Source organism: Shimia marina (genome assembly GCF_001458175.1).
GTDB lineage: Bacteria > Pseudomonadota > Alphaproteobacteria > Rhodobacterales > Rhodobacteraceae > Shimia > Shimia marina.
On sequence record NZ_CYPW01000024.1, the window covers coordinates 85,212 to 171,919 of the forward strand.

Annotated in this window: 88 protein-coding genes; 52 read left to right on the forward strand and 36 right to left on the reverse strand. The window is 58.1% G+C overall.

What is annotated here, in order from left to right; genetic code table 11:
• The first annotated feature begins 65 nt into the window (after positions 1 to 65).
• Complete coding sequence (locus SHM7688_RS11185; protein WP_058240028.1) at positions 66 to 1,352, forward strand: lipoprotein-releasing ABC transporter permease subunit; 1,287 nt, start codon at positions 66 to 68, stop codon at positions 1,350 to 1,352.
• Positions 1,345 to 2,028, forward strand: coding sequence for an ABC transporter ATP-binding protein (locus SHM7688_RS11190; protein ID WP_058240029.1), 684 nt, complete (start codon positions 1,345 to 1,347; stop codon positions 2,026 to 2,028). The genes SHM7688_RS11185 and SHM7688_RS11190 overlap by 8 nt, the downstream gene beginning before the upstream one ends.
• A gap of 23 nt (positions 2,029 to 2,051) precedes the next feature.
• Here SHM7688_RS11190 and SHM7688_RS11195 read toward each other — a convergent pair whose 3' ends face one another.
• A complete protein-coding gene (locus SHM7688_RS11195) occupies positions 2,052 to 2,411 on the reverse strand; it encodes a GNAT family N-acetyltransferase (protein WP_233486610.1) in 360 nt (119 codons plus the stop codon).
• Positions 2,412 to 2,629: 218 nt separating this feature from the next.
• Complete coding sequence (locus SHM7688_RS11200) at positions 2,630 to 3,292, reverse strand: DNA-3-methyladenine glycosylase I (RefSeq protein ID WP_058240236.1); 663 nt, start codon at positions 3,290 to 3,292, stop codon at positions 2,630 to 2,632.
• Positions 3,293 to 3,505: 213 nt separating this feature from the next.
• Between SHM7688_RS11200 and SHM7688_RS11205 the strand changes: the two genes are divergently transcribed.
• The 3 genes from SHM7688_RS11205 (at position 3,506) to clpX (ending at position 6,956) form a co-directional block, all read left to right on the forward strand.
• Positions 3,506 to 4,267, forward strand: coding sequence for a hypothetical protein (locus tag SHM7688_RS11205; RefSeq protein WP_058240030.1), 762 nt, complete (start codon positions 3,506 to 3,508; stop codon positions 4,265 to 4,267).
• Positions 4,268 to 4,921: 654 nt separating this feature from the next.
• Positions 4,922 to 5,554 (forward strand): ATP-dependent Clp protease proteolytic subunit, encoded by a 633-nt coding sequence (locus SHM7688_RS11215; protein ID WP_058240032.1) that lies wholly within the window; start codon positions 4,922 to 4,924, stop codon positions 5,552 to 5,554.
• 136 nt (positions 5,555 to 5,690) lie between these two features.
• On the forward strand, positions 5,691 to 6,956 hold the full coding sequence (gene clpX / locus SHM7688_RS11220) for an ATP-dependent Clp protease ATP-binding subunit ClpX (protein WP_058240033.1): 1,266 nt from the start codon (positions 5,691 to 5,693) through the stop codon (positions 6,954 to 6,956).
• A 237-nt stretch (positions 6,957 to 7,193) separates the two neighbouring features.
• On the opposite strand, the gene SHM7688_RS11225 is transcribed toward clpX, so the two are convergent.
• A complete protein-coding gene (locus tag SHM7688_RS11225; protein WP_058240034.1) occupies positions 7,194 to 8,081 on the reverse strand; it encodes a hypothetical protein in 888 nt (295 codons plus the stop codon).
• A gap of 500 nt (positions 8,082 to 8,581) precedes the next feature.
• Between SHM7688_RS11225 and SHM7688_RS11230 the strand changes: the two genes are divergently transcribed.
• From SHM7688_RS11230 to SHM7688_RS11255, 6 genes are all read left to right on the forward strand, one after another.
• Positions 8,582 to 8,851, forward strand: a complete 270-nt coding sequence (locus SHM7688_RS11230; protein WP_058240035.1) for a glutaredoxin family protein — start codon at positions 8,582 to 8,584, stop codon at positions 8,849 to 8,851.
• A gap of 93 nt (positions 8,852 to 8,944) precedes the next feature.
• Positions 8,945 to 9,328, forward strand: coding sequence for a RidA family protein (locus SHM7688_RS11235; RefSeq protein WP_058240036.1), 384 nt, complete (start codon positions 8,945 to 8,947; stop codon positions 9,326 to 9,328).
• A gap of 7 nt (positions 9,329 to 9,335) precedes the next feature.
• Positions 9,336 to 10,229 carry a DMT family transporter gene (locus SHM7688_RS11240; protein ID WP_058240237.1) on the forward strand — a complete coding sequence of 298 codons (894 nt, stop codon included), beginning with the start codon at positions 9,336 to 9,338 and terminating at the stop codon, positions 10,227 to 10,229.
• 106 nt (positions 10,230 to 10,335) lie between these two features.
• Entirely contained in the window at positions 10,336 to 10,722 is a 387-nt protein-coding gene (locus SHM7688_RS11245; protein ID WP_058240037.1) for an NADH:ubiquinone oxidoreductase subunit NDUFA12, read from the forward strand.
• Positions 10,723 to 10,727: 5 nt separating this feature from the next.
• Positions 10,728 to 11,177: an outer membrane lipid asymmetry maintenance protein MlaD gene (gene mlaD, locus SHM7688_RS11250; protein WP_058240038.1), complete on the forward strand. Its 450-nt coding sequence runs from the start codon at positions 10,728 to 10,730 to the stop codon at positions 11,175 to 11,177.
• Between the two features lie 4 nt (positions 11,178 to 11,181).
• Entirely contained in the window at positions 11,182 to 11,685 is a 504-nt protein-coding gene (locus SHM7688_RS11255; RefSeq protein WP_223229204.1) for a DUF2155 domain-containing protein, read from the forward strand.
• Here the strand turns inward: SHM7688_RS11255 and aat are convergent.
• The 14 genes from aat to tldD form a co-directional block, all read right to left on the reverse strand.
• Positions 11,640 to 12,266: a leucyl/phenylalanyl-tRNA--protein transferase gene (aat, locus tag SHM7688_RS11260; RefSeq protein ID WP_058240039.1), complete on the reverse strand. Its 627-nt coding sequence runs from the start codon at positions 12,264 to 12,266 to the stop codon at positions 11,640 to 11,642. The two genes, SHM7688_RS11255 and aat, sit on opposite strands and share 46 nt — an antisense overlap.
• Before the next feature lie 19 nt (positions 12,267 to 12,285).
• The gene (gene accC, locus SHM7688_RS11265) at positions 12,286 to 13,638 is read right to left on the reverse strand and encodes an acetyl-CoA carboxylase biotin carboxylase subunit (RefSeq protein ID WP_058240040.1); all 1,353 of its coding nucleotides are present in this window, start codon (positions 13,636 to 13,638) and stop codon (positions 12,286 to 12,288) included.
• A 10-nt stretch (positions 13,639 to 13,648) separates the two neighbouring features.
• The gene (accB, locus tag SHM7688_RS11270) at positions 13,649 to 14,155 is read right to left on the reverse strand and encodes an acetyl-CoA carboxylase biotin carboxyl carrier protein (protein WP_058240041.1); all 507 of its coding nucleotides are present in this window, start codon (positions 14,153 to 14,155) and stop codon (positions 13,649 to 13,651) included.
• 146 nt (positions 14,156 to 14,301) lie between these two features.
• Complete coding sequence (locus tag SHM7688_RS11275) at positions 14,302 to 14,838, reverse strand: LuxR family transcriptional regulator (RefSeq protein WP_144432580.1); 537 nt, start codon at positions 14,836 to 14,838, stop codon at positions 14,302 to 14,304.
• Between the two features lie 134 nt (positions 14,839 to 14,972).
• On the reverse strand, positions 14,973 to 15,683 hold the full coding sequence (locus SHM7688_RS11280; RefSeq protein WP_058240042.1) for a substrate-binding periplasmic protein: 711 nt from the start codon (positions 15,681 to 15,683) through the stop codon (positions 14,973 to 14,975).
• 255 nt (positions 15,684 to 15,938) lie between these two features.
• On the reverse strand, positions 15,939 to 16,796 hold the full coding sequence (locus tag SHM7688_RS11285; protein WP_058240043.1) for a DUF302 domain-containing protein: 858 nt from the start codon (positions 16,794 to 16,796) through the stop codon (positions 15,939 to 15,941).
• Positions 16,793 to 17,170 (reverse strand): DUF4345 domain-containing protein, encoded by a 378-nt coding sequence (locus SHM7688_RS11290; RefSeq protein ID WP_058240044.1) that lies wholly within the window; start codon positions 17,168 to 17,170, stop codon positions 16,793 to 16,795. Before SHM7688_RS11290 ends, SHM7688_RS11285 begins: the two co-directional genes overlap by 4 nt.
• Before the next feature lie 168 nt (positions 17,171 to 17,338).
• Complete coding sequence (locus tag SHM7688_RS11295) at positions 17,339 to 17,968, reverse strand: 3-oxoacid CoA-transferase subunit B (protein WP_058240045.1); 630 nt, start codon at positions 17,966 to 17,968, stop codon at positions 17,339 to 17,341.
• A 2-nt stretch (positions 17,969 to 17,970) separates the two neighbouring features.
• Positions 17,971 to 18,195, reverse strand: coding sequence for a hypothetical protein (locus SHM7688_RS11300; RefSeq protein WP_058240046.1), 225 nt, complete (start codon positions 18,193 to 18,195; stop codon positions 17,971 to 17,973).
• A 2-nt stretch (positions 18,196 to 18,197) separates the two neighbouring features.
• Complete coding sequence (locus tag SHM7688_RS11305) at positions 18,198 to 18,911, reverse strand: CoA transferase subunit A (protein WP_058240047.1); 714 nt, start codon at positions 18,909 to 18,911, stop codon at positions 18,198 to 18,200.
• Positions 18,912 to 19,123: 212 nt separating this feature from the next.
• A complete protein-coding gene (locus SHM7688_RS11310) occupies positions 19,124 to 19,723 on the reverse strand; it encodes a L,D-transpeptidase (RefSeq protein WP_058240048.1) in 600 nt (199 codons plus the stop codon).
• A gap of 149 nt (positions 19,724 to 19,872) precedes the next feature.
• Positions 19,873 to 22,488: a type I DNA topoisomerase gene (topA, locus tag SHM7688_RS11315; protein WP_058240049.1), complete on the reverse strand. Its 2,616-nt coding sequence runs from the start codon at positions 22,486 to 22,488 to the stop codon at positions 19,873 to 19,875.
• 179 nt (positions 22,489 to 22,667) lie between these two features.
• A complete protein-coding gene (gene dprA, locus SHM7688_RS11320; protein WP_083499026.1) occupies positions 22,668 to 23,831 on the reverse strand; it encodes a DNA-processing protein DprA in 1,164 nt (387 codons plus the stop codon).
• Between the two features lie 178 nt (positions 23,832 to 24,009).
• A complete protein-coding gene (gene tldD / locus SHM7688_RS11325; protein WP_058240051.1) occupies positions 24,010 to 25,431 on the reverse strand; it encodes a metalloprotease TldD in 1,422 nt (473 codons plus the stop codon).
• A gap of 182 nt (positions 25,432 to 25,613) precedes the next feature.
• On the opposite strand from tldD, the gene coxB reads away from it, so the two are divergent.
• The 10 genes from coxB (at position 25,614) to SHM7688_RS11375 (ending at position 34,573) form a co-directional block, all read left to right on the forward strand.
• On the forward strand, positions 25,614 to 26,462 hold the full coding sequence (gene coxB, locus SHM7688_RS11330) for a cytochrome c oxidase subunit II (protein WP_058240052.1): 849 nt from the start codon (positions 25,614 to 25,616) through the stop codon (positions 26,460 to 26,462).
• Between the two features lie 94 nt (positions 26,463 to 26,556).
• Positions 26,557 to 27,501 (forward strand): heme o synthase, encoded by a 945-nt coding sequence (gene cyoE, locus SHM7688_RS11335; RefSeq protein ID WP_058240053.1) that lies wholly within the window; start codon positions 26,557 to 26,559, stop codon positions 27,499 to 27,501.
• Between the two features lie 2 nt (positions 27,502 to 27,503).
• A complete protein-coding gene (locus SHM7688_RS19875; RefSeq protein ID WP_058240054.1) occupies positions 27,504 to 27,671 on the forward strand; it encodes a cytochrome c oxidase system small membrane protein in 168 nt (55 codons plus the stop codon).
• Positions 27,672 to 27,673: 2 nt separating this feature from the next.
• On the forward strand, positions 27,674 to 28,243 hold the full coding sequence (locus tag SHM7688_RS11345; protein WP_058240055.1) for a cytochrome c oxidase assembly protein: 570 nt from the start codon (positions 27,674 to 27,676) through the stop codon (positions 28,241 to 28,243).
• A 30-nt stretch (positions 28,244 to 28,273) separates the two neighbouring features.
• Positions 28,274 to 29,107 (forward strand): cytochrome c oxidase subunit 3, encoded by an 834-nt coding sequence (locus tag SHM7688_RS11350; protein WP_058240240.1) that lies wholly within the window; start codon positions 28,274 to 28,276, stop codon positions 29,105 to 29,107.
• A gap of 98 nt (positions 29,108 to 29,205) precedes the next feature.
• Positions 29,206 to 29,886 (forward strand): SURF1 family protein, encoded by a 681-nt coding sequence (locus SHM7688_RS11355; protein ID WP_058240056.1) that lies wholly within the window; start codon positions 29,206 to 29,208, stop codon positions 29,884 to 29,886.
• 5 nt (positions 29,887 to 29,891) lie between these two features.
• Positions 29,892 to 31,280 carry a threonine synthase gene (gene thrC / locus SHM7688_RS11360; RefSeq protein ID WP_058240057.1) on the forward strand — a complete coding sequence of 463 codons (1,389 nt, stop codon included), beginning with the start codon at positions 29,892 to 29,894 and terminating at the stop codon, positions 31,278 to 31,280.
• Positions 31,277 to 32,539, forward strand: coding sequence for a M16 family metallopeptidase (locus SHM7688_RS11365; protein WP_058240058.1), 1,263 nt, complete (start codon positions 31,277 to 31,279; stop codon positions 32,537 to 32,539). The genes thrC and SHM7688_RS11365 overlap by 4 nt, the downstream gene beginning before the upstream one ends.
• Positions 32,539 to 33,129, forward strand: a complete 591-nt coding sequence (locus SHM7688_RS11370) for a GNAT family N-acetyltransferase (protein WP_058240059.1) — start codon at positions 32,539 to 32,541, stop codon at positions 33,127 to 33,129. Before SHM7688_RS11365 ends, SHM7688_RS11370 begins: the two co-directional genes overlap by 1 nt.
• Before the next feature lie 40 nt (positions 33,130 to 33,169).
• Entirely contained in the window at positions 33,170 to 34,573 is a 1,404-nt protein-coding gene (locus tag SHM7688_RS11375) for an FAD-binding oxidoreductase (RefSeq protein WP_188128107.1), read from the forward strand.
• A gap of 73 nt (positions 34,574 to 34,646) precedes the next feature.
• On the opposite strand, the gene SHM7688_RS11380 is transcribed toward SHM7688_RS11375, so the two are convergent.
• On the reverse strand, positions 34,647 to 35,201 hold the full coding sequence (locus SHM7688_RS11380; protein ID WP_058240061.1) for an adenine phosphoribosyltransferase: 555 nt from the start codon (positions 35,199 to 35,201) through the stop codon (positions 34,647 to 34,649).
• 76 nt (positions 35,202 to 35,277) lie between these two features.
• Positions 35,278 to 35,403 carry a hypothetical protein gene (locus tag SHM7688_RS20150; protein ID WP_262975166.1) on the reverse strand — a complete coding sequence of 42 codons (126 nt, stop codon included), beginning with the start codon at positions 35,401 to 35,403 and terminating at the stop codon, positions 35,278 to 35,280.
• A gap of 106 nt (positions 35,404 to 35,509) precedes the next feature.
• Between SHM7688_RS20150 and SHM7688_RS11385 the strand changes: the two genes are divergently transcribed.
• Positions 35,510 to 35,725 carry a hypothetical protein gene (locus SHM7688_RS11385; protein ID WP_058240062.1) on the forward strand — a complete coding sequence of 72 codons (216 nt, stop codon included), beginning with the start codon at positions 35,510 to 35,512 and terminating at the stop codon, positions 35,723 to 35,725.
• A gap of 48 nt (positions 35,726 to 35,773) precedes the next feature.
• Here the strand turns inward: SHM7688_RS11385 and SHM7688_RS11390 are convergent, their stop codons facing one another.
• The gene (locus SHM7688_RS11390) at positions 35,774 to 36,403 is read right to left on the reverse strand and encodes a LysE family translocator (protein WP_058240063.1); all 630 of its coding nucleotides are present in this window, start codon (positions 36,401 to 36,403) and stop codon (positions 35,774 to 35,776) included.
• Between the two features lie 313 nt (positions 36,404 to 36,716).
• Between SHM7688_RS11390 and SHM7688_RS11395 the strand changes: the two genes are divergently transcribed.
• Entirely contained in the window at positions 36,717 to 37,370 is a 654-nt protein-coding gene (locus SHM7688_RS11395; protein WP_058240064.1) for a hypothetical protein, read from the forward strand.
• Between the two features lie 54 nt (positions 37,371 to 37,424).
• Here SHM7688_RS11395 and SHM7688_RS11400 read toward each other — a convergent pair whose 3' ends face one another.
• Positions 37,425 to 38,297, reverse strand: a complete 873-nt coding sequence (locus tag SHM7688_RS11400; RefSeq protein WP_058240241.1) for an S-methyl-5'-thioadenosine phosphorylase — start codon at positions 38,295 to 38,297, stop codon at positions 37,425 to 37,427.
• Between the two features lie 146 nt (positions 38,298 to 38,443).
• Complete coding sequence (locus SHM7688_RS11405; protein WP_058240065.1) at positions 38,444 to 39,001, reverse strand: invasion associated locus B family protein; 558 nt, start codon at positions 38,999 to 39,001, stop codon at positions 38,444 to 38,446.
• Positions 39,002 to 39,288: 287 nt separating this feature from the next.
• On the opposite strand from SHM7688_RS11405, the gene SHM7688_RS11410 reads away from it, so the two are divergent.
• Complete coding sequence (locus tag SHM7688_RS11410) at positions 39,289 to 40,935, forward strand: SulP family inorganic anion transporter (protein ID WP_058240066.1); 1,647 nt, start codon at positions 39,289 to 39,291, stop codon at positions 40,933 to 40,935.
• Between the two features lie 51 nt (positions 40,936 to 40,986).
• Here SHM7688_RS11410 and SHM7688_RS11415 read toward each other — a convergent pair whose 3' ends face one another.
• On the reverse strand, positions 40,987 to 41,367 hold the full coding sequence (locus SHM7688_RS11415) for a DUF805 domain-containing protein (RefSeq protein ID WP_058240067.1): 381 nt from the start codon (positions 41,365 to 41,367) through the stop codon (positions 40,987 to 40,989).
• A 120-nt stretch (positions 41,368 to 41,487) separates the two neighbouring features.
• On the opposite strand from SHM7688_RS11415, the gene SHM7688_RS11420 reads away from it, so the two are divergent.
• Entirely contained in the window at positions 41,488 to 42,399 is a 912-nt protein-coding gene (locus SHM7688_RS11420) for an AEC family transporter (protein ID WP_058240068.1), read from the forward strand.
• On the opposite strand, the gene SHM7688_RS11425 is transcribed toward SHM7688_RS11420, so the two are convergent.
• Both SHM7688_RS11425 and SHM7688_RS11430 read right to left on the reverse strand, forming a co-directional pair.
• The gene (locus tag SHM7688_RS11425; RefSeq protein WP_058240069.1) at positions 42,396 to 43,037 is read right to left on the reverse strand and encodes a CatB-related O-acetyltransferase; all 642 of its coding nucleotides are present in this window, start codon (positions 43,035 to 43,037) and stop codon (positions 42,396 to 42,398) included. The genes SHM7688_RS11420 and SHM7688_RS11425 overlap by 4 nt on opposite strands.
• 15 nt (positions 43,038 to 43,052) lie before the next feature.
• Positions 43,053 to 43,658, reverse strand: coding sequence for a flavin reductase family protein (locus SHM7688_RS11430; RefSeq protein ID WP_058240070.1), 606 nt, complete (start codon positions 43,656 to 43,658; stop codon positions 43,053 to 43,055).
• Positions 43,659 to 43,753: 95 nt separating this feature from the next.
• On the opposite strand from SHM7688_RS11430, the gene SHM7688_RS11435 reads away from it, so the two are divergent.
• The 3 genes from SHM7688_RS11435 to SHM7688_RS11445 all read left to right on the forward strand — a co-directional run bounded on the left by SHM7688_RS11435 (position 43,754) and on the right by SHM7688_RS11445 (position 46,795).
• Entirely contained in the window at positions 43,754 to 44,245 is a 492-nt protein-coding gene (locus SHM7688_RS11435; protein WP_058240071.1) for a GNAT family N-acetyltransferase, read from the forward strand.
• A 30-nt stretch (positions 44,246 to 44,275) separates the two neighbouring features.
• A complete protein-coding gene (locus SHM7688_RS11440) occupies positions 44,276 to 45,046 on the forward strand; it encodes an EcsC family protein (protein ID WP_058240072.1) in 771 nt (256 codons plus the stop codon).
• A 216-nt stretch (positions 45,047 to 45,262) separates the two neighbouring features.
• Positions 45,263 to 46,795: a hypothetical protein gene (locus SHM7688_RS11445; protein ID WP_058240073.1), complete on the forward strand. Its 1,533-nt coding sequence runs from the start codon at positions 45,263 to 45,265 to the stop codon at positions 46,793 to 46,795.
• 7 nt (positions 46,796 to 46,802) lie between these two features.
• On the opposite strand, the gene ptsP is transcribed toward SHM7688_RS11445, so the two are convergent.
• The 4 genes from ptsP to SHM7688_RS11465 form a co-directional block, all read right to left on the reverse strand.
• Positions 46,803 to 49,043, reverse strand: a complete 2,241-nt coding sequence (ptsP, locus tag SHM7688_RS11450) for a phosphoenolpyruvate--protein phosphotransferase (RefSeq protein WP_058240074.1) — start codon at positions 49,041 to 49,043, stop codon at positions 46,803 to 46,805.
• Positions 49,044 to 49,357: 314 nt separating this feature from the next.
• Positions 49,358 to 50,593 (reverse strand): aspartate kinase, encoded by a 1,236-nt coding sequence (locus tag SHM7688_RS11455; protein ID WP_058240075.1) that lies wholly within the window; start codon positions 50,591 to 50,593, stop codon positions 49,358 to 49,360.
• Positions 50,594 to 50,843: 250 nt separating this feature from the next.
• Positions 50,844 to 51,332 (reverse strand): DUF1178 family protein, encoded by a 489-nt coding sequence (locus SHM7688_RS11460; RefSeq protein WP_058240076.1) that lies wholly within the window; start codon positions 51,330 to 51,332, stop codon positions 50,844 to 50,846.
• Positions 51,333 to 51,454: 122 nt separating this feature from the next.
• Entirely contained in the window at positions 51,455 to 51,931 is a 477-nt protein-coding gene (locus SHM7688_RS11465; RefSeq protein WP_223229205.1) for an NUDIX hydrolase, read from the reverse strand.
• A gap of 776 nt (positions 51,932 to 52,707) precedes the next feature.
• On the opposite strand from SHM7688_RS11465, the gene mraZ reads away from it, so the two are divergent.
• The 9 genes from mraZ to SHM7688_RS11510 all read left to right on the forward strand — a co-directional run bounded on the left by mraZ (position 52,708) and on the right by SHM7688_RS11510 (position 62,557).
• Positions 52,708 to 53,193, forward strand: a complete 486-nt coding sequence (mraZ, locus tag SHM7688_RS11470; protein WP_144432582.1) for a division/cell wall cluster transcriptional repressor MraZ — start codon at positions 52,708 to 52,710, stop codon at positions 53,191 to 53,193.
• A 2-nt stretch (positions 53,194 to 53,195) separates the two neighbouring features.
• Complete coding sequence (gene rsmH / locus SHM7688_RS11475) at positions 53,196 to 54,185, forward strand: 16S rRNA (cytosine(1402)-N(4))-methyltransferase RsmH (protein ID WP_058240078.1); 990 nt, start codon at positions 53,196 to 53,198, stop codon at positions 54,183 to 54,185.
• Entirely contained in the window at positions 54,185 to 54,544 is a 360-nt protein-coding gene (gene ftsL, locus SHM7688_RS11480; RefSeq protein WP_188128108.1) for a cell division protein FtsL, read from the forward strand. Before rsmH ends, ftsL begins: the two co-directional genes overlap by 1 nt.
• Positions 54,541 to 56,325 carry a peptidoglycan D,D-transpeptidase FtsI family protein gene (locus SHM7688_RS11485; protein WP_058240080.1) on the forward strand — a complete coding sequence of 595 codons (1,785 nt, stop codon included), beginning with the start codon at positions 54,541 to 54,543 and terminating at the stop codon, positions 56,323 to 56,325. The genes ftsL and SHM7688_RS11485 overlap by 4 nt, the downstream gene beginning before the upstream one ends.
• A gap of 27 nt (positions 56,326 to 56,352) precedes the next feature.
• A complete protein-coding gene (locus tag SHM7688_RS11490) occupies positions 56,353 to 57,834 on the forward strand; it encodes a UDP-N-acetylmuramoyl-L-alanyl-D-glutamate--2,6-diaminopimelate ligase (protein WP_058240081.1) in 1,482 nt (493 codons plus the stop codon).
• Positions 57,831 to 59,285 (forward strand): UDP-N-acetylmuramoyl-tripeptide--D-alanyl-D-alanine ligase, encoded by a 1,455-nt coding sequence (locus SHM7688_RS11495; RefSeq protein WP_058240082.1) that lies wholly within the window; start codon positions 57,831 to 57,833, stop codon positions 59,283 to 59,285. The genes SHM7688_RS11490 and SHM7688_RS11495 overlap by 4 nt, the downstream gene beginning before the upstream one ends.
• Entirely contained in the window at positions 59,285 to 60,367 is a 1,083-nt protein-coding gene (gene mraY / locus SHM7688_RS11500; protein ID WP_058240083.1) for a phospho-N-acetylmuramoyl-pentapeptide-transferase, read from the forward strand. The genes SHM7688_RS11495 and mraY overlap by 1 nt, the downstream gene beginning before the upstream one ends.
• Before the next feature lie 302 nt (positions 60,368 to 60,669).
• The gene (murD, locus tag SHM7688_RS11505; protein ID WP_058240084.1) at positions 60,670 to 62,082 is read left to right on the forward strand and encodes a UDP-N-acetylmuramoyl-L-alanine--D-glutamate ligase; all 1,413 of its coding nucleotides are present in this window, start codon (positions 60,670 to 60,672) and stop codon (positions 62,080 to 62,082) included.
• 157 nt (positions 62,083 to 62,239) lie between these two features.
• Positions 62,240 to 62,557, forward strand: coding sequence for an HPF/RaiA family ribosome-associated protein (locus SHM7688_RS11510; protein ID WP_058240085.1), 318 nt, complete (start codon positions 62,240 to 62,242; stop codon positions 62,555 to 62,557).
• Between the two features lie 21 nt (positions 62,558 to 62,578).
• On the opposite strand, the gene SHM7688_RS11515 is transcribed toward SHM7688_RS11510, so the two are convergent.
• Positions 62,579 to 63,775 (reverse strand): BaiN/RdsA family NAD(P)/FAD-dependent oxidoreductase, encoded by a 1,197-nt coding sequence (locus SHM7688_RS11515; RefSeq protein WP_058240086.1) that lies wholly within the window; start codon positions 63,773 to 63,775, stop codon positions 62,579 to 62,581.
• Positions 63,776 to 64,046: 271 nt separating this feature from the next.
• On the opposite strand from SHM7688_RS11515, the gene ftsW reads away from it, so the two are divergent.
• The 15 genes from ftsW to SHM7688_RS11590 all read left to right on the forward strand — a co-directional run bounded on the left by ftsW (position 64,047) and on the right by SHM7688_RS11590 (position 80,621).
• Positions 64,047 to 65,204, forward strand: a complete 1,158-nt coding sequence (ftsW, locus tag SHM7688_RS11520; RefSeq protein WP_058240087.1) for a putative lipid II flippase FtsW — start codon at positions 64,047 to 64,049, stop codon at positions 65,202 to 65,204.
• 6 nt (positions 65,205 to 65,210) lie between these two features.
• Entirely contained in the window at positions 65,211 to 66,308 is a 1,098-nt protein-coding gene (locus SHM7688_RS11525) for a UDP-N-acetylglucosamine--N-acetylmuramyl-(pentapeptide) pyrophosphoryl-undecaprenol N-acetylglucosamine transferase (protein WP_058240088.1), read from the forward strand.
• Position 66,309: 1 nt separating this feature from the next.
• Entirely contained in the window at positions 66,310 to 67,716 is a 1,407-nt protein-coding gene (gene murC / locus SHM7688_RS11530) for a UDP-N-acetylmuramate--L-alanine ligase (protein WP_058240089.1), read from the forward strand.
• Positions 67,717 to 67,804: 88 nt separating this feature from the next.
• Entirely contained in the window at positions 67,805 to 68,071 is a 267-nt protein-coding gene (locus tag SHM7688_RS11535; protein WP_262975167.1) for a DUF2484 family protein, read from the forward strand.
• A complete protein-coding gene (locus SHM7688_RS11540) occupies positions 68,068 to 68,313 on the forward strand; it encodes a DUF2484 family protein (RefSeq protein WP_058240090.1) in 246 nt (81 codons plus the stop codon). Before SHM7688_RS11535 ends, SHM7688_RS11540 begins: the two co-directional genes overlap by 4 nt.
• A complete protein-coding gene (locus tag SHM7688_RS11545; RefSeq protein WP_058240091.1) occupies positions 68,310 to 68,636 on the forward strand; it encodes a hypothetical protein in 327 nt (108 codons plus the stop codon). The genes SHM7688_RS11540 and SHM7688_RS11545 overlap by 4 nt, the downstream gene beginning before the upstream one ends.
• A 69-nt stretch (positions 68,637 to 68,705) precedes the next feature.
• Positions 68,706 to 69,632 (forward strand): UDP-N-acetylmuramate dehydrogenase, encoded by a 927-nt coding sequence (gene murB, locus SHM7688_RS11550; RefSeq protein WP_058240092.1) that lies wholly within the window; start codon positions 68,706 to 68,708, stop codon positions 69,630 to 69,632.
• 241 nt (positions 69,633 to 69,873) lie between these two features.
• The gene (locus SHM7688_RS11555; protein WP_083499027.1) at positions 69,874 to 70,788 is read left to right on the forward strand and encodes a D-alanine--D-alanine ligase; all 915 of its coding nucleotides are present in this window, start codon (positions 69,874 to 69,876) and stop codon (positions 70,786 to 70,788) included.
• Positions 70,776 to 71,654, forward strand: coding sequence for a cell division protein FtsQ/DivIB (locus SHM7688_RS11560; RefSeq protein WP_058240094.1), 879 nt, complete (start codon positions 70,776 to 70,778; stop codon positions 71,652 to 71,654). Before SHM7688_RS11555 ends, SHM7688_RS11560 begins: the two co-directional genes overlap by 13 nt.
• Complete coding sequence (ftsA, locus tag SHM7688_RS11565) at positions 71,651 to 72,985, forward strand: cell division protein FtsA (protein ID WP_188128109.1); 1,335 nt, start codon at positions 71,651 to 71,653, stop codon at positions 72,983 to 72,985. Before SHM7688_RS11560 ends, ftsA begins: the two co-directional genes overlap by 4 nt.
• 356 nt (positions 72,986 to 73,341) lie before the next feature.
• Positions 73,342 to 75,000: a cell division protein FtsZ gene (gene ftsZ, locus SHM7688_RS11570; protein WP_058240095.1), complete on the forward strand. Its 1,659-nt coding sequence runs from the start codon at positions 73,342 to 73,344 to the stop codon at positions 74,998 to 75,000.
• 207 nt (positions 75,001 to 75,207) lie between these two features.
• On the forward strand, positions 75,208 to 76,131 hold the full coding sequence (gene lpxC / locus SHM7688_RS11575; protein WP_058240096.1) for a UDP-3-O-acyl-N-acetylglucosamine deacetylase: 924 nt from the start codon (positions 75,208 to 75,210) through the stop codon (positions 76,129 to 76,131).
• 107 nt (positions 76,132 to 76,238) lie between these two features.
• Positions 76,239 to 77,093, forward strand: coding sequence for an outer membrane protein assembly factor BamD (locus SHM7688_RS11580; RefSeq protein WP_058240097.1), 855 nt, complete (start codon positions 76,239 to 76,241; stop codon positions 77,091 to 77,093).
• A 35-nt stretch (positions 77,094 to 77,128) separates the two neighbouring features.
• Complete coding sequence (recN, locus tag SHM7688_RS11585) at positions 77,129 to 78,775, forward strand: DNA repair protein RecN (RefSeq protein WP_058240098.1); 1,647 nt, start codon at positions 77,129 to 77,131, stop codon at positions 78,773 to 78,775.
• Between the two features lie 157 nt (positions 78,776 to 78,932).
• Positions 78,933 to 80,621 (forward strand): chloride channel protein, encoded by a 1,689-nt coding sequence (locus SHM7688_RS11590; RefSeq protein WP_058240099.1) that lies wholly within the window; start codon positions 78,933 to 78,935, stop codon positions 80,619 to 80,621.
• Positions 80,622 to 80,625: 4 nt separating this feature from the next.
• Here the strand turns inward: SHM7688_RS11590 and SHM7688_RS11595 are convergent, their stop codons facing one another.
• The 6 genes from SHM7688_RS11595 to SHM7688_RS20055 all read right to left on the reverse strand — a co-directional run.
• Positions 80,626 to 81,288, reverse strand: a complete 663-nt coding sequence (locus tag SHM7688_RS11595; RefSeq protein WP_058240100.1) for a DUF3299 domain-containing protein — start codon at positions 81,286 to 81,288, stop codon at positions 80,626 to 80,628.
• Positions 81,289 to 81,323: 35 nt separating this feature from the next.
• Positions 81,324 to 82,643, reverse strand: coding sequence for an ABC transporter permease (locus SHM7688_RS11600; protein ID WP_058240101.1), 1,320 nt, complete (start codon positions 82,641 to 82,643; stop codon positions 81,324 to 81,326).
• A complete protein-coding gene (locus SHM7688_RS11605) occupies positions 82,643 to 83,284 on the reverse strand; it encodes an ABC transporter ATP-binding protein (protein ID WP_233486611.1) in 642 nt (213 codons plus the stop codon). The genes SHM7688_RS11600 and SHM7688_RS11605 overlap by 1 nt, the downstream gene beginning before the upstream one ends.
• A gap of 113 nt (positions 83,285 to 83,397) precedes the next feature.
• Entirely contained in the window at positions 83,398 to 83,742 is a 345-nt protein-coding gene (locus SHM7688_RS11610) for a DUF427 domain-containing protein (protein ID WP_058240103.1), read from the reverse strand.
• 108 nt (positions 83,743 to 83,850) lie between these two features.
• Positions 83,851 to 85,647, reverse strand: a complete 1,797-nt coding sequence (locus tag SHM7688_RS11615; protein ID WP_058240245.1) for an aminopeptidase P family protein — start codon at positions 85,645 to 85,647, stop codon at positions 83,851 to 83,853.
• A gap of 132 nt (positions 85,648 to 85,779) precedes the next feature.
• On the reverse strand, positions 85,780 to 86,708 hold a 929-nt coding region (locus tag SHM7688_RS20055; RefSeq protein ID WP_442456233.1), incomplete at its 5' end, for a cobaltochelatase CobT-related protein.

Consider the following 86,708-nt stretch of genomic DNA (forward strand, 5'->3'; position numbering starts at 1 on the left):
TGCCGGTCCCTTGACCCGGTGGGGAGCCGCTCCTAGGGTCGCGCCAAACAAGGTATGGAGCAGATATGGCTGGGCAGACGGCACCGTTTTCACGGTTTGAATGGATGATTGCCTGGCGCTATTTGCGCGCGCGGCGGGCCGAAGGTGGCGTGAGCGTGATGACTTGGATCAGCCTGATCGGCATTACGCTGGCGGTATTTGCCCTGATTGCCACTTTGGCCGTCAGGGCCGGGTTTCGCGCGGAATTTGTGGACACGATTTTGGGGGCCAATGCCCATGCCACAGTCTATCAGAGTGGGGAGATGTCCGACACGGGTCAGATCGACCGCACCATTCATGACTTTGACGCCATGGCGGCGCGACTGCGCAATGTTGAGGGGGTGACACGGGCCGCACCACTGGTGAAGGGGCAGGTCATGGCCAGCCTGCGCAGCCGCAATGCGGGCGTAGAGGTTTTTGGCATGCGCGCCGAAGATCTTGCAGAGCTGCCGCGGATTGCCGACCCGGAGACCAGCGATGGCGATTTGGCGCGCTATGACGGGGGCATTGCCATTGGCGCCGGGGTGGCGCGGGAGCTGGGGGCCCTTGTGGGGGATCGCATCAAGATCATTTCCCCCAATGGGGTGAAAACTGCTTTTGGCACCTCGCCACGTGTGAGCAGCTTTGAGGTGGTCTATATCTTCTCGGCGGGGCGCTATGACATTGATCGCACACGAGTTTACCTGCCGTTTGAGCAAGCGCAGCTGTTTTTTGAACGCGACGGTGTGGCAGACGAGATCGAAGTCATGGTGCAGGTGCCTGAAGAGGTGGACCAGATGGTGGTGCCTCTGATGCAGGCGGGTGGCGACCGGGCTTTGGTCTGGACCTGGAAGCAGGCCTCTGGCGGGTTTCTCAATGCATTGGAGGTGGAGGACAATGTGATGTTTGTGATCCTCTCCATTCTGGTGCTGATTGCCACCATGAACATTGTCTCCGGTCTGGTGATGCTGGTGAAAAACAAAGGGCGCGACATTGGTATTTTGCGCACCATGGGGCTGACAGAAGGCTCTGTGCTGCGGGTGTTTTTCATCTGTGGCGCTTTCACCGGTGTGATCGGCACGGCGATGGGGGTGCTGCTGGGCTGTCTGTTTGCGCTGTATATTGATCCGATTTTTGCCTTTGTGAATGTGCTGTTGGGCGGGGAAGCCTGGGATCCGTCGATCCGGGGGATCTACCATTTGCCAGCCAAACTGGCCTTTGGCGATGTGGTGAGCGCCGTGGCGCTGTCGCTTGGGCTGTCTTTTGTGGTTACGATTTTTCCGGCCCGGCGGGCGGCGCGGATGAACCCGGTGGAGGCGTTGCGCTATGAGTGAGACTGTGTTGCAGCTTAAGGGGGTCACGAAGCTCTATAACAAGGGGCTCGCCGGGGAAATTCAGGTGCTGCGTGGTGTGGATCTGCGGCTTAAGGCCGGGGAGATGGTAGCCCTTGTGGCCCCGTCAGGTGCCGGGAAATCCACGCTGTTGCACATTGCCGGGCTGCTGGATACGCCAGATGCGGGGACGGTGGAGATTGGCGGGCAGCAGCTCTCTGGCAAGTCTGATCGCCAGCGCACCAAGGCGCGGCGGCAAGACATCGGCTTTGTCTATCAGTTTCATCATTTGTTGCCGGAATTCAGCGCGGAAGAAAACATCGCGCTGCCGCAGATGGCCAATGGCGTCAGCCGAGGGGCGGCTGTGGCGCGGGGGCAGGCGCTTTTGGAGACCGTTGGGGTGGCGCATCGTGCCGGCCATCGGCCTGCGGAGCTGTCGGGCGGCGAGCAGCAGCGGGTGGCCTTTTGTCGGGCGCTGGCCAATGCGCCGCGCATCCTGCTGGCGGATGAGCCGACCGGCAATCTTGACCCCACCACCAGCGATCAGGTGTTTGATGCACTGATGACCTTGGTGCGGGAGACCGGGCTGGCGGCGTTGGTGGCCACACACAACATGGAACTGGCGGCGCGGATGGATCGGATCGTGAAGCTGGAAAACGGTGTGTTGGTGGCGGGATAAGCCGCGCCAACCGTCTCTTTGTGTCACCAGATGCGCGGGTCGTTCAGTGCCGCGACACAGCGACAGTCGCCTTTGAGGGGCGTGAAGGGCGCTTCTGTGAGGGATTGGCCGATCCAGCCATGCGGATAGCTGAGGGGCAGGGGGGCTTTGGCCACATCGGTGGTGATCGGCTGATAGCCGGTTTTGGCGTAAAATGCCGGGTCGCCGTAGGTGATCACGATCTCAACACCTGCCGTGCCAAGCGTCTGATGGGCCTGAGACAGCAGAGATTGCCCCAGCCCGCGGCCCTGATAGGCTGTCGCGATGGCCATGGGCGACAGGATGAAGACGCGGCGCGGATCCTTGGCATAGCGCAGGCGACTAAACAGCGCTGCGCCGATCACTGTGGCCCCTTCGGAGAGGGTAAAGGCATAGAAGTCGGCAGGCGCGGTGGTGGTGAGCAGGTTTTTACCACCGCAGCGACCAATGCGCCTTCTTCCGCTGTGTCAGAAACGGTGAAAGTCTCCGCGAAAAGGGCGATGAGGTCGGCGTGCTTGTGGGCGAACTTCGCTGAAAATTCCATATCTGAGGGCCTTTCTGTGGGAGGGGCGATCGGAGTTTGTCAGACGCTCATCGCCAGCACGCGGCTGATTTCGGTGAGGGAGCGGCCGGATTGGTTCATCCAGATGTTGAAGGCCTCCTGCACCTGTTTCATCGCGCCCTTGGAGGTGGGTTGTTTGTCTATGATGCCTTCGGCAATCAGGCGGGCCACCACATCGCGGGAGAGGATGAAGCTGTCTTTGCCCAAGAAGCGCAGCGCATATTGACCGGTGTTGCCACCGATGCGGGAGCCGCCCTTTTTCATGAACTCTAGTTGGCTGATGTAGTCCGTTGACGCCCAGCCGCCAAGCACGACACCTGCGCCGCCTTGGTCACGCAGGGATTGGATGAAGTGGGCGTTCTCAATCACGGTGCGGATTTTGGGTCCGTTGCGCACGATGGCGGTGTCGCTCATCAAGCGGTCCATGTCCTCATCATGCAGAAAGGCGCAGCGGTCCACATCAAAGCCGTGAAAGGCGGCTTCAAAGCCGTCCCATTTGTTTTCGATCACCTGCCAGTTGAAGCCTGCTTGGAAGACACCTTTGGTGAATTGCGCCAGCCAGCGGTCCTCGGGGATTTGCGCGAGTTCTTCGGCGGATTTGGGTTTGGTCAGTTGGGCTTCGAGCGCAGCGGTGCCGCCTTTGCGGTCTGCGGCGATGGCGAAGATCTCGTCGAAGGGGCGCATGGGGTGGTCCTTTGGGTTGTGGAGGGCTCGGTGCATAATTTTCTTTTGAAGCCAGCAACGTCAATTCAAATCACTGTTCGCCAAACAGAACCAGAATAGGCGAGTAGCTGGGAACTCGGGGCTTGTTGAAAGTTCGGATCGTAGATCAATTAGGGGTTGTTGTGCGGAGTCCTGGAAGAGTAGCTTTGACCTGACAAATGATGGACGCGCGCAATGGAACTTTTTGCAATCCCCGAATTCATATCTTCTGTGACACTTGAGGCTAGTAAAGTTGTTGCTGGTGCCTTGAGCGTAATCACTGCCAAACCTCAGAATTCGTTTTGGTCGGTCGTTAGAGACTTTCAAACCTTGATGGGCGGCGGTCTGGCGTTTTTTGGAGTGATCTTGATTATCATTTTCGGCAACAGAAGCTTGAGTAAACAGCTTAAAGACGCAGCAGATTCAGAGGTCACACGCGTCGAAAATGAACAAGTGTTGGATCGACAAAGACATGAAAGAGAGCTTGCTGCCAAAAGATCTGCAGTCGAAGGGGCCATTTTTGCGGAAATTCTTACGATTAGAGACTTTCTTAATGCCGAGCAAAATCAGGCGCGAAACTATCTGAATCCAGAGTGGCGTTTCATTCCGATTGAAGCACCAGGAGCAGAAGACAACATTAATCCAGAAGAGGATCTGAGTCTCCTCTTGCCAACAGCAACTTATAGATTTTCGATACCTGACAGAGACATTGTTTATCGCGGGTTGATCAAAAAAATCGGTGCCTTGGACCACAACACCGTGAAGCTGGTAATTGAAGCTTACGACCACTACTATTCATTTCGAAGTTGGCTGTTTGAAAACGACTGCTCACAGCAAGAATCTCAGAATTTGGTAGAGATCAGGCCAGAGGAAGTTAGGGTTCTTCTTGGCGAAATACAGACTACAATTGCGCAAATGAACAGCGTTTTTGCTAACTATAGTTCTGCGCACCAGTAGGCGATCATGGAACTTGATCTGGATAGCGTTCCGTTTGCTTGGTTTCGTTAGGTATGGGTTTATGTGCAGTGCGCACGAACCGAGGGGCTAGGAAGCGAACCGCACGCGTTTTTTAGGAGGCAAACCTCCGGTTTGACGGGGCGGTTCGGGCGTTTCCGATGCGGAGCATCGGCATTGAATGCACGGAAGTGAATTGTCTTGCTAAGAATGCAATGGCGTCACCGTCTTGGCTTTGCGCAACGCGAGGATACAGAACGCCACTCCTAAGATTTCAAAAGGCGCGATGAACCAAAGTTTCACAGTGACGGAATATTCACAAATCAGCGATTGCCAAGCTCCACTGTGTAGAAACACTGTCGTGTAGCATTGCGTAATCTCGCCCAACTCGGGAGCAGAAAAGATCAGAGCCAAACCGAACAGCACCAAAAGTAGTTTAGTAACCGTCATTCCCATCCAGTTCGCTGTTTTGCCTCACCTTTAGATGTTGGGGCGATCGAATGACGAAACAAGTCTTGATGTTCCCCCAAGCCCCCATCTTTACCTGCCCTTAACCCAAAAATCTTTAGGTGGCCTTGCAGCCCCTCAAACCCACCACTAAGACTCTCTTGGTAGGGTCCGACGGGCGGGCCGCAAAGCGATCAACAGGCAGGCGATATGAAAGACCCTTTTGAAACGTATATGAATACCCTTGTGCCCATGGTTGTCGAACAGACCAGCCGGGGCGAACGCGCGTATGATATTTTCTCGCGCCTGCTCAAAGAGCGCATCATCTTCCTCAACGGTCCGGTGCATGACGGCATGTCGAGCCTGATCGTGGCGCAGCTTCTGCATTTGGAGGCGGAAAACCCCTCCAAAGAGATCAGCATGTACATCAACAGCCCCGGCGGCGTGGTGACCTCTGGTCTGTCGATCTATGACACCATGCAGTACATCAAGCCGAAGGTCTCCACGCTGGTGATTGGTCAGGCGGCCTCCATGGGCTCTCTGCTGCTGACCGCCGGTGAAGCGGGCATGCGCTTCTCACTGCCAAACTCGCGCGTGATGGTGCACCAGCCGTCTGGGGGCTATCAGGGGCAGGCGACGGACATCATGATCCACGCCGAAGAGACGCTGAAGCTGAAAAAACGCCTCAACGAAATCTATGTGAAGCACACCGGCCGCACCTATGAAGAGGTGGAGAGCGGGCTTGAGCGCGACAACTTCATGAGCCCGGAAGAGGCCAAGGAGTGGGGTCTCATTGATGAGATCGTGGAAAATCGCGCCAAGGGTGACGACGCAGAAAGCTGACAATAAAGGCGCCCGGTCACGTGAGAGCGAGATCGGGCACTTTCGCATTGTGCCCACTTTCCGGCTGTCTTAAGCTGGCGGGAACGTGGGATGCCCCTTCCAAATGGGGGCAGACTTTTGGCCTGAAAGGTAAGACATGTCGAACACGTCCGGTGGTGACAGCAAGAACACTCTCTATTGTAGCTTCTGCGGCAAGAGCCAGCATGAGGTGCGCAAACTGATTGCGGGCCCCACCGTATTCATCTGTGATGAATGTGTTGAACTCTGCATGGACATCATCCGGGAAGAGACCAAAGCCAGCGGGCTGAAGTCTTCGGAAGGGGTGCCAACCCCGCGTGAAATCTGCGATGTGCTGGATGACTATGTGATTGGTCAAGCCATGGCCAAGCGGGTGCTCTCTGTGGCGGTGCACAACCACTACAAGCGCCTGAACCACTCTGAAAAGAGCGGTGACATTGAGCTGAGCAAATCCAACATTCTGCTGATTGGCCCCACGGGCTGCGGTAAGACCCTGCTGGCGCAGACGCTGGCGCGGATTCTGGATGTGCCCTTTACCATGGCGGATGCCACCACGCTGACCGAAGCGGGCTATGTGGGCGAAGATGTGGAGAACATCATCCTCAAACTGCTGCAGGCCTCTGAGTATAATGTGGAACGTGCGCAGCGCGGCATCGTCTATATTGACGAGGTCGATAAGATCACGCGCAAATCCGAGAACCCGTCGATCACCCGCGATGTGTCAGGCGAAGGGGTGCAGCAGGCGTTGCTGAAACTGATGGAAGGCACCGTGGCCTCCGTGCCGCCGCAGGGCGGGCGCAAGCATCCGCAGCAGGAATTCCTGCAGGTGGACACGACCAACATCCTGTTCATCTGTGGTGGGGCCTTTGCGGGTCTGGACCGCATCATCAAACAGCGCGGCAAGGGCAGCGCGATGGGCTTTGGCGCAGATGTGCGCGATGAAAGCGAAGCGGGTATTGGTGAGACCTTCAAAAACCTTGAGCCGGAAGATCTGCTCAAATTTGGTCTGATCCCTGAATTTGTTGGGCGTCTGCCGGTTCTGGCAACGCTGGAAGATCTGGATGAAGACGCGCTGGTGATCATTCTGACACAGCCTAAGAACGCGCTGGTGAAACAGTATCAGCGTCTGTTTGAGCTGGAAGACGTACAACTGACCTTCACCGAGGATGCGCTGAGTGCGATTGCTCGCCGCGCGATTGAACGCAAAACTGGTGCGCGCGGTCTGCGTTCCATCCTCGAAGAGATCCTGCTCGACACCATGTTTGAGCTGCCCGGTCAGGAGAGCGTGACCGAGGTTGTGGTGAATGAAGAAGCGGCCACCGGTCAAGCGGCCCCTCTGATGATCCACGGCGAAGGTGAGAAAGAGCCTGCTGAGGCGGGGTGATTTCTGGCGAATGTGCTGAGAAGATTTGGAAGGCGTCCCGATGGGACGCCTTTTTGTTTTGAGGCGCAATGGCGGCTATGCGGGACTTTGCTGCCGTTTCCGGAAACTGCTCCAATGTCTTCTGCCAGCCCAAAGGCGACATGGGCAAGTGACACGTCGTGGGGAGGCTTTGATAAGAACGAGTAGCCGGTTTGGGGCTGTTTGCACAGGTGAGGCCCGCATGGTTCCTCAGCGAACTCAGTCGTAATCTTGATGTTGCATTGCTTTGGTTCGCCTGTATGCGCCGCAGTTGGCCGCGAAGGGGCAATCGGGATACTCGGGTAACTCGAACCACTGGTGCGATTGGCAGATGCCGTTATCGAAGCTCAACGGTTCAGTCGGCACGATGCTTCGTATCAGCATCCTCCCGTGGGTCATACCACACATCAGCTGGACAGGGGTGTCGCCGAGCGTGGTAAGGAGACACTTAAAAACTTTTCCCAGAAACAGATTCACCGCGTCGAAGTTGCGGTTCATCGTCAAAAAGATGTCGTCGTATATAAGAGGCTTTTGATCCTTCTTCATGCCAAAGTGTGCGTAGCTGACGAGGCCCGTGTTGTCATCTAAACTGCAATGGCCGACATCAAGATGGGTGAGCTCGTCGCGCAAATACCGCAGTGGCAAATACCAGTCGGCTGCAGCAATCTCGTCAATGATTGGCTGAGGTAGACCGCTAATTTTGTCGGTCTTCGTAAAGAGATAGCTAGTGGAGTCCTTGAAGCCTCGAGTTGATGACGCAAACACTGCGCGCAGCACCTTTGCTGTACAATCTATGACCGAGTATAGTTCGACGATGAAAGCTTCAACGACTGCGGCTAGCTTGTGAGCGTGATTGGCAGTGGTGAAGCCTTTGCTGTTCAGCTCGCTGCGATCGACCTCAAGCGTCGAGCGCAGTTCCTCGGCAATACTCTTGAATATGTGGGCCTTCTTTAAATGAGCCGACACTCCCGAGAGTGCTCGGCTGTCGCACGCCGAGAAGGTATGGCTACCCATATGGAGTTTTGCAAAGCGATCCACCTGTCCCCAATTTTTGGGGGAAAACATCAACAGCGCCTTCGCTGCTTGGCGGTCATTTCCGATTGTCATAACAATTTTTACCTAATGTGAAAAACACTGCGCTACATAGCTTGGTCCGGACGCAGAACACGAGGCTACTCGAAATCAATTTAGTTTCAATGGCAGGTATTGGTGTTTTTGAAAATGTCGCGAATGGCAGATTTGATAAACCACAACGTCGAATCTTGGGATTGGAATGTCGGGCCGGTATCGGTCGATCGCGTGACTTTGCAAAGTCAGCTTCCTGCGCATTGCTGCCAATCGTGTCTAGTGCGTCATCCGTCACTTTGGGCTCTAACCGGCCATTCGCTGCAGATGCGGGTGCTGAGATTGCGACCACCGCGCACGAACCGAGGGGCTAGGAAGCGAAGCGCCCGCCCCGTGGGGGCGGTTCGGGCGCTGCCAAAGCTTGCTTTGGCACTGGCGTATAAGTCCGCGCACTCATCCGCCCACGCAAATGTGAGCGGGGGGCTGGTTGCCTTTGCGGGTGCGGCACCCAATATCGGGCGCGCTAACAAAGGACCACAAAAATGCCCAAAGCCGTACTCTATCGCATGGATTTGCCCAATTATACCTGTGGCTATGGCACCGCTGCGCGGGATCTGCTCAAGCGGGAGAAGTTTGAGATTGAGGAACATGTGCTGCGCACGCGGCGGGAGACCGATGCCTTCAAAGACAAGCATCACATCACCACCACACCGTTGATTTTTATCGATGGGGTGAAGATTGGTGGGTTTACTGATCTGAAGAAGCATCTGAACGCGCAGAAGCCGCAGAAAAAGCGGTTTTGGAAGCGCTGACAGCAGGTCGATTTGGGGGCGCATGGCGAGGGCCATTGACAGTCGCTGCGTGGCAGAGGATGTCTTCTGTGACCATAATTTCAGGAGGCTGTCATGTCTGTACGTCACATTTCCACCGGATCCCCCTTTGAAGAAAAAATCGGGTATTCCCGGGCGGTTGTGGCCGATGGCTGGGTCTTTGTCTCCGGCACCACGGGCTATGATTATGAGACCATGACATTGCCAGAAGATGTGGTGGATCAGTGCCGCAACACGCTTACGACCATCGGCAAAGCGCTTGAGGAGGCGGGCAGCAGCCTCGATGATGTGGTGCGGGTGACCTATATTCTGCCCGACGGCAGCGATTTTGAGAAATGCTGGCCGGTGACCAGCGAAGTCTTTGCCAAGGCCAAGCCAGCGGCGACCATGGTGATTGCACAGCTGATGGAAGAGGCGATGAAAATCGAGATTGAAGTGACCGCGCGCGTGTCGCGGTAAGATGTCCATGAGCGCCCATATCGCCACAGACCGTGCCGCCAACCGGCTTGGCAGCCTTTTTATGATTGCCGCCATGGCGGGGTTTGCTGTTGAGGATGCTTTTCTCAAGGCGGCGGCGCGGGATTTGCCAATTGCGCAGGTCATGGTGCTTTTTGGCGGTGGGGGCGCAATGGTTTTTGCCCTTTGGCTGCGTGCCAAGGGGCAGGCGCTGGCACCGAAAGCGGTGCTGTCGCGGCCGATGCAGGTGCGGGTGTTCTTTGAGGTCATCGGGCGGTTGTTTTTCACGCTGTCGCTGGCGCTGACACCTTTAAGTTCAACAACGGTGATCTTGCAGGCTACGCCGCTGGTGGTGGTGGCCTTTGCGGCGCTGGTGCTGGGCGAGCGGGTGGGCTGGCGGCGCTGGCTGGCGATTGTGATTGGACTTGCGGGCGTTGTGCTTGTGGTGCGTCCGGGGGGCGACAGTTTCTCTGTGATGTCTTTGCTGGCGGTGATTGGCATGCTGGGCTTTGCCGGGCGGGATCTGGCCAGTCGCGCGGCCCCGGCCAGCCTGAGCACGGCTGTTTTGGGGCTCTATGGCTTTCTGGCGATTGTTTTGGCCGGCGCGCTTTATGGGGGGCTGTGGGAGCGGCAGAGTTTTCACACGCCGCCACCGATGGCTTTGCTGGCGGTTCTGGCAGCCGTGGCCTGTGGTGTCTTTGCCTATAGCGCCTTGATGAAAGCGATGCGCACGGGTGAGGTTTCTGCGGTGACGCCGTTTCGCTACAGCCGCCTGCTGTTTGGCGTGGGGCTGGGGGTTGTGGTGTTTGGCGAGGCGCTTGATCGCATGATGATCTTGGGCAGTGTTTTGATTGTGATGTCCGGCTTTGTGATCCTGTGGCGGGGGCGGTCTGCACAGGGGTGAGGCGCAAATGCGCCTGCTATGCCAATTTGCGCGCAACTGTCTGTTTCGCGGACTGGACCTTTGGCCCTAAATCGGTCATATGAAGGGAGAATTTGCGGAGACACCCATGGGCATTCTGAGCACGATCAACAATGTTTTTACCTGGTGGAATGGCGCCACGCTGAACACCAAGCTGTTCACGGCCCGCAAAGGCGTGAAAGTTGGCGAAGATGCGGAGGGCAATGTCTATTACCGCACGGCCAATGATTCCAAGCGCTGGGTGATGTTCAACGGGGAGGCCGAGGCCAGCCGTGTGAGTGCAGATTGGCATGGGTGGCTGCATCGCACCTTTGATGAGGTGCCAAGCGAAAAGCCGCTGACCCACAAAGACTGGGAACTGCCCCATCAGGAAAACGTGACCGGCACGGCTTTGGCCTATGCGCCGGCAGGATCGATCCGTACGGCCAAGGCGCCTGCGGAGCGGTCTGACTATGAGGCGTGGAGCCCCGAGTAAGCCTCATGTCGGCCGTTCGTACAGAGACCATCGTCGGCGCTGCGGTTGTGGCCGCAGCTGTTGGCTTTTTGCTTTACAGTGCACAGTTTGCCAATGTCAGCCGCGAGGCCGGAGGCTATGGGCTGACCGCGTCGTTCCGCTCTGTTGAGGGGGTGAGCGTGGGCACGGATGTGCGCCTTGCCGGTGTTAAGATTGGCACGGTGACAGATATCACGCTGGACCCGCAGACATTTCGTGCGTTGACCACATTGAGCGTGGCGCAGGGTATTGCGCTGCCAGATGACAGTGCGGTGGTGATCTCATCAGAGGGCCTGTTGGGGGGGAACTTTGTTGAAATTCTTCCCGGCGGCTCGCCTTTCAACTTTGAAGCGGGGGATGAGATTGAGGATACACAGAGTTCTGTGAGCCTGATTTCTCTGTTGCTCAAGTTTGTCAGTGGCAGTGGGGATGAGTGACGTGATGCGTGTTGGCAGATTTATGGCCATTGGGGCGGCGCTTGCCCTGCCTGTGCTGGCCGCTGCACAGGATATTCAGATTGAAATGCTGGATATCGAACCCTTGAAATATGAGCCACTGGAGGTGCCTCTTGGGGAGGTTACCAGTGAAACAGTGGTCGCGGCCACTGTAGGCGAAGGCGCAATGCTGCGGGGGCTGGATAAGCTCACCGGGCAGGTTGTGGATTTTGAGCTGGCCAATGGCTACTCGGTGAATTTTGGCACGTTGCGCGTGGATATGGCGCAGTGTCGCCATCCGAGCGAGAACCCAGCCGGGGAGGCCTACGCGTTTCTGTCGGTCTATGAAGATCGCGGCGCAGGCAGCAATCTGTTTCAGGGGTGGATGATTGCCAGTTCGCCCGCGTTGAGCGCGCTGGATCATGCGCGTTATGACGTTTGGGTGTTGCGCTGTCAGCTGAGCGCTCAGGCGCAGGCAGAGAGCACCTCTGAGGGGGCGGGCAGCGACTGAGCCCGGATGTCTGCGCTTTGGCGCAGCGCCCATGTCAGCAGCTTTTGATAGTCGGCACGCGGAATTTCGATGGCCCCCAAAGAGGCGAGGTGATCGGTCAGGAACTGGGTGTCAAATAGGGTGAAGCCGCTGCGCCGCAGATGAGCGATCAGAAAGGCGAGCGCGATTTTTGAGCCATCTGTTTGTCGTGAAAACATGCTTTCGCCAAAAAACGCCGCGCCCAGCGTGACGCCATAAACCCCGCCGATCAGTTGGGATCCGTCCCAGACTTCCAGAGAATGTGCTTCGCCGCGCTCAAAGAGCGTGACGTAGAGGTCATAGATGGTGTCGTTGATCCAGGTCTCCTCCCGATCTGCGCAGGCGCGCAGCACCCCCTCAAAATCCGCGTTCAGCGTAATGCGAAAGCTACCGCGCTGGATGCGGCGGGCGAGGCTGCGGGAGATATGGAAGCCATCAAGGGGAAAGACACCGCGCCGGATGGGATCGACCCAGAAGATCTCGTCGGTGTCGCGGTTTTCGGACATGGGGAAGACCCCCATGCCATAGGCGCGCATCAGGAGGTCTGCGGTGACCTCAGTCATGATGCGCGCCCATGTGGGTTCAGCCCTCAACCAGGTTGGTTTCGAGCCATTTTTCCAGCCAGTGAATGTTATACTCACCGGTGTGGATGTCTTCTTCCTGAAGCAGCGCGTCAAACAGCGGTGTCGTGGTGTCGATACCGTCGATGATCAGCTCACCCAAGGCGCGGTTCAGACGTGCCAGTGCTTCGGCGCGGTCCCGTCCATGTACGATCAACTTGCCAATCAAGCTGTCGTAGTAGGGGGGGATGGAGTAGCCATCATAAAGCGCACTGTCCATACGTACGCCAAGTCCGCCGGGCGCATGGAAGGCTGTGATCTTGCCAGGCCGCGGGGCGAAATCCGGCAGCTTCTCAGCGTTGATGCGCACTTCGATCGCGTGGCCGTTGATGCTCAGATCGTCTTGACCAAAGGACATCGGCTGACCTGCGGCCACGAGGATTTGCTCGCGCACCAGATCCACACCAAAGATGGCCTCGGTCACCGGGTGTTCCACCTGAAGGCGGGTGTTCATTTCTATGAAATAGAACTCGCCATTCTCATAGAGGAACTCGATGGTGCCTGCGCCGATGTAGTTGATTTTCGCAACCGCATCCGCACAGATTTTACCGATGCGCGCACGCTCTTCGGGCGTGATGGAGGGGCCGGGGGCCTCTTCAAATACTTTCTGGTGACGACGCTGCAAAGAGCAGTCCCGCTCGCCCAGATGCACCGCATTGCCCTTGCCGTCGCCGAACACCTGAATTTCGATGTGACGCGGGGTGGTGAGGTATTTTTCGATATAGACCTCATCGTTGCCAAAGGCGGCTTTGCCTTCGGCACGGGCGGTCATGAAGGCGCTTTCCATGTCAGCGGCGGTCTGCGCCACTTTCATGCCACGCCCGCCGCCACCGGCGGTGGCTTTAATAATGACCGGATAGCCCATCTCTTCGCCAAGCTTTTTGGCCGCAGCAAGATCAGGCACGCCACCGTCAGAACCCGGCACGCAAGGCACGCCAAGTTTGATCATCGTGTCTTTGGCGGTGATCTTGTCGCCCATGACGCGAATGTGTTCCGCGGTTGGGCCGATAAACGTCAGATCATGATCTTCCACAATCTGTACGAAGTTGGCGTTTTCCGACAGGAAGCCATAGCCCGGATGGATTGCTTGCGCACCTGTGACTTCGCAGGCGGCAATGAGGGAGGCCATGTTCAGGTAGCTGTCGGTGCCCGGTGCAGGGCCGATGCAGATGGCTTCGTCCGCCATACGCACGTGCATCGCGTCGGCATCAGCGGTGGAATGTACCGCAACCGATTTGATGCCCATTTCGCGGCACGCACGGATCACGCGCAGGGCGATTTCTCCGCGGTTGGCGATCAGGATTTTGTCAAACATGATCGAATCCTTATTCGATGATCACCAGCGGTGCGCCGTATTCCACGGTGTCACCATCACCCACCAGAATGCGCTTCACAGTGCCCGCTTTGGGCGCCGGAATGTGGTTCATGGTTTTCATGGCTTCCACGATCAGAATGGTGTCTCCTTCAGAGACGGTCTGACCAACGCTCACAAAGGAAGCGGCGCCAGGCTCTGGCTGCAGGTAAATGGTGCCGACCATTGGGGAGGTCACAGCGCCCGGATGGCTGGCTGGATCGTCCTCAGAAGTGGCGGCTGGGGCTGGTGCTGCTGCTGGAGCCGCAGCAGGCGCAGCGACAGGGGCTGCAGCAGGTGCGGCAACGGCCATTGGAGCTGCAGCGGCGATCATCTGTGTCTGGCGGCTGACACGCACATTCAGGCTGTCGTCCTCGCCATATTCGCGCATCACTTCCAGTTCGGTCAGGTCGTTGTCACGCAGCAGCTCCGCCAGTGCTGCGATAAAGGCCACGTCAGAATCGTGATTTTTGTTGCTCATTTTCTGTTTCTATCCCCTGCGCGCCTTGCGCGGTTGAGTCTTATTGGTTTCCCCTGCGGCGCTTATAGAGAAAAAGCTGCCCCTAGGAAAGCTGAACTGGACTGTCAGATGGGGGGAAATATACCGGATTTCCAGCACTGTGTTGCCTAGAGTGGCATGCCGGAGAGTTTTGCCACCAGTTCCGCCAGTTTGCGGGCGCCAAACTTGCGCAGCAGGCGCGCGCGGTACTCTTCGACCGTGCGATAGGAGAGGTCCAGCTCTAAACCAATTTCCTTGGATGTCATGCCACGACAGGTGAGAATGGCGACTTCGCGTTCGCGCGGGGTCAGCTCAACAACGGGGCGATCTTCGGAGAGATCCGCAAAGGACCAGACACTTTTGTGAAAGGGGCTATCCGGGGATGTGGACTGGCCACGCACCCGGCACCAGAAAAGGCTGCCGTCAGCCCGGCACATGACGCGTTCGTCGCTGTAACGGCCGGTATCGCCCATGGCGGTATAGACCCGCTCGCCGAGCTTTATGAACTCTTCCGGCGTCGCGTAGAATTCCGCGATGGATTTATGGGTGCAAGAGGCCGCATCCACTTGAAACATTTCACCAAAACGGACGTTTGCCCGCTGAATGATGCGATTTTCCAAGATACAAAGCCCAACCGGGGCGTGATCAAATGCCAAAGCGTGCAGTTCCATGGTGCGCAGTGATGGCACAGCGGCGCCGAAAGGGGAAGGCGCAAAGACACTCCCGGCCACAAAGAGAAAGGGCTGAGCAGAGGGAGGGGCGCCCCACCGAGATGGAGCGCCGGGCAACGTTTGACGTTTTAGGAGCCAAGACCGCTGTTAAAACGATCTCGCGCTGCGCGACCGTTGTCACTGTTTTCGAAGCAGACCAGCAAATCATGCGTTGCCAGGGGCGCCTCATGGAAGGTGAGCGCATCTGCATGTTTTGCCAAGCGGGGCTCGGAGGCCAGCATGTGTTCAAAGACGTTACGGTCAATCACTGCCGCATCCATGCGGCCAGCTGCGACTTTTTCGACGTTGGAAGCATCGGTTGGGCCCGCATCTACCTTGAGGGATCCATCCGCCACCATAGCATCAAACCGGGTTTCATTGACGTAGCCTTGGACAACGCCAATTTTGTATTTGGCGAGATCCTCATGGGCGGACCAGTCAAAGGCGCTGTCTTTGCGATAGATGAAGCCGACCGGGCTGGTGCCAAACGAGGCTGAATAGATGCAGCGATCGCCGCCATTTTCCGCATCTGCGGAGGCATCATAGTATTCTGGATAGACGCCAAGCCAAGCAGGGTCTTTTGCGGCCAGATTGACAGCGCGATTCCATGGCAGCACTTCGGCGACAACCTCATCACCCGCAGCGGCAAAGGCGGCGGAAACCGCCTCGGTGCTGGTGCCTGAGGCATCAGCATTCACATAGGGTGGCCACTCCAGAGTGGTCAGTTGGACAGTTTCAGCCTGTGCGACAGCAGCGGTCAGAGCTGCGGCGGCGGCAAGAAAGCAGGTGGATTTCAGCATTTTGGTTCCAATATTGAAATGGGCAGTCTACTGGCGCTGAAATCACCACGAGACTCCTAATGTTTTCTTACTTTCTGCGCAGCCTGATGGGGGGAAGTGCGCCGAGTTTTAATGATGTTTTACCAGCTGCCAGCGACCGAGAGAGCGGCACAATTGTGGGATGTTTTGTTGCTGAGTGAGGCATGGTCGGGGCCAAAAAACTGATGGCGAGCAAGCCAACAGAGCGAACCGCACGCGCGCCGCGTTTTTCATCACCTATTGTATGGCGCTTTTGAAGGTCTGGGTCAGACGTTCATTGAGGGCGTGGTGAGAGCGATCAGAGCTGCCGTAATGCAGCATCGCAAAGGCCGCGATGTCATTGTATAGCACATGCACCTGACCTGCAGTATCTTCATATACGAGCAGCTTTTGGCAGAATGCGTCCAGGCCAATCGCGGGATGGGCGCGCATGGCAATGCCGCCGGGGGCGGGGCCACCAAACAAAAGCACGATGGCATTGGGCAAGGTGATCCCCTCTGAGTGAGCATCCTTGGTGAAATCAATCTCTGCAAACCACAGGGTGTCTTGCTGCGCCGTCACGACGTCGCGCAGGTTTTGGACGGTGGTTTCAAAATCATGCCTTGAGAAGAGGGATAGAATGCCGTGGTCTTTGGCCATTTGAGCGGTGGGAGCAGGCGCAGAAGGCAAGGTCACCTCGGACACAAGTGCCTCAAGAGTGGCGCTGAAGCGTGGCGCAAATTCTGCGCTGAGGCCATGACGGCGTTTGATAAAGACAAAATCGGTATAGATGAGGCGGGCCTCTCCCGATTGATCATAGGCCAAAACGCGGAAGGGCAGATCCAGCCCCGCGCGGATATTCTCTGCGAGGATCTGACTGTTGAGCTTTGCATCTGAGAGCAACACAACCCGCGCTGGGGGCATGGGTTGGCCGGCCTGTGTGGCAAGGCGGGCGTGATCAATATCTGCAATGACGTCAAGATGTGCGACCTGTGCCTTTTGCTTGAGCGTCAGGATGGCGTCATCAACCTTGTTTTGGGTCGTGGGTGCGGCGCACAAAACACCAGCAAACAAGCACAGGCAAGCCGTCGCAAGAGCAGCTCGTTGAGGTTTCATGGGGCACTTTGCTGGAGCGCGCGCCAGGCAAGGATCGCAAAACCGAGCTCTGCAAGCAAATAGAACAGGAGAAGAGGACTTGGCACACCGTCCACCACAAGGCTCAGCACGCGTCCAGCGGCCAATCCCCCCATGAACAGAACCATGACCCAGAGGGCCAAGCGTATCAGTTCGGGCGTGCGTGCCGCAATCAACCAGAAAGCGGCATTTGCCAGATAGAGCCCCATGATGGCGCGGAAAACATGGGTATGGTTGGTGCCCTGCACCTCAAAACCGAGAAGAAATTGTAGTGTCTGGGCAGGGCTGACGCCATAGGAGAGGGCGATGGGAAACAGGCCAACGGCCCCAAGTATCAAAACAACAGGTGCTCTCATGGTCGCACTCCCGACAGTGTGAAGCGTAAATTCACTTTCTACGGGTGTCAGGATCGCAGGAAATACCCTCTGGTGAAAGTGCTGTTTGACTGACCTGTGCGGAGCCATAGAAAAGCCCTGCCAGATCGGATCCGGCAGGGCTTGATGTTTTGAACAGCGATGTCACGCTTAGTTGACGATGGTGGCCTCGGTGGCCGCGCGCAGTTCTGCTTCGCTCACACCCTCTGCGCATTCGACGATTTTCAAGCCGCCTTCCACCACATCCAGCACGCCAAGGTTGGTGATGATACGATCCACCACCCCTTTGCCGGTGAGCGGCAGGGTGCATTCCTTTAGCACTTTGGATTGGCCGTGTTTGTTGGCATGATCCATCACCACCACCACGCGGCCCACACCGGCCACCAGATCCATCGCGCCGCCCATGCCTTTGACCAGCTTGCCGGGGATCATCCAGTTTGCCAGATCACCGTTTTCAGCCACTTCCATCGCGCCCAGAATGGCCATGGCGATTTTGCCACCGCGGATCATCGCAAAGCTTTGCGCGCTGTCAAAATAGGCGGTTTGGGGCAGTTCTGTGATGGTCTGCTTGCCGGCGTTGATCAGATCGGCGTCTTCCTCCCCTGCGATGGGGAACGGCCCCATACCGAGCATGCCGTTTTCCGACTGTAGCGTCACTTCGACACCTTCGGGGATGTAGTTGGACACCAGCGTCGGGATGCCGATGCCGAGGTTCACATACCAGCCGTCCTGCAGTTCCTGTGCGGCGCGTGCCGCCATTTGATTGCGATCCCAAGCCATGATTATGCCTCCTCCAGCTTAGCTGCGATACGTTCTTGTTCTGAAGCCATAATTTCGGCGGCCTCTAGATTCATCATAGCCGCAGCCAATTGTACGCTTAGCAGGGGGATTTCTCTAACCGTTGGCACAGAGAATTTTTTCTCAGCAAGAGTGTGTGCTAACTCTAAGTAACGTTCAGCGCGGGCTTCTATTTGGAGCGGCAGTTCATCATAGTATTTCTTGTCCACGATTATGCCTCCCGCACTGTGCGCTGTTCGATGCGTTTTTCGTGGTCGCCCTGAATGATGCGGTGCACATAGATGCCGGGCAGGTGGATCGCGTCCGGATCTAGCGAGCCGGTGGGCACGATTTCCTCAACCTCGGCGATGCAGATCTTGCCGCAGGTCGCCGCGGGCGCGTTGAAATTGCGGGCGGTTTTGCGGAACACGAGGTTGCCGGTTTCATCGGCTTTCCACGCCTTCACAATGGCCAGATCGGCAAAGATGCCCTCTTCCATGATGTAGTCTTCCATCGCGCCATCCGGCCCGGTGGGGAACTGTTTTTCCAGCTTGCCTTCGGCAATTACGGTGCCCACGCCGGTTTTGGTGAAAAAGCCCGGAATGCCTGCGCCACCGGCGCGCATGCGCTCGGCCAATGTGCCCTGTGGGTTGAACTCCAGTTCCAGCTCCCCGGAGAGATACTGGCGCATGAATTCCGCGTTTTCGCCCACATAGGAGCTGATCATTTTCTTGACCTGTTTGGTCTGCAGCAGGATGCCGATGCCAAAATCATCAACGCCCGCGTTGTTGGAGGCGAAGGTCAGATCCTTGACACCGCTGTCTTTGATGGCGTCCAGCAGAAGCTCGGGGATGCCGCAGAGGCCAAAGCCGCCGGAGGCAATGAACATGCCGTCACTCAGAACGCCCTCAAGCGCCTCAGTGGCATTTGCATATACCTTTTTCATGGATGTCTCTCTCCCTAGGGTCAGACGTGGGTCGGAAATTGGGAAGAGTTGTGCCGGGGTGCCCTGAGGGAGTCAACGTTTGCAGGGGGTGGGCGTATTACTACGGGAGCCTGAGCGATGTGTTGTGATCTGTTCAGGGGGGAGGGGCCAGCCCCTCTGGAGCGCGCTGCGCTCCATTCACCCCGGGATATTTAGGGCCAAGTGAAGCGCGCTCAGATGATGCGCACTTGGGTGCCCACCGGGCTGATTTCAAAGAGTTCCGCGATCATCTGGTTGTACAGGCCGATACATCCGTTGGAGCTGCGCCGCCCGATCTTGCGGGTGTCATGGGTGCCGTGGATCAGATAGGCAGGCCATTCCAGATACATGGCATGGCTGCCTAGCGGGTTGTCTGGGCCCGGAGCCATGTAGGTGAGGCTGGGGTCGCGTTCCAGCATGGAGGGCGTTGGTGTCCAGTCCGGGCCGACGCGTTTGCGCACGATTTTGGTGTAGCCGCGTTTGGTGAGCTCTTCGGACATGGGCACGGAGGTGGGGTAGACCCGATAATCGCTGCCATCGCCTGACCAGTAGTGCAGGGCGCGCGATGTGGTATCAGCGACAATTGTGGCCACGCCCAAGGCATCAAAATGATTGCGCCAGTCCTGACGGCTGAAACTTGAGATATTGCGGGCGGCGGTTTCCGGCGGTTCTGCTGGAGCAGGGGGCTCTGCTTCTTGGGCAAATGCGGTGCGGGCCTGAAGCAGCACCGCGGGGGCCGCGAGCAAAAACGATCGACGTGAGAAAGGAAGCTGAAACTTGGGGCGCTGGGACATGGGGAACTCCGGGGTACTGCTCTTTTGAACGTAAGCTGAGACAGGTGGCCGTCGGTGGCAATTCACAAGCGCTTGAGGCGTGCAGCAAAAAGGGGACCTGCGGTGCAGATCCCCTGAAAGTGGCCTTGAAAGTGGCAAGGTTTTGCTGATCAGCCGTCGGTTTTTTTCTTGGTGGCCGCTTTGGTTGTGGTCTTCTTGGCGGTTGTTTTTTTTGCGGCGGCTTTCTTGGGGGCGGCTTTCTTTTGGGTGGGCTTCTTCTTGCCGCCACCTTTTTCCGCAATCCACGCCACGGCCTGATCCATGGTCACATCTTTGACGTCGATCTCTTTGGGGATGGTGGCGTTGACTTTTTCCCATTTCACATAAGGGCCATAGCGCCCGTCCATGATATTGACCGGACCACCGGCCTCGGGATGTTCGCCCAGTTCACGCAGTGCCTTGGCGGCGGCGCGGCGGCCACGACCCGGATTGTTGCGCTTTTCTGTGATCATTTCGACCGCGCGGTTCATGCCGATTTCAAAGACATCCAGTGTTTCTTTGAGGTTGGCGTAGATGGGTTTTTCCTCATCCGGCAGCTGGTGCATGATGTAGGGGCCAAAACGGCCCAGATTGGAAGAGATCATGCCGCCCTCAGGATGCATGCCAATCTCACGTGGCAGGGTCAGCAGGGTGACCGCCTGTTCCAGAGTGATTTCATTTGGGCCCCAACCGGGCAGAAACTCTTTGCCCTGTTTGGGCAGGGAGGAGCGCGGCGGCTTTTTGTTGTCCGGGGTGACTTCACCGCGTTGCACGTAGGGGCCAAAGCGGCCGGATTTCAGGTGGATTTCATCACCTGCATCCTCACCCAGTACTTTTTCGTAGCCTTCCGCGCCTTCGCCGGAAATCGGGCGGGTGTAGTTGCATTCCGGGTAATTGCCACAGCCCACAAAGCCACCGGTGCGTGAGGTTTTCAGGTGCAGCTGGCCCGCGCCACATTTGGGGCAGACACGGGGGTCTGTGCCATCTTCGCGCGGTGGGTAGAGTTGTGGTGCGAGCGCATCATCCAAGATGTCGAGCACTTCGGAAATGCGCAGATCGCTGGTTTCGGCGATGGCAGCAGAGAAGTCTTTCCAGAAGCGGTTGAGCACGTTTTTATAATCGCGTTCACCTGCGGAGACGTCATCCAGCTCTTCTTCGAGGTTGGCGGTGAATTCATAGCCCACATATTTACGGAAGAAGTTCACCAGGAAGATGGTCACGATCCGGCCCTTCTCTTCTGGGAAGAGGCGGTTTTGCTCTTTACGGACGTATTCCCGATCCTGAATGGTGGTGATCACGGAGGCATAGGTGGAGGGGCGACCGATGCCGAGCTCTTCCATGCGTTTGACCAGGGTGGCCTCGGTGTAACGGGGCGGTGGCTGCGTAAAGTGCTGATCTGGCGTGACCGAGCGCTTGGCCATGGCCTCACCTTCCATGATCTGGGGCAAGCGCTTGTCGTCGTCATCCACCACCTGATCATCGCGGCCTTCTTCATAGACCCGCATAAAGCCGTCAAACAGGACAACCTGACCGGTGGCGCGCAGTTCCACCTGTTTGTCGGCGGAGGCGATGTCCACCGTCGTGCGTTCCATGCGGGCGCCAGCCATCTGACAGGCCAGTGTGCGCTTCCAAATCAGATCGTAAAGCTTGCGCTGATCCTCTTCGGAGACTTTCAGATCAGAGGGTTTGCGCATCATATCCGTTGGGCGGATACATTCGTGCGCTTCTTGGGCGTTTTTGGCTTTGTTTTTGTAGATGCGCGGCTCTTTAGGCACGTAATCGGCACCATAGAAGGCGGTAATGGCGTCGCGCGCGCCTTGCACGGCTTCGGGCGCCATGTCGATGCCGTCGGTCCGCATATAGGTGATATAGCCCGCTTCATAGAGACGTTGTGCCGCGTTCATGCAGTGGCGTGCACCCATGCCGAATTTGCGGCTGGCCTCCTGTTGGAGGGTGGAGGTCATGAACGGCGCGGAAGGATTTCGGGAGGCGGGTTTGGCCTCAACACGGGCCACGGAGAGATCACGGCTCTGAATGGCTTGCACGGCCAGTTCGGCGGCGGTGGAATTCTCCAGCGAGAATTTATCGAGTTTTTCGCCGCCCAAGACAGTGAGGCGGGCCTCAAACTCTTGCCCACGTGGTGTGGCCAGAAGGGATTTCACAGACCAGTATTCTCGCGGATTGAACGCGTCGATTTCGGCTTCGCGTTCTACAATCAGGCGCAGGCACACCGATTGCACGCGGCCAGCGGAACGTGCGCCGGGCAATTTGCGCCAGAGCACGGGCGACAGATTGAACCCGACAAGATAATCCAGCGCGCGCCGCGCCAGATAGGCATCCACCAGCGGTTGATCAATCTGGCGGGGGTTTTGCATGGCCTCGGTGACGGCGGCCTTGGTGATGGCGTTGAACACCACGCGAGAGACAGGTGTGTCTTTCTTGATTGCACGGCGTTTGCGCAGCGCTTCTTCGAGGTGCCAGCTGATGGCTTCGCCTTCACGATCGGGGTCGGTTGCGAGAATGAGCGCGTTGTCTTCTTTCAGAGCGTCGGCAATCGCTTTGACATGAGGGCGCGACTTGGTGTCGATTTCCCAGGTCATGTCAAAATCCTGCTCCGGATCGACCGAGCCGTTTTTGGCGGGCAGATCCCGAATGTGGCCGTAGGAGGCTAATACTGTGTAGTCCGAACCAAGGTATTTGTTGATTGTTTTGGCTTTGGCTGGGGATTCTACGACAACGACTGGCATTCATTTTCCTCTCGACTCGGCGCGAGCCTTATGGCGGCGAAAAATGTGGGGCGAAAGGGGGGATTGTCAATGCACGGCTGTTTTTACTTGCGGGATGATTTGTGAGTTTGGCCAAAATTGTACCGCTCGACTGCTTTAGAAACAGGCATATTGCCATGGAAGGAGACAGCGCTCTGCACCTAGTTTTTGCTGAGCAAACCGCCGGACATGCGGGTGATCGCGCCAGACATTTCGAGATCCAGCAATGCCGGGGTCAGTTTGGCGGGTACGGTGGCGAGATCGCGGCAAAGCTGATCCTCACTCAGCGGGGAGGGGCCCAGACGGTTGAGAATCTCACTGTGCAAAGCGGCGGTGTCTTGCAAGCTGCGTGCCGTAGCTGGCTGTTGCGCCTCTGAGCGGCTTGTGGCGCGTTCCGGTGACGGATCGGGCATGGCGGGGCGCAGAGCTTGCGCGGCATTCAGCACCTCAAGCACATCTTCTGCGTCCCGTACCAAAGGCGCGCCGTCGCGGATCAGAATATTGGCTCCTGCCGCGCGCGCATCAAAGGGGTGGCCCGGCACAGCGAGCACATCCCGCCCCTGATCCAACGCCATGCGCGCGGTCAGAAGGCTGCCGGATTTGGCGGCGGCCTCTACCACGATCACAGCGCGCACAAGACCGGAAATGATGCGATTGCGCGCGGGAAAATGGCGCGCGCGGGGCTCCATATTCGGTGGCTGTTCAGAAAGGCAGAGACCTTGCTTTGCGATGTTTTCGGCCAGAGACAGGTTCTGTGCCGGATAGGGGCGGCGTAATCCGCCTGCGTAGACTGCGATGGTGCCGGTGGCGAGCGTGGCCTCATGCGCGGCAGCGTCGATCCCTCTGGCCAGACCGGAGACAACGGTCAACCCCGCCGCGCCCAGATCGCTTGCAAGACGGCCGGCCATACGCAGGCCCAGCGAGGAGGCATTGCGCGCACCGATCACGGCCACGGAAGGTGTCGCCAAGAGCTCAGTGCGCCCAAGCGCCCAGAGCATCGGCGGGGCGTCGGGGGTTTGAGCCAGCAGCATGGGATATTCGGGATCGCCAAAAAAAATCGGCCGCGCTCCTGTGGCACGGCCGTCTTCCAGTTCTTTGGCTGCTATGTCTTGGGGGCATATCGTGTAGCGAGAGACGCCTGCTGCGCGGGCAATGTCAGGCAGCGCATCCAATGCGGCCTCTGCTGTGCCATGCTCTCGTATCAATCTGTGGTAGGTGATGGCCCCGACCCGTCGGGATCGCAAGAGGCGAAGCCGCAGTAATCGCGCTTCCTCCGTGGTGGGTGGGATTTGGGGGTGAGTGGAAGAAATTCGATCTTCGGTCATCCGCAACTCCGCCTGCTTGCAAGACAAGGATTAAGCCTTGAGTGGTTAACAGCGCGTAAATCAAATGCGAAAAATTTAGATCGCCCTCAAAAAAAAACATTCTGAACGGTTTCTTCTTCAAATTGCCCCGATCCGAAAATGCGGACCGGGGCCGTTTTTGCCGGGCGTTGACCTGTGATCAGGTGGCAGAGCCGCCCACCGTCAGACCCTCCATCAAAACAGTGGGCTGGCCGACGCCAACCGGCACCCATTGGCCGGCTTTGCCGCAGTTGCCCATGCCGGGGTCCAGCGCCATGTCGTTGCCAAGGCCTTTGATCTGCATCATCGCGGTGGCCCCATCGCCGATAAGCGTGGCGCCTTTGACCGGCGCGCCGACTTTGCCGTTTTCCACGCGGTAAGCCTCGGTACAGGAGAAGACAAATTTACCATTGGTGATGTCCACCTGACCGCCGCCAAAGCCCACGGCATAGATGCCATCCTTGAGCGAGGCGACCAGATCCGCGGGATCAGATGTGCCGCCTTCCATATAGGTATTGGTCATGCGGGGCATGGGCGCATGGGCGTAGCTTTCGCGGCGGCCGTTGCCGGTGGGGGCAACCCCCATAAGGCGCGCGTTCTGGCGATCCTGCATATAGCCCACAAGAATACCGTCTTCGATCAGCGTGGTCTTGCCTGACGGGGTGCCCTCGTCATCCACGGTGATGGAGCCGCGGCGATCCGGGATGGTGCCGTCATCAATAACGGTCACCCCTTTGGCGGCGACCTGCTGGCCGATCATGCCGGCAAATTTGGAGCTGCCTTTGCGGTTGAAATCCCCCTCAAGGCCGTGCCCAACAGCCTCATGCAGCAGAATTCCGGGCCAGCCGGGCCCAAGCACCACTTCCATGGGGCCTGCAGGCGCAGGGACCGCGTCCAAGTTCACAAGCGCGACACGCAGGGCCTCGCGGGTTTTGCCCTGCCAGTCTGCGGGATCGAGCAGCCCGTCGAGGCCAAGCCGTCCGCCGCCGCCTGCAGAGCCGCTTTCTCGGCGCCCGTTTTGTTCGACGATCACGGAGACATTGACCCGCGTCATGGGGCGAATGTCGGAAATGCGCGTGCCATCTGGACGCAGAATCACCACTTCCTGATGCGACGCGGCCAGCGTGGCAGAGACCTGCACAACGCGGGGATCGAGATCGCGGGCAAAACTGTCGATGTCGCGCAGGGTTTCAATCTTCACCGGAAAGTCGATGCCGCCAATTGGATCTGCATCGGTATAGAGGCGACGATTGGTGGGGGGAGGGGGCGCGGCCAGCGTGCCACCGCCGTCGCCAACCGCAAGGCGCGCGGTTTCTACGGCGCGTTTTATCGCCGTTTCACTGATTTCGGAAGCATGGGCGTATCCGGAGACCTCTCCGTTGACCGCACGCAGACCGAATCCTTCCGCTGCGTCATAGCTCGCTGTCTTCAAACGACCGTCATCAAACACCAAAGCTTCGGCGCTTCGGCGTTCAAAAAACAACTCGCCATCGTCTGCGCCCTGCGTCGCAGTGCGCAAATGTCGCAGGGCAGTGCCCTCATCGATATTGTTTTCAAAGGGTTGGAAGCGGTTTTCCGTCATATGCTGTCAGCCTCATAATTTGATCTAAATCAAAAAAGCGTCCGTTTGACGCAAGCTTCGATCTTTATCTGACGCAGAGAATATGGTTTTTAGGCGCGAAACAACAGCGGGATTCCGCCGTAGGGCAGATGGGATTCTGTGATTCCGACAAGAACAACCACGCAACCGAGTCAGGGTGACACATGCGAATTCTATCGACATTCCTGGGCCTTATGGCAGCCACTATCGCCGCGCCAGCCATCGCGCAGAGCGCCGAAACCATCGGCAAACCCGTTCCCAGTGGCATGGGATTTCAGCCTGCGGCCACTGAACTGGCGCGTCAGATCCATTCGCTGGACGGCCTGATCCTGGCGATCATCACTGCCATCGTGATTTTTGTGACCGCGCTGTTGGTGTACTGCATGGTGCGCTTCAACCGCCGTGTGAACCCAAACCCCTCTTCCTTCACCCACAACTCTCCGCTGGAGATCGCCTGGACCATCGGCCCGATTCTCGTGCTGGTGTTCATTGGGGCCTTCTCTCTGCCGGTGCTGTTCAACCAGCAGGAAATCCCAGAAGGTGAGATCCACATCAAGGTGACCGGCTACCAGTGGTACTGGGGCTATGAGTATACAGACCATGAGTTTGAGTTCGAAAGCTTCCTGCTGGGCAAAGAAGCTCTGGCTGAGAATGGATACAATGAAGATGAGTATCTGCTGGCGACCGACACCAAGGTTGTGGTGCCTGTTGGCAAAACCGTTGTGATGGATGTGACTGGTGCGGACGTGATCCACAGCTGGACCATTCCTTCCTTTGGCGTCAAGCAGGATGCTGTGCCTGGCCGTATCGCGCAGCTGTGGTTTGAAGCTGAGAAAGAAGGCATCTTCTTTGGTCAGTGTTCTGAACTCTGCGGCAAGGACCACGCCTATATGCCAATCACCGTCGAAGTTGTGTCTGAAGAGAAGTACAACGAGTGGCTGAAAGGCGCGATCGAGGAATACGCAGGCGACATGTCCACGCTGCCAAGCGTGCAGGTTGCATCTGCTGACTGATCCCTACCAAGGCGCGCGGCTGCCGCGCGCTTTATTTCCCTGAGGCCTCATCTGTAGGGTGTGCGCTTTGCGCGCACCTCACTCGGAGACAAGAATGAGCGACGCAAGCATCAATACGCAAGCCAAAGCCGCCCATGGCGATGCAGAGTTTGGCGATTATTTCGCCCTGCTGAAACCGAGGGTCATGTCGCTTGTGGTGTTCACCGCAGCGGTGGGCCTGTTGGCGGCACCGGGATCTGTGCATCCTTTTGTGGCCTTTTGCGCCATTCTGTTTATCGCCGTGGGTGGTGGTGCCTCCGGGGCGCTGAACATGTGGTATGATGCCGACATCGACCGGGTGATGGCGCGCACCAAGAAGCGCCCGATCCCGGCTGGCACGGTGTCTGAAGGCGAGGCTTTTGCCATTGGCATTGCGCTGTCTGGCTTCTCTGTCGTGATGCTTGGCCTTGCTGCGAACTGGGTTGCGGCCGCGCTATTGGCCTTCACGATCTTCTTTTACGTGGTGATCTACACCATGTGGCTGAAACGCTGGACGCCACAGAACATTGTGATTGGTGGTGCGGCGGGCGCTTTCCCTCCTATGATCGGTTGGGCGGTTGTGACCGGCGGCATTTCGATTGAAAGCTTGCTGATGTTTACACTGACCTTCATGTGGACGCCGCCACACTTCTGGGCGCTGTGTCTGTTCATGAAGTCCGATTACAAAGACGCGGGCGTGCCGATGCTGCATGTGACCCATGGGCGTCGTGTGACCCGCAACCATATTCTGGTGTACACACTGCTGCTCGCCGTTGTGGCGATTGGCATGGCTTTCACCGGGGTGGGCGGACCAATTTACCTGACCACGGCGCTGATCCTGAATGGTCTGTTTGTTGCCGGTGCCATTTCGATCTGGCGTCGGGATGAAGAGGTTTCTGAGGCCGACGGATACAAGCGGGAGAAAGCTTTCTTTGCGCTGTCGCTTCTCTATTTGTTCCTTCACTTTGGGGCGATCCTGGCGGAAGCCACGCTTGCGCCTTACGGCTACGGAGGCTGGTGATCATGAGCTTTCGCGAAGAACATGAACTGCACAAACGTCGCTTTGGTCGCAATCTTGGTGTTGCGCTGGTGCTGGTGAGCTTCATCGTTATCGTTTTTGGCCTCACCGTGGTGAAGGTGACTCGTGGTGATTATGAGCCTGAAAACGCGTCTATTCAGAGGGGGCAGTAAAGATGGACCCCAAGAAAAAGACGCTGTTGCAGACCGTTGGTGTGGTTGTTGTCATGGGCGCTCTGGCCTGGGCATCGGTGCCATTTTATGACTGGTTCTGTCGCGTGACAGGGTTTGGTGGCATCACCAACACGGCTGAAGTGGGCAGTGATGTCATTCTGGATCGCACGATCAAAGTGCGTTTCGACGCCTCAATCGAGCGTGGAATGCCGTGGGATTTCAAACCGGTGCAGCGTGAAATGGAAGTGCGTATCGGGGAAACTGGACTGGCTTTTTATGAGGCTTACAACCCCACCGATCGCCCCATCGCAGGCACTGCAAGCTACAATGTAGCGCCCTATGACGCCGGTGGGTTTTTCACAAAAATCGACTGCTTCTGCTTTGAGCAGCAGGTGCTTCAGCCCGGTGAGCGGGTGATGATGCCCGTTAGCTTTTATGTGGATCCGGAAATCGTCGAAGACCGCGACGCGAAATACATCAAGGTGATCACTTTGGGATACACCTTCTACGAAACAGACTTGCCCGAAGAACTGGCGTCCTTGACGACAGAGGGCGAGAGCAAGCAAAACTAAGGCATGCCTTCCAACGAGGGAACTGAAAATATGGCGCACGCTAAGAATCACGACTATCACATTTTGGCCCCCTCCTGGTGGCCCTTCCTCGCCTCCGTTGGCGGGTTTATCATGCTGTTTGGGGCCGTTGTCTGGATGGCTGGGGATCTTCCGATGTTCGGCGAGCGCATCGTGCTCAGCGGTCCATGGCCGTTCCTGATCGGCCTGGCAATGGTGCTTTATGTCATGTTCGGCTGGTGGGCTGACGTGATTGCAGAAAGCAAAGTGGGTGATCACACCCCTGTTGTTCAGATTGGCCTGCGGTATGGCTTCATTCTGTTCATCATTTCCGAAGTGATGTTCTTTGCCGCTTGGTTCTGGACCTTCTTCAAACACGCGATGTACCCCATGGGCCCACAAAGCCCCGCGGTGGATGGTGTATGGCCGCCCGCAGGGATTGAGACTTTTGATCCATGGCACCTGCCGCTGATCAACACGCTGATCCTGCTGTGCTCCGGCTGTGCGGCCACTTGGGCACACCACGCTCTGGCACATGAAGACAACCGCGAAGACATGAAGTGGGGCCTGATCATTTCCGTGGCTCTGGGCGTGATCTTCACCTTCTTCCAGGCCTATGAATACAGCCACGCGGCCTTTGGTTTTGCTGGCAACATCTACGGCGCGTCCTTCTTCATGGCGACCGGCTTCCACGGCTTCCACGTTGTTGTGGGTACGATCTTCCTGTTTGTCTGTCTGCTGCGCCTTCAGGCGGGGCATTTCACCAAGGAAAAGCACGTCGGGTTTGAGGCCGCGGCATGGTACTGGCACTTTGTGGATGTGGTCTGGCTGTTCCTCTTTGCAGCGATCTACGTCTGGGGCCAGTAAGGCCAACAGCAAAAGGTTGATCCTTTTGCGAGGATAGGATTAAAGCAATGCGCGGTGGGCCATTCCCACCGCGCATTTTTTCGTGAAAGGACCCCCACGTGCGCCGACTGATCCTGCCGCTTTTCTTTGGCATTCTGGGCACAGTCGTTCTGGTGTCGCTGGGCACCTGGCAGGTGCAGCGCCTGACATGGAAGCAGGGGGTGATTGCCGATATCGAAGCGCGGATTTCCGGTGTGCCTGTGGCCGTCCCTGCGGAACCGGACCCAGAGCAAGATCGCTATCGGCCCGTCTTTGCGACTGGCACCATCCTTGATGAGGAATTGCATTTTCTGGCCAGCACAAAAGAGGCCGGAGCGGTGTATCGCATAGTGGCGGCCTTTGAAACAGAGACCGGACGGCGCATCATGGCTGATCGGGGCTGGATCAAAACCGCCGACAAAGCGGCGGGTGGGCGCGCGCCTGTGACCACAACGATCACAGGCAATCTGCATTGGCCGGATGAACGTGACAGCTTTACGCCGCCCAATGACGCCGCTGGCAATATCTGGTTTGCGCGCGATGTCGCGGAAATGGCGGCAGCGCTTCAGACCGAACCAGTGCTTGTGATTGTGCGCGAAACCACCGAAGAGCCGAGGCTGGTGACGCCTTTGCCGCTGGATCAAGCCGCCATTCCCAACAATCACCTTGAATATGTCATCACCTGGTATGGGCTGGCGATTGTCTGGGTGGCGATGACCCTGTATTACCTGCGCCGGATGCGCAAAACCAAGAAGGCCTGAGAGACGTGAAATACATTTCGACCCGTGGAAATGCCCCGGAGCTGAGCTTTGAAGAGGCCATGTTGACCGGCCTTGCACGTGATGGCGGCCTCTATGTGCCTGAGACCATTCCGACGCTGAGCCGCGAAGAGATCGCCGCGCTGGCTGGTAAATCCTATGAAGAGGCGGCCTTTACGGTGATGCGGCCCTTTGTGGGGGATGCTTTCAGCGATGAGGAATTCAAGGGTATCATCGCGCGGGCCTATGCCAATTTCCGTCATGAGGCGCGCGCGCCCTTGGTACAATTGGCGCCAAATCACTATCTGCTTGAGCTGTTCCACGGCCCGACGCTGGCATTCAAGGACTTTGCGATGCAGCTGATTGGTCAGCTGTTTCAGTTTTCACTGGCGCGGCGCAATGAGCGTGTGACCATTGTTGGCGCAACTTCTGGCGACACGGGATCTGCGGCGATTGAAGCCTTCCGCGGTTTGGACAATGTGGATGTGTTTATCCTGTTCCCGCATGGGCGCGTGTCGCCCATTCAGCGCAAACAGATGACCACGCCCACGGACAGCAATGTGCATGCGCTGGCGCTGGATGGCGATTTTGACGATTGTCAGGCGCGTCTGAAGGACATGTTCAACGATTTTGAGTTCCGCGACGGCGTGAAGCTGGCCGGGGTGAATTCGATCAACTGGGCGCGCGTACTGGCGCAGGTGGTATACTACTTTACCTCCGCTGTGAGCCTTGGCGCGCCAGATCGCAAGGTGAGCTTCACCGTGCCAACCGGCAATTTTGGGGACATTTTTGCAGGCTATATTGCCAAAAAGATGGGCCTGCCGATTGAGCGTCTGGTGATTGCCACCAACCAAAATGACATCCTGCATCGTACCATGGAGAGCGGCGCCTACACCAAAGAGGGGGTGACCCCCTCGATCAGCCCGTCGATGGATATTCAGGTGAGCTCCAACTTTGAGCGGGCGCTGTTTGATGCCTATGGCCGCGATGGCGGGGCGGTGGCGCAGCTGATGGAAGAGCTGAAGGACGGGGCCTTTGCGATCAGTCAGGGCGCGATGGAGACGCTGCGTGATCATTTTGCAAGCGGTCGTGCCTCTGAGGAAGAAACCACGGCGACAATTGCCGGTGCGTTTACCTCTTGCGGAGAAGTGCTTTGCCCACACTCTGCGGTTGGCGTAAAGGTCGCAAATGCCTATCTGGGCGATGTGCCAATGGTGACACTGGCCACCGCGCATCCGGCGAAGTTCCCGGACGCTGTGGAAACCGCCATGGGCGCACGCCCGGCACTGCCGCCACATATGGCGGATATGATGGACAAAGATGAACGCGTCACCCGTGTGCCCAATGATCTTGGGGCGCTGGAAACGCTGATCAAGGAACGGATTGCACAACGTTGACAGTTCAACTTCACACCCTCTCCAATGGGTTTCGCATCGTAACAGAACATATGCCCGGGCTGGAAAGCGCCTCAATTGGCATCTGGGTGAGCGCGGGCGGGCGTCATGAACGCGCCCCACAGAATGGCATTGCCCATTTTCTGGAGCATATGGCCTTCAAAGGCACCAAACGGCGCAATGCACTTGAGATTGCGGAAACCATCGAGGATGTGGGGGGCTATATCAACGCCTATACCAGCCGCGAGGTGACCGCCTATTACGCGCGCGTGCTCAAGGATGATGTTGCGCTGGCGCTGGATGTGGTGGGAGACATTGTGCTGAACCCGATCTTTGATCCCAATGAGATCGAAGTGGAGCGGGGGGTGATCCTTCAGGAGATCGGTCAGGCGCTCGACACACCGGATGACGTGATTTTTGACTGGCTGCAGGAGCGTGCTTATCCCGATCAGCCGATGGGGCGCACCATTCTGGGCGAAGACGATCACGTGCGCAGTTTTGGGCGCGAAGATCTGTCACGCTTTGTCACGGAGCACTATCGCCCGGAACGGATGATCCTTGCTGCGGCAGGGGGCGTGGATCACGAGGAAATCGTGCGTTTGGCCGAAGAGATGTTTGGCCATCTGGAGCGTGGCCCGCTGATCGAGGTGGTGCCGGCGCAGTTTTCCGGGGGCGAATACCGCACCGAAAAAGCGCTGGAGCAGGCGCATTTTGCGATTGGGTTTGAAAGCCCGGATTATTGCAGTCCGGATATTTACACGGCGCAGATTTATTCCACCGCTCTGGGTGGGGGCATGTCGAGCCGCCTGTTTCAGGAAGTGCGCGAAAAGCGGGGGCTGTGCTATTCGATCTTTGCACAAACCGGTGCCTACGCGGATACGGGCATGACCACGATCTATGCGGGCACCTCTGGGGCGCAGATCGCGGAGCTGGCGGAAATCACCATTGATGAGCTCAAACGCGCGGCGGAAGACATGAACGCGATTGAGATCGCGCGGGCGCGCACGCAGATGAAGGCGGGGCTGCTCATGGGGCTGGAAAGCCCGTCAAGCCGGGCGGAACGGCTGGCGCGGATGCTGGCGATCTGGGGACATATCCCCAGCCTGCCAGAAACCGTCACGCGAATTGATGCGGTGTCAGATGAAGATGTGCGCCGCTTTGCCGAGCAGATGGCCAGCAAGGCCCGCAGCGCCATGGCGCTTTATGGGCCTGTGTCCGGCGCGCCTGCTCTTGAGGCGCTGGAAGAGAGGCGCGCGGCCTGATGCTTCTGACGCGCCGCAAGGTACGGATTGAAACCGACCGGCTGACGCTGCGGCCGCCCATTCACGCGGATTTTCGCGCCTGGGCGGAACTGCGCAGCGCCAGTGCAGGGTTTCTGGTGCCTTGGGAGCCGATTTGGGCGGCCACACATCTGAGCCGTAAGAGCTTCACCAACCGTGTCTACTGGGCGCAGCGGTCCATTGCGAATGACACGGCGGTGCCGCTGTTCATGGTGCGGCGTGAAGATGAGGCCTTGGTGGGCGCCATCACACTGGACAATATCCGCCGCGGCCCCGCACAGGCCGGGACGCTGGGCTATTGGGTTGGGCAGAAATTTGCGCGCAAAGGCTATATGAGTGAAGCCATTGAGGCGGTGGTGCATCATGCCTTCACGCGGCTGGATCTGAGCCGCATCGAGGCGGCCTGCCTGCCGGAAAACACCCCCAGCCGGGGTGTTTTGGAAAAGTCCGGCTTCAAGTACGAAGGCGTGGCGCAGAGCTATTTGCAGATCAATGGCCGCTGGCGCACCCATGTGCTTTATGCGGCTTTGCGCCATGATCGGCGCGGGCGCACTCTTGCCGGGCAGGCCTGACCCCTAGACGTTGACTTATATGCGGTCTAATCCTGCGGGTATGACTTTGACTGATGCCACTCCCGCTTTTGTTGATGCGCTTGCTGCGCAGTTGCCTGAGGATACGCTGCGCGCGCCAGAAGCCCGCTATCTGGAAGAGCCGCGCGGGCGCTACTTTGGGCAGGCGGGTGTCGTGGCCCTGCCGCGGAATGTGGAAGAGGTCTCCACAATCGTGGCGGCGTGTCACGTGGCGCATGTGCCCGTCGTGCCCTATGGCGGCGGCACAGGGCTTGTGGGTGGTCAGGTGAAGACCGAGGGGGCCGCGCCGGTCCTGCTGTCGTTGGAACGGATGAATGCGATCCGTGGAGTGTATCCTCTGGAAAATGTGCTGGTGGCGGAAGCCGGGGCCATTCTGGCGCAAGTGCAGGAGGCCGCAGAAGCGGCGGATCGGCTGTTCCCCTTGTCATTGGGTTCTGAAGGCTCCGCACGGATTGGGGGCAATCTGGCGACCAATGCGGGCGGTGTGAATGTGCTGCGCTATGGCAATGCGCGCGACCTCTGCCTAGGGCTTGAGGCGGTGTTGCCGACTGGGGAAATTTGGCACGGTCTGACGCGGCTGCGCAAAGACAACACAGGTTATGATCTGCGCAATCTGCTTGTGGGGGCGGAGGGCACGCTTGGGGTGATCACCGCAGCGGCGCTTAAGCTCTATGCCTGCCCGCGCGCACAGGGCGCAGCGATCATGGCCGTGCGAGATGTGGAGGCGGCTTTGTCGCTGCTGGCGCTGGCCCGAGATTTGATGGGCGAAACGGTGAGTGCCTTTGAACTCCTCAGCCAGCAGGGGTTTGCTTTTCTTCGGGAAACCCTGCCGCAGGTGCGTCTGCCTTTTGAAGAGGATCCGGAGTGGTCCGTGCTGGTGGATGTGGGCCTGCAGAGCGGCGCAGAGACCGCGCTTGAAGGGCTGTTTGAGGCCGCGCTGGAGGCCGGTCTGGTCACGGATGGGGTGATTGCGCAGAGTGCGGCACAGCGGGCGGATTTCTGGACCCTGCGGGAGAGCATCCCCATCGCCAACAAACATATCGGGTCCGTGGCCAGCCATGATATTTCGCTGCCGCTGGGAGCTTTGCCCGCTTTCATCGCAGAAGCTGGTGAAAAAATTCGGGCACAGGGGCCGTTTCGCATCAACTGCTTCGGGCATGTGGGCGATGGCAATCTGCATTTCAATGTCTTCCCGCCGCGGGGCGGGAACCGGCATGACTATGACGACATCCGCGCAGAGGTGAGCCGCAGCGTGCATGATCTGGTGAAAGCCTATGGCGGATCGTTCAGCGCAGAACATGGGGTGGGGCGGCTTAAGGTGGCAGATTTGCAGACCTATGGCGACCCAAGCCGCCTTGCGGCGATGCGCGCCATCAAGGCTGCGCTGGATCCACATGGGATCATGAATCCGGGTGCGGTGCTTTGACCACCGCACGCCGGTTTTTGCGCATTTGGGCTAAGCCATAGCTCCTAAGGTTGCCCCGAGGGGCAGCCTGTGTTCAGAGACCGTCGAATTCACAAAGCACGGAGACATCCATGCCCATGTCTTCGAGTTTCTTGCGACCGCCCAGTTCAGGCAGGTCGATGATGAAGGCGCAGCTGATGATTTCGCCGCCCAGACGCTCAATCAGCTTGATGCCTGCTTCTGCGGTGCCACCGGTGGCCAAGAGATCGTCCACCACCAACACCTGTTCGCCGGGCTGAATGGCATCATCGTGGATTTCCACAATCGCTTCGCCATATTCCAGTTTGTAGTCCTGAGAAATGGTGGTGCCGGGCAGTTTGCCCTTTTTGCGGATCGGCACAAAGCCGACGCTGAGCTGGTGGGCAATGGCACCGCCAAGGATGAACCCGCGCGCTTCCAGCCCGACAACCTTGTCGATGCGAATGCCTGCATAAGGGTGCAGCATCTGGTCAATGGCCATGCGGAAGCCACGTGGGTCTGCAAACAGCGTGGTGACATCGCGGAACATGATCCCTTCATGTGGGAAGTCCACAATGGTGCGGATGTAGTCTTTGACATTGGCGCTTTTGCGCTGTGTGCTTTTCAGCATCAGAAGTCCCCATGAAGCTGTGAATATCGTCATGGGTTTTGACCGATGCGCCCCCTCAGTGCAAGGCGCGAGTTGCTTAACGGCTCAGGCTGGTACGATAGCGTTTGAGCCGATACATGGTGTTGCTCAACCAGCGGGCATGGGGCTTATGCCAATCAAGGCGGTCGTTTACGAGAATGGTCTTGGCGGTGTGAATGTTCATTTTTATTTCCTTTCTGCAAATGCCTCTGATATTTTTGCCTAGACTGTGTATATAAAGTGTATATACGAATGAAAAAATCAAGACCTGATATGCAGTGGGGATTTGCATGGGACAGTTGGATCGCGCCGAAGACGCCAAGAAAGCCGCTGCAAAGGCGGAGGAGAAGTCCAGAAAGAAAGCGAAAAAGGACAGTCAGCTGGTGCTGCGTCTGGACAAGGACGAACGGGATGCTTTTGTTGAGCTGTGCAAGGAACTTGATACCAGCGCTGCACGCGAAATTCGCGGATTTATCCGTAAGTTCATGAAAAAAAACGGTTCCTGACAAGTCGTGGAACCTGACAGAGTGCTGTGCTTGAGGCCGCGCCGCTGGTTAGGCAGCGCGTTTGAGGGTTGCCGTCAAAATGCCCATGCCCATAAGAGTAACGCCGCCGCCCCGTGTGAGCCCACGCATCACTTTTGGGCTTGAGATGCGGCTGCGCATTTTGTCCGCCAAAAGCGCATAGGCCAGCGCGTTCAAGGCGGCCAAAGTGACAAAGGTGCTGATAAAAATGGCAAATTGCGGCAGCATTGGTGCCTGCGGTGACAGAAACTGCGGCACGAAGGCGATGAAAAACCCGATGCTTTTCGGATTGAGCGCGGTGACAGCCGCCGCATGCCCAAAGACGCCCCGGCCCGGCAGGTCTGACGCGCGGCTGATATCGGCGAGGCTGGCGTTGCCCGCGCTGCGCAGCATTTTATAGCCCAGCCACATCAGATAGGCGGCTCCAAGCCATTTGAGCACCATAAATGCCGTGGCCGATGCCAGTACAATTGCGCCCAGCCCCATCAAGGACGCGCTCATTGCGATGAGGTCTCCAAATGCCACGCCTGCTGCGGTGGCCACGGCCACTTTACGCCCCTGTGTCAGCGCATAACTCAGCACCAAAAGGATGGTCGGACCGGGGATCAACAGCAGGGCTGTGGAAGCGGCAACAAAAGTCAGCCAGAGATCAAAGGACATAGAAGGGCCTGTACAAAGTGAACAGCCCCATCAATCGCTCTATCGCGTTCAAGGTCAATAGGGTTGCGTCTATGCGTTTCGCGTCATGGCCGTGCCAGCCACTTTGGGGTCAGGTTCCCCAGAGGCGACAAAATACGGCGGCTATATTACGATGGTCCTTATTTTGTTGATTTTTGGAGATGAGTGATGAGATTTGTTATTCTCGTGTTAGGCATTTCGCTGGCCGTCGCGGCGAGCTCGGTTTGGGCTCAAAGCTGCCCGGATGGCATGTACAAATGCGGCGGCACGCTGTGCTGTCCGAAGTGAGGGCAGCATGCGTAAAATTTATCTTTGGTGCGGCGTGGGGGCGATTGGCGCTTATGCGATTGCTAGCCACTTATTCTTTGATGCAGATGAGCATGATCTGTTGCAGATCAAGCAGATGAATGCGGCGAGCGCGTTTCATCAACCTGATCCAGGAGATGTCTATGCCTTTCACAATGAGCATAAATCCTGGAGCGCGACCCCAGTGTGCGCCTTGCACGAGGCGCAGGCAGAAACTGCCTCTGATTTGGGCACGCTCAAGGGGGTGAACCATTGGGGGGGCGCGATCAATGCCGCTTTGGGTTCAATGAACAGCGCCACCAATGCATCGCTGTTTTCTGTTTTTCAGGTGCGCAATGCCGAGCGGAAGTGGACGTTTGAAAAATTTTTCCGATCGAGTGATTTGGAGACGCCAATTGACTTTAAATGTCTGGCGGACGCGAACCAGAAATCGACTGATCCCACATGGACGGTCTTTGTGGTCGATAGTGTTTATGAACCAACAGACCAAAATATGCAGCCCTTGGTGATGTTTAAGAAAGTTCCGGTCCAGCCGATCGATTGCGCGCCAAACTGTCCGGGCAATATGAGTCTTGCAGAAATCGTGCGCTCAAGTCGGGTGGCCAAAATCAAACACGAGTGGGAAATGGTTATGATCCATTAAAGCGCTCCGCCTCTTTGGTGGAGTGACGGCGCGCTGTTTATTGTGCTGACAGGCTTACAGCACACGTCCTGCCACGGCGTCCAGCTTGGCGACCATAGCAGGATCGCGTTTGTCCGGGGCGGTGAGAATGGCAAACTCAAGGGCCTTGTCACAGCCATGTGCGCACTCTGCGCGCGTGGCGCCCAAAAGGGCGGGCAGGCGGCCTACGAGATCGCGGGCTTTGCTGGCGTTGCCTGTGAGGGTGGCGATGATTTCGGTCACATCCACTTCGCCATGTTCGGGGTGCCAGCTGTCATAATCAGTGACCATTGCCACGGAGGCATAACAAAGCTCGGCTTCGCGGGCCAGTTTGGCCTCGGGCATATTGGTCATGCCGATCACATCTGCGCCCCAGCTTTCGCGATACATTTTGCTTTCCGCCAAGGTGGAGAATTGCGGGCCTTCCATGGCCAGATAGGTGCCGCCTTTGTGCACCTTGATGCCAGCCTCTGTGGCGGCGGTGAAACAGGCGTCTGACAGGCGCGGACAGGTGGGGTGTGCCACGCTGACATGGGCCACAAGCCCTGGCCCAAAGAAAGATTTTTCACGGGCAAACGTGCGATCAATAAACTGATCTACAATGACAAAATCGCCCGGCGCCATTTCCTCGCGAAAGCTGCCCGTGGCGGAGACAGAGATCACATCGGTCACGCCAAGGCGTTTGAGGGCGTCGATGTTGGCCCGGTAGGGCACGGAGCTTGGCGTATGCACATGGCCCCGCCCATGGCGCGGCAGAAAGGCCATTTTTACACCGTTGAGCGTGCCTGTGAGGATTTGGTCGGAGGGTGTGTCAAAGGGGCTTTCCACGCTCTGCCAGCGGGCGTCTTCAAGGCCGTCGATATCATAGATGCCGGAGCCGCCGATCACAGCAATCATCGTCTCTTTCAAGGCCTCAGTCATGGTTGTCTCCCAGTCGCATATGTTGGGTGAAGTCTTGGGGGGCTGCGTATGGAAATGCAAGGGAAAGGCGTGATGCGCAGAGGAGCGGAAGGCATATCGGGCGCGATCTGTCGCGAATTGTGCACCGCTGCCTGTTACGGCTGGCCCAGACCACGCTGCGCAAGCTGTGTGTTGTAGTCGGCATAGGCCTCTTCAAATCCGTTGAGGGACCAACTGAGGTCTTGCGACGTGCCATGGCTGTCACGGAAAGTGAAGCGAAATGCGCCCCCGGCCAGCATCTGCGCCAAAAGCGCCTCTGCGGCGGCATCTTCAAAGGTGCAGGAGGCCCCGGTGAGGCAGCCGAGCCGATTTGTGCGCCAGACAGAGACGCCGTCTCGCTCAATGCGGAAATTACCAGGAGCTGTGAACGTGCCAAACTCCATACCAAATTGCATGTCTGTGCCACCGTCTGCGCCGGATGTCAGAAAGAAAAACTGCGCTGCAAAATTGGGTTGCGGAGAAAAGACATCCACGCGCCGGATGTAGCAGCGTTGTGTCAGCTCTGCGCCTTCCTCCCGCTCATCGCAGATTGTGTTCCAGATGTTGTGGATTTCGTGATGTGTCACGCGCCAGTTGGAGGGGCGATCATTGCCCTCCTGATCCTGAGCGGCAAGGGGGGTGGCAAGCACCATCAGTGCGATCAGCCAGCGCATGGGCTTTGTCCTTTGATGTGGGCAACTCTGGGTATGTGGCAACCTGAGCGGGTGATTGTCTATTCACGTTCACGCAGTTTTTCGTGAAGGCGCGCCCGAGCTGCGGGGATTTGCCAAGCGCCGCTCGCGCGCGCAGAGCGGCCGCCGTTGCCCGACGATCTGGCGGTTGCGGGTATTTCTGGCGGGCCGGCCGGTGGGCGCAAACGACAGAACCCTTGTGTGACAAGGCGGTTGCGGGTAGGGACCAAGCAAAGCGAACTCATCCCCAAGACACGAAGGTAGCCCCAATGCGACGCGCGGCGCTGGCCATGCTGGCCAAGAATATTTCTCCCCCGAACCTGTCCATCATGCAGGATGAGGGGTTCACCCCTAGCCGGATCAAGACCGAGGTGCTTTCGGGCCTGACCGTGGCTCTGGCCTTGGTACCGGAGGCCGTGGCCTTTGCCTTTGTGGCGGGGGTTCACCCGCTGGTGGGGCTTTATGCGGCCTTTCTGGTGGGGTTGATCACGGCGCTGATTGGCGGTCGCCCGGGGATGATTTCCGGCGCCACCGGGGCTTTGGCCGTGGTGATGGTGGCCTTGGTGGCCGAACATGGCGTGGAGTATCTCTTTGCCACGGTGATCTTGATGGGCATCCTGCAGATCATTGCCGGGGTGCTGCATTGGGGGAAATTCATTCGCCTTGTGCCACATCCTGTGATGCTGGGCTTTGTGAATGGTCTGGCGATTGTGATTTTCCTTGCACAGCTGACGCAGTTCAAAGATCCCGCCAACCCTGACGCTTGGCTTGCCGGTCCGCAGCTCATCATGATGCTGGGCCTTGTGGCGCTGACCATGGCGATCATCTGGGGGCTGCCGAAACTGACCAAAGCCATTCCTGCGCCTTTGGCCGGGATCGGGATCACTGCGATCATTGTGATCGCGCTGGGCATCAATGTGCCGACTGTTGGTGATATGGCCTCGATCAAGGGGGGGCTGCCTAGCTTCCACATGCCGTTTGGCGAGGGGGAGGGGCTGTATCCGCCTGCCTTGCTTGCACCGTTCAACCTTGAGACGCTTTACATCATCCTGCCTTACGCGGTGATTTTGGCAGCGATTGGTCTGATCGAAAGCCTGCTGACCCTGAACCTTGTGGGAGAGATGACCGGCAAGCGCGGTGGCGCAAGTCAGGAATGTATCGCACAGGGCACAGCAAATGTGGTCACCGGCTTCTTTGGCGGCATGGGCGGTTGTGCGATGATTGGTCAGTCGATGATCAACGTGAAATCCGGTGGTCGCACACGGATCGCCGGTATTGCGGCGGCGCTGTTCTTGCTGGCCTTCATTGTGGTGGCAAGCCCGCTGATTGAACGCATTCCGCTGGCGGCGCTGGTGGGCGTGATGTTCATGGTGGTGATTGGCACCTTTGCCTGGAACAGCTTTCAGATCATGCGCAAGGTGCCCCGTATGGATGCCTTTGTGATCGTGCTGGTGACGGTTGTGACCGTGCTGGAAGATCTCGCCGTGGCCGTTGTTGTGGGGGTCATTGTTTCCGCGCTGGCCTACAGCTGGCAGAACGCGCGCCGTATTCACGCCAACACCCGTGAAAGCGCGTCTGATCCGGGCGCGAAGGTGTATGAAATCGAAGGGCCGCTGTTCTTTGGTTCTGCGGAAGGCTTCAGCGAGCTGTTTGAAGTGGACAGCGATCCTGATCATGTGATCGTGGATTTTGCCCGCTCCCGTGTGGTGGATCAATCTGCACTGCAGGCGATTGAAGCTGTGGCTGGCAAATACGAAGCGGCTGGCAAGCAAGTTGTGCTGCGCCACCTGAGCCGGGATTGCCACGAATTGCTGAGCAAAGCGGGCCACCTGATGGTGGATAGCGACGACGACCCTGAATATGAAATCGCCGTGGATTATTCGGTGCGCACGGGCGTGTTGAGTGGCGGTCACTGAGACGGCTTAAAAGATGCAAGCGGGGCTGGCCCACGGGCCAGCCCTTTTTTGTTATGCAGCTTGAGGCGTGTTGCCTGCTGCATTGCCCAGCGGATCGGGGCCATAGCGATTGTCACCCTGCGTGCCCGGCACAAACAGAATGGCAATGGCAAACAGAAGGCCGATGCCCGGAATGATGGTGATCAGGATCGCCCATCCGGTCCAGCCAAAATCGCGACAACGCTGGCTGCCCACAGCCCATGTGGCCACGACCAATGGTACGAACAGAAGCAGCAGAATGAGGCCCAGACCAGCGGTAGCAGTGGCCACACCGGCGGTGATACCGCTCAAAACGATGGTCACAACCACCATAAGCAATGAAAAAAGAATGTAGCTTTTACGGTTGCGACGACCGGAAAAGGAAAAGATATCTTGAAGGACAGGTTTGGACATATTTGCTCCTGATAGTTGAGTGCGGCGCGCATTAATGTCTTTCTTGTGGAAGTGCCAGCCCCAAAGTGGAGGGGAAGCATAAGAGGCTTTCAGGCTGCGGCCTGAAGAGAGGGAGCCGGCATGACTTTTGTTGCTATTTTGATTGGGCTTTTGCCCTCATTTTTGCTCGTGGGGCTCGGGGCGGTTTTGCGCCCAAGGCTGTCGCTGAATGCCTGGCAGGGATTGGACAAGCTCAACTTTGAGATTCTTTTTCCGGCACTTTTGTTTGTGGCGGCAAGCCAGATGCCTCTGGAGTTGAGCAAGGTGGTGGCGATTGCACCGATTGTGTGGCTTCTGTTGGGGGTCGGGCTTTGCATTGGCTATCTGGCGAGGCCATTTGGGCCAGTAGTTTTCAAAGATTTTGCCGCCGGCTGGCAGACTTCGTGGCGTTTCAATACGGCGCTGGCATTTATTGCCGTTGCCACAACTGCAAAGACAGGGGCGGGTGAGATGGCGGTGGTCGTGGGCATGGGCGTGCCGATGGCAAATGCGTTTGCCGTGATCGTTTTGAGCCGTGGTGAGCGCCTGGGTCTCTTTGGGACGTTGCGCAAAGTGGCCCTGAATCCTTTCTTACTGGCATCGTTGAGCGGCGTAGCCGTCGGTTTGTCTGGCCTGCGAATTCCGGCCCCGGTTCTGGCGCCGCTGGAGATGCTGTCGGCGGCGGCCATTCCAATCGCCCTGATTTCGGTGGGCGCGACGATGAACTGGGGGGCTTTGGCGCGGCTTGATTGGTTCAGCGGGCTTATTTGTGTCACCAAGCTTGTGGTGATGCCGGCATGTGCCGTCGCTGTGGCTCTGCTCTTGGGGCTGGAAGGCGGGATTGCGGCGGCTCTGGTGATCTGGGCCGCTTTGCCAACAGCCAGCGCAGCGCATGTTCTCGCTGCCGGATTTGGGGCAGACCGCGAACTGGCGGCGACGCTTGTGGCTCAAACCACCTTGCTGGGGGCGGTGAGCCTGACCCTGTGGATAACTCTGACTGAGGTTCTGTTTTAGTCGGGGCGCAGGGCTTGGAGCCTGTCGAGGTCGCCGGCCATGATGGCCGGAATGGCACGCTCGATGCGTTCCAGAGGCCAGTCCCACCACGCCAGCGAAAGCAGCCGGGCGATGGTGGCCTCGCCAAACCGTTTGCGTGTCAGGGTGCCGGGGTTGCCTGTGACGATGCCGTAAGGGGGCACCGTTCCGCGCACGACAGCCCCTGCGCCAATAATCGCGCCATGCCCGATCTGCGCGCCCGGCAACACCATGGCACCGTATCCAAGCCAGACATCATGACCAATCACCGTGTCACGTTTGTCTGGTTGATACCCCTCTGGCACGGTTTCGCCAAATATTGCAAAGGGGTAGCAGCTGAGTCCGTCCTGAGCGTGGTTGGCAGAGGCGGTGATAAAGCGCACCCCATGCGCGATTTGGCAGAACTTGCCGATCGTCAGGGTCTCTTGGCTGAAAGGAAAGAGATAGGGGGCAAGATGCTGCGCCCAGTCCTGAGGCGGGGCAAAGTCGGACGCATAGGTGTGATCGCCCACCACAAACCGCGGATGCGTCACCACTGCAGAGAGCAGCACTGTGCCATCATGGGCAGAGCCGTCTGGCAAAGTGATTGGGTACGCGGTTTGAGGGGGCGGTAGGGGCATGGTGAGGGCTTTGTGTCAATCGCCGGGGCGGGCGAGTGTGAAAGTGTTGTCCACCACGGCATAGTCTTTGTAGCCAAGGCGGCTCAGAGGGCGGAAGGTGGTGACGTCAAAAATGCCATCGACCAGACAGGTGTTGCGTATGTGGATGCCGGTGACTTCGCCAATGGCCATGAAGTTGTTTTCACCCAACAGTGGCACAATCTGTATCAGGCGGCATTCCAGAGAGGCTGGCGCAGCCACAAGGCGGGGGCAGTCGATGGTTTCACACTTTGCGGCCTCAAGGCCCGCCGCGGTGAACTCATCTTCGTCTTTACCCAACGCGCCGGACGACACATTCATGGCGTCGCGCAGGGCCTCTTCAACGATATTGATGCAGAACACGCCGGTGGCCCGGATGTTGGCGAGGCTGTCTTTGCCTTCGGCCTGATCGGGTTTTGCGCCGGTGGAGGCAAACATGACCTGCGGCGGGTTGTCCGCCAGTGCGTTGAAGAAAGAATATGGCGCCAGATTACGCTGGCCTTCTGCGTCCCTTGTGGAGACCCAGGCAATCGGGCGAGGGCTGACGATGGCTTTGAAAGGGTTGTGCGGCAGGCCGTGGCCATCTTTGGGCTGATAGAACATCAATCGGACTCCATATTGGTTTGCAGGGAGTCGTAGCGCCATGTTAGGGGCGAGGGAACCGCAAAAGGCACAATGGAAATATCGGGGGCGCGCAGGTGTTTACGCTTGCTGTGGAAACAGGCGAAGACTGGTGGGAAGTTGAGGCGCTTTATGACCTGTGTTTTGCACCGGGGCGTGAAGCGCTGAGTTCTTATCGTCTGCGTGATGGGGTAGACCCCGTTGCAGAGCTCTCTCTGGTGGCGCGGGATGGCGATGGCATTCTGGCTGGCGCCATTCGGTATTGGCCGGTTTTGATTGGATCGCAGACCGCCTTGTTGCTGGGGCCCGTCGCGGTGCACCCGACGCATCAGGGCGAAGGCCTTGGCGGGTTCTTGATTGAGGGCAGCCTGGAACGTGCGGCCCCATTGGGATGGGCGCGCGTGATGCTTGTCGGCGATGCCCCCTATTATCAACGTTTCGGTTTTGAGAAACTAGACGGCGTGATCATGCCGCCGCCTACCAATCCGGAGCGTGTGTTGGGGCGGGCATTGATTGAGGAGGCTTGGGCTGGGGTCTCAGGAGAGGTGGTTTCTGCGCGCAAGAGTTGAACGTCGCAGGTGAGACCCTACCTCTTACCCATGAAACCCATCGAGATTTTACCGGAACACCCGGCGCGCGATATTGATCTGAACACGGAACTTGATGCTCTGGCGCTGCGGTATCGCAACGCAAGCGGATTGGGCATGAAGGTGCTTGGCATTTTGGGCATGCCGGTCGGCGGCTTGTTGAAAACCTTGCCAGACGATGTGCAGAACGGTTTGGGCAGTGCCACGGAACTGGCGCTGACGCAGGCGGTGAAATGGGCCGATGGCAGCCGCGCTGTTGTGAAAGACCAGCCAGATTGGATCAATGCCTCCATCACCGCAGCGCTGGGCGCAGCAGGGGGGGCTGGCGGCGTGACCTCGTCCCTCGCGGAACTGCCGATCACCGTCACAGTGCTCTTGCGTGCTATTCAAGGTGTGGCTGTGCAATATGGATTTGATCCAAGCCATGACAGTGTGCGCTTTGACTGCGTTCAGGTGCTGGCGGCCAATGGGCCTTTTGAAGAGGATCGCGGCGCGGATTTGGCCATGTTGGAGCAGCGGGCCGGGCTGGCGGTGGGCGGTGCCAAGTGGATTTCGGCAGTGATTGTGCCGCGTTTGGCCCCGGTTCTGGGACAAAAACTGGCCGCGCAGATGGTACCGGTGATCGGCGCCGCAGCCGGGGCGGCCACCAATTTTGCCTATACAAGCTACTATCAAGACATCGCCCATGTGCATTTTGGGCTGCGCAAACTGGCGGTGGAGGTGGATGTGGATCATGCCACGCTTGCTGCCGATTTGGTGGCACGCTTGCGCAAGAAGTCCTAAAAAACTCCTAAAATTTGAATTGCATTTATGCAAATCCGTCTTTGCGTCACTGCTGCTGTGAGGCTCGCAAAAGTAGAGGTTGCCTCACTTAAGCGGAGAAAGCTGCGGATGATATTCTGCTGAAGTAAGGTTAATCGGTTCCGTAGTTTCCGCCATCGCAAGTGCCCGCTTTGGTTGCGGGTGTCCTGTTGCCTTGTTCAATCAGGGAGCTGCGCGATGGGACTTGGATTGATGGTATTTCTGCCAATGGTCGTGCTCATGGGCATCAGCATCGCACAGGAGGACGACGAGGAGGACACGCCCGCAGAAGACCCGGATGTTCGGGATGATCCCCCCGAAGGTGAAGAGGTCAGGCGCACAGGGCTCTTTGTGTCCGAAGACATGTTTGGCACAAATGCACCCTACACGGTGGCCACGGACCATGGTGCGCCTACGTCAACATTTGAGAGCGCTGTCGACGCGTTTGGGTTGGAAGAGTTTCGCTTTCCGTCCGGGCGAGCAGAAGACTCTGGTGTTGAGGGGGAAGACTGGCTGGATGTCACGGCATTGACCGAAGATGGTGCGTTGCGCCCTGAGCTGACGGATTTTCTGGAGGGTGTGGAAGGTGAGGTCACTTTGGTGATTTCCACCACGAACGCGGCGCTTGAGGACTATGGGGAAGGCTTGTCAGACTGGGCGGAGATGGTTCTCAACGAATATGGGGCAAAGATTGCAGCCTTTGAGATCGGCAATGAATATTGGGCGCGCATGGGGGAGACTGAATATGGGCAGCGCGCCAGTATTGCCGTAGGAGAACTTACGGAAGGGATCGCTGCGGCGCAGGCGGGATCGCCAGAAATTCTCGTGCAAATGGGATCGGTCTATGGGGAGTCCGAGTTTGGCTCAGATGTGGATGCGCGCGGTTTTGTGGATCGTGTGAATGCAGCCAACCACACCATCATTGACCAACTCAGCCCAGAGGCGATGGCGCATATTGATGGGGTGGTGGAGCATTACTATTGGGTGCGCGGTGCCACCTCATTTGATGATACGTCACGGGAATATCGCTATATCAATATTGATCTCGCCGTATGGGAGGATCGGTTTGACCATGAGTTGAGCTTTCATGTGACCGAATGGAACCTCAGAGCCAGCAATACGGCCTGCAACGGCTTGCTGGGCATGTCTGTCTTGGTGGAGATGGTGGAAAACATGGTTGAGCTTGGTGTGGATGCGGCGCATGTCTGGCCGATTGTTCACAACACTACGAATGACCTCGGTGGGCCGGCTGATGACGGCCATGTGGACACGGACACACAGGGGCGGGTGACTGAGACGCTGCGCGGGGCGGTGTTTGACCTGATGTCAGATGTCCTGCCCGGAATGGAATTGATTGAGGTCGACATCCCAGGGGCACCAGATGGATTTCAAGTGGCGGCGTTTGAGCGCAATGGGGAGTTTGTGTTTTTTCTGACCAACGCGTCATTGGAGCAGGTTGACCTTGATCTGGACCTCACGGCCATCATTCCAGAGATTGAGGTGGCCACTGGGGTTCAGATCGGAATGGATGCGCGCAGTTCTGACGGCACGCATTGGACGCCACGCCATGGGCGCATTGAGGCGGATTATGTCGAGATCAATGGCGCGCGGCACCACTACAACGAACATGATGTGCAGGCCGTTTACACAGATTATGCGTTTGCCGACGGCCGTGCGCAGGCGTCTCTGTTGCCGTTTGAGCTATTGATGATACAGGCCACAGCGGCCTAGAGAGCCATCAGCTGTTGCGCAGATACTCCATCACCGCCGGCCTGACAGATTGATCCCCGCGTTCGCGCGCCGCATGTATCACATCGCGCAGTTCTGAGAGGTTGACCCGCCGGATCAGGCTTTTGACCGGGCCAATGGAGGCGGGGCGCATGGAAAGGCTGCGCAGCCCCATAGCTGCGAGACAGACCGCCTCAATTGGGCGTCCTGCGTCTTCTCCGCAGAAACTCAGGGGGGTGCCCGTGTCGACACAGCGGTTCACAATGCCTTCCAGGAAGGTGAGGAAGCTGACGTTGAGCGTGTCATAGCGCCGGCGCACCCGCTCATTTTCGCGATCCGCGGCGAAGAAGAATTGCTTCAAATCGTTGCCGCCGATGGAGAGAAAATCCACCTCTTCATAAAATTTCTTGGGCGCGAAGCCCAATGAAGGGGTTTCCAGCATCGCCCCAACTTCGATTTCTGAGGGCAGCGGATGCCCGAGAATCTTTTCCCGCTCAATGGCCTTGTCCACTTCGGCCCGGGCGGCTGTGTATTCTTCATACTGTGCAATGAAGGGGAACATGATGGTGAGCGCGCGCCCATTGGCCGCACGCAGAAGCGCCTGCAACTGCATGCGCATCACACCGGGTTTGTCCAGTGCCACACGGACCGCGCGCCAGCCAAGCGCCGGATTGGGTTCATCCTGAGGCGCCATGTAGGGCAGCACTTTGTCAGAGCCGATGTCCAGCGTGCGAAACACCACGCGTTTATCCTCCGCGGCATCCATCACCCGGGCGTAGAGCTGTGCCAGTTCAGTCCGTTTTGGCATCTGGTTGCGGATCAGAAATTGCAGTTCCGTACGGAACAGACCTACGCCTTCCGCGCCAGAGGTGGACAGAGAGGGCAAATCCGCCATCAATCCGGCATTCATGTGCAGGTGGATGACTGTGCCATCCAAGCTTTCAGCCGCTTTGTCGCGGATCGAAGCGTAGCGCTCCTGTGCCTGTGCCGCCATGGCGATCTTATCCCTGAAGGCCGTGACCACGGTATCGTCCGGGCGCAGGTGCACGATGCCCTGATCCCCGTCGACCATGATGTGATCCCCGTTTAGAGCCTCGGTTGTGACTTTATCTGCGTGTATGACCAAAGGGATCGCAAGCGCGCGGGCCACGATGGCGGCGTGGCTGCCAACAGAGCCCTCTTCCAACACAATGCCCTTGAGTTTACGGCCATATTCCAGCAATTCGCCGGGGCCGATGTTACGCGCGATCAGAATAGGATCTGCGGGCATTTCCGCACCGGTCTCGGCCCCTTGTCCGGTCAGGATGCGCAAGAGGCGATTGGACAGATCGTCAAGATCATGCAGCCGCTCGCGCAGGTAGGAATCCGTGACCTGTTCCATACGCGCCCGCGCCGCAGACTGTTCCATTTCCACCGCAGCTTCCGCAGACAAGCCACGTGCGATGTCCTGTTCCATCCGGCGCATCCAGCCTTTGGAATTGGCAAACATCCGGTAGGCTTCCAGCACATCAAGCTGTTCTTTGTCACCACGCTGTGCGCCATCCAGCATTTTGTCCACACCCACGCGCAGTTCTTCTACCGCTTCGGTCAGGCGTGCCAGTTCCACATCCGGATCGTCTGCCACCGGATTGGTCACGACAACCCGAGGTTCATGCAGCCAAACGTGACCTTCCGAGGCGCCTTCCTGCCCTGATGTGCCCCGAAACATTTCAGATTGCTGATGCAGCGCGCTCATCGCGGCACCTTCGCCGACAAACGCCCCCAGTTCAGTCATTTCGGCCAGCACCATGGCGACCACTTCCAGCGCGTAGATCTCATCCTGAGAAAAGATCCGTTTGTCTTTGGATTGGACCACAAGCACGCCAAGATTGTCACCGAGCCGCTGTACCGGCACGCCGCAGAAGCTGGAGTAGATTTCCTCGCCGGTTTCCGGCATAAAGCGGAAGCCTTTGGCCGAGGGGGCATCATCCGTGTTGACGACTTTGGAGTTGCGCGCCACACGCCCCACAAGACCTTCGCCAACCCGCAGACGGGTCTGGTGAACCGCAGCTGCGTTCAGACCTTCGGTGGCGCAAAGTTCTAGGGTTTCATCGTCGCGAAACAGGTAAATCGAGCAGACTTCCGTGCCCATTGAGGTCGCAATAAGATGGGTGATTTTATCGAGCCGTTCCTGGCCTGCGCTGTCTTCGGCCAAAGCGTCTCTGAGCCGCCCGAGCAATTTGCGGCTTTCGGTCTGGGTGTCTTGCGCCATAAAAGCTGCGGTCCTCGGTTGTCTCTCCCTGCTGCGAATAGATCACACCCTGTGTAAAAGCAAAACGGTTTATGCGTGCTCACTTGGCGTTAATTTGCTGTACACGCGGAAATTTGCGTGTCTTTTGATCAATTTGGCGACCATGGGGGTCCGGAAGACCTGACCCATTTTGCAGCTAGGTGTGCGGGGCCTGCTTAGGGTTGTTTTTCGCGCTATCGGCTCACGTAAGTTTTTGTGGTGCTGTGCGGGCGCAAGACGATGCCTGTAAAAAAGCCCGCCAGAGGCGGGCTGATCTGTCGTAATCTGGGATGTGCTTACGCTTTTTCGAGTTCAAACGCATCGTGGAGGGCTTGCACCGCCAGTTCCAGATATTTGCGATCGACCAATACAGAGATTTTGATCTCCGAGGTGGTGATAACCTTGATGTTGATGCCTTCATCTGACAGCACTTTGAACATCTTGGCGGCAACGCCCGATTGGCTGCGCATTCCGATGCCCACAACGGAGACTTTGGCCACGTCTTCGTCGATCACCAGTTCTGCAAAGTTCAAGCCGCCGGAAGATTTCAGCTCTGCCAGCGCCTGATCTGCGCGCTTCACCTGATCGGTCGGCAGGGAGTAGGTCATGTCGGTGCGGCCATCTTCGGAGATGTTTTGCACGATCATGTCCACATTGACGCCCGCATCGGACAGGCAGCCAAAAATAATGGAGGCGATGCCGGGGCGGTCTGCCACAGACAGAAGGGTCATTTTGGCTTCGTCGCGGGAAAAGGCGACACCGGAGACGACGTTGGATTCCATGATTTCTTCCTCATCGCAGACCAAAGTGCCTGCCTCGTCAGATTGTTCTTCAAAAGAGCTCAGTACGCGCAGCTTAACCTTGTAGCGCATCGCCAGTTCAACGGAACGGGTCTGCAGGACTTTGGCGCCAAGGCTGGCCAGTTCCAGCATCTCTTCAAAAGCGATTTTTTCGAGCTTGCGGGCTTTTTGGCAGACGCGGGGGTCGGTTGTGTAGACCCCGTCCACATCGGTGTAGATGTCGCAACGTTCCGCATCAAAGGCGGCGGCAAAAGCAACGGCTGTGGTATCGGACCCACCGCGCCCCAGTGTGGTGATGCGGCCTTCTTCAGAAATGCCCTGAAACCCTGCTACGACGGCGACACGCATGCCTTCACCAAATTTGGCGTTGATGTTGTCGGTCGGAATTTCTTCAATACGTGCCTGGCTGTGGGCAGATGTGGTTTTGAGTGGCACCTGCCACCCCTGCCAGCTGCGTGCGGGCACGTCCATTTCCTGCAGTGTAAGCGCCATCAGACCCGCGGTGACGTTTTCCCCGGAGCTGACCACAGCGTCATATTCGCGTGCATCATAAAGCGGCGATGTCTCATCCACATAGCCGACCAGCTTATTGGTTTCACCAGACATGGCGGATACGATGACAATCACATCGTAGCCTTTGGCCACCTCAACGCCAACACGTTTGGCGGCGCGGCGGATGCGGTCAAGGTTGGCCACCGAAGTGCCGCCGAATTTCATCACAAGTACGGGCATGGCGCGTCCTTTGGTCGTAAGTCGCGGGCGGGTGTACGCCTTTGCCCTGAAATAAGCAAGGCAGATTGCATTCGACCCCTTCTGTGGCCCTGAAATGAAGAGGGGCCAGCCCCTCCGGTCCACATATGTGGACCTCCTCCCCGGGATATTTTGGGTCAAATGAAGCTTTGTCTGGATGGCTTGGCGCGAGGGCGGCAGGGGGCAATGGACGTGCCAGGTGCGGCGCGATCTGCGTCTTGGAGGTGTGGGATCAGTTGGTTTTTCGCCCAATATTGAAGGGCAGGGGGGCGACTGGCACGCCTTCGTCCAGGAGGGCTTTGGCGTCTTCCATTTTTGCCTCACCATAGATGGCGCGCTCTGGTGCGGTGCCTTCATGCATGGCGCGGGCCTCGCTGGCAAAATCTTTGCCGACATAGTCTGAGTTGGCCTCAACATGGGCGCGCAGATCTTTCAGGGCCTGTTCTTGGGGCGAGGTGGCTGTGGACAGTGGCCCGCCAGATTCTGCGGCGGTGGTGTCTGCTTTGGCGGCGCTGACATCCTGAGGTGGGGCGGCTGGCTTGACTGCGGCGGACCTTGCTGGTCGCACGCGTGGTGCCATCATGGCCTTCTGCACATCGGTGTCGCCACAAATTGCACAGACCACCATGCCGGCGGCTTTGAGCTTGTCAAACGCGGCAGCGGATTGAAACCAGCTGTCAAAGCGGTGGTCGTTTGAGCATTTAAGAGTGTAGTTGATCATCCGCTTGCGTCTGTGAGCCGTGATAAGAAAAAGGATGTCCCGGAGACCGTGGAAACATAGGTCCGTCGCGAGGTGGGATCAAGCAATCTCGGTGGCGTCTCGCAAAGCTGAGGTGTCTTGGCTTAGTGCAGAAGCTTCTTGTGATCGAAATTGCGCACCAACTCGGCCAATTCGGGGTTTCGGATCCGTTTGGCGGCTTTCTTGGGGGAGAGCCAGATCCGGTCGCGTTGTCCGGCTTCGGGGAAGTGAGCTGCGAGTTTGCGCACCTCAAGTGGAAACACCATTACGCGGATCTTCAGGCCAGTGCGAGGGCCACGCTCCTTGCGGTAGCGATATTTGCCCAGCCCGTGTTTATGGGCGTGGCCAATCACGCCCGCTTCTTCCCAAGCTTCCTGCGCCGCGGCTTTGTGCGGTTTGATGCCGGTCATGGGCCAGCCCTTGGGGAGGAGCCACTGTCGTGTGCCACGTGACGTGATCAGGAGAACCTGAACTTTGTTTTTCTTGATGCGATAGGGCAGGGCCGCAAACTGCATGTCCTTGCCCGCTTTTTCAGCTTTGCGGATCATGGCCGTTGTGGCGGATGGGGCAAGCAAGCCCATGGAAATTCTCCAGTGTCGTATCAAAGACAGTTTCACCCTAGCCATCGTTGCAAAGCAGGCCAAGGCTTCTCTTAACCTTAGCGGGTATTTCTTAACTTCGCGTTAGCCATGATTGCGTCGCGATCATGGTGTGGCGGTTGGTCGTGGCATTGGGCTGTCCTGAGGGGGTATGGGAAAGTTTGGGAACTTTTGCCTATTGGTGGGCGTCTCGCTGCGAATCGGGTGGGCGTACGTGGGAAATCTACTGATGTAGAGGTGTTCTGAGCTGTGTTTTGCAGCAGTCGTGGGTCTTGATGGGAAAAAGTTTGGGATTTTTTGGGATTTGCACATTTTTCGAAATATGACGTTTATTTTGTATTGCTTGTGCTATTTTGATCAACATATTGTGCTTTTGGGTTGAAATATTTTGTCCACATCTTGTTTTGGGGGGCTGTGGAAAACAAGATCTGGACTCTATATGGAAATTTGCCGCTTGATTTCCATGAATTCCCATGGCATCCCTAGTGACACGATGAGGACGGGAACAAACGAGGCGCTAAGACCTCAAATTCCAAGTCAGGTTTCATACAGGCACCCGCTTTCATCGAAAAAAAGAGATCCGGTGCGTGGGCGAGCAGAACATCCCCCCAGGTGGCACGCGCAACTGGACTACCCGCAAAAAGCGGGACGAGGGCGGCGGATTGATCAGTGGCAGCAGATCAATCCGCCGTTTCGCTTCCAGCCTCTCAAAAGGGGTTTGGACAACAGTGTTGAAAGGGCCATAGGCAGTGGCGCTCATGTTTCGCGGCGAGAGCCGTAACAAGGTGGATACGAAGGGACGGATGTCGATTCCGGCCAAGTTTCGCCGTGTGCTTGAAGCAGGAGACCCCGAGTGGAAAAGCGGTGCAAACCCGAACCTCGTGATTGTTTATGGTGGTAAGACCCGCGACTATCTGGAATGTTTCACGGTTGAGGCGATGAATGATGTGGTTGGTCGCATCATGAAAATGCCCCGGGGCAGCAAAAAGCGTCAGGCGCTTTCCAACCTTTATCTCACGCAGTCGATTGATGCGGCGGTGGATGAAACCGGGCGTGTGGTGCTGCCTAAAGAGCAGCGCGACAAGATTGGCCTGACGGATATGGCAGTTTTCGCTGGTAAGGGTGACACCTTTGAGATCTGGACCCCGGATGCCTATGACGCGATCAATGCGCTTGAGGCAGATGAGGATTTTGATCCGGATGTCGATCCGTCGATTTATCTGGATGGAGACGAGGGGTTCTGATTATGGCGACTTCTGACGACACCGCCAAACGCCCTCACATTCCGGTTTTGCTTGCGCCATTGCTGCGCGAAGTCGCGCCGGTGGCGGGGCGCTGGCTTGATGGCACTTTTGGCGCGGGGGGATACACCCGTGGCCTGATTGAGGCGGGCGCCAGCAAAGTCTACGGCGTTGATCGAGATCCCCTGGCTTTTGAAATGGCCGCCCCATGGGTGGGAGGCTATGGCGAGCAGATCGAACTGGTGGCCGGTGTTTTCTCCAAAATGGATGACTATGCGCAGGATCTGGACGGTGTGGTTCTGGATCTTGGCGTCAGCTCCATGCAGCTTGATCTGGCGGAGCGGGGCTTTTCTTTCATGAAAGATGGGCCGCTCGACATGCGGATGAGCCAGGATGGGCTGTCCGCAGCCGATCTTGTGAATGAGGCCGCCGAAGCGGATCTGGCGGATATCATCTACCAATATGGGGAGGAGCGTGCCAGCCGGCGGATTGCCAAGGCGATTGTACGCGAGCGCACTGCGGCGCCGATCACCACAACCCTGCGTCTGGCGGAGATCGTCGAGGGGTGTCTGCCGCGACCAAAACCGGGGCAAAGCCATCCCGCGACACGCAGCTTCCAAGCGCTGCGTATTGCGGTGAATGATGAATATGGCGAGCTGTTTCGCGGCTTGATGGCGGCGGAGCGCGCCTTGAAGCCCGGTGGGCTTTTGGCTGTTGTGACCTTTCATTCGGTCGAAGATCGCATGGTGAAACGCTTCTTGCAGAGCCGTGCTGGCAAGACAGGCAATGTGAATCGCTATGCGCCTGAGACGGAACAGGAAAAACCTGCTTTTGAACTGATCACGCGCAAGGCTGTTGGTCCGGATCCTGAGGAACTGGAGGACAACCCGCGTGCTCGCTCAGCCAAGCTGCGGGTGGCACGGCGCACGGATGCCCCTGCCGGTGACATTGCCGGGAAGGCGATTGGGATGCCCATGCTGAAAGGACATAAGTGATGCGAGGCCTGTTGTTTGTGTTGGCCGCGGGTATGGTGATTGCCTTGTCAGTCTGGGCCTATCAGGAAAATTATCGCACGCAGGCAATGATCGGGGAAACCGAACGCCTGCAGCGTGAAATTGGCGATGCGCGGGCGCGTCTGGCGGTGTTGCGGGCAGAATGGGCGTATCTCAACCGCCCGGATCGCCTGCGGGATTTGGCGGAAATCAACTATAATGATCTGCAGCTTCTGCCGCTGCGCCCGGATCAGTTTGGGCGCGTTGAGCAGGTCGCTTACCCAGCGGCCGATCCTGTCTTTGATGGGCCGATTACCTTTGAGAATGCAGTTGAGGTCTCAGCAGAGGAGCAACTGCCATGATCCGCAAGCCGCTGCGCCCTTTGGCTTCCATTCTGCATGCGCGCACTGCGGGCGAAAACCCAGACAGCATTGAGCGCGCCAACAAACGCGCTCGCCATGAGGACATGCGCAATAAATCGCGCGCGCGTGCCGAAGGGCGCCTCTTGATTATGGCGGTGCTCTTTACTGGGGCTTTTGTCACGGTGGGCGCGCGGATGGGCGTGGTGAGCATGTCCGAAGCGGTAGAACCGCGCACGAGCTATGCCGGTAGTCGCATTCAGGCCGAGCGGGCCGATATTGTGGATCGGCATGGGCGTATTCTGGCGACGAACCTTGAAACCCATGCGCTCTACGCGCAGCCCCATCACATGATCGACAAGGAGCGCGCCGCCAAAGAACTGGCGGTGATCTTCCCGGATCTGGATGAGGAACGCCTGATTAAAGACTTCACAGGAAAGCGAAAATTCCTCTGGATTAAGAAAAAGATCAGCCCAGAGCAGCAGCAGGCGGTGCATGACATCGGTGAGCCGGGGCTCTTGTTTGGGCGTCGGGAAATGCGCCTCTATCCCAATGGGCGGTTGGCCGCGCATATTCTGGGGGGCGCAAGCTTTGGCAAGGAAGACGTGCATGACGCCGAGCTGATCGGCGTGGCGGGCGTTGAAAGGTATTTCGATGATACCCTGCGTGATCCGGTCAATGGCGATAGAGCGCTGACGCTGTCGATTGACTTGACGGTGCAGGCCGCCGCAGAGCGCGTGCTGTTTGGCGGTATGAAGCTGATGAATGCCAAAGGTGCCAGCTCGGTGCTGATGGATGTGCACACCGGTGAGATCATTTCGATGGTCAGCCTGCCGGATTTTGATCCCAACAATCGCCCCCGCCCGCCGGTGCAGGGGCAGGCAGCGGATAGCCCGCTGTTCAACCGTGCGGTGCAGGGGCTGTATGAGCTGGGCTCCACCTTCAAGATTTTCACGGCGGCGCAGTCCATGGAGCTGGGGTTGGCCAATCCGGAAACAAAAATCGATACAGCCGGGCCGCTGCGGTGGGGGAAATTCCGCATTCGCGACTTCCGCAACTATGGCGCGCAGCTCACCCTGACCAAGGTGATTGTGAAATCGTCCAATATTGGCACCGCGCGTCTTGCACAGTTGATTGGCGCTGCGCGCCAACAGGAGTTCCTGCAGAGCCTCGGTTTCTTCAAGCCCACTCCGGTGGAGTTGGTTGAGGCGGGCGGGGCGCAGCCATTGTTGCCTAAGAACTGGTCTGAACTGTCCACCATGACCATTTCATACGGTCATGGCATGTCGGCAAGCCCGCTGCACCTGGCGGCAGGGTATGCGGCGATTGCAAATGGTGGCACACGGGTGACGCCCACGATTTTGAAGCAGACGGAGGCGGTCGTGGGGCCGCGCGTGATGACAGCGGCCAGTGCGGAGGCGTCCCGGTTGATGCTGCGTAAAGTGGTAAGCGAAGGCACCGCCTCCTTTGGTGAGGTGCCGGGCTACGCGGTGGGCGGCAAAACCGGCACGGCCGATAAGCCGCTGGAAAATGGGCGTGGGTATTATGAAGACAAGGTGATCGCCACATTTGCGGCGATGTTTCCCTCTCATGCGCCAAAATATGTGCTGATCCTGTCGCTGGATGAGCCTGTGGAAACCACAGGGGATGAGCCGCGCCGCACGGCGGGCTGGACAGCCGTCCCGGTTGCCGCAGAAATGATCGCGCGCGTGGCTCCGCTCTTGGGGTTGCGTCCGGAAGTTGAACCCGCGCCATTGGCTGATATAACGCTGACGTCAAACTAACCAAGCCGAATAAGGGCGGAACTCTCGATGGCAGCAGGCACAAAGAAGCTTTCAGATTTGGGCCTGACGGCCCTTGCGGGTGCTAATCCAGATATTACGGGTCTTGCCGTAGACAGCCGTGATGTGAAGGAGGGATTCCTCTTTGCGGCCCTGCCGGGCACCCGTGTGCATGGTGGCACATTTATTCAATTTGCTCTGCGTATGGGCGCTGCTGCCATTCTCACCGATGCAGCAGGCGCCAAAATCGCCGAGCAGGAGCTGGCGGCGAGCGATGCTGCACTGGTGATTGCAGAAGATCCCCGTCAGGCGCTCGCCTATACCTCTGCGCTCTTCTTTGGCGCGCAGCCGGGTATCATGGCGGCGGTGACTGGCACAAATGGCAAAACCTCCGTGGCAACCTTTCTGCGGATGATCTGGCAGTTGATGGGGCTGGAGGCGGTTAATCTTGGCACCACGGGGGTGGAAGGCGATTTTACCGCACCGCTCAATCATACCACGCCAGAGCCGATCACCCTGCATCGCACATTGGCGGCGGCGGCTGAGGCGGGGATTGGTTTTGGCGCGATGGAAGCCTCGTCGCATGGATTGGCGCAATGCCGTCTTGATGGTGTTCAGCTCAAAGCTGCAGGTTTCACCAATTTCACGCAGGACCATCTGGATTACCACGCAAGCTTTGAGGACTATTTCAATGCGAAAGCGGGGCTGTTTGCACGGGTGTTGCCCGAGGAAGGCACCGCAGTGATCAATATAGATGATCCGCGCGGGCTTGATATGGCGATGATCGCGGGCGGCCGTGGGCAGGGTGTGCTGACGGTGGGCAAGGGAGAGGCTGATCTGGCGCTTATGGCGCAGCGGTTTGATGCCACTGGCCAGGATATACGGTTCAGCTTTCGTGGCAAAGCCTATCAGGCGCGGCTCAACCTGCTGGGCGGTTTTCAGGCAGAGAATGTGCTGCTTGCCGCAGGCCTTGCCATTGCCTGTGGCGCAGAGCCGGAGCGGGTGTTTGAGGTGTTGGGCGACCTCAAGGGGGTGCGCGGGCGGATGCAGCTGGCCGCGACGCGCGCTAATGGTGCTGCGGTTTTTGTGGATTACGCCCATACGCCTGATGCAGTGGCCACTGCGTTGAAGGCCATGCGGCCCCATGTGATGGGCCGGTTGATTGTGATTGTGGGGGCGGGCGGCGACCGGGATGCGGCCAAACGCCCGTTGATGGGGCAGGCTGCGGCAGAAAATGCCGATGTGGTTTTTGTCACAGACGACAACCCACGCACCGAAGATCCGGCGCTGATCCGCGCGGCGGTGATGGGGGGCGCGCCCGGCGCAACCGAAGTTGGAGATCGTGCGGAGGCCATTCTGCGCGGCGTGGATGCACTTGGGCCGGGGGACACGCTGTTGATTGCTGGCAAAGGCCATGAAAGCGGGCAGATTATCGGCGAAGATGTGCTGCCTTTTGATGATTGTGAACAGGCCAGCGTTGCGGTCGCTGCGCTGGATGGGGGGCTGGCATGACACTTTGGACATCAGCAGAGGCCGCGCAGGCCACGGGTGGCTCTGCCACAACTGCCTGGGAATGTAGCGGCATTTCCATTGATACGCGCACGCTTCAGCCTGGTGATTTGTTTGTCGCCCTTAAAGCGGCGCGGGACGGGCATGATTTTGTGGCGCAAGCTCTAGAGCAGGGCGCAGCGGCGGCGCTGGTCTCCCGCGTGCCTGAGGGCGTGGCCGAGGATGCGCCACTCTTGCTGGTTGAGGATGTGCTGCGCGGGTTGGAAGCATTGGGCCGGGCCGGGCGGGCACGCACAGAGGCCCGTGTTGTGGCCGTGACGGGATCGGTTGGCAAAACCTCCACCAAAGAAATGCTGCGTGCCATGCTTACGGCGCAGGGTAAAACTCATGCTTCTGTGGCAAGCTACAACAATCATTGGGGGGTGCCGCTCACTTTGGCACGGATGCCGAAAGACAGCGACTTTGCGGTCATCGAAATTGGCATGAACCACCCCGGAGAGATTTCGCCGCTGGCACAGATGGCGCGCCCTCATGTGGCGCTGGTGACCACTGTGGCCGCCGTGCATCTGGAAGCTTTTGACGATGTGTCAGGCATCGCGCGGGAAAAGGCGGCGATTTTTGACGGGCTGGAGCCTGCGGGGGTGGCCATTGTCAACGCAGATGTGGACACCGCCGAGGTTTTGATGGCGCAGGCGGTGGCACGGAGTAAGAACATTGAGGGGCGTATCTGCTCTTTCGGAGAGCGGTCCACCGACTGGCAGCTGGAAGAGATCACGCTTCAGGGAAATGTCACCGTAGCGCGTGCTGTGCATGCTGATGCGCCTTTGCTGTTCAAAGTGCAAAGTGCGGGGCGTCACTTTGCCATGAACGCCCTTGGCGCGCTTGCTGCCGTTGAGGCGCTTGGCGCAGATCTGGCGCTGGCCGTCGCAGATCTGGGCCGCTGGAGCCCTTTCAAAGGGCGCGGAACGCGTGAGACGGTTGTACTGGATCCGGTGGAGACAGAGCGCAGCCTTGAGCTGATTGACGAAGCTTACAATGCCAACCCCACCAGTCTGGGGGCGGCGTTTGAGGTGCTGGCGGCGGCAGAGGTACACCACAATGTCGGGCGCATCGGACAGGGGCGGCGCATTGCCATTGTTGGCGATATGAAAGAGCTGGGCCCGCAAGAGGCGCAGATGCATGCGGATCTGGCCGCGCACTCCGCCATGGCAGATATCGACGTTGTGCATTGTATTGGCCCGCTGATGCAGCATTTGCATGCGGCCCTGCCAGAGAGCAAACGTGGAGAATGGCGCGCCACAAGTGCGGAGCTGGTGCCGGAGATACGGCGTTTGGTGGATGCTGGGGACGTGATCATGGCCAAAGGCAGCCTGTCGATGGCACTCGCCAAGGTGGTTGACGCCATCCGCAAACTGGGCCATCCCGCTCCGCAATCCAAGAATGAGGACGCGTAATGTTATTTTGGCTGACCGAGCTGTCGGACGGCGGTGATTTTTTCAATCTGTTCCGCTATATCACTTTCCGCGCTGGCGGCGCCTTCATGACGGCGCTGATCTTTGGCTTTCTGTTTGGCAAGCCCTTGATCAATGTGCTGCGCCGCAAACAGGGCAAAGGCCAACCCATTCGCGATGATGGCCCTGAAGGACATTTTGCCAAGGCGGGCACGCCCACCATGGGCGGGCTGCTGATTGTTGGCGCGCTGGTGACCTCGACATTGCTCTGGGCGCGCTGGGACAATGGCTTTGTCTGGCTCGTGCTGTTTGTGACCCTCTCTTACGGTTTGATCGGCTTTGCCGATGATTATGCGAAGGTGTCCAAACAGAACACCAAAGGCGTGTCCGGGAAAATCCGGCTGTTGCTGGGCTTTTTGATTGCCGGTGTGGCCGGGCTTTGGGCCACCTATCTGCAGCCGGATGTGTTGCAGCTTCAACTGGCGGTGCCGGTCTTCAAAGAAGTGCTGATCAATCTGAGCTGGGCCTATATTCCCTTTGCCATGTTTGTGGTGGTGGGCGCGGCCAATGCTGTGAACCTCACAGATGGTCTGGATGGGCTTGCGATTATGCCGGTGATGATTGCCGCAGGCGCGCTTGGGGTGATTGCCTATGCGGTGGGCCGCGTGGATTTCACGGAATATCTGGATGTACATTATGTGCCGGGCACCGGTGAGATCCTGATTTTTGTGGCGGGTCTCATCGGCGGCGGACTTGGGTTCCTGTGGTATAATGCTCCGCCTGCTGCGGTGTTTATGGGCGACACCGGCTCGCTGGCGCTTGGCGGCGCATTGGGGGCGATTGCGGTTTCCACCAAACATGAGCTGGTTCTGGGCATCATTGGCGGGCTGTTTGTTGTGGAGGCCCTGAGTGTGATCATTCAGGTGTTCTATTTCAAACGCACCGGCAAGCGGGTCTTCCTGATGGCACCGATCCACCACCACTATGAGAAAAAAGGCTGGTCAGAGCCGCAGATCGTGATCCGCTTCTGGATCATTGCAGTGATCCTCGCAATGATCGGTCTGGCAACCCTTAAGCTGCGCTAAGCCAAACCTGCGCCAGGTCTGTCGCGCGGAGTCAGGCGGTGCGGGCTCCCGCGCTTTTGAGACACAGGCAAGCCTGTGCACAAAACCTTGGGCCGAGCCCGTGCAAATGCACGGGCTCGGCCGCTTTTTGCGACTGGCGGTTGCTCGCCATACTCCCAAAGCTTTCGGACAAGTCCTTCTCTGTGCGCCACGTTTGAGGCTTGTTGCACCTCCCTCTCAGGACGACGTATTGCGGCGCGCGCCTCTTGTGTCGCCGCTATGGGAAAGGCACTGTGCGGCCAAGTTGAGTTGGGGGACAGGGCATGATTCCGGTACAGGGTTTTGAAGGCGCGAAGGTGGCTGTTTTGGGCCTGGGCCGTTCCGGTCTGGCGACCGCGCGGGCGTTGCGCGCCGGTGGCGCAGAGGCGCTGTGCTGGGATGACAACCCCAAAGCCCGTGATGTGGCGATGGCAGACGGGTTCCACTGCACAGATCTCCTCAAACAGAGGGCTTTTGAGGATGTGGCCAGTTTGATCGTGAGCCCCGGCATTCCGCATCTTTACCCCACGCCCAACCCGGTGGTGGCCGCCGCACTGGAAGCGGGCGTGCCTGTGGACAATGACATTGGGTTGTTCTTCCGCTCTTTTGCGAGCGGGGACTGGGCGCTGTTTGACACGCCCCCCAAGGTGGTCGCCGTGACCGGATCCAATGGGAAATCCACAACCTCTGCGCTGATCCACCATGTGCTGTCTGAGGCGGGGCGTCGCACGCAGCTGGCTGGCAATATCGGGCGCGGCGTGCTTGATCTGGATCCGGCAGAGGATGGCGATGTGATCGTGCTGGAACTGTCCAGCTATCAGACCGATCTGGCCCGCAGTCTGACGCCGGACATCGCTGTGTTCACCAACCTGAGCCCGGACCATCTCGATCGCCATGCGGGGATGGGGGGATATTTCGCCGCCAAGCGCCGCCTGTTTGCGGAGGGTGGCCCGGATCGCGCAATCATCGGCGTGGATGAAATCGAGGGGCGTTATCTTGCGGGGCAGCTTGCAGAAGGCGCGGTGGATGATCGTGTGATGCGTATTTCCACTGAGCGTAAACTTACCGGCGCGGGCTGGAATATCTTTGCGCGCAAAGGGTTTTTGAGTGAATACCGCAAAGGACGACAGGCTGGGGCGATTGATCTGCGTGCCATTAAGGGGCTGCCGGGCGCGCATAATCATCAAAATGCCTGCGCGGCCTATGCGGTTTGTCGTGCGCTTGGCTTGGCGCCAAGGGTGATTGAGGCTGGCTTTGCCTCTTTTGGTGGCTTGCCGCACCGCAGTCAGATCATCGCGGAAGCAGGGGGTGTGACCTATGTGAATGACAGCAAGGCAACCAATGTGGATGCCGCCAAAAAAGCTCTTGCGGCTTTCAAGAACATCCGCTGGATCTGTGGAGGCTTGGAGAAAGAGGGCGGGCTCACGGATTTGTTGGGCAGCACAGGGCAGGTGGTGAAAGCCTATGTGATCGGGCGGGAGGCGGCCAATTTCGCCATGCAGCTCAAAGGCGTTGAGGCGGAAGTCTGTACCACAATGGAGGAGGCCGTTGCGCAGGCCATGGCGCAGGCCGAGGAGGGGGATACCGTACTGCTGGCACCGGCGGCGGCCAGTTTTGACCAATATGACAGCTTTGAAAAACGCGGTGCGGATTTTGAGGCCTGCGTAAAACGTGGTCTTAAGGCGCGCGATACCTAGGCGCGTTTTGGCGCCATTTGACGCGTGTCAAAGCACGGCTGACATCTGTCTGACTATCGTTTCTAAGCAAGGGGATAGCCGCTAAATTGGAGCGCAACCTCTTGTTTGAAAGGATCTCAATCTTAGATTTGAGATGTAACGATAGAAGGATGTGACGATGCAAATTCAGGTGAATACCGACAACTTCATTCACGGCGATGCACGTGTGGTCGAAGTCGCTGAACTGGCGGTGAACGCCGATCTTGACCATCTTCGTGACCGTCTCACACGGGTGGAGGTGCATCTGAAGGATCAGAACGCGGACAAACACGGCCCTGATCACATTCGCTGTACCATGGAGGCCCGTCCGCGCGGAATGGATCCGCTCTCAGCTCATCATGATGCTGCGGATATTTCTGCGGCTTTGAAGGGCGCGGCCAAGAAATTGCGCAATCGGTTGTCCAGCGAATTTGGCAAGGCTGACAAGCACCATTGATCCCGAAATGCGAGAGGGCTGTCAGGCGCGTGATTGTGCAATCGCCTGTCCGGCAGCCCAGCCCGATGACCAGGCCCACTGGAAGTTGAAACCGCCCAGCCAGCCGGTGACATCCACCGCTTCGCCAATTGCATAGAGCCCTTTGACCGCCTTTGCTTCCATGGTCTTGGAAGAGAGCATATCCGTATCGATGCCGCCCAGCGTGACTTCGGCGGTGCGATAGCCTTCGGTGCCTGTGGGCACCATTTGCCAGTTTTGCAGCGCATCACAGAGGTGGCGCAAAGCGCTGTCTGACTGATCTGCCAGATTTCCGCTAAGATCCATCTGTTCTGTCAGATGATCCACCAGCCGCGCCGGCAGCAGGCTGGCCAGTTCGGTTGTGAGGTTGCGGCGGCCTTGGGCCTGACGTCGGGCGCGCAGGGTTTCAAAAGGATCGCTGTCGGGGAAAAGATTGATCGAGATCGGCTGGCTTTCGCGCCAGTAGGAGCTGATTTGCAGCATGACCGGACCAGAGAGGCCGCGATGGGTGAAGAGCATCGCCTCTTCAAAAGCCTTGCCATCGGCCGTGGCGCGCACGGGATGCGCCACGCCGGAGATGGGTTTGAAACGCGCGTCTGAGAAGGTGAAGGGCACAAGGCCTGCGCGGGTGTCTGTGACGGCAAGGCCAAACTGACGGGCGATATCATAGGCAAGGCCCGTGGCACCCATTTTGGGGATGGATTTTCCCCCGGTGGCCAGCACCAGATTGCGGGTTGTGAGCCTTTGTTGGCGACCTAGGCGTGTGAGTGTGACGCTGAAATCTGTGCCGTCATGGTCAACAGAATCTATGGTGGTGTCCAACCAGAGCGTTGCGCCCGCCTGTGCCATTTCGGACTGCAACATGGCGATGATGTCTTTGGCGCTGTTGTCACAGAAGAGCTGACCGAGGGTTTTCTCATGATAGGCAATGTCATGCCGGGCCATCAGATCGATGAAATCCCACTGGGTGTAACGGCTTAAGGCGGATTTGCAGAAATGCGGATTGGCCGAGAGGAAATTCTCAGGGCTGGCATAGAGATTGGTGAAGTTGCAGCGCCCACCGCCGGAAATGCGGATCTTCTCGCCCGGTGCTTTGGCGTGATCCAAAAGCAGCGTGCTGCCGCCGCTTTGCGTTGCGCACATCATGCCTGCGGCCCCGGCGCCGAGGATGACGGTGTCCCATGTGGTGTGTTCTGCCATGGGCGCGGGGTGCCTGACCGCGCGGCTCAGGTCAAGAGGGAAGCGTGTCTGATGTACGTGCCTGAAGTATGTGCTTTAAGTAAAAGGGGCTTTGCCCCGTCACAGCAGGCTGTGACTCCCCAGGATATTTGGGGTCAAATGAAGCGGGCGTGTTTTTGCTGATATGCGGGTGAGGGCAGGATCTCCGTGCTTTCCATAAGGACACATGGGTGTTACTCTTTGTGACAGACCCGGAAAACGGGCGTTTTGAGGCAGAGATCGGCGGATTTCGATGACAGAGATGGTTTATGGCGCGCTGCCCGTTCGGGCGCGTGAACCCGTGCTTCCCAAATGGTGGCAAACGCTGGACAAATGGACAATGACATCAATCCTGTTGTTGTTCTGTATCGGCCTGATGCTGGGCATGGCAGCGAGCCCGCCGCTCGCGGCGAAAAATGGCTTTGCGCCCTTCCACTATGTACAAAAACAAGCGGTGTTTGGTGGCGCAGCCATGGTGGCCATGGTGCTGACCTCGATGATGTCGCCCACATTGGTGCGGCGGCTGGCGGTGATGGGGTTTGTGGCGACATTTGTTGCCCTTGCGCTGTTGCCCATATTTGGCACCGATTTTGGCAAAGGCGCGACGCGCTGGTATTCTCTGGGCTTTGCCTCTCTGCAACCATCGGAGTTTCTCAAGCCGGGCTTTGTGGTGGTTTCGGCCTGGCTGATGGCGGCCAATGAGGAAATCAACGGCCCGCCCGGACGGCGCTGGTCTTTCCTATTGATGATGACCATTGTGCTTATGTTGGCGATGCAGCCTGATTTTGGGCAGGCCTGCCTGATCCTCTTTGGCTGGAGCGTGATGTATTTTGTCTCTGGCGCGCCGATGATGCTGATTGGGGGCATCATGCTGTCGCTGGTGCCGATTGCCAGCTTTGCCTATAACAACTCTGAGCACTTTGCCCGCCGCATCGATGGCTTTTTGGACCGCTCGGTCGATCCCACCACCCAGATTGGCTATGCCACAGAGGCGATCCGCGAAGGCGGGCTGTTTGGCGTTGGCGTAGGTGAAGGGCAGGTGAAATGGTCGCTGCCGGATGCGCATACGGACTTCATCATTTCCGTGGCCGCCGAGGAATACGGGCTGATCTTGGTGTTTGCGATCATGTTCCTGTATGCAACCATTGTTCTGCGGTCGTTTTTCCGCCTGATGCGAGAGCGTGATCCTTTCATCCGCCTGGCAGGCACCGGTCTGGTGGCCATTTTTGGCGTTCAGGCGCTGGTGAATATGGGCGTGGCGGTGCGTTTGTTGCCGTCAAAAGGCATGACTTTGCCATTTGTCAGTTATGGTGGCTCCTCGCTGATCGCAGGGGGGATTGCAGTTGGCATGATTTTGGCGTTTACCCGCTCCCGCCCACAGGGTGAGATCAGTGATATTTTGCGGGGATAATCGCATATGGCCAAACAACCCCTTCTGGTGATTGCCGCAGGCGGCACAGGCGGACATATGTTCCCAGCCCAGGCGCTGGCCGAAGTGATGCTGCGCAAAGGCTGGCGGGTGAAGCTTTCCACCGATGCGCGCGGCGCGCGCTACACGGGCGGTTTTCCCCATACTGTGGAGATCGAACAGGTCAGCTCGGCCACCTTTGCCCGCGGTGGTAAACTTGCCAAGCTCGCAGTGCCGTTCAAAATTCTGGGCGGTGTTTTGGGGGCTGCTGTCAAAATGCGCCGCGAGCGCCCGGATGTGGTGGTTGGCTTTGGTGGCTATCCGACCATTCCGGCCATGGGCGCGGCCTGGCTTTTGAAATTGCCCCGCATGATCCATGAACAGAATGGCATTCTGGGGCGGGTGAATACGGTTTTTGCCAAACGTGTCGATGTGGTGGCCTGTGGCACCTGGCCAACTGCGCTGCCGGACGGTGTTGAAGGCACGCCTGTTGGCAACCCGGTGCGCAAATCGGTGATGGACCGGGCCGGGGCGGGATATATTGCACCGGGGGATTACCCGATGTCTGTGCTGGTCATCGGTGGCAGTCAGGGCGCGCGCATTCTCAGTGATGTGGTGCCCGCTGCGATTGCAGGACTGCCCCCTGAGATTTTGAAAAATTTGCGTGTGAGTCATCAGGCACGAGATGAGGATTTTGACCGGGTCACATCCTTCTATGCCCAAAATGGCATTGCCGCAGATGTGCAGCCGTTTTTCAACGACGTGCCGGCCCGGATGAGCGAGGCACAATTGGTGATCAGCCGCTCTGGGGCCAGTTCTGTCGCCGATGTGTCTGTCATTGGACGCCCTTCTATTCTGGTGCCCTTTGCCGCAGCGGCAGGAGATCATCAGACCGCCAATGCACGCGGCCTTGCCGAGGCGGGCGGAGCTATTGTTGTTCCTGAAAGCCTGCTGACGGCAGACAGTCTTTCCGAACAGATTACAACCATCCTGTCCAACCCGCAGGGCGCCACGCAAATGGCAACTGCGGCTTTGTCGGCAGGCAAGCCGGATGCCACAGAGACGCTTTTAGCGTTGGTAGAACAGCTGGCACAGAAGGACCACTAAGATGAACGCAGCAACCAAACTTCCCGGCGACGTGGGCGCCATCCACTTTGTCGGGATCGGTGGCATTGGCATGTCCGGCATTGCCGAAGTGCTGGTAAACCATGGCTATGCCGTGCAGGGCTCTGACCTGAAGAGCACCAAGATCACCCAGCGCCTCGCAGATATGGGCGCGACGGTGTTTGAAGGCCAACGCGCTGAAAATCTTGAAAATGCCGAAGTGGTGGTGATTTCCTCTGCCATCAAGCCGGGCAACCCGGAGCTTGATGAGGCCCGGCGTCGCGGTCTGCCAGTGGTGCGCCGCGCCGAAATGCTGGCCGAGTTGATGCGTCTGAAATCCAACATTGCCGTTGCTGGCACCCATGGCAAAACCACCACCACCACGATGGTGGCCGCGCTTCTGGATCATGGGCATTTTGATCCGACCGTGGTGAATGGCGGCATCATTCACGCCTATGGCTCCAACGCCCGTGTGGGCGACGGCGAGTGGATGGTTGTGGAAGCCGATGAAAGTGATGGGACATTCAACCGTCTGCCCGCGACCATTGCGATTGTCACCAATATTGACCCGGAACATATGGAGCATTGGGGCACGGAAGAGGCGCTGCATCAGGGCTTTTATGATTTTGTCTCCAATATTCCGTTTTACGGGCTGGCAGTTTGCTGCACCGATGATCCGGATGTACAGACATTGGTGGGCAAAATCACCGACCGCCGCGTGGTGACCTTTGGCTTTAATGCGCAAGCGGACGTGCGCGCGGTCAATCTGACCTACAAAGTCGGCGTGGCACATTTTGACATTGCGTTGCAGGCCGAGGGCAAGGTGATCGAAGGCTGCACCTTGCCGATGCCGGGCGATCACAATGTGTCCAATGCACTCTCTGCTGTGGCGATTGCGCGCCATCTCGGCATGAAGCTGGAGGAAATCCGCGCGGCGCTGGCCGCTTTTGGTGGGGTGAACCGGCGCTTCACCAAAGTGGGTGAAGTGATGGGCGGCGTGCCTGTGATTGACGACTATGGCCACCATCCGGTGGAAATTGCTGCCGTCTTAAAAGCCGCGCGTCAGGCTTTGGGGGACAGCGGTGGACGTGTGATTGCCGTGCACCAGCCGCACCGGTATTCGCGTCTGCATTCCCTGTTTGAAGACTTCTGTACTTGCTTCAACGAGGCTGATGTCGTGGGCATCGCGGATGTGTTTGCCGCCGGTGAAACCCCGATTGAAGGGGCGAGCCGTGATGACCTGATCAATGGGCTGGTGGCACATGGGCATCGCCACGCTGTGGCGATCACGCAAGAAGAGGATCTTGTGGCCATGGTGAAGGAAACGGCCAAACCCGGTGATATCGTGGTTTGCCTTGGGGCGGGGTCGATCTCTGCCTGGGCCAATGCCTTGCCGGGTCATCTGGGATAAAAGCGCAAGCCTCGCCATCAAGCGGGGCTTTCATTTTGCACCTGCCTGACAATAGACTGCGCATGTCTGAAACAATGAGAATGCCATCGTGAGTGTGTTGCTGATCCTTGCCTGTTTCTGGGTGCTGGCCGCCGCCACAGTGGCGATGCTGCCGATGAAGCGTCAGTTCGTGCCCGGTCTGGGCTTGCTTCTGGCAGCACCGGTTTTGATTGCCGGGGTCTTCTATGAGCATGGGTGGCTGTTTGGTGCGCTGGCTCTTTTGGGCTTTTTGTCTATGTTTCGGCGCCCCTTGCTGCATTTTGCGCGCAAAGCCTTTGCTCGACCACAGGACCCCCAAACGGAGGACAAGGCATGACCCTGTCATTGGCTGCTGCATTTTGCTGGCTTGTGGTGGCTAACCTGCGGGCGATGTTTCCCTCTAAAGACCATCACTGGCGGTTTGCCTATGGGATGATGGGCATTGGCGTGCCGATTCTGATGGGTGTTTTTGTTCAGAATGGGCTGTGGGTGGCGATGATCTGTCTCGCGATGGCGGCGTGGATAATGCGGTGGCCCGTGGTGTATCTCTGGCGCTGGATCAAAGGACGTTTTGTATGATCGCTGACTTTACGCTTGGTTTGAATGCGCTGGTTTGGTTTGCCATTCTGATCATGCCTTTTTACGGGCTGATCACAGGGTTTCGGCACCGTCGTGATCTTTTGCTGCGCGCCTGTTTGATCTTGCTCTGTCTGGTTGTGGCCTTGTTGACCATGGAGGTCACTCTGAGCGTGACAGAGCCTGTCACCGATGGCGCGGAGCATGCGGAGGCACGCGCTGTGCTGGCCAGCTATCGGATCTGGGTGGTGCTTGGCGCGGCGGGCGCTGTTGGTCTGGGCTGGGTGTTGCACCATTTGATCACCTCGCTCCGCAAAGCGCGCTGACCGGCTTGTTTGCCTGAACATGCTTCGCTATCGGTGCGGCGAAGTTGTTTGCGAATACATGAGGATCCCATGTCAGAGATGCCAAGCCCAAGGGGCAAACTTACCGCAGGCAAACCCCTGTCTGGATTGACATGGTTGCGCGTTGGGGGACCAGCGGATTTCCTGTTTCAGCCCGCAGATGTTGAGGATCTTGCCACGTTTTTGCGTGCGCTTCCGGCAGAGGTTGATGTTTTCCCAATGGGGGTTGGATCTAATCTTATCGTGCGCGATGGGGGGCTTCGCGCGGTGGTCCTGCGCATGGGGCGCGGGTTCAATCACATAGAAATTGAAGGCAACCGTGTGCGCGCTGGTGTTGCGGCATTGGATGCGCATGTGGCGCGTAAAGCCACGCAAGCGGGTGTGGATCTGACATTTTTGCGCACGATTCCCGGCGCGATCGGCGGGGCAGTGCGCATGAATGCGGGGTGTTACGGGCGCTATACGGCCGATGTTTTTGTGGAAGCCACTGCGGTCACAAGGGCGGGTGAGATCGTGACCCTCACAGCTGAGGATTTGAACTTTCAGTATCGTCAAACCGATTTGCCTGAAGGTTGGGTGATCGTGGAGGCGGTTTTTGAAGGGCCGAGTGGCGATCCTGACACGCTGGCCGCCCTGATGCAGGCACAGCTTGAAAAACGCGATGCCACACAGCCCACAAAAGAGCGCAGCGCGGGCAGCACATTTCGCAATCCAGCGGGGTTTTCGTCCACAGGTCAGGCAGATGATGTGCATGATTTGAAAGCCTGGAAGGTCATTGATGACGCAGGCATGCGCGGCGCGCGCATCGGTGGCGCGCAGATGAGCGAGATGCATTCCAATTTCCTGATCAATACGGGTGACGCAACTGCCGCAGATCTGGAAAATCTTGGCGAGGAAGTTCGAAAAAGGGTTTTCCAAAACAGCGGAATAGACCTACAGTGGGAAATCATGCGCGTCGGCGAACCGGCGCCGGAATGAGACTCGGCCAAGCATATTTAATCTGCTGTTAACCAAGAGCTGGGATCAACAAAACAATATGGGCGCAAAGCCCAAGACGCGGGCCTAAGGCCTGATTGAGCGCAGGGCACATGTGCCCATCCGAGCAGGCAAATCTTGCCTGATTTCAACAAAGCAGCCGAAGAGGGCTGTGAAAATGAGTCCGAAGGGCTCGCATAAGAACAGGGTCGCAAACGACCCGAGATATTGAGGCACAGTGGGTATGTCAGACAGGACAACCCGGACAGTGGCAGTGGTGATGGGTGGCCCTTCGGCAGAACGGGAAGTGTCACTCTCTACAGGGCGTGAATGCGCGGCTGCCCTTCGGGACGCAGGATTTCAGGTGGTTGAGCTTGATGCGGGCGCAGATTTGGTGGCGCGCCTGCTGGAGAGTGCGCCGGATGTGATTTTCAATGCACTGCACGGTCGTTGGGGCGAAGATGGCTGCGTGCAAGGCATCTTTGAATGGCTTCGCATTCCCTATACCCATTCTGGTGTTCTGGCCTCTGCTCTGGCCATGGACAAACAGCGCGCCAAGAACGTGTTCAAATCCGCTGGTCTTCCCGTGGTGGAAAGCGTGATCGCTGACAAGACAGAGGTGGCCGCACGCCACGTGCTCGTGCCCCCCTATGTAGTGAAACCCAACAACGAAGGCTCCTCGGTCGGAATTTATATTGTCAATGCCGGGGCGAATACCCCACCCCAGCTGGCAGAGACCATGCCGCAGGAGGTGATGGTGGAAACCTACGCCCCGGGTCGGGAGTTGACCACCACTGTGATGGGGGATCGTGCGCTTGGTGTCACGGACATCATCACAGACGGCTGGTATGACTATGAGGCAAAATACGCCGCAGGTGGCTCCCGTCATGAAATTCCCGCGCAGGTGCCGCAAGAGATCTATGACGCCTGCATGGAATACGCCGTGCGCGCGCATAGGGCCCTTGGGTGTCGTGGCGTGTCTCGCACCGATTTCCGTTGGGATGAGGCGCGTGGCCTTGATGGGTTGATCCTGTTGGAAACCAACACTCAGCCGGGCATGACGCCGACATCGCTGTCGCCAGAGCAGGCCGCCCATTGTGGCCTATCCTTTGCGGAGTTCTGCGCATGGATGGTGGAGGATGCCACATGCGATCGCTAGGTGCCGCGCCGCGCGACAATGCGCCGTCCCGCTGGGCTTACCGCTTTGAGCGGTTGATGCTCACGCCGCTGTTTCGGTTCTTTTTGCGCGTGATTGTGCCTTTTGGTGTTGTGGCAACGGCCACAACGATCTGGTTTGCCGATGCGCAGCGGCGCGAAGACCTCAATCTCGCCATCAATGATTTGCGGCGTGGTATTGCTGAACGCCCGGAATTCTCCGTGAGCGCTATGGCGATTGATGGGGCCTCTGAAGGGATCGCAGAGGAAATCAGAGAAATTCTGTCGTTGAGCTTCCCTGTGAGCCAGTTTGATCTCGATCTGGAAGGGCTGCGCGCACAGGTGATTGAGCTGCCTGCGATTGCAAGTGCCTCCTTGCGGGTGCGTCCGGGCGGCATTCTGCAGCTTAACATTTCTGAGCGCACGCCAGTTGCGGTATGGCGCACGCATGAAGGCCTCGCTCTGATTGACCCGGACGGGCACGTCACAGGGCCGGCGTTCTCGCGTCACGCGCATCCTGAGATGCCGCTGATCGCGGGGGAGGGGGCGGATCTGGCCGTTCGGGAAGCCCTACATCTTTTGGCTGCTGCGGAGCCGTTGAAAGCGCGGGTGATTGGCCTTGTGCGTGTCGGGGAGCGGCGCTGGGATGTGGTGCTGGACCGTGGACAGCGGATTTTGTTGCCCGAGCAGGGCGCCGTTGAGGCTTTGGATCGCGTTGTGGCATTGCACAGCGCAGAAGAGCTTCTGGAGCGGGATATTCAGGTGGTGGACATGCGCCTTGCGCGGCGTCCAACCATCCAACTTACTGAAAATGCGGTAGAAGACTGGTGGCGAACCAGCAAGACGACATTGGGGACAACGGGACAATGACAGAGCTGTATCAAAGCCAGCGCGCCATGCGGGCGATGCGCAAAGCGGCCATGCAACGGGGTGTGATTGCGGTGCTTGATGTGGGCACTTCCAAAATCGCCTGTTTGGTGCTGCGCTTTGACGGCACAGACCGTCTGGCCAGCGTTGAAGGCATCGGCTCCATGGCGGGCCAAAGTGGCTTCCGAGTGATCGGGGCCAATACGATCATGTCCCGTGGCGTGAAATTTGGTGAAATTGACACCATGCAGGAAACCGAGCGGGCCATCCGCACGGTGGTGCAGGCGGCTCAGAAAATGGCAAAAATCCGTGTGGATCACGTGATTGCCTGTTTTGCTGGCGCGGAGCCGCGTTCCTACGGTCTGGATGGTCAGATCGAAGTGGATGGTCAGGTGGTTGGCGAGCAGGACGTGGCGCGTGTCTTGGCCGCTTGCGATGTGCCTGACTACGGCTCTGACCGGGAAGTCCTGCATGCGCAACCGGTGAACTTTGCTCTGGATCATCGCTCGGGGCTGGGCGATCCGCGCGGGCAGGTGGGCAATGTTCTGACCACGGACATGCATATGCTGACGGTCGACAAAGTCGCCGTGCAAAACCTTGTACATTGCATCAAGCGCTGTGATCTGGAGCTCGCGGGCATCGCCTCTTCGGCCTATGTGTCTGGACTTTCTGCGCTGGTGGAGGATGAGCAGGAGCTGGGCGCGGCCTGTATCGATATGGGCGGCGGCGCAACCAGCCTGTCGATTTTCATGAAAAAGCACATGATCTTTGCCGATACCGTGCGCATGGGCGGAGATCATGTCACTGGTGACATCTCAATGGGGCTGCAAGTGCCCACGGCCACAGCGGAGCGGATCAAAACCTTCTACGGTGGCGTGATGGCAACCGGCATGGATGACCGTGAGATGATTGAGCTGTCTGGCGACACCGGCGACTGGGAGCACGATCGGCGCACGGTCAGCCGGGCGGAGCTTATTGGCATCATGCGTCCGCGTGTTGAGGAAATTCTTGAGGAAGTGCGCGCGCGCTTGGATGCGGCTGGGTTTGAACATCTCCCAAGTCAACAGATTGTGCTGACAGGTGGTGGCAGTCAGATTCCGGGGCTGGATGGGCTGGCAACAAAAATTCTGGGGCAACAAGTGCGTTTAGGCCGGCCCATGCGGGTTCATGGTTTGCCGCAGGCAGCGACCGGACCGGGCTTCGCCGCAACGGTCGGAATGTGTCTGTTCGCCACGCATCCACAGGATGAATGGTGGGACTTTGACTTGCCCGTGGATCGCTACACCAATCGCACCCTCGGGCGCGCCGTAAAGTGGTTTCGCGAAAATTGGTGAGAAAGCTCTCTAGGCGCGTTTTTCGGGGTGACCTTCTTTACCGGCTCGGTTAAGGTTTTGGTAACCGCGGTTAAAACGTGGACTCATCAGGCCGAGCAGTGGCCTTCGAACAAGAAAATCCCATATCGTGACGCCCTTGGTGTCTCGATTGGCTCTGTAGTGTTGTGCCAAGGGGCGCTTGTCCCGCCAAATGTGGCGGTTTCGGCAAGATGCCGCTAGTTTCTATGTTTTTGCCCTACATTTTGTGGCGAAATGTGCTTTTTGGGATGACGATTCCTGAAAGCCTGTTAATATTGCACATGAGTAGGCAGAAACTCGCCCGCATTGCGGGTTAGAAAAAACAGGCGGACAGTTCTATGACATTGAATCTGACGATGCCCGATGAGGGTGATCTGAAGCCCCGCATCACCGTATTTGGTGTTGGCGGTGCTGGTGGCAACGCGGTCAACAACATGATCGACAAAGAGCTTGAGGGTGTGGAGTTCGTTGTTGCGAACACCGACGCACAAGCTCTGCAGCAGAGTAAATCTGACAGCCGTGTTCAGCTAGGTGTCAAAGTCACTGAAGGTCTGGGGGCTGGCGCGCGCGCAACAGTAGGTGCCGCCGCTGCCGAAGAAAGCATCGAGCAGATTGTGGATCATCTGGCTGGGGCGCATATGTGCTTCATCACAGCGGGTATGGGCGGCGGTACCGGCACCGGTGCTGCGCCAATTATTGCACAGGCCGCGCGCGAACTCGGCGTGCTGACCGTAGGTGTTGTGACCAAGCCATTCCAATTCGAAGGCGCAAAACGTATGCGTCAGGCGGAAGAAGGCGTTGAGATGCTGCAGAAGATGGTCGACACGCTGATCATCATTCCAAACCAGAACCTGTTCCGTCTTGCCAACGAGAAAACCACCTTCACCGAAGCCTTCTCCATGGCGGATGATGTGCTGTATCAAGGTGTCAAAGGTGTGACCGACCTCATGGTGCGTCCGGGCCTGATCAACCTCGACTTCGCAGACGTGCGTGCTGTGATGGATGAGATGGGCAAGGCGATGATGGGCACCGGCGAGGCCGAAGGCGAAGATCGCGCCATTCAGGCGGCTGAGAAAGCCATTGCCAATCCGCTGCTGGATGAGATTTCTCTGCGCGGTGCGAAGGGTGTGCTGATCAACATCACCGGTGGCCACGACCTGACCCTGTTTGAACTGGACGAAGCGGCCAACCGCATTCGTGAAGAGGTGGACGCTGACGCCAACATCATCGTGGGCTCCACCATGGATGACAACCTTGACGGTGCGATGCGCGTGTCCGTTGTGGCGACGGGTATCGATGCCGCGGAAACCACATCTGCGATGCCACTGCCGCGCCGCTCTATGAAGGCCCCTTTGACGCAGGCACCTGTGGAAGAGGCGGCTCCGGCAGCGCCAGTTGCCGCTCCCGCGCCAGTGGCCGAAGAGGTTGCCCAACCCGCGTTGGCCGTGGATGAGCCCTCACTCTTCCCTCAGATGGATGCACAGCGCGCCGCTGCAGAAGAGCAGATGGAAGACATCTTTGAAGAGGTAGCTCCAGCGCCTGCGCCCGCAGCCCCGACCTTTGACGCCGTCTCGGCGGGGGCGGATGTGCCTCCTCCGGCGTATCGTCCGGCACCAACGCAGGCCGCTCAGCCTGAGATGTTTGAAGAAGACGAGCCACAGGATTTTGTTGCGCCCCAGCGCCCTGCGCCCGGCACACCAACGCCGCAGCTGATGCAGCGTTTGCAGGCTGCTGTGGAGAAGGCCCCTGCGGCACCGGCACGCCCTGCAGCCCCAGCGCCTGAACCTAAAGCAGAAGAGCGTCCGCGTTTTGGTATCAACTCGCTGATCAACAAGATGACCGGTCATGCAGCAGAGCAGCCCAATATGCGTGCAGCCCAGCCTGCGCCTGCGCCGCGTCATCAGCCAGCGGTTCAGTCCAATCAACCGGCGACGCAAGCGGATGAAGAGCAGGAACGTATTGAAATCCCAGCTTTTCTGCGCCGTCAGGCAAACTGATTTTTCAATAGATAAATGTGAGGAGGCCACCCTTTTGGGTGGCCTTTTTACGTTTGTTAACCGTGATTTAGGCGGAAATGCGCGGTGTTTTGCCGAACTGTTACAATCATGTTTCAGACCGTTGCAAAGCTTTATTTGAGATGACGGGCTGAACCCACTACCTCAATGATGCGGCCAAGGGTGTGCCGCGTCACCTTGGGGAAACTCGTGCAAGCCACATTAAAGTCATCAGCTCATTTTTCCGGTACTGGTCTTCATTCGGGCGCTCAGGTGCACATGGCTGTGCGACCGGCCTCTGCTGACTATGGTATCTGGTTTAAGCGCACGGATGTTTTGATCGGGGATGCCATGATCCCGGCGCGCTGGGATGTTGTTGAGCAAACTGCGCTCTGCACCCGTATCGTCAATGAGGCGGGCGTTTCGGTCTCCACCATTGAACATCTGATGGCTGCGCTCGCGGGCTGCGGCATTCATAATGCTTTGATCGAAATCGATGCCCCAGAAGTGCCTATTCTGGATGGCAGCGCGGCAGAGTTTGTGCAGGCTTTCTTGAAAGCGGGCATTGTGTCCCAAGCCATGCCCGTGTGGGCCGTTGAAGTTCTCAAGCCCGTGTCCGTTCAGCGTGGCGAAGCCATCGCAGAGCTGCATCCGGCTGCGGAAATGCGGATCGATTTCCACATCGACTTCGTTGATGAGGCCATTGGTCAGCAGACCAAAGAGCTTAACCTTGCCAATGGCAGTTTTGTCCGTGAGCTTTGTGACAGCCGCACGTTCTGCCGTCAGGCGGACGTGGATGCAATGCGTGCCAACGGTCTGGCGCTTGGCGGCAGCCCCGAGGAAAACGCGGTGGTGTTTGATGGCGCAAATGTGAAGGCGGCCGGTGGGCTGCGGCACGCGGATGAACCGGTGCGTCACAAGATGCTGGATGCCATGGGAGACCTCTACCTGGCCGGTGCACCCATGCTGGCGCATTACCGTGGTCATCGGGCCGGGCATTCTCTGACAAATGCTTTGCTGCGCGAGCTTTTTTCGGATCCCTCCAACTGGCGTCTTGTGCAATGCACCCCGCAACAGGCGGCGCGTCTTCCTGGGGCTGGTGTGCACATCGGCGAATTCCCGGCAGTTGCCTAACACCTGTGAGACAATTCCTGCCAAAGGCGTTTTGCCTCGGAAATTTCTGTGCTAACAGCTTGGGAAAGACGCGGGAGTTTCCCGTAGGGAGCAGAAGGTTGAGCACTATGGCAGGCATCGGAGCGCGCACCCGCCTTTTTGGATCGGTTCTGGCGTTGGCATTTGTTATCGCGTGTAGTGACAACGATGTGAGTGATGCCCGCAGCGGCACGCTGGACCTTGAGCAATTCACACCCGAGCAGATTTATGAGCGCGGGGAATTTGAGCTGGCGCGAGATCGTGGCACGGATGCGGCTTTCTTCTTTTCGGAAATTGAACGCCTTTATCCCTATTCGGAATTGTCCAAGCGTGCGCTGATCATGCAGGCGTTTTCCTATCATGCCGACAAGAGCTATCCTGAAAGCCGCGCGGCGGCTCAGCGCTATATTGATTTTTATCCGGCTGACGAAGACGCAGCTTATGCGCAGTATCTTCTGGCGCTGAGCTACTATGATCAGATTGATGAGGTCGGACGCGATCAGGGGCTGACCTTTCAGGCGCTTCAGGAGTTGCGCAAGGTCATCGAAATCTATCCGGAGAGTGAATATGCGCGCTCCGCGATTTTGAAATTCGATCTTGCCTTTGATCATCTTGCCTCCAAAGAAATGGAAATTGGACGGTATTATCTGCGTCGGGATCATTATGCGGCTGCCATCAGCCGATTCCGTGTTGTCGTGGAAGATTTTTCGACCACCACGCACACTGCAGAGGCATTGCACCGCTTGGTCGAAGCCTATCTGTCTTTGGGGCTTGTTTCTGAGGCGCAGACCGCAGCGGCTATTTTGGGGCACAATTTCCAAGCCACGGAATGGTATGAAGACAGCTACAAGCTGCTGCGTGAAAATGGTCTGGAAGCAAAGCCTGAAGGCAGTAGCTGGCTCAGCCAGGTGTACCGTCAGACCGTGCAGGGCCAATGGTTGTAAAGGGGGGCAGGGGGCTCCCTGTCGTGTGACCGAAGATGCTGCGCTCGCTTGATATTCGCGACATGCTTATCATCGACCATCTGGAACTTGCCTTCCAGCCGGGTCTAAACGTGCTGACCGGGGAAACCGGGGCGGGCAAATCTATTCTGCTGGACAGTCTGGGGTTTGTTCTGGGATGGCGTGGGCGCGCAGAGCTTGTGCGGGCCGGAGCAGAGCAGGGCGAAGTGATTGCCGAGTTCGATCTGCCAGAAGGCCATGCGGCGCACGCCATTTTGGAAGATGCGGGCCTGCCGGGGGGCGAGGAATTGATCTTGCGGCGTGTCAATCGCACCGACGGGCGCAAGACCGCATGGGTGAATGACCGCCGTGTGTCTGGCGAAGTATTGCGCCGCCTGTCGGAAACGTTGGTGGAATTGCACGGGCAACATGATGATCGCGGTCTGCTCAATCCCAAGGGGCACCGTGATCTGCTCGATATTTTTGCAGAGACCGCGGAGTTGCGCCGCAACACCCGGTCAAGCTGGGCAGCCGTCACAAGTGCGCGTAAGGCATTGGCTGCGGCAGAGGCTGCGCTGGCCGAAGCCAAGGACGAAGAAGAGTTCTTGCGGCACGCGGTGACAGAGCTCGATAAACTTGATCCGCAACCCAATGAAGAGGCAGACCTCGACACCCGGCGCCGCCTGATGCAGGGGGCGGAAAAAGTGCGCGAAGACGTAAGCCGCGCCCATGCGACCCTTGGCAATGGGGGCGCTGAGAGTGCCATGGGGGATGCTTTGCGCTGGTTGGATGGTGCGGCAGGTGAGACGGGCGGCGCGCTTGAAGCCCCGGTTGCGGCGCTGGAGCGGGCGCTTAATGAGCTTAGCGATGCCGTGGATGGGATTGAACGCTGTCTTGATGCCCTGCAGTTCAATCCACATGAACTGGAAGAAATCGAAGAGCGGCTCTTTGCCATTCGGGGTTTGGCGCGCAAACATGGGGTGATCCCGGACGAGCTTGGCCAATTTGCCAATGATCTACGAACCCGCCTCACCGCATTGGACGCGGGGGAGGGCAATATTGCCGAGTTGAAGGCCGCACTGAAGTCCGCCGAAGCCGAGTATGATCTGGCGGCCTCCGCCCTGACAAAGCTGCGCGCCAGCGCGGCGCAAGCGCTTGATGCCGCTGTCATGGCAGAACTCGCACCACTCAAAATGGAGCGCGCAGTGTTTCAGACACGGCTCAGCGCCGGGGAGCCAGGACCTGAGGGACGGGACGCTGTTGAATTTGTTGTGGCCACCAACCCGGGTGCTCCTGCCGGGCCTTTGGCCAAGATTGCCTCAGGCGGGGAACTGAGCCGTTTCCTTCTGGCTCTGAAAGTCTGTCTGACCAGTGATATCAGCGGTATGACCCTGATCTTTGATGAAATCGATCGCGGCGTGGGCGGGGCAACCGCCGATGCGGTGGGGCGTCGGTTGAAAGTTCTTGCCGAGGGCGGTCAGGTGCTTGTGGTGACGCATTCGCCACAGGTGGCGGCTTTGGGCGCGCATCATTGGCGCGTGGAGAAATCCGTGAAAAACGACCAGACCCTGAGCCGGGTTGTGCCTCTGGATCAGAAAGAGCGCGTCGATGAGGTGGCTCGGATGATTTCCGGTGACACCATCACAAAAGAAGCGCGCGCCGCCGCCAAGTCGCTTTTGACCTGATCGTCATCTGCACTTCTGGGCGCGAGGCGTGCTGTCTTGCACACGCTGCGCCACTTTGCTGTGAAACGCTCTGCTTACGCCTTTGCGCTACACCTAAAAACGGACTAGATCGAAGAAGATCACCCTTTGGTGCCCCACCCGGAGAAAATACACTCTCATGGCGAAGTCGGTTGGCTCATTTTTGGCGGAAAGCGCGCAAGACGCGGCCAACACCTGCCGAGGTGGCTGGAAGGTGCTGCTCAACAAAGGCCCCAGCCAGTTTCAGTTTTGGATCATTGCCCTGTGCATCGGGATTGCGGCGGGATTTGCGGCCCTGCTGTTTCGCAAGGGGATCCATTTTCTGCAATCCACGCTCTACGGCGCCGAAGACATCAATATGCTGCACAGCTTTGCCAACACGCTGCCTTGGTATTGGCTTTTGGTGATCCCGGCCGTTGGCGGTTTGCTCGTGGGCCTCATTCTGAACCGATTTACGCCGGATGGGCGCGTGCGTTCCGTCGCGGATGTGATTGAGGGGGCCGCGCTCTATGACGGGCGGGTGGAACGGAAAGCCGGGATCGCCTCTGCTTTTGCCTCTCTGATCACGCTCAGCTCTGGGGGCTCGACCGGGCGTGAGGGTCCTGTTGTGCATATGGCTGGCGTGATTGCCAGCTGGGTCAGTGACAAGATCCGCGCAGACGGCATCACCGGGCGCGATCTTCTGGGCTGTGCTGTGGCGGCGGCGGTGTCTGCCTCGTTTAATGCACCGATCGCGGGCGCGCTTTTTGCGCTTGAAGTGGTGCTGCGCCACTTTGCGGTCCATGCCTTTGCGCCCATTGTGATCGCCTCTGTGGCGGGAACCGTGATCAACCGGCTTGAGTTTGGAGATGTCACGGAATTCACCTTAAACACCGGCACAGCGCTGCAGTTTTATCATGAGCTTCCGGCCTTCCTGATCCTTGGTGGCCTCTGTGGCATGGTCGCTGTCGCGCTGATGTGGACGATCTTCTGGGCCGAGGATATGGCCAACCACTTGCAGGAAGATCTGCGCATCCCACGCTGGCTGCGCCCGGCAATCTCAGGGCTGCTGCTTGGCGCAATGGCGATCTGGTTCCCGCATATTATTGGTGTGGGGTATGAAACCACCTCCGCCGCACTCACAGGAAATCTGCTGCTCCATGAGGCGATGGTGTTTGCGGTTCTGAAGGTGATTGCCGTGTCAGTCACGATGGCCGGGCGCATGGGCGGCGGCGTGTTCTCTCCCGCGCTCATGGTCGGGGCTCTGACAGGGCTTGCCTTTGGCATGATCGCGACGGCCATTTTTCCAAATGTCTCAGGAACCACCACGCTCTATGCGCTTGCGGGGCTGGGGGCCGTTGCGGCGGCGGTTCTGGGCGCGCCAATCTCCACCACTTTGATCGTGTTTGAGATGACAGGAGACTGGCAAACCGGTCTCGCCGTGATGGTGGCCGTGTCGATTTCCACTGCGCTCAGTTCGCGCCTTGTGGATGGATCGTTCTTCCTGACGCAGCTGGAGCGCCGCAATGTGCATATTGCAGCGGGCCCGCAGGCCTACCTTTTGGCCATGTTTAATGTGACAAAGATCATGCGCCGTCCCGATCACCCCCGCGCTGCACAGGAAGACCTGTGTTGGGAGATGATCTCAGAAGGGCAGTATCTGGATCGCAATGCCACATTGGAAGGCGCGATGCCTCTGTTTGAGACCTTAAATGCGGCCTATCTGCCTGTGGTACGGCTTGGTAACGAGGGAGAGCCCCCCGTCCTGCTTGGGGCGGTCTTTCATGTGGATGCGCTGCGTGCCTATAACAAGGCGCTGGCGGAGACGGCCGCAGAGGAACATTCCTGAGCGGTTAATATTCGTAAAGCTCTACAGTCTCTGCCTTCATCTGGTAGGTCACATCAACCTCCGTGTCGCCATCCACCATAAAGAGCGATTGGCGCACGAGCTCCTCTTCAAGGGCCCCCGTGATCCAGATCGGCGTATAAAAGCCTTCTGCGGGAAAGCCATCTGGATAGCTGACACGGACGATCTGATTGGCCGGTGGGGGGGGCGTGTGAATACAGGCCCCCACGGTGGGCACCAGCAGGAACTCCACCGCCTTCTCCCCCTCCATTTCCAGTGGCAACAGGTAGCCGGGCAGGCGGATACTCTCGCCAATGATCTCAGGATTTGAGGCAGTGGATTCCGCCTGTAGCTGCGCCATAATCCGCAACCGTTCAGCAAATAGGAAATCCGCATCAATGCCTTCTGCGGTGAATTCCCCACGCATAACCTTGGCCTGTGTGGCGGCCTCTGTGTCGCCATCTTCCGTTGCGAGCATGTCCAGCCGCAACAATTGCGCCAGCCGGTCCATTTGCGCATTTGAGAGCGTTTCAAACGGATTTTCAATGGGTGTCGTGGGCCCAGACAGCTCGTCCCAGCCGATATTGCGCGTTTGCGCCAAGGCGGCTGTGCCGATCACCACAAGGCTCAAAACTCCGGCTGCGGGCATCAGAAACGAGGTCATTTGCATCCTAAAACTCATCTGTTGTTTCCGCATCAATGCTGTCAGAGCCGTGTGGTCAAACCATCCGCCAGCGTCATGCGGTACATGCGCCACGCTGGCAGAAGGCTGGCCAGCATGCCAAAACAAAATATCGCGATGAGCCGCTTTAAGTCGCCTTGTGCGAAAAAGTCCATCTGCATTCTAAAGCCGAACTGATCAAACACGATGGGATTGGCTGCCAATGTGGATGCCCACAAAAGGCACAGCCCCAAGACCAGCGCCAAGAGCGTCAGCAAAGCCGCCTCCAGCACGATCAGGCCGAACACATGCAGAGGCGTTGCCCCGACGGATCGCAAAATGGCAAATTCACGTCGCCGAGTTTCCAATGCGGCAGACAGCATCACGACCATGCCAATCATCCCCGCCAGCGCCACGGCTGCGGCCATCACGCGCAGGGCCTGCTCGGCGGTGCCGGTGATCGACCAAAGCTGCAAGAGCGCCACATTGGGCATAACCGCACTCAAGGCTTCTGTCTCGTAGGTTGCCAGATGACGCTGCACGGCCAAGACCGCGCTTCGATTTTGAAGCCCCACATAGACGCCGTTGAGTTGCTGAGGGACAAATGTAGGGGCTTCCTCATCGCCAGAGGCTTGCGCCGGAGTGTCTTGCCACTGCAACGTGGCTGCGGACGCTTCCCCCGCCGGTTTGTCCGTGCCCAAACGGGCCAACGGATCCGCCAGAAGAGGCGCGCGCGGGGCATGCAGGGCCTCAAAGCCTTCCAGCGACACAAACACCATGCGATCCACAGCTGTGCCTGTGGGGGCCAAAACGCCTGCAACGGTGAAGGGCGCGTCGTCATGCATGTCAAAGGCCACGGCCCCCACGCCATGGGCGTTCACGATTTTTGTGCCGACCTCATAGCCAAAACGTTTTTGCAGTTCCGCGCCAATGACAGCCTCATCTGGATCTGCAAAGGCGGCACCGCTGGCAAAGGTGAGCGGCTGTTTGTTGCTGTGTCGAAAATGCACAAAATAGCTTGCTTCGGTGCCGATCACAGGGTGGCCCCGGTGGTTGTCGCCCATCATCAGGGGAACGGCCCAGGCAACAGCTGGCAAACTGCGCAGCTCCTGCAGGCTGTGCCAGCTCATCCCGGATCCGGTGGAGCCCACTCCAAAGACCGTTGCCATCAGGATCTGAACGTCATTGCCCCTCGGTGCGACAATCAGATCGACGCCGGAAGCCGCATTGGCAAAGGACTGACGGGCACTGTCGCGCAGGCGTTCCACGCCGAGCATCAAGGCCACACTCAAAGCCAAGGCGCAGAGTGTCAGCGCGGCGATAAACCGGCGGTTCCACAGGCTTTGATAGGCAATCTTCAGCATCACTCCGCCTCGCGCTGAGGAAATTTGTTGATGTCAGACAGCTGTACAACGCGATCAAAATGCGGGGCCAGCGTTGTGTCATGGCTCACCATCAACAGGCTTGCGCCTGTTTTGGCAACCTGTGCCATCATGACATCGAGGAAGCTGTGTTTTGCAAGCTCGTCCAAAGCGCTGGTTGGTTCATCCGCCAAGATAAGTTCGGGCGCACCCATGAGCGCCCGTGCCACCGCAACACGCTGTTGTTGTCCGACGCTCAACTGGGCGCTTGAACACCTCTGCCAAAGCGGCTCTGGCAGCCCCAGTGCAGCCATCAGCCCCTGTGCAACCTGCTCTGCTGGTTTGTTGAGTTGCGCCTTGCGACGTTTTGAGAATTTGAGCGGCAGGCAGACATTTTCCTCTGCTGTCATCCATGGGATCAGATTGAACCCCTGAAAAATCATCCCGATGTGGTTTGCGCGAAATCTATCGCGGGCCTGTGGCGTGAGTGCGCCCATGTCCTGGCCCACAACCTTTACCGTGGACTTTGGCAGATCGACCACGCCTGAAATCGCGGACAGCAGGCTTGATTTGCCACTGCCACTTGGGCCTTGCAACAGGACGCGTTCGCCCGCCTCCAAAGAAAACACATCAATGTTGAGCACGGGCCGTGCTTGACCAGGCCATGCAAATGACAGGTTTTCAATGGAAACGCGCATCATACCAGAAACCGATACCTAGGAAGGAGCAAGGCCCCGCCAAGTCGAAGCCTGCGCAATTAGACGCGTTCAACGGTCACCAGATCAGAGGTGTGAAACGCCAGATGGTCCTTGATGCGCGCCACATCTGCGATGGGGTCTTCATAGCTCCAGGCAGAATCTTTGATGGTCTGGCTCTTGGTGACAATCGAAAAATAGGACGCATCCCCTTTGAGAGGGCAGTGGGTGCGCTTGTCGCTGTCATCAAGGAAAGCCGTGGCAATATCGCTGCGCGGAAAATAGATCACAGGGGCCATATCGCCCTCACTCAGTTCCAGAGCATTTGTGCTTTCGCCGAGAATCGCGCCGCCTGCGCGGACAACCCAATTGCCTTCAGCCTTGCGAATGGTGATTTTACTGCTCATTTTTGGTCCCCTTACCGTTGTGCGGCGTTGATATCCGCAGAGCGTGACACAAAAATGTCACCCGCTGCGGTGCACTTTGCGGCATCTTGTCCCGACGCGCCGTCATATCTAGAGGGCTGCGGTGGCTGCATCCAACCATAGTTTGTCTTCTGGCGCGAGTCGCTGCGACAAAACCTGACGACACGTCGCATGATAAGCGTTCAGCCAATCCCGCTCGTCTGGGCTCAACATGTCCACAACGATCATTTCACGCGCAATCGGAGCATATGTCAAAGTGCGGAACTGAAGCATGGCACGATGATCGTCGCCACCGGGCAAATCGGGGGCTTCTTCCACCACAATCAGGTTCTCCAGCCGAATCCCAAATGCGCCGGGGCGATAATATCCGGGCTCATTTGACAGGATCATGCCGGGCTCCAGCGGGGTGTCGCTGATCCGCGCAAGCCGCTGCGGGCCTTCATGCACACAGAGATAGGCCCCCACACCATGCCCCAGACCATGATCAAAATCCTGCCCGGCCATCCACAGAGGCAAGCGACCAATCGCTTCGATATGGCATCCAGCCACACCTTTGGGGAAGCGCATACGGGTCACGGCAATCATGCCCTGCAACACGCGGGTGAAGGCAACTTTGGCCTCGTCGCTCACATCACCCACAGACAAGGTGCGGGTGATGTCGGTTGTGCCATCGGCATATTGGCCACCACTGTCGAGCACCATGAGATCGCCCTCGGCCAGTGGACGATTGGTTTCTTCGGTCACGCGGTAGTGCATGATCGCCCCATTGGGGCCAGTGCCAGCGATGGTTTCAAAGCTGATGTCCAGCAGCGCATTGGTGGCGCGGCGGCATTCTTCCAGCTTTTTGACCACATCAATTTCGGTCAGGGCTGTTTTGTCCTGTGTCTCAAACCAGCTCAGAAAGCTTGTGACCGCGGCGCCATCTCGCAGATGGGCTTCGGCCATGCCGGCAATTTCAGCGGCATTCTTGCGCGCCTTGGGCATCACACAGGGGTCTTGCCCGTAAGACATCTGCGCATCACTTTTCGCAACGGCGGCCTGAACGGCGATCGGCGCGCTGGCTTTGTCCAGACGCACAACCCCGTCAAGCTGCGCGAGGTGGGAAATAAAGGCATCGGGGCTGTGTACGCGCACCGCGCCACCCAGATGTTCTTTCACCGCCTCCAGTTTGCTCTCGGCCATGAAAAGATCGACCGAAGCGTCGGCATTCAGAATGGCAAAGCCATGTGCCAGCGGATTGCGGGGAATGTCCGCGCCACGAATGTTGAGCAGCCATGCAATGCTGTCAGGCAGGGTAATCACTGCGCCCGTCTCGCCTTTGGCATGCAAATCAGCGGCCAGACGCGCCCGCTTGTCCCCATGTGCTTCACCCGCGACAGAGGTCGGATGGGCCTTGACCGGGGCCATTGGAGGGGCGGGCTGATCTTCCCAGATGGCATCCACGGGGTTGGCCATTGGAATAAATTCAATGCCGGTGCCGACAACAGCCTGCTGCAGGGCTTCAAGCTGTCCAATGGTGTAGAGCCAAGGGTCAAAGCCCACAGTGCCCGCACCAAGGTGTTTAACGATCCATGGGCCCGGCAAGACATCCGGCCAATCCACGGGGGTATAGCAGTCCGCAACCTGCTCTTTCACCTGTGTGCGATAGCGCCCGTCAACAAAGACGCCGGCCTTGTCTTGTAGTACCACACAGAAGCCCGCAGAGCCGGTGAAGCCCGTGAGCCAGGCCAGCCTGTCGTCACGTGGCGCAACATATTCTCCTTGATGGGCATCCGCGCGGGGCACCAGAAAACCATCAACCCCCGCTTCGCTCAGCTTGCTACGCAGGGCTTTCAGTCGCGCAGGCCCCTGTTCGGGGCGGGCGGTGACTTCAAAATCCTGAAACATCATAAATCTCCTCAAACGGGGAAAATATAGGGTCAAAGCGGGTGCGCCACTGAGCATGACAGGCCCGAAGTGATGATAACTCGGGTGTAGGTCGCACAGGCAAGAGGGGCTGGCCCCTCTCGCCGGTCAATGTCAGCCTGCCTTGCGCATGCCCATGACGCGCGCGCGTGCCCGCGGGTCGCTGTCAAACAGGGCCGCAAGCTGTTCGGTCATGGCGCCGGCCAATTGTTCCACATCCGTGATTGTGACCGCGCGGTCGTAGTAGCGTGTCACATCATGGCCAATACCGATGGCGAGCAGTTCCACCATCTTGCGCTTTTCCACCATGGCAATCACATCCCGCAGGTGCTTTTCCAGATAGTTGGCGGGGTTCACGGAAAGCGTGCTGTCATCCACCGGCGCGCCATCGGAAATCACCATCAGGATCTTGCGCTGTTCGGGCCGCATCATCATGCGGCGGTGCGCCCATTCCAGCGCCTCACCGTCGATGTTTTCTTTCAGAAGCCCTTCTTTCATCATCAGGCCAAGATTTGGCCGCACACGCCGCCAAGGGGCATCCGCCTGTTTGTAGATGATATGGCGCAGATCATTCAGACGTCCTGGCTGTTGCGGACGCCCGTCATTGAGCCATTTCTCGCGTGCAAGACCGCCTTTCCAGGCGCGTGTTGTAAAACCGAGGATTTCCACCTTCACGTTGCAGCGTTCCAGCGTGCGGGCCAGAACGTCGGCACAGATGGCCGCGATCGAAATCGGACGGCCACGCATGGAGCCTGAGTTGTCCAGCAGCAGGGTCACCACTGTGTCGCGGAATTCTGTGTCGTGTTCCATCTTGAAGCTTAATGGCGTGGTGGGGTTGGCCACCACCCGCGCCAGACGACCCGCATCCAGCGTGCCTTCCTCAAGATCAAACTCCCAACTGCGGTTCTGCTGGGCCTGAAGACGGCGTTGCAGGCGGTTGGCCAGACGGCTCACGGCCCCTTTCAGCGGTTCCAGTTGCTGGTCCAGATAGGCGCGCAGCCGTTCCAGCTCTACAGGTTCTGCCAGATCTTCAGCGGCAATTT

Excerpts from the sequence above, each read along its gene's own strand:
- SHM7688_RS11560 (WP_058240094.1), top strand. The coding sequence starts at position 70,776 with ATGCGATCGCTAGGTGCCGCGCCGCGCGACAATGCGCCGTCCCGCTGG.
- SHM7688_RS11445 (WP_058240073.1), top strand. The coding sequence starts at position 45,263 with ATGGGACTTGGATTGATGGTATTTCTGCCAATGGTCGTGCTCATGGGC.
- SHM7688_RS11255 (WP_223229204.1), top strand. The coding sequence starts at position 11,182 with ATGCGTGTTGGCAGATTTATGGCCATTGGGGCGGCGCTTGCCCTGCCT.
- mlaD (WP_058240038.1), top strand. The coding sequence starts at position 10,728 with ATGTCGGCCGTTCGTACAGAGACCATCGTCGGCGCTGCGGTTGTGGCC.
- SHM7688_RS11205 (WP_058240030.1), top strand. The coding sequence starts at position 3,506 with ATGGAACTTTTTGCAATCCCCGAATTCATATCTTCTGTGACACTTGAG.
- accC (WP_058240040.1), bottom strand. The coding sequence starts at position 13,638 with ATGTTTGACAAAATCCTGATCGCCAACCGCGGAGAAATCGCCCTGCGC.
- topA (WP_058240049.1), bottom strand. The coding sequence starts at position 22,488 with ATGCCAGTCGTTGTCGTAGAATCCCCAGCCAAAGCCAAAACAATCAAC.
- murC (WP_058240089.1), top strand. The coding sequence starts at position 66,310 with ATGAACGCAGCAACCAAACTTCCCGGCGACGTGGGCGCCATCCACTTT.
- cyoE (WP_058240053.1), top strand. The coding sequence starts at position 26,557 with ATGAGCGACGCAAGCATCAATACGCAAGCCAAAGCCGCCCATGGCGAT.
- ftsW (WP_058240087.1), top strand. The coding sequence starts at position 64,047 with ATGACAGAGATGGTTTATGGCGCGCTGCCCGTTCGGGCGCGTGAACCC.
- SHM7688_RS11385 (WP_058240062.1), top strand. The coding sequence starts at position 35,510 with ATGGGACAGTTGGATCGCGCCGAAGACGCCAAGAAAGCCGCTGCAAAG.
- SHM7688_RS11350 (WP_058240240.1), top strand. The coding sequence starts at position 28,274 with ATGGCGCACGCTAAGAATCACGACTATCACATTTTGGCCCCCTCCTGG.
- SHM7688_RS11395 (WP_058240064.1), top strand. The coding sequence starts at position 36,717 with ATGCGTAAAATTTATCTTTGGTGCGGCGTGGGGGCGATTGGCGCTTAT.
- SHM7688_RS11510 (WP_058240085.1), top strand. The coding sequence starts at position 62,240 with ATGCAAATTCAGGTGAATACCGACAACTTCATTCACGGCGATGCACGT.
- clpX (WP_058240033.1), top strand. The coding sequence starts at position 5,691 with ATGTCGAACACGTCCGGTGGTGACAGCAAGAACACTCTCTATTGTAGC.
- SHM7688_RS20150 (WP_262975166.1), bottom strand. The coding sequence starts at position 35,403 with ATGAACATTCACACCGCCAAGACCATTCTCGTAAACGACCGCCTTGAT.
- SHM7688_RS19875 (WP_058240054.1), top strand. The coding sequence starts at position 27,504 with ATGAGCTTTCGCGAAGAACATGAACTGCACAAACGTCGCTTTGGTCGC.
- ptsP (WP_058240074.1), bottom strand. The coding sequence starts at position 49,043 with ATGGCGCAAGACACCCAGACCGAAAGCCGCAAATTGCTCGGGCGGCTC.
- SHM7688_RS11595 (WP_058240100.1), bottom strand. The coding sequence starts at position 81,288 with ATGCAAATGACCTCGTTTCTGATGCCCGCAGCCGGAGTTTTGAGCCTT.
- SHM7688_RS11615 (WP_058240245.1), bottom strand. The coding sequence starts at position 85,647 with ATGTTTCAGGATTTTGAAGTCACCGCCCGCCCCGAACAGGGGCCTGCG.
- SHM7688_RS11495 (WP_058240082.1), top strand. The coding sequence starts at position 57,831 with ATGACACTTTGGACATCAGCAGAGGCCGCGCAGGCCACGGGTGGCTCT.
- SHM7688_RS11370 (WP_058240059.1), top strand. The coding sequence starts at position 32,539 with ATGCTTCTGACGCGCCGCAAGGTACGGATTGAAACCGACCGGCTGACG.
- SHM7688_RS11285 (WP_058240043.1), bottom strand. The coding sequence starts at position 16,796 with ATGAAACCTCAACGAGCTGCTCTTGCGACGGCTTGCCTGTGCTTGTTT.
- SHM7688_RS11600 (WP_058240101.1), bottom strand. The coding sequence starts at position 82,643 with ATGCTGAAGATTGCCTATCAAAGCCTGTGGAACCGCCGGTTTATCGCC.
- ftsL (WP_188128108.1), top strand. The coding sequence starts at position 54,185 with ATGCGAGGCCTGTTGTTTGTGTTGGCCGCGGGTATGGTGATTGCCTTG.
- tldD (WP_058240051.1), bottom strand. The coding sequence starts at position 25,431 with ATGACGGAAAACCGCTTCCAACCCTTTGAAAACAATATCGATGAGGGC.
- SHM7688_RS11545 (WP_058240091.1), top strand. The coding sequence starts at position 68,310 with ATGATCGCTGACTTTACGCTTGGTTTGAATGCGCTGGTTTGGTTTGCC.
- SHM7688_RS11215 (WP_058240032.1), top strand. The coding sequence starts at position 4,922 with ATGAAAGACCCTTTTGAAACGTATATGAATACCCTTGTGCCCATGGTT.
- SHM7688_RS11460 (WP_058240076.1), bottom strand. The coding sequence starts at position 51,332 with ATGATCAACTACACTCTTAAATGCTCAAACGACCACCGCTTTGACAGC.
- SHM7688_RS11405 (WP_058240065.1), bottom strand. The coding sequence starts at position 39,001 with ATGCGCTGGCTGATCGCACTGATGGTGCTTGCCACCCCCCTTGCCGCT.
- SHM7688_RS11390 (WP_058240063.1), bottom strand. The coding sequence starts at position 36,403 with ATGTCCTTTGATCTCTGGCTGACTTTTGTTGCCGCTTCCACAGCCCTG.
- coxB (WP_058240052.1), top strand. The coding sequence starts at position 25,614 with ATGCGAATTCTATCGACATTCCTGGGCCTTATGGCAGCCACTATCGCC.
- accB (WP_058240041.1), bottom strand. The coding sequence starts at position 14,155 with ATGAGCAACAAAAATCACGATTCTGACGTGGCCTTTATCGCAGCACTG.
- SHM7688_RS11310 (WP_058240048.1), bottom strand. The coding sequence starts at position 19,723 with ATGTCCCAGCGCCCCAAGTTTCAGCTTCCTTTCTCACGTCGATCGTTT.
- SHM7688_RS11455 (WP_058240075.1), bottom strand. The coding sequence starts at position 50,593 with ATGCCCGTACTTGTGATGAAATTCGGCGGCACTTCGGTGGCCAACCTT.
- SHM7688_RS11540 (WP_058240090.1), top strand. The coding sequence starts at position 68,068 with ATGACCCTGTCATTGGCTGCTGCATTTTGCTGGCTTGTGGTGGCTAAC.
- SHM7688_RS11185 (WP_058240028.1), top strand. The coding sequence starts at position 66 with ATGGCTGGGCAGACGGCACCGTTTTCACGGTTTGAATGGATGATTGCC.
- SHM7688_RS11410 (WP_058240066.1), top strand. The coding sequence starts at position 39,289 with ATGCGACGCGCGGCGCTGGCCATGCTGGCCAAGAATATTTCTCCCCCG.
- SHM7688_RS11465 (WP_223229205.1), bottom strand. The coding sequence starts at position 51,931 with ATGGGCTTGCTTGCCCCATCCGCCACAACGGCCATGATCCGCAAAGCT.
- ftsA (WP_188128109.1), top strand. The coding sequence starts at position 71,651 with ATGACAGAGCTGTATCAAAGCCAGCGCGCCATGCGGGCGATGCGCAAA.
- SHM7688_RS11225 (WP_058240034.1), bottom strand. The coding sequence starts at position 8,081 with ATGACAATCGGAAATGACCGCCAAGCAGCGAAGGCGCTGTTGATGTTT.
- SHM7688_RS11305 (WP_058240047.1), bottom strand. The coding sequence starts at position 18,911 with ATGAAAAAGGTATATGCAAATGCCACTGAGGCGCTTGAGGGCGTTCTG.
- ftsZ (WP_058240095.1), top strand. The coding sequence starts at position 73,342 with ATGACATTGAATCTGACGATGCCCGATGAGGGTGATCTGAAGCCCCGC.
- SHM7688_RS11290 (WP_058240044.1), bottom strand. The coding sequence starts at position 17,170 with ATGAGAGCACCTGTTGTTTTGATACTTGGGGCCGTTGGCCTGTTTCCC.
- murB (WP_058240092.1), top strand. The coding sequence starts at position 68,706 with ATGTCAGAGATGCCAAGCCCAAGGGGCAAACTTACCGCAGGCAAACCC.
- SHM7688_RS11590 (WP_058240099.1), top strand. The coding sequence starts at position 78,933 with ATGGCGAAGTCGGTTGGCTCATTTTTGGCGGAAAGCGCGCAAGACGCG.
- SHM7688_RS11345 (WP_058240055.1), top strand. The coding sequence starts at position 27,674 with ATGGACCCCAAGAAAAAGACGCTGTTGCAGACCGTTGGTGTGGTTGTT.
- SHM7688_RS11380 (WP_058240061.1), bottom strand. The coding sequence starts at position 35,201 with ATGCTGAAAAGCACACAGCGCAAAAGCGCCAATGTCAAAGACTACATC.
- SHM7688_RS11280 (WP_058240042.1), bottom strand. The coding sequence starts at position 15,683 with ATGCTGAAATCCACCTGCTTTCTTGCCGCCGCCGCAGCTCTGACCGCT.
- SHM7688_RS11425 (WP_058240069.1), bottom strand. The coding sequence starts at position 43,037 with ATGCCCCTACCGCCCCCTCAAACCGCGTACCCAATCACTTTGCCAGAC.
- SHM7688_RS11420 (WP_058240068.1), top strand. The coding sequence starts at position 41,488 with ATGACTTTTGTTGCTATTTTGATTGGGCTTTTGCCCTCATTTTTGCTC.
- SHM7688_RS11490 (WP_058240081.1), top strand. The coding sequence starts at position 56,353 with ATGGCAGCAGGCACAAAGAAGCTTTCAGATTTGGGCCTGACGGCCCTT.
- SHM7688_RS11580 (WP_058240097.1), top strand. The coding sequence starts at position 76,239 with ATGGCAGGCATCGGAGCGCGCACCCGCCTTTTTGGATCGGTTCTGGCG.
- SHM7688_RS11525 (WP_058240088.1), top strand. The coding sequence starts at position 65,211 with ATGGCCAAACAACCCCTTCTGGTGATTGCCGCAGGCGGCACAGGCGGA.
- SHM7688_RS11440 (WP_058240072.1), top strand. The coding sequence starts at position 44,276 with ATGAAACCCATCGAGATTTTACCGGAACACCCGGCGCGCGATATTGAT.
- SHM7688_RS11295 (WP_058240045.1), bottom strand. The coding sequence starts at position 17,968 with ATGGCTTGGGATCGCAATCAAATGGCGGCACGCGCCGCACAGGAACTG.
- SHM7688_RS11430 (WP_058240070.1), bottom strand. The coding sequence starts at position 43,658 with ATGTTCTATCAGCCCAAAGATGGCCACGGCCTGCCGCACAACCCTTTC.
- recN (WP_058240098.1), top strand. The coding sequence starts at position 77,129 with ATGCTGCGCTCGCTTGATATTCGCGACATGCTTATCATCGACCATCTG.
- SHM7688_RS11235 (WP_058240036.1), top strand. The coding sequence starts at position 8,945 with ATGTCTGTACGTCACATTTCCACCGGATCCCCCTTTGAAGAAAAAATC.
- SHM7688_RS11415 (WP_058240067.1), bottom strand. The coding sequence starts at position 41,367 with ATGTCCAAACCTGTCCTTCAAGATATCTTTTCCTTTTCCGGTCGTCGC.
- SHM7688_RS11240 (WP_058240237.1), top strand. The coding sequence starts at position 9,336 with ATGAGCGCCCATATCGCCACAGACCGTGCCGCCAACCGGCTTGGCAGC.
- aat (WP_058240039.1), bottom strand. The coding sequence starts at position 12,266 with ATGACTGAGGTCACCGCAGACCTCCTGATGCGCGCCTATGGCATGGGG.
- SHM7688_RS11245 (WP_058240037.1), top strand. The coding sequence starts at position 10,336 with ATGGGCATTCTGAGCACGATCAACAATGTTTTTACCTGGTGGAATGGC.
- SHM7688_RS11555 (WP_083499027.1), top strand. The coding sequence starts at position 69,874 with ATGTCAGACAGGACAACCCGGACAGTGGCAGTGGTGATGGGTGGCCCT.
- SHM7688_RS11230 (WP_058240035.1), top strand. The coding sequence starts at position 8,582 with ATGCCCAAAGCCGTACTCTATCGCATGGATTTGCCCAATTATACCTGT.
- SHM7688_RS11200 (WP_058240236.1), bottom strand. The coding sequence starts at position 3,292 with ATGCGCCCCTTCGACGAGATCTTCGCCATCGCCGCAGACCGCAAAGGC.
- dprA (WP_083499026.1), bottom strand. The coding sequence starts at position 23,831 with ATGACCGAAGATCGAATTTCTTCCACTCACCCCCAAATCCCACCCACC.
- mraZ (WP_144432582.1), top strand. The coding sequence starts at position 52,708 with ATGTTTCGCGGCGAGAGCCGTAACAAGGTGGATACGAAGGGACGGATG.
- mraY (WP_058240083.1), top strand. The coding sequence starts at position 59,285 with ATGTTATTTTGGCTGACCGAGCTGTCGGACGGCGGTGATTTTTTCAAT.
- SHM7688_RS11485 (WP_058240080.1), top strand. The coding sequence starts at position 54,541 with ATGATCCGCAAGCCGCTGCGCCCTTTGGCTTCCATTCTGCATGCGCGC.
- SHM7688_RS11375 (WP_188128107.1), top strand. The coding sequence starts at position 33,170 with ATGACTTTGACTGATGCCACTCCCGCTTTTGTTGATGCGCTTGCTGCG.
- murD (WP_058240084.1), top strand. The coding sequence starts at position 60,670 with ATGATTCCGGTACAGGGTTTTGAAGGCGCGAAGGTGGCTGTTTTGGGC.
- rsmH (WP_058240078.1), top strand. The coding sequence starts at position 53,196 with ATGGCGACTTCTGACGACACCGCCAAACGCCCTCACATTCCGGTTTTG.
- SHM7688_RS11610 (WP_058240103.1), bottom strand. The coding sequence starts at position 83,742 with ATGAGCAGTAAAATCACCATTCGCAAGGCTGAAGGCAATTGGGTTGTC.
- SHM7688_RS11515 (WP_058240086.1), bottom strand. The coding sequence starts at position 63,775 with ATGGCAGAACACACCACATGGGACACCGTCATCCTCGGCGCCGGGGCC.
- SHM7688_RS11190 (WP_058240029.1), top strand. The coding sequence starts at position 1,345 with ATGAGTGAGACTGTGTTGCAGCTTAAGGGGGTCACGAAGCTCTATAAC.